Source organism: Streptomyces sp. NPDC050121 (genome assembly GCF_044460385.1).
Taxonomy (GTDB): domain Bacteria; phylum Actinomycetota; class Actinomycetes; order Streptomycetales; family Streptomycetaceae; genus Streptomyces; species Streptomyces soliscabiei.
Genome location: NZ_JBITJV010000011.1, coordinates 1 through 114,340 on the forward strand (window position 1 = coordinate 1; position 114,340 = coordinate 114,340).

The window sequence follows — 114,340 nt, forward strand, 5'->3', positions numbered from 1 at the left end:
CGAGGCGGTGCCCGCGGCGGGGGCACGACGCGTGAACTGAGCAGGCCCGGTGGGGGGGGGGGGGGGGGGGGGGGGGGGGGGGGGGGCGGGCCGCCCCCCCCCCCCCCCCCCCCCCCCCCCCCCCCCCCCCCCCGTTCATGCCGCCGGCCTACGGGTCGCCGCGCCAAGCAGTCCACGGCAGGCCGCGGGCAGTCAGCGCGCAACCGTGCCGCTGGGGCGGCACGGGCGGGCGCACGCGGCGGCCCCCGCCAGCGCCGGGATGCGCGGTCGGGTGGGTGTGGGCGGTGCCCTGTCAGTGCTGGGATGGGCGGCCCAGGCCCGCCCCGGCCCGCCCAAGCCCGCCCCGGTCCGGGGCGGACCGTCGGCATGCCTCCCGGGCAGTGGCCGGCCTGCCGCCCGGAGGGCCTGTCACCCGCGTGGCCCCCGAGAACAGGCCCCTGCCCGGCCCGGCCCGCCAGGATGCGGCCATGGGTATACGCCTGCTTCACCGCCGCAAGGCCCACGCACGCGTGCACGCCACGGCAACCGCGGACGCGCAGCTCGCCCCCGGCACGGCCGCCTGGACACGACCGCGCTCCGCCCTCGCGCCCGCCGCCGCCACTCCCCGCGTCCCCGGGACGCCCGCCACGGCCCTCCGCACAGCCACCGCCCGCCTCCGCCGCCGCGCCGCCCGCGTCGTCCCCGAAAGGGTGCTGCGGCTCGTGCCCAGCGGCGAGCGACGAGCCTCCGCGGCCGGCCGCAGAAGGGCACCGCATGCGCGTCTGGACCGCGACACCTGGCGGCGGTGCGCCGAGGCGGTGTGCGGCTGCCTGGCCCTCGCCCTCAGCGCCCTCGGCCGGCTCCGCAGACCCCGGACGGCCCGCCGTATCCCCGTCCCCGTCCCCGTCCCCGTCGCGACCGCGACACCCCTCACCGAACGCCCGGACGGCTCCGCTCCCCGCTGACTCCCGCCGACTCCGTGCGCCCAGCCAGGACATCGCGGGCGGCCGGACCGACCGGACGGGCCGGACGCCACAGCCGCACCCCGACGGCGTACAGCAGCACCCCGAGCACCAGCCCCGCGCCCGCCCCGAAGCACACCGTCGGGATGAGCTCCCACGGCTTCGCCTCCCGCGGCCCCCAGTACTGCCACCACCGCGTCGCCCGCCGCACCGCCGCGACCAGCGCCGAGCCGCCGATCACGGCAGCGGCCCACCACCGGTCCCGCACCGACAACACCGCCACCCCGAGCGGCTCACCGGCCGGCGCCCGGCGCAGCGCGTACGTCAGGAACACGGCGATCACGACCGCGGCCACGGCCGAACCCCCGTACTGCAGGTACCAGTACAGCGGCGACCCGGCGAACGTCTCCCCGAGGACGGGGAACAGCCGCATGCCCCAGCGGTCGAGGTGCGTGAAGGCGTCCCACACCACGTGCGTCAGCGCGCCGAGCACCGCCGAGACGTACCACCACAGGACGACGGACGGCCCCACACGCGCGCGTGGCGCCCCACAGCGGGTCAGGGCCGCCGTCCGGCCCTGCCGGTCGCGCGGCAGCAGCGCCACCAGCGGTTCACGCACCAGCAGCCACAGCCCCACCAACGCCCACGCGACGAGCACGTCGACCGTGAACACACCGGCGAAGGAGTGCGTCACGTCACCGAACTCCATGGCCCCGGACAGGACACTCGCCGCGTAATAGGTCATGTCGGGAGCGAAGGAACCCGCCACCAGGACCGCCGGCACCAGCCGTCCACGGCCGGCGCCGTCGGCGCGCACGGCGGGCAGCACGGCCGCCGCATGACTCAGGGTGAACGGCAACGGAGCTCCTGGGGGCGGACCTTGGCGGGCCGGCCGGCCCCGCGATCGACGACGTCCAGTATGCGGGGCACGGTTCCCCGTCGGACGGCACATGACCGCCCGGTGAAAACGACGCCCGAACGGGTGCCGGTGCAAAAGAAGTTGTCGTAGGGTCGCCTGGGTCGCCGTGCCCGGAGGGCGCGTCGAACAAGAGGACAGAGCAGGGCAAACCGCCCATGAGTGCAACCCTCGGGGCGGGTTGACCGTCAGACCAGTGGTACCGGTGACACCAGCGGCAACGGGGCCGGCGGCCACAACGGCACCAGCCGTCACGGCAGGACAGACGTAGAGACGGGCGTTCGGCGTCCACGGGAGGGTTTCACTTCATGTCGGCGCATATCGGCACGAGACTGCGCAAGGGAGCGGTCAACACGACCGTGGCCGCACTGGCGGTCGCGGCTCTGGCCGCGTCCCAGGCACCGGACGTCACGGCCGACGGGCACGGCAGACAGACCGCCGCCGACGCCCCGTCCGCCGACCCGAGCACGGGCGCCGGCACGGGTGACAGCGCCACCGGCAACTCGCCGTACTACACGGACCTGCCGCCGCTGAACAGCCCCAGCCCCGCCCCGACCGTGACCCCGCCCACCACCCCCGCCGCCACCGGCAGCACCGAGGCGGGCATACCCGCGACCGTCCTGGACGCCTACAAGAAGGCCGAGAGGGAACTGGCGCAGTCCAAGCCGGGCTGCAACCTGCCCTGGCAGCTCCTCGCCGCCATCGGCAAGGTCGAGTCGGGCCAGGCCCGCGGCGGCAACGTCACCGCCGACGGCACGACCGTCACACCGATCCTCGGCCCGGTCCTCAACGGCGTCGGCTTCGCCAACATCAGCGACACCGACAACGGCGCCTACGACGGCGACAGCACCTACGACCGCGCCGTCGGCCCCATGCAGTTCATCCCCTCGACCTGGGAGTGGGCGGGCCGCGACGGCAACGGCGACGGCAAGAAGGACCCCAACAACGTCTACGACGCCGCGCTCGCCGCCGGCCACTACCTGTGCCGCTACGACTGGGACATGTCCACCACGTCCGGGATGCGCAGCGCGATCCTCAGCTACAACAACTCGACGGACTACCTCAACACCGTCCTGTCGTGGCTGGAGTACTACCGTAAGGGCACGCACGAGGTCCCCAACGGCGCCGGCACCGTGCCGAGCGGCCGCAGCGACGACGGCCCGGGCACCACCCCCACCCCGTCGACGCCCGGCACGCCGACGAAGCCCGGCAAGCCGTCCACCCCGGGCAAGCCCAGCAAGCCCGGCACGCCCTCCAAGCCCAGCACCCCGACGCCGACGCCCACGCCGACCGACACGGTCGACCACATCGAGAACGCGGGCACGGCGAGCCTCACCGCCATGGCGGGCGACACCTACACCGACCGGATCTCCGCGCGCGCGGAGACGGCCACCGGCAAGGCCGTCGCCAAGGTCAGGGTCCGCTTCACCATCGTCGGCGACACCGACGCCACCTTCACCGGCGGCGAGGACGTCGCCACGATCGCCACCGACAGCAAGGGCATCGCCCTCGCCCCCGTCCTCAAGGCGGGCGAGAAGACCGGCGACTTCACCGTCCGCGCCACGGTCCTCGGCCGCGCCCTCTCCGCCCTCGACTACAAGGCCACCGTCACCGCCCGCGCCGCCGACGCCCTCGCCCGCACCAGCCAGACGGCGCTGACCTGCACGGCCGGCGGCGAGTTCGCCGACCAGGTCGAGGTGAAGGCCACCTACAAGGGCGCCGCCGCGGACAAGGTCGCGGCCACCGCAACCCTGATCAAGTCGGCCGGCGACCCGACCACGAACGACAAGGGCCCCTACTTCAAGGACACCGCCGGCAACCCCGTGCGCACCTGGGACCTGCAGACGGACGCAGGCGGCCTGCTGCAGCTGCCCAAGCTGTACGCGGACGACAACGCCGGCACGTACCTGCTGCGCATCACCACCACCGGCGGAGCGACCCTCACGGTCGAACTGACCGTCACGGCCGCGCCGTCCGCTACCCCGGCCCCGACCCCGACCCCGAGCCCCACGCCCAGCGGGTCGGAGTCGACGACGCCCACCCCGTAACACCCTCTCCGCGGCACCTTCCGCGACAACGGCGGCGCCCCTTCCCTGCGAAGGGGCGCCGCCGTCGTGTGCGACGTGTTCTCTTCTCGGCCGCCCGTTGCTACGGTGCCGCACCTGACGGCCAGTCAGCTCCGGGAGGTCCGTATGCGTGCCCTGATCGCCGCCGCGACCGGTCTCGCCGTCGCGCTCGCCCTGGTCCTCACCCTCACCGCACTGGGCACACCCACCGGCAAGACCTCCCCGAAACCCCTGCTGACGACGGTGCCCGCACACCCCTGACCGCCCCGGAGGGAGGCCGAGATGCGCCGCAAGGCCAGCCTGATCCTGCTAGCCCTCGCCGTGTTCTGCGCGGCACTGTCCCCACTGCTGCGCTGGTACGCCTTCCCGCGCCTGGCCAAGATCCCCGCGAACGAATACCAGACCATGGTCGTGGAGGCGAAGAACGCCACCCTCCTCGACTACGGCACCATGACCGCCCGCACCGTCCCCAAGGTCACCATCGTGCAGACCCTCAAGGGCGACGTGGAGGCCTCCGAGAAGATCGAGAAGACCGCCGGCCGTGACGTCGTCGTCTGGGACGGCCTCTCCTACGTCCAGGGCCCCGACGGCAAGATGGTCTCCAAGGTCCCCGAGCGCTACATCTTCGACGCCCACACCCAGGAACCCGTCCACGCCACCGGCGAGAGCGTCGACGGCGACCCCGTCCGCCGCCAGGGCATCGAGTTCAAGTGGCCCTTCCTGACGCAGAAACGCGACTACGAGTACTTCGACGCACAGACCCGCACCAGCGCCCCCATCCACTACAAGGGCACCCGGACCTTCCGCGGCCTGAAGGTCTACTACTTCGAACAGACCGTCCCCTGGACCAAGGTCGCCCTGCCCAGAACGATGCCCGTCGCCGGCATCACCCCCGAGACCGTCGCCAAGACCGGCACCACCCGCTGGTACACCACCGTCCGCAAGTTCTGGGTCGAACCGGTCACCGGAGCACCCGTCTACGCCGAGGAGAACCACCAGGAGGAACTGCGCGGCGGCTCTCTCCTCGGCGGCCGCGCCAAGGTCACGGCGTTCGCCGGCGACGTGAAGATGCGCGAGGACTTCGTCGACCACACGCTGTCCGTCGTCAAGTCCAACCGCACCCTGGTCCTGCTGCTCACGTCCTACCTGCCCTGGACCTTCCTCCTGCTCGGCGTCCTGCTGCTGTCCCTCTCCCTCTACCTGGAGGCCCGCTCCCGCCGCCCCGCACGGCCGACCCCCGCCGAACCCGCCCAGCCGCAGCCGGTCACCGCCTGAGCCGCGCGCTGGTGTACCGGGTCGGCTCGGCGCCGGCCGGATCCTCCGGCCACGGATGCTTCGGATACCGGCCGCGCAACTCCGCCCGCACCCCCTGGTAGCCGTCCCTCCAGAACGAGGCCAGGTCGGCGGTGACCGCCGCCGGCCGCCCCGCGGGCGACAGCAGATGCACGACCAACGGCACCCCCGCCACCCGCGGCGACTCCTGAAGCCCGAACATCTCCTGCAGCTTCACCGCGAGCACCGGCCGCTCCGGGTCGGCATAGTCGATCCGGATCCTGGATCCACTGGGCACGGTGATCCGCTCCGGCGCCAGCTCGTCCAGCCGGCCCGCCTCGCCGGAGGCCCACGGCAACAGCCGGACCAGCGCCGCTCCGGCGTCGATCCGCCCCAGATCGCCCCGCCGCCGGGCCCGCCCCAGCTCGGGCTCCAGCCATTCGTCCACGCGCGCGTACAGCGACGCGTCCGAGACGTCGGGCCACGGCTCCCCGAGCCGCAGCCGCAAAAACGCCAGCCGCTGCCGCAGCACATGCGCATCGGGCGACCACCGCAGCAACCCCAGCCCGTCCCGCTCCAGCCCCTCGAGCAGCGCACCGCGGACCAGCCCGGCGTCGGCGTCCCGCAGCGGCCGCACCGCCAGCTCCACCGCCCCCAGCCGCTCCACCCGCCGCGCCACGACGTCCCCGTCGGCCCAGTGCACCTCGTCGCGCTCGTCGAGCAGCACCCCGGCAGCGAGCCGGGCGACCTCCTCGTCCACCGCCGCCGCGAGCTGCACGCGCGCGTGCCCCTTCCCCACGGGCCGGTCGGCGACGGCGACGGCGAGCCAGGCCGCGCCCCGCAGTCCCGTCCCCTCACCGACCTCGGCCCGCGTCCCGGACACCATGAGGTAGGAACCACCGTCGAGCCTGGCGACCCGCTCGGGGAAGGCAAGAGCGACGACGAGACCCTCGACGTTCCCGTCCACCGCACGACGATCACCGGCGGACGGGCGAGAAATTCCGGCGGACGGCCCGGAAACGCCGGCGACGACCGACCGCAGCCGCCGCACCTCGGCCCTCCACCGCCCGGAGTAGGCGTCACCCCCGCGCCGCGCGGCCCGCAGAGCGGCCGCCAGATCATCCCCATACTCCCGCGGCGCCTCCTCGCTGAGCAGCGCGACCACCTCCGCGGCCCGCTCCACTCCCACCGACGCGGCCCCGTCCAGCAACGCCCGCCCCAGCCGGGGGTGCAGCCCCAACCGCGCCAACCGCACCCCCCGCCCGGTGGCCCGACCGGCCGAGTCCACCGCCCCGATCGCCGTCAGCAGCGACCTCGCCGCCGCCATCGCCCCGCCCGGCGGCGGATCCAGCAACGCCAGCCCCGACGCGTCCGGATCGCCCCAGCAGGCCGCCTGGAGAGCGAACGCGGCCAGATCGGCCACCTTGATCTCCGGGGCCGGGAACGGCGACAGACGGACGTCCTCCGCCTCCGCCCAGCACCGGTACACCGCACCCGGCGCCTCCCGACCGGCCCGCCCCGCCCGCTGCCGCCCCGCCGCCTGCGACGCCCGCACGGTCGTCAGCGCGCTCAACCCGCGCGCGTGATCCACCCGCGGCTCCCGCGCCAGCCCCGAGTCGACGACCACCCGCACCCCGGGAACCGTCAGCGAGGACTCCGCCACCGACGTCGCCAGCACCACCCTGCGCCGCGCCGCCGGCGCCAGCACAGCGTCCTGCACCGCCGCCGGCGCCCGCCCGTGCACCTGGAGCACATCCACCCCGCCCAGCTCCCCGAGCTGCCCCGCGACCCGCACGATCTCCCCGACACCCGGCAGGAAACACAACACATCCCCCGACCGCTCCGCCAACGCCCGCCGCACCACCGACGCCACATGGGCCAGCAGTGCCGGATCCACCCGCATCCCGTGCGGCGGCCGCACCGGCCGCGCCGGCGGCGCCCAGACCACCTCCACGTCGTACGACGTCCCGCGGGCCTCCACCACCGGCGCCCCGCCCAGCAGCCGCGCCCACCCCGCCGTGTCCGTCGTCGCCGACGCCGCCACCAGCCGCAGCTCGGGCCGCAGCGTCTCACGCACATCCCACAGGAAGGCGGCCGAGGTGTCCGCGTCGAGATGCCGCTCATGACACTCGTCCAGCACCACCACGTCGACGCCCGTCAACTCCTGGTCGCGCTGAAGACGCTGCAACAGCACACCGGTCGTGACGACCTCCACGCGCGCGCGTGGCCCCACGACCCGCTCCCCGCGCACGGTGTACCCGACGCTCTCCCCGACCTTCTCGCCCAGCAGCCACGCCATCCGCCGGGCCGCCGCCCGCGCCGCGATCCGCCGCGGCTCGGCCACCACCACCCGCCGCACAGGCCCCCCACCCAGCAGCCCGGCCAGCGCGAGCGGCACCAGCGTCGTCTTGCCGGTACCGGGCGGCGCGGCCAGCACCGCGGCGCCGTGCCCGTCCAGAGCGTCGTTCAGGGCGGGCAGCGCGGCCCGCACGGGCAGCGCGTCGAGAGCGTCGTCACGGGGGATCACGCCCCTAGTGTCGTACGCCACCGAAAACACCACGCACGCGCGCGCGTGCGTAGGAGGTGGGGGGTGGGGGGGTGGGGGAACGCCACGTGACGCACCCAGCACGGCTGCCCCGGGACAGGCCCGGGACAGGCCGTGGTCCCGTGCTAGTCCCGCTCGCAGACGAAGATCGCCGTCCCCGGGATCAGGTTCCCGCGCAGCGGGGACCAGCCGCCCCACTCCGACGAGTTCCAGGCCGGCCACTCCGGCTCGACCAGGTCCACCAGCCGGAACCCCCCCGCCACGACGTCACGGACCCGGTCGCCGAGCGTCCGGTGGTGCTCCACGTACACCGCGCGGCCCTCGTCGTCCTGCTCGACGTACGGAGTGCGGTCGAAGTACGAGGACGACACCGACAGGCCCTCGGGACCCGGCTCGTCGGGGAACGCCCAGCGGATCGGATGGGTCACCGAGAACACGAAACGGCCGCCCGGCCGCAGCACCCGCCGCACCTCCCTCAGGACCAGCACCGGATCGGCCACGAAGGGCAGCGCCCCGTACGCCGAGCAGGCCATGTCGAACGAGCCGTCCGCGAAGGGCAGCGCGCCCGCGTCGGCGCACACCAGCGCAAACGCGCCACCGATGCGCAGCGCGTGCTGCAGCTGACGGTGGGAGATGTCCAGGGCCACCGGATGCGCGCCCTGCGCGGCCAGCCAGCGCGCGCACTGGGCCGCGCCGGCGCCGATCTCCAGGACGGCCTTCCCCTTCAGCTCCTCCGGCGGGCCGAGCAGCTCGGCCTCCACCTCGTCCAGGCCCTCGGGACCCCACACGAAGCGGTCGTCGCCGAGGAAGGTGCCGTGCTCGATCTGGTATTCGTCCGCGTTGCGGTCCCACCAGCCCCGGTTGGCCCGGGAACTCTCGGCGACGTCGGCATCACGTCGGGTGGCTTCCGGCTCGAAGGCCGCCGTCTCGGACGATGCGGGCTCTTGGATGATCGGCTCCCTCGTCGTACTCTTCCGTGCAACCCGCCCGACGGTGTCACCTGGTGTCACCGAAGGGGCTTCCTGCGGCCTGCGTGGCCTCGGGAGAAAGGTTGTGTGCCGGGTATGCGGCGATCCGCCCCGGGTGTGCGCCTTCGCGCATTGACCCTGCCCGGCTGCCCCCGTATGCTACAAGTTGCGCTGCGGGCCTGCGCACCTCAGACGTAGCAGGCTGCGCTCGCATCTGTTGTATGTCCCCTCGGTTCTCGAGGCGTCATCACCAGTTTCTGGTGTGGCGCTTCCTAAGCTGTCCGGCTTCTTCAGAGCGATCACGGGCTCCCGGCGTAGCAGTACCTACGACTTTCTGTCCGTAACCGGAGCCCTTTCCCACATGACGAGCAGCACCGAGACCACCGCCACCACCCCGCAGGTTGCGGTCAACGACATCGGTAACGAGGAAGCTTTCCTCGCCGCGATCGACGAAACGATCAAGTACTTCAACGACGGCGACATCGTCGACGGCGTCATCGTGAAGGTCGACCGGGACGAGGTCCTGCTCGACATCGGTTACAAGACCGAAGGCGTTATCCCGAGCCGTGAGCTCTCCATCAAGCACGACGTCGACCCCAACGAGGTCGTCGCCGTGGGCGATGAGATCGAGGCCCTCGTCCTCCAGAAGGAGGACAAGGAAGGCCGCCTCATCCTGTCCAAGAAGCGCGCTCAGTACGAGCGTGCCTGGGGCACGATCGAGAAGATCAAGGAAGAAGACGGCATCGTCACCGGTACCGTCATCGAGGTCGTCAAGGGTGGACTCATCCTCGACATCGGCCTCCGTGGCTTCCTCCCGGCCTCCCTCGTCGAGATGCGCCGCGTCCGCGACCTCCAGCCCTACGTGGGCAAGGAGCTCGAGGCGAAGATCATCGAGCTGGACAAGAACCGCAACAACGTGGTCCTGTCCCGCCGCGCCTGGCTGGAGCAGACCCAGTCCGAGGTCCGCCAGACGTTCCTCACGACCCTCCAGAAGGGTCAGGTCCGCTCCGGTGTGGTCTCCTCGATCGTCAACTTCGGTGCCTTCGTGGACCTGGGTGGCGTCGACGGTCTGGTCCACGTCTCCGAGCTGTCCTGGAAGCACATCGACCACCCCTCCGAGGTCGTCGAGGTCGGCCAGGAGGTCACGGTCGAGGTCCTCGACGTCGACATGGACCGCGAGCGCGTCTCCCTGTCGCTGAAGGCGACCCAGGAAGACCCGTGGCAGCAGTTCGCCCGCACCCACCAGATCGGCCAGGTCGTGCCCGGCAAGGTCACGAAGCTGGTTCCGTTCGGTGCGTTCGTCCGCGTGGACGAGGGCATCGAGGGTCTGGTCCACATCTCCGAGCTGGCCGAGCGCCACGTGGAGATCCCGGAGCAGGTCGTCCAGGTCAACGACGAGATCTTCGTCAAGGTCATCGACATCGACCTCGAGCGCCGTCGCATCAGCCTCTCGCTGAAGCAGGCCAACGAGTCCTTCGGTGCCGACCCGGCCTCGGTCGAGTTCGACCCGACCCTGTACGGCATGGCCGCGTCCTACGACGACCAGGGCAACTACATCTACCCCGAGGGCTTCGACCCCGAGACCAACGACTGGCTCGAGGGCTACGAGACCCAGCGGGAGGCGTGGGAGCACCAGTACGCCGAGGCGCAGCAGCGCTTCGAGCAGCACCAGGCGCAGGTCATCAAGTCCCGCGAGGCGGACGAGAAGGCCGCTGCCGAGGGCGGCGACACCGCGGGTGCGGCTCCGGCCGCGACCGGCGGCGGCTCCTACTCCTCCGAGGGCGCCGACACCTCCGGCGCGCTGGCCTCGGACGAGGCGCTTGCCGCGCTGCGGGAGAAGCTGGCCGGTGGGCAGAGCTGACGCCCACCGAGCAGTAGCTCTGCTTCGCAGTAGCTCATAGCTCATCCTGACTGAGGGCCCGCACCTTTCGAGGTGCGGGCCCTCAGCGTTGCCGTGCAGCACCGCGCAAGAGTCGGCTGATCAAGGACCTCCAGCGGGAATGCCCACGCCCCCACGGGCGTTGTGCAGAAGGAACACGAGGAGGAGCGGTCCAAGTGCTTGATCCGCAGGGTTTGTACGCATGGGAGCCGAAAGGCCTGGCAGTCGTCGACATGGCGCTGGCACAGGAGTCGGCCGGACTTGTCATGCTCTACCACTTCGACGGATACATCGACGCGGGCGAGACCGGCGACCAGATCGTCGACCGGCTGCTCGACTCGCTGCCCCACCAACTCGTCGCCCGCTTCGACCACGACCGGCTCGTGGACTATCGCGCCCGCCGCCCGCTGCTGACCTTCAAGCGCGACCGGTGGACCGAGTACGAGGAGCCGGCCATCGAAGTGCGACTCGTACAGGACACCACCGGAGCACCCTTCCTGCTGCTGTCCGGCCCCGAACCGGACGTGGAGTGGGAACGCTTCGCCGTCGCCGTCAAACAGATCGTGGAGCGCCTCGGCGTCCGCCTCTCGGTGAACTTCCACGGCATCCCCATGGGCGTCCCGCACACGCGCCCCGTGGGCCTCACCCCCCACGGCAACCGCACGGACCTCATGCCCGGCCACCGCAGCCCCTTCGACGAGGCACAGGTCCCCGGCAGCGCCGAAGCGCTCATCGAGTACCGCCTCATGGAAGCCGGCCACGACATCCTGGGCGTCGCCGCGCACGTCCCCCACTACATCGCCCGCTCGACCTACCCGGACGCCGCCCTGACCGTCCTGGAGGCCGTCACGGCCGCGACCGGCCTGGTCCTGCCGGGCATCGCGCACGCCCTGCGCACCGACGCCCACCGCACCCAGACCGAGATCGAGCGCCAGATCCAGGAAGGCGACGACGAGCTCACCTCCCTCGTCCAAGGCCTGGAACACCAGTACGACGCCGCCGCCGGCGCCGAAACCCGCGGCAACATGCTCGCCGAGCCCGTCGACATCCCCTCCGCCGACGAGATCGGCCTCGAGTTCGAACGATTCCTTGCAGAACGCGAAGGCGAAGGCTGACCACCCCCACAGCTCACAAGGGCCTGCCAGGTGCAATGTCACCGGCAGGCCCTAAGCTTCCGCTCATGCTGAAGGTGGGCCTGACCGGCGGGATCGGCGCCGGCAAGAGCGAAGTGTCCCGGCTGCTCGTCGAATGCGGAGCCGTACTCATCGACGCGGACCGCATCGCGCGCGAAGTCGTCGCACCCCACACCCCCGGCCTCGCGGCGGTCGTCGACGCCTTCGGCGAGGCCATCCTCGCCCCGGACGGCAGCCTCGACCGCCCCCGGCTCGGCTCGATCGTCTTCGCCGACCCCGAGAAACTCGCACGCCTCAACGCGATCGTGCACCCCCTCGTCGGCGCCCGCTCCCGCGAACTGGAGGCGAACGCCCCCGAAGACGCCGTCGTCGTCCACGACGTCCCCCTCCTCACCGAGAACGGCCTCGCCCCCCTGTACGACATCGTGGTCGTCGTCGACGCCGACCCCGACACCCGACTCGACCGGCTCGTCCGGCTGCGCGGCATGACCGAGGACGACGCCCGCGCGCGCATGGCCGCCCAGGCGACACGCGACAAACGCCGGGAGATCGCGGACATCGTGATCGACAACGACGTACCGCTCCCGGAACTGCGACGGCGCGTGCAGGACGTGTGGGCCGACCTCGTGCGCCGAGCGCACCCGCCACACGAGACCGCCCCGGAATAGCGGTCCGCGCTCCGCGCGTTGAACCCTCCGAGCAAGGGAAGGATTTTTCCGTGCCCGATACCGCAGGTTCGACCGGACGTACTCCGGAGACGCACGTCATCGACTTCCGTGCCGCGGAGCAACTCCTCGCCGCACGGGACCCGCGGGGCGCGGTGAAGCTGCTCGACCGAGTCATCGCCGCGCACCCCGAGAACACCGCCGCCCGGCTGCTACGCGCGCGTGCCTTCTTCGCCGCCGCGCAACTACGCCCCGCCGAGCTGGAGTTCACCGTCGTCCTGGAGCGCGAGCCGGACAACGCGTTCGCGCACTTCGCGCTCGCCCGCACCTACGAGCGGCAGGGCCGCGGCGACCAGGCCAAACGCCACTTCCGGTTGGCCGCAGCACTCGACCCCAACCCGCAGTACCTGAAAGCAGCCCGCTTCGAGACCTGAGGACGACCCCGACGGGACAACGGCTCGACAATGGCGCTCGTCAGCGCGAGCCCGTCAGCGGGAGCCTGTCAACGGTGAGCCCGTCAGGGGTGACGGTGCTCGGGCGGCCGGTACGGAGGAATGTCCCGCCCCGGCTGATAGTGCGGGCCCTGCCGGATGTGCCGGACGATCATCGTCAGATCCACTGTGATCACCAGCCACAGCACCCCACACGCCGCCGCCCACCCCGGGCGCCCCGCCAGAGTGAACGCGGCCGTCCCGAAGGTCGCCCAGGCCAGCCCCCACAGAGACAGCCACAGCCGCATCCTCAGTGCACTGCGCGCCGTCGTCGGCTCACTGCCCGTACGCATCCCGATCACCGCTCCTCCTTGCAACGTACTCCTCGGCACCCACGTTCTCCAGAGGAGCCCCGACGCCGCCGACAGGCGCTCGGCGGGAGAGCCGGTCCAGCCGCCCCGAAGGTTGCCCGAACAGACACCCCTCCCTCGAACGAGTGAACCGGCCAGGATGCGGAACGCCCAGCCACAGCACACCCGTTGGACGGGCATGCGACGACACATGCGACAGGGATACGAAGGAACAGGCCCCGGCGCGATCACGCCGGACGGCTGCGCGGTCGAGTTCTACTCACGCCTCCCCGTGAAGGACGAACCGGACATCATCTCCGCGGCGGTCCCCCCGGGCGCGCACCTCCTGGAGCTGGGCAGCGGAGTCGGGCGAGTGACCCACGCCCTCCTGGAGCGGGGCTTCACCGTCACAGCGGTGGACGAGTCCGCCGAAATGCTGGAGCGCGTCCGCGGCGCGCGCACCATATGCAGCCCGATCGAAGACCTCGACCTGGGCGAGACATTCGACGTCGTGATGCTCGCGTCGTTCCTCGTGCACAACGGAGACGTCGACGTGCGCACAAGGATGCTGCGCGCCTGCGCACGCCACATCGCCAAGGGCGGATGCCTGCTGATCCAACGAGAAGGAGAGGACTACCACACCAACCTGCCGCGTGAACGCGTCGACCCGAGCGGCTTCACCGTACGGATGTCCTCGGCCGGCCCCCTCGAGAACGGCGTCCGCTCCGTGCGCGCGGAGTACGAGTTCCCCGACGCGGTATGGACACAGACCTTCCGGACCCGCGCACTCACCAAGGACCAGTTCGAGCAGGCCCTGGCGGAGGCAGGCCTGAGAGTGGACCGATACCTGACCGACGACCGGATCTGGGTGAGGGCGGTGCCGGTGGAGGGCTAGGCGGTGGAGGAGTAGGCGGGGAAGGGGGCGGGAGGGGGGAGGGGGGAGGTCCCCTCCCCAGGATTTGTCCCGTGCAGTCGTACCGTGGGGACATGGCCACTCCCGACGCTCCCGCCGCCCTCGCCGAGCTGGACCGGCGGGTCGTGGGCTGTGGGGCGTGTCCTCGGTTGGTGGAGTGGCGTGAGCAGGTGGCTCGTACCAAGCGGGCGGCCTTCGCCGACTGGACGTACTGGGGGCGGCCCGTGCCCGGGTTCGGGCCGTCCGATGCCCGGCTGCTGATCGTCGGGCTCGCTCCGGCGGCGCACGGCGGGAACCGTACGGGCCGTATGTTCACCGGTGACCGTTCCGGGGACGTGCTCTACCAGGCGCTGTACGACGTGGGACTCGCCTCGCAGCCCACCTCCGTCTCCGTCGGCGACGGACTGGAGCTGTACGGCGTGCGCGTCACCTCGCCCGTGCACTGCGCGCCGCCCGCCAACAAGCCCACCCCCGGGGAGCGGGACACCTGCCGGCCCTGGCTGGTGCAGGAGCTGCGGCTGTTGCGGCCGACGCTGCGCGCGGTCGTCGTGCTCGGCGCGTTCGGCTGGCAGGCCGCGCTGCCCGCGTTCGCGGAGGCGGGCTGGACGGTGCCCCGGCCTCGACCTGCCTTCGCGCATGGGACCCGGGTGCCGCTTGCCGGCCCGGACGACGGCCCCGGCCTCGACCTTTTCGGCTGCTTCCATGTCAGCCAGCGCAACACCTTCACCGGCCGGCTCACCCCCGGGATGCTGCGGGACGTGCTGCACTCGGCCGCACGGGCGGCGGGGCTGGCCGGGCCGGCGTGCGATATCGGGGCGACGTAGGCCCGCGTCGGATCGTATGGTGCCTCGATGGGCCTGTATCCGGAGATCGAACCGTACGACCACGGCATGCTCGACGTCGGGGACGGCAACCGCGTGTACTGGGAGACCTGTGGGAACCCGCGGGGCAAGCCCGCGCTGGTGTTGCACGGGGGGCCGGGTTCCGGGAGCACGCCGTACTTCCGGCGGCTCTTCGACCCCGCCGCGTACCGGATCGTGCTGCTGGACCAGCGCGGGTGCGGGCGGTCCACGCCGCACGCGAGTGCGTACGGCACCGACATGAGCGTCAACACGACGGCTCACCTCCTCGCCGATCTGGAGTCGCTGCGGCGGTGGTTGGGGATCGGGCGGTGGCTGGTGTGGGGCGTGTCGTGGGGGTCGGTGCTGGGGCTGCGGTATGCGCAGACGCATCCCGGGGTGGTGAGCGAGCTGGTGCTGACGGGGGTGGCGACGGGGTCCGATGCCGAGGTGGACCTGTTGACCAGGGGGTTGGGGAAGGTGTTCCCGGAGGCGTTCGAGGGGTTCTTGGCGGGGCTGCCGGAGGGCGAGGCACGGGCCGGCAACCTGGCGGCCGCATACAACAGGCTGCTCGAAACGCCCGATCCCGAGGTGCGGGAGCGCGCGGCGCGGGCGTGGACGGACTGGGAGACGGCGACGATTCCGGCGCCGCCGCGGTCCGTCGAGCGGTTCGAGGACCCGGTGTTCCGGATGGGCTTCGCCCGTACCGTCACCCACTACTGGGGCAACGGTCACTTCCTGGACGGGGAGGGCGCCGTGCTACGGGACGCCCATCTCCTCGAGGGCGTCCCCGGCACCCTCGTGCAGGGCAGCCTCGACTTCGGCAACCTTCTCGGCACCGTGTGGCAGCTCCATCACGCCTGGCCGGGCTGCGAGTTGGTGGTCGTGGACGAGGCGGGGCACGACGCGGGGGCCCCGGGCGTGGCGGAGGCGCTGGTCGCGGCCACCGACGGGTACGCCCGGCGCTGACGCCGCTCGGGTCAGACGATGCGGGCCGCGGCGAGCGGCCGTGAGGAGACGGGGTGGGCACTGTCCCGGTCGGTGTTGACGCCCCACCGGTAGCGGGAGAACTCCCCGGTGGCGTTGGACGCGTAGAACATCATGTGGCCGATGCCGACACCCTCGAACTGTTCTTCCTTCACGAGACTGACCATGCGGGTGTCGGGGTACTCGGGGTAGTTGGTCAGCGCGTACACGCCGTGCGGTTCGGCCGTGCAGTCGACCACTTCGACGGCGTACTGGGTCTCTCCGGTGAAGTCCCCGACTCCGCTGAAGACGCCCTTGACCTCGCGGACCATGACGATGTGGCCGGTGCTGCCCTCGACCTGGCCGCTGTAGTCCACGGCGATGAGGTCGCCGGGCCGAAGGTCCGTGACCTTGCGGATCTGCTGGAAACGGGGGCCGGCGGTGCCGCTGGCGAAGGCCTGGCGGTAGTCGGCGGCTTCGGGGATGCGGTCCTGGAAGTACTGGGTGAAGTAGGCGTCGGTGGCCCATCCGTAGGTGTGGTTCAGCACGCGGGTGACGAAGGACGAGCAGCGGGCCAGCGCGATCCAGCTGGACAGGTCGTCGGGGGTGCCCCAGGTGAGGCTGGACGGGGAGCCGAGGAAGTAGACGTTGTTGAGTCGGGCCGTGCGGCCGCTGATCAGGGAGACTTCGTCGGCGTCGAGGGCGCGGCCGTAGGCGCGGACGTCGTCGACGGCGCCCTTGAACTGGTTGACGTATGCGCCGTTCCAGCGGGCCCGGCCGATGTTGAAGCCCTGGAGCGCCGCCCAGGACAGGGTGGCGTCGGCGGTGCCTTCGAGTACGCCGTTCACATACAGGCGGACGCGGGCGCCGTCCCACACTCCGGTCAGGTGGGTCCACTTGCCGAGCGCGGGGGCGGTGGTGCCGAGGGCGGAGATCTTGACGCTCTGGTCCTCGGCGCGCACCTTGAACGCCCAGGCGCCGGCCGCGTCGTCGTACTGGAGCAGGAAGCGGCTGCAGCCGGTGCCGTCCTGGCTGACCGCCGTGTACATCTTCGTCAGGACGGCGTCGTCCGCGAGGCGTACCCAGGCGGAGACCGTGAACGCGGTCGTGGTGTCGAGAACGGAGGCGGTGGCGGCGTAGGCCTCGTTCAGGGTGAGTTCGCCGCCTGCCCGCAGGGTCGTCCAGCTCGCGCCCGGGCCGAGGGTGACGGGGTGGTCGCGGCCGGAGAGGTCGGCGCCGGATCCGTCGAGGGGCCAGTGTCCGCTCAGGCCGGTGGGCAGATGGCCGGCCGCCAGGAGTCGCTGGTACTGGACCATGCGCTCGGCCTCGGCGAGATGCGGTACGCCGACCGGCGTGAACGGTGTGTCCAGTGGGGCGGCGGCGGCCGCGCTCCCGGCGCCGCCGATCACACCGGTCACCGCGCCCGCCCCCACGAGTGCGGCCCCGCTCAACAGCCCACGTCTGCTGACCATGTTGGTGTTCTCCGTCCCGTTTCTGCGAATCCTCTGTCGGACACCTGTCCGAAGGGTCGGCAGAGTCTAGGCGGAAGACCGGGTGGAAGGTTGAGCGGACGGTTGTGCGGAAGGCTGTGCGGGCGGTTGTGCGGACGGCTCCGTGGACGGCTCTGAGGGCGTGGTGTCGGCCGGTGTCCCGAAGAGATGTCGCACGGTGGAGCGGTAGTTGGCCTGGACGTGGTTCAGGGCGTGGGTGCGGGCGCGCTCGGGGTCGCCGGAGGCGATGGCGTCGTAGAGCTCCTGGTGTTCGGTGAGGAGTTGGGGCCATTCCTCGTTGCGTCGGGTGAGCCATTGCAGGCGGCCGCCGACCGGTTCCATGACGGAGATCAGCAGGGTGTTGCCGGCCATGGCGAGGAGGCGGTCGTGGAAGCGGGTGTTGATGTCGGTGATCGCTTCGGCGTCCCCGGTCTCGGTGGCGTGTGCCGCGCTCGCCAGCAGTTCCCGCAGGTCGGCGAGGTCCTCCGGGGTTGCGCGGGCGGCGGCCAGTCCGGCCGCGTACACCTCCAACGCCTCGCGCAGTTCGAAGAGTTCCTTCACGTCGGTGGGACTCAGTCGCCGTACGACCGTGCGGCGGGGGGTTTCGAACAGGACGAAGCCCTCGGCGACCAGTGCCCGGATGGCCTCCCGGACGGGGACCCTGGAGACGCCGAACCGGTCGGCCAGCTCCCGTTCGACGAGCCGGTCGCCGGGGCGCAGCCGACCGGCGATGATCTCCTGCCGCAGGGTTACCAGGACGCGCTCGCGCACCGCGCCGATCGGTTCGACCGGTTCGATCTTCGTCATGGGCCCATCCTCTCCGATGCGAGGGGGCTTTTACGGAGCCGTAACAGGAAGGACATGGGTCAGAACGCTTGACGGCGGGACCATGTCCGCAGTTTGGTATACCAAACGATCGACCCAGTAGTCCTCCTCCGTCCCCTTGCCCATGGAGGCACCGTGTCCCTCGCCGACAGCGCCGAAGCCACCGGCGCACCAGCGTTCGTCCCCGACCCCCGGCTCACCAATGAAGACCTCGCGCCCGCCGAGCAGCGGAACTGGAAGGTCTTCGACCTCTTCGCCATGTGGATGTCGGACGTCCACAACCTCGGCAACTACACCTTCGCCGCCGGCCTGCTGGTCCTCGGCATGAACGTGTGGCAGATCTTCACATCCCTCCTCGTCGGTTTCGTGCTCATCTACGTCGGCATGAACTGGATGGGGAAGATCGGCCAGCGCCACGGTGTGCCCTTCCCGGTGGTCAGCCGCATCAGCTTCGGCGTCTGGGGCGCCAACATCCCGGCCCTCATCCGCGCCGTGATCGCCATCATGTGGTACGGCATCCAGACCTATCTCGCCTCCGTCGCCGTCAACGTGATGCTGCTGGCGGCCTGGCCGGGCCTGGAGTCCTGGACGCACAGCTCCTTCCTGGGCCTGGACGCCCTCGGCTGGGTGTCCTTCCTGTCCCTCTGGCTGATCCAGGCGCTGATCATCAGCCAGGGCATGGAGTCGGTGCGCAAGTTCCAGGACTTCTGCGGTCCGGCGATCTGGCTGGTGATGATCGCGCTGGCGATCTGGGTCCTTTCCAAGGCAGGCTGGACCATCTCGCTCACCTCCACCCCGCACCCCGTCTCCGTGGGCGAGCAGTGGCGGCAGTGGTTCGGCGCCATCGGACTGATCCTCGCCACGTACGGCACGCTGATGCTGAACTTCTGCGACTTCTCCCGCTTCGCACCCGACTACAAGACGGTCCGCCGCGGCAACTTCTGGGGCCTGCCGCTCAACTCGACGGCGTTCGTGGTCGTCTCCGTGATCGTCACCGCCGGCTCGCTGGAGGTGTTCGGCGAGGCCATCACCGACCCGGCGGAGCTGGTCGCCAAGGTCGGCAACACCTGGGTGCTGGTCCTGGGCGCGCTCACCTTCGCCATCGCCACCATGGGCGTCAACATCGTCGCCAACTTCGTATCGCCGGCGTACGACCTCGCCAACGTCTGGCCGCAGAAGATCAGCTTCAAGGTCGGCGGCATGATCAGCACGGTCGCCGCACTGGTCGTCACCCCCTGGAACCTCTTCTCCAACCCGACCGTCGTCAACTACTTCCTCGGCGGCCTCGGCGCGTTCCTCGGCCCCCTGTTCGGCGTGATCATGGTCGACTACTACTGGGTCAAGCGCGGCCGCGTCGACGTCAACGAACTGTTCGACGCCACCCCCGGCTCCCGCTACTACTACCGCAAGGGCGTCAACCCCAAGGCACTGTGGGCGTTCCTGCCCTCCGCAGCGGTCGCGGCGGTGCTCGCGCTGGTGAAGACGTTCAGCGACGTGGCCCCGTACTCCTGGTTCATCGGGACGGCCCTCGGGGCCGGCCTGTACCTGCTGCTGTGCCGCAGTGAGCGGACGGCAGGGTCCTCGGCGACCGCTCCCGACAAGCCCGTGGAGGTCTGAGAAGCGTGCGGAACGTGCGGATCGTCGTCACCAACTGCAACACCACGCAGGAGATGACCGAGGAGATCGTGCGAGGTGCCCGGGCCGCGGCAGGTCCGGGCACCACCGTGATCGGCCTGACCCCCGACTGGGGACCCGAGTCGGCGGAGGGCTGGCTCGACAGCTATCTCTCGGCCGCGGCCGTCATGGATCGCCTGCGCACCTACGACGGCCCGCCCTACGACGCTGTCGTCATGGCCGGCTTCGGCGAGCACGGCCGCGAGGGCGTACGGGAGCTGGTCGACGTGCCCGTCGTCGACATCACCGAGGCCGCGGCCCATCTGGCCTGTCTGCTGGGCCGCCGCTACGGCGTCGTCACCACCCTCGAACGGTCCTGCGGCCAGATCGAGGACAGCCTGGAGCTGGCCGGGGTGGGCCGTAACTGTGCCGCCGTCGTCGGCACCGGGCTCGGCGTTCTCGACCTGGGCGACGCCGACCGCACGGAGGCGGCCTTCCTCGCGGCCGCCGAGCGGGCCCGTCAAGCCGGCGCCGAAGTGCTGGTGCTCGGCTGCGCCGGAATGACGGGGCTGCAGCAGGCGGTGGGAGACAAACTCGGCCTTCCGGTCGTCGACGGCGTCGGGGCGGCGGTGAAGCTGGCCGAGGCACTGGTGGGACTGGGTCTGACGACCAGCCGCGCGGGGACCTTCGCAAAGCCGGTACCGAAACGACGCGTGTGGCGCGCCGAGTAGCGAAGGACCGTGAAGCGCCGGAAACGGGGAGGGCGGGCGAGCGGCGAAGCGTCCGCGAGGGCAGAGGGGCAGGGGGCAGTGGGGCAGCGGGGCAGTGGGGCAGCAGGGGTTGTGGAGCCGCAGGTCGGTGGGGCGGTAGAGACGCAGGGTTGTGGAGCCGCAGGTCGGTGGGGCGGTAGAGACGCAGGGGTTGTGGAGCCGCAGGTCGGTGGGGCGGTAGAGACGCAGGGGTTGTGGAGCCGCAGGTCGGTGGGGCGGTAGAGACGCAGGGCCGGGGAGCCGCAGATCGGTAGGGCAGCAGAGACGCAGGGCCGGGGAGCCGCAGGGCTGTGGAGCCGGGGAGTCGTATGGTCGCAGCACCGCAGCACCGCAGCACCGCAGCACCGCAGCACCGCAGCACCGCAGCACCGCAGCACCGCAGCACCGCAGCACCGCAGCACCGCAGCACCGCAGGGCCGTAGCCCGCAGGGTGGCAGGCGCGCACGGTTGTCGGGCCGGGCGCGCGATCGCCGGGCCGAGCGAGCGGGGGCGTACGGGAGCGGCCCCCGGGGCGATGGCAGGGCGGTTCACGGGGACTCCTTGGGGCCGGGTGCCCGTGGGGGCGCGGCCCTTTCGGAACTCCTCGTCACGCTCGGCCGCCTCGACCCGCTCGACGCGGTAGAGGCGCACCTGCGGTGCAGCCCGCGCGCGCGGATCGACGCTGAGCCGGTCCGGCGGCCCCAGCAGCCGGTGCACCAGCGCGCCCGTCCATCCCCGCATCCGCAAGCCGGCCAGCGACACGTACCGCCGTCCGTCCTCCACATACCTCTCCACGACCCGCTCCCCCCGTCGCACTTCGTCGTGACGCACTGTGACGACACCTCCCATTGAAGCGGGCCCCACTGACAATCGCCTCGCGACGGATAACCGTTGGACAACCCCGCCCCTCCCTCGCCAGGCTTCCTCCCGTGCGGAGCAAGCGTCTCGGCCGTTTCACGGCGGCGGACTTCTTATGGGCCACGCCGGAAGTCCCGGCGGGCCCCGGAGGTCTGCCATGTCCCGAACCGTCCATCACGTCCGCCCCCGACACCGCGTCAACCCTGCTCACTGGCCGGCCGAGAGCCTGAACCTGGACACCGGTCACCGTCTCGTCGCACTCCGCTACAGCGCGCAGGAACTGACCCGTGCGCGGCGCGAGCGGCGTCGCCCTGTGCCCGTCCAACTGGCGCACACGTTCTGCGCCTACACCTATCCCCGGTCCCTGAACGCGCAGGTCGACGGCCCGTACGAGTCCCGTGCGCGCGCCGCTCTGGCCGTGTTCCGCTCGACCGCCCGCAACCGCCTCCGGGCGGCCTCGCCCGGCGCTCTCCTCTCCGCGGCCGAGGAACTGGACCACCCGCCGACCCGTCACCGGCACCGGGACCTGTGGTAACAGGGCCCTCGTTCGTTTCTGGCCGGAAATGCGCTCTTTCGTTACCAAGAATGCCCAATCACCCTGTGACCAGGGGCGACAGGCGATTCGGCGGGGCGAGGGGGAGCCGCGATGGTCGAGCCGATCTATGTACCGGTCCTGCCGACGCGGCGGGACGCCTGGACTGCCTACGAGGCGCTCGATCCCCTCATACGGAGACGGATCGCGCCGCTGTGGACACTCGTCCCGCACACCGGACCGGAGCGGACGCGAGGCGTGCCGGCCGCCCTGGAACCGGCCGGTGACCAGGCCGCGTCGGGACGCTGGCTCACCCCGCGGGTGGACCGGCTGATCACGGCCATGGACGGAGGGCCCGGCTGGGTCGATGCCGCCCACGTCGAGGGCCGGGGCGAAGGGGCGGCCGTCGGCCTGTGGCGGCTGGCGACCAGGAGCCGTCTGCGCCTGGTCACCGGCCCGGAACGGGACCCCACGCTGCAGCGCTACACCGCCGACCTCGCCTTCCTCAGCGGCCGCGGGCTCGGCATACGGCTGCTCCTCGACGAGCCACCGGACGAGCCCTGTTCGACGCGACTGCTGGAGCTCCTCGACCGGCTCTGCCTGCCCGTGTCGCAGACCGACCTCATCCTGGACATGGGTGCGGCCACGGAGGGGGACGAGACGGCGAAGAACGCCATCGCCGCCCTCGACCTGCTGGGAACCCTCCGGCGCTGGCGCACGGTCGTTCTCACCTCCGGCGCCTTCCCCCGCACGCCCGACCAGCCGGCCACGGCCGTCCGGTACGAGGTGCGACGCCATGACCGGCAGCTCCACCATGCGGTGCGCGTGGCTCGCCCCGGGTTTCCCACAAGGGTGATGTACGGCGACTACTCCGTCGAGCACGCCTTCAGCGCCAACGCACCCTCAGGCGACGACCAGTACGGCCCGCCCTGGGGTCTGCTGCGCTACACCACGCCGGACAGCTTCCTCATCGCCCGTGCGCCCCTCAGAGGCCGCGAACGCGTCGACCGGGTGCGTGCGGCGGCGCGCTGGATCACCGAGTCCGGGTGGTTCCGAGGGGCCGACCACAGTGCAGGGGAACGCTGGCTGCACGCGTGCGCCGGGGGAGAGGGCTCCGGGGGCTCTGGCAACGCGGAGACATGGATCAAGGCGGGGCACATCCAGCATCTGAACTTCGCCGTGCACCAGCTGATGGGCACCTGGGCATGACACCTCCTCTGCCGGCGTTGCGTTCATAAAGAAAGCGGGATTCGGCTCAGACGTCACCTCGCCGAAACGCAACCGTCCCAACCTCTCCAAGACCGCCCTCTACCGTGGACACCACAGCTCACCACAGCTCACCACAGTTCATACAGCGCGACGCAGCTCACAGCTCGCCGCTGACCCGACCGCCCCGGCCACCGTCGCCCGAAGGCACACCCCCGCCCTCGTCACGACAGGAGCTTCGTGTCCCCGCGCTCGTCCGCATCCCTTCGCTCCCGCGTATACACCGCTCTCCCGCCCTGGCTCGCCCACGCCCTGCGTGCCCAGCGCGGGCCCGTGCCCTGGAGCGCGGTCTCGCGCGGAGTGTTGGCCGCGGGACCCCTTCTGCTGGTCGCCGTTCTCGCCGGGCGGACGTCTGTCGGGGTTGTCGCCGCCATCGCCGCGATGCTCGCCGGGATCAACGACCGGCCCGGCAGCCGGCGGGCCTCCGTCCGGCGGCTCGGGGCGCCCGCGCTCGCCGGAGCGGGAGGGCTGCTCATCGGGACGTACGTCGGGGGTCACGTCGGGGCCGTCGTACTGACGGTCGTCCTCACCGGCCTCGGCCTCGTCGCCGGCGGGATGAGCGCCATCGGGCCCGTCGCCTCCGGAGCGGGCACACAGTTGCTGGTCGCCGCCGCGATCGGGGCCGGGATGCCGGTGCCGGAGCCAGGACGGCTGCTCGCCCTCGCCTTCCTCGCCGGGGCCGGCTGGCTGCTCGCCCTGCGGCTCGTGCTCCCCACGCCGGGGGCCATGACCGGCGACTTCCGGTTCGACGGGGAACGGGACGCGGTGGCCCGTGTCTACGACGCCGTCGCGGAACTCCTCGACGCCGTCGGCACCGAGCACGCCACCGACCGCCGCGCCGCGCTCACCGCCGCCCTCGACCACGCCCAGGACGCCCTCGCCGGACCCCGGCTGCGGCGCTACGCAAGCTCCGCGGCCGAGCGGCGGCTGCGCGCCCAGTACGCCGCCGCGCTGCCCCTGGCCGAAGCCGCGACCGCGCTCGCCTGGAGCGGGGAGCCCGTCGCCGAGCGGGCCTCGGCCGGGCCCCGACGGCTCGCCGCCGCCGTACGGGAGAACTCGCACACCGGGCCGCTGCCCGCGCCCTCCCGGTCCGCGCCCGCGCTGCGCGCCCTCGACGACGCCCTGCTGCACGCCGCCGACGCCTTCGACCAGGGGAACGGCGGCGACCTGCACACCCGTCGGCGCGGCGCCCGCGACCTGCTGCGCACCGCATTCGGTCCGGGCGGGCGCGAGTACGGGCTGCGGGTCGGCCTGTCCTTCGGGGCCAGCGCCGCCATCGCGCAAGGACTGCACCACTCCCACTGGTACGGGCAGCACGCGCACTGGTACTGGCTGCCCGCCACCGCCGTCTTCCTGGTCAAGCCCGACCTCGGGCCCCTGGTGTCCCGGGTGTTGTGCCGGGCCGCGGGAACCGTGCTCGGGGCGCTGCTCTTCGCCGGGTTCGCCGCCGTGCTGCCCCGCCCGGAGGGGCTCGTGGCGCTGGTCGCTCTCTGCGGTGCGCTGATACCCGTGTCCACCCGGCACTTCGCGGCCCAGACGGCCGTCGTCACCGTGCTCGTACTGTCCCTGGTCATGGTCGGCGGGGAGCCCCAGGCCTCCGTCAGCCGGATCGCGGAAACCCTCCTGGCCTGCGCGATCGTCCTGATCGTCGGCCACCTGCCGATGCCGGGGGAGCGGGGTGGCCAGGTGCGCGCCCGGCTCGCCACGGCCGCCGGCGCCGCACACGCCTACCTCACCCACGTCCTCGACGGCTCCGACGCCGGCTCCGACGACCGTGCCGCCCGCTGGACCCTGCGTCGCGAGGCCTATCGCACCCTCGCCGAGGCCCGCACCGCCATCGCCCTCGCCGCGCACGAACTGCCCGCCCTCGCCCGGCACACCGAGGGCACGGACGAGGTCGCCGCCCTTCTCGAACGCCTCGTCGACACCACCACCGCCTGCGCCGTCCACCTCGACGACACCGGACGACTCGCCCCCCGCCACCGCGAACGCCTCGCCGAGCTCCTCGCCGAACTCGCCGCACGAACGCAGCGGGTGGGCCTGCCGGCGACCCCGCCGGTCCTGTCGATGGCCGTATAGCCCCGAGCCTGCCGCCCCTCGCCCCTCGTCCTGCGCCCCTCGCCGTCGCCCCGCCCTCGCCCGTCCCCCCGTTCCCACCTCCTCCCGTCACCCGATCCGCACGCACACCGGCGCGTGGTCCGGCCCCGGCTCGCTCCTGCGCACCGCCGTCCGAGCCCTGCGCGCGACCTCGCAGCCACGTACAGTGTTCGGTGCGTTCGGAAAGTGACCGGATCCTCACGATCCGTGCCGGACCCGTGTCAACTACGTCTCAGTAGCGCAACTGAGCGAGGCGTTCGCGGTCCGATGAGCGTTAACTCCTACAAGTCACGACGCTTTGACGCTTATCGGAGGTGCGAGATGGTGAACGGGCGAACCGTGCTCGAACGCTTTCCCGCGGGAGGGCCGCGCGGGTCGTGGCCCGCGGAGGAGTTCGCGCACGCCCGACGCATGGAGGGGCTGCCCGCCGAGGTCGTCATGGACCTCGCCACGGACACCTTCCTGGTGGTCGTCCGGGGCGGCGACGCCGCGCGGTGACCCGTCAGCCCGCCTGCGACGGGGCGGGCACGGGCACGGGCCCCCGAGCCGTGAACTGCTCGGCCTGCAGTGCGTACAGCTCGGCGTAGACGCCCCCGCCCGCCAGCAACTCGTCCGGGGTCCCCGACTCCACCAGCCTGCCCTGGTCCAGGACGTGCACCAGGTCCGCATGCCGGACCGACGCCAGCCGATGGGTGATCAGGACGACCGTCTGGCCGCTGCCGGCCAGCGCACGGATCTTCTCGAACACCTCCAGCTCGGCCCGGGCGTCCAGCGCCGCCGTCGGCTCGTCCACGATCAGGATGCGCCCGCGCCGGTAGGCCGCCCGCGCGATGCCGAGACGCTGCCACTGACCGCCGGACAGCTCATGCCCGCCGCTGAAGTGCCGGGCCAGCAGGGTGTCCAGACCCCGCGGCAGATCCTCGACCACCTCCTGCGCGCCCGCCTCGGCGACCGACGCGGCCAGCCGCTCCTCGGTGAGCGGCGCGGCACTGCGCCCGATGGCCACGTTGACCCGGGCCGTGAACGGCCACCGCTTGAAGTCCTGCGCCACCATCGCGACCCGCTCGGCCAACTGGTGCCGGTCCGCGCCCGCCGCGTCCACGCCGTCCCACAGGATCCGACCCCGGTCCGGCTTGTACAGCCCGGCCAGCAGCTTCACCAGGGTCGTCTTGCCGGAGCCGTTCTCGCCGACGAGCGCGATGATCCGGCCGAGGGGGAGCGTCAGGGTCACGTCGTCGAGGGCGGGGCGCGCCGACTCACCCGGGTAGCCGAACGTGACGTTCTCGAAGTGGATCTCACGCGGCTCCTCCGGCAGGGCCGCGCCGCCCTTGGGGATCGCCTGTTCGGCCGCTTCGACGTACAGGCGTTGCAGGTCGCCCACGAACAGGGCCTCCTCGTGCAGCTGGTTGACCTCCACGACGAGGGTGTTCAGGCTCGCTGAGCCGCTGCGGATCGCGATCACCGCGGTGCCCGCGACCGCCAGGGCCATCGTCCCGGTGAGCAGCAGCGCACCGAGGGTGGCGTAGGTCGCCATGGTCGCGAGACCCGTCCAGGCGGCCGCGATCAGGCCGGTGCGGGCGGCGAGCCGGGCCAGCCGGGCCTGTTCGGCCTCCGCGGTCTCCGACATCGAGCGGAAGTGCCGCAGCAGGAACGGGCCGACGCCGTGCACACGGATCTCGGGCGCCGCCGCGGGCTCGGTGAGCAGACTCGCGATGAGATGACCCGCGCGCGCGTGCTGCACCCAGGTGTGGAACGACTCGTAGCGTCGCCGGGCGTTCGTGAGCGCGCTCCAGGCGCTGGGCAGCGTCATCGTGACCAGCAGCGGCAGCAGCAGCGGATGCAGCACCGTGAGCACGCCGGCCGCCGCGGCCAGCGAGATCAGCGCGTTCACCACACGCGTGCCGTATGTGATCATCCGGCAGGCGGACCGGGCGCCGTACTGCGCGGTGTCCAGCAGCTTGTGGAAGGCGTGGTCCTCGATCGCGGCAAGCTCCACCCCGGCCGCCCGTTCCAGGTACAACTCGGTCGCCACCCGTTCCACCTTGGGCTCCAGCCGCCCGGTGGCATACGTCGACGCGGCCCGCAACAGCGCCCCGAAGAGGAGTACGACGGCCATCGCGACCAGAGCGGGAACGGCGCCGCGCAGCCGGTCCTCGATCGAGCCGCCGGTGACCAGCCGGCCCAGCACGGAGTTCACCGCGAGCAGGCTCACCGCCTGCGTCACTCCCCGTCCCGCCTCCGCGGCCAGCACGATCCGGGCGGCCCGCGGGTCGGCCTGGCGGGCCAGCCGGAGACTGGTGGAGAGCAGGGAGGGCAGCCGGATGATCATGGCGCGGAAGTTCAGCTCCAGGAAGGCGTCCCGGTGCTGGTTCCACCCCATGTCGTAGCGGAGCGGGCCGCCGAACAGCAGCCGCTCGGACTCGGACACCTCACGCTCGTCGCACCCCTGCGACTTGCGAGCCTCCTCCGCCCTCTCCGCCTCCTCCGCCGTGTCTTCCTTCCCCGCCTTCCGCGCCTGTCCCACCGTCGGCCTCCCCAAGTGGTCGTGGACGACGGCCACTATCGCGGGACGAGCCGCGTGAGGGCAGGGCGCGGGACGGGGAACCCGGGACGCGCGGGCGTGCGCCGGGGACGGCGCGCCGGACTGCCCCACGGGCAGTCAGGGACTATGCGCTGATCGGCCGCGACCAGATGGGCGTCGTGCCCGTGAGGCGGCACAGGGCCAGGTAGAGAGGTATCGGCGGGGTGTACGGAAGTGTGCCGTCCGGTCGGTGGATGAGGTCGGGGCGGCGCGGGGAGTTCGGGAGGATCGCGCCCGTGGCGTAGCGCGCGGGGGCGGGCCACTCCAGGGCGTAGTCGGAGTCGGAGGGGACCAGCCACCACCAGTGCGCGTCGTCGGCGTAGACACAGCCCATGCGCGGAAGACGCGGCATGAGCAGCGGGCCGAGATGGGCCGGCACGGAGACCGCGTCACAGCCCAGGGGGGCCGTCATGCCCTCCGGCACGGCCAGCCGGCGCACGGCGTCGGGAGCGGCGACGGGGGCGCCGGCCGGTCCGCGCTGCAGGCGTACGAGCGTGTCGAGGGTCAGCACCGGAGCCCGACCGGGCACGGTGCTCATGTCCGTCCCCGCTCGCGGACGGGTTGCTCGCGGACGGGCTGGAGGGGGAGCTGAAGCGGGAGCTGGAGCGGGAGTTGGAGGAGCAGCGGGAGGGCGTCGGCGGCGTGGCCGGATGCCCGAGTCCACCCGTCGTGGCCGTCACGGCCGTGGTGGTGCTCGCGAGCGTCGTGTCCAGCGGGCCCGGCGTGTCCTGCGTGCTCCGGGGTGCGGTGCCACTGCGGCATCACGCGGGGGGCCGGACCGTCGGACGCGATCGGTACGGCGGACGCGGTAGGCACGGCGGATGCGGTTCGTGCGGCAGACGCGGCCGGGGCAGCGGGTGTGGCCGACGGTGCGGGTATGGCCGGCCCGGCGGATGCGGGGTGTGGTCGTCTTGCGGCCGGGAGGGTCGCTTGCCGGTGGTGCTGCTCCGCCTGCTCGTCCTCGTCACCCGGGCCCTCGGCCGGTCCCGGCTTCGGGCGGGCGCCCCAGCCGAGGTCGTTACGGGGGCCGATGAAGTCGGTGTGCGGCTCGTCCGGAATGTCGTCGAACTCGTCCAGGATGTCGAGGAGTTCGCCGAGGCCGGCGTGGTGCGGCTCGGCGTCGCCGAGACGCAGACTGTCGCGGGGTTCGGCGGGATCGCCGGACGCGTCGGCCCGGCGGGGCAGGTCGGCCCAGACCAGCAGGCCGGGCCCGTGCTCCTGCGCACCCCAGGCGTGACACAAGGCCTCGACGAGCAGCAGCCCCCTCCCGTGCTCCTCCTCGGGACGCTGCGGCGAGGGGTGGGGCTCGCCCGGCGCGCATCCCTCGTCCCGCACGGCTATGCGGACCAGGTCGGCGCCGTCGTGCAGCTCGCAGACGACGATGTCGCTCGCGGTGTGCACGATCGCGTTGGTGACCAGCTCGGATATGACCAGGGCGGCGGAGTCGCAGGTGTCCTCGCACACCGACCAGCCGGTCAGCCGGGCCCTTGCCAGGCGTCTGGCCTGGGCGGGGGAACCCGGATGGGCGGCCAGTTCGAATCGGAACCGGCGCTCGGCAGCGGCCTGGTCAGGGCCTGCTCCCGCGCTGGCACCGAGACCCTGGGGGTGGCCTGCGGCGGCGTCTGTTCCTAAGGGCGCGGACGGAATCACGCTTGCCACTATCGCCCCGCCATGAACACTTGGCAAGTGTCACTCTGAAAAATGCAGAGTGCTGTGTGACGCGGTGAAGCGCCGTGGCACACTGCTCGCGACAGCACGGCGAACGGCGCCAATGGGGATCAACGGAGACTCGTACGCATCCGTACAGAACTTTGAGTGGGTCTTCGAGTGGCGCCGTAGGGCTGCCGTAGGGCTGTCGGGATTCTTTTCGTGACCGGTCGGGTCGGGGCCCGCGTGTGCCCCGCGCGGGCCGGTCGGCTCTTCGTGGAGGTGGAGCGTGAGCGAACCGCGGTCCGCGCCGACGGTCGGACAGGTCGTCCTCGGCCGGCGCCTGCTGGACCTGCGGGAACGCGCCGGGCTCAAGCGCGAGGAAGCCGCCCGCATCCTGCGCGTCGCGCCCGCCACCGTCCGCCGTATGGAGATGGCCGAGGTCGGCCTCAAGATCCCGTACCTCCAACTGCTCTTGAAGGCCTACGGCGTCACCGACGAGGAAGCCGAGGGCTTCGTCCAACTGGCCGAGGAGGCCAACAAACCGGGCTGGTGGCAGCGGTTCCACGACGTCCTGCCGGGCTGGTTCTCTATGCACGTCAGCCTGGAGGGCGCCGCCGCCCTGATCCGCCAGTACGAACCCCACTTCGTCCCCGGCCTGCTCCAGACGGAGGACTACGCGCGTGGTGTCCTCCTGTCCGGCGCCATCGGCCAGACCCGGCCGGAGGACATCGAGCGCCTCGTCGACCTGCGCATACAACGCCAGGATCTGCTCACCCGGCAGGACGCGCCCCGGCTGTGGGTGGTGATGGACGAGACCGCGTTGCGCCGCCCGGCCGGCGGCCCGGAGGTGATGCGCGCGCAGATCGACAAACTGCTCGAGGCCACGAAGCTGCCCAACGTCACGCTGCAGGTCGCCCCGTTCGCCAGCGGCCCGCACCCAGGCACGTACGGGCCCTTCGTGCTGTTCCGATTCGCCATGCCGGAGCTTCCGGACATGGTCTACAGCGAGTACCTGACCGGCGCCGTCTACCTCGACGCGCGCACCGAGGTGGCGACCCACCTCGAGGTCATGGACCGCATGGCGGCGCAGGCCGCTACAGCACATCGCACGAAGGAGATCCTCCGGGATCTCCGCAAGGAGTTGTGAATGGATCGCATCAAGACCCAGTCCAGGCCACGGGTCCGCGCTCAGCGGATCTACAACGGCATGCCCGCCCGGGAACTGGGCAGCGAGGGCTGGCACAAGCCGTGGAGCGGCGGCAACGGAGGCAACTGCCTGGAGGCGATGAAGCTCGCCGACGGCCGGATCGCCGTCCGGCAGTCCACCGACCCCGACGGACCGGCGCTGATCTACACCTCCGACGAGATGACGGCCTTCATCGAGGGCGCCAAGGCGGGGGAGGCGGACTTCCTGCTGTCCTGACCGACCCGCCTGCTGCCTTTTCTGCTCTTGCCCTCCTTCAACCTCCTCCTTCAACCGCCCCCTTGAACCTCATCCTTCGACTTCCTTGTTCTGGTACTGACTTGATGACCATGACTATTCGTGCCACATGCTTACGGAGCGCCTCATGACCGGGAGGACGACACGGCCGACCCCATCGTTCAGCATCCCGGCGTACGGGGCGGTGGGCCGCAGACGCTGAGACCCGCCCAAGGGGGGCACAGCCAGGGCCGGCCAGGGTCAGGCGGGCCCTGGCTGTGCGTTCGACGGCGGCAGCACGCGGCACAGCGCGTCCAACGCCGCCCCGTAGGCATGCTCCGACGGAGTCGCGTATCCGACGACGAGCCCGTCCGACGGCGCCATGTCCGTCGCCGGATGCCGGAACGCGGCCAGGCCGTCCAGGGCCACCCCCTGCCAGGCGGCCGCCTTCACCGTGGACCGCTCGGTGCCCGGCGGCAGCCGCAGCACCGCGTGGAGCCCGGCCGCGACCCCGGTGACCTCGACATGCGGCGCCCGCGCGGCGAGCGCCCCGACCAGTCGGTCCCGACGCCCGCGATAGCGCTGCCGCATCCGCCGTACGTGACGGTCGTACGCCCCGGACACGATCAGATCGGCCAGGCCCAGCTGATCGGGGACGCTCGCCCAGGCCTCCCGGTCGCCCTTGGCGGCCAGAACACCGGCGACGTACCGCTCCGGCAGCACCATCCACCCGAGGCGCAACGCCGGCGACAGGCTCTTGCTGACCGAGCCGATGTAGATCACCCGCTCCGGGTCGAGCCCCTGGACCGCGCCGACGGGCTTGCGGTCGTAGCGGAACTCCCCGTCATAGTCGTCCTCGACGAGCACCCCGCCACGCGCGCGTGCCCAGTCGATCACCGCGGTCCGGCGGCTCGCGTGCAGCGGACCGCCCGTCGGGAACTGGTGTGCGGGCGTGAGGAGAACGGCCCGCTCGCGCCCCAGAAGGTCGACACGCGCCCCGTCCGCGTCCAGAGGCAGCGGAGTCGTCCGCACGCCCGCCGCGGCCAGCAGCCCCCGGTGGAAGTCCAGCCCGTACGCCTCCACGGCCATCGGCCCGCGCAGCATCCCACTGCCGGTGCCGAACGGGCCGAACAGCAGGCGCAGCGCATGGGCGAAGCCCGAGCAGATCACGATGCGCTCCGGCTCGGTGCGCACGCCACGCGCGCGTGCCAGGTACTCCGTCAGGGCCTCGCGCAGTTCCCGGCGGCCGGCAGGATCGCCGGGCCCGAACACCTCGTTGGGCGCCTGCTGAAGGGCCCGCCGGTAGGAAGCGAGCCAGGCCGCGCGCGGGAACGACGACGCGTCCGGCGTGCCCTGCCGCAGGTCGTGCCGCGGGCCACGCGCGCGTGCAGGCTTCCCGACCGGCACCCGCTCGACGCGCCGCAGAGGCTCGGCCCGTTCGGCGACCCGGGTGCCGGAACCCTGTCGGGCGGTCAACCAGCCCTCGGCGACGAGTTCCGCATACGCGTCGGCCACCGTGTTGCGGGCGATGCCGAGGTCGGCGGCGAGCGAACGGTACGGCGGCAGCCGGGTTCCCGGAGCGAGCCGCCCGCTGCGCACGGCCTCGCGCAGCGCCCCGATGACAGCCGCCCGCCGCCCACCCGGCCCGGCCAGCTCCAGGTGCAGGTCGGCCCCGATGCGCTCCGCCGAATTGACCCACGAATCCGCCATGGAAATGCACCCTACAGCGGGTCTTTCCGGCCCGTAGGTTGAAGGACATGACGACGAACACGGCAACGAACACGACCATGAACACGGCGACGAACAGCGCGACTGACACGCCGGCCAACCCGACTCGCCTCGACTTCGGGAAGAGCGCCCCCAAGGCGTTCCGCGCCCTCATCGGCTTCGACGCCGCAGCCCGCGAGGGCCTCGACCCCGCCCTGGTCGAACTGATCCAGATCCGCTCCTCGCACCTCAACCACTGCGCGTACTGCCTCCACATGCACACGAACGACGCCCGCAAAGCCGGCGAGAGCGAGGACCGCCTGCACATGGTCGCGGTCTGGCGCGAGGCCCGTCACTTCTTCACGGAGAAGGAACAGGCGGCCCTGGCCCTGACGGAAGCGGTCACGCTGGTGGCCGACGGCGGCGTCCCCGACGACGTCTACACCGAGGCCGCCGCCCGCTTCGACGAGCGGGAGCTCGCCCAGGTACTCGCCCTCATCTGCACGATCAACACCTGGAACCGGGTGGCCCTGGCGACGGCGAAGGTGGCGGGGACGGACGAGCGCCGCTGAGCGGCATTCCCCGCGGCGCGCTCCCTCGATGCGGCGATGCTAGACGTTCATCGGCCGGTCGTACGGCCCGATGGGCGTCGGCAGCCGGGAGTTCCCCGTCAGATGGCGGTCGACGGCCGCCGCGACCGCCCGCCCCTCCGCGATGGCCCACACGATCAGCGACTGGCCGCGCGCCGCGTCCCCCGCGGCGAACACTCCGGGAACGTTCGTCGCGAAGCCGCCGTCCCGCGCGATCGTGCCGCGCGGCTCCAGCGTCAACCCCAGCTGCTCGACGAGCCCGTCCTCCCGGTCGGGCCCGGAGAAGCCGAGGGCGAGCAGCACGAGGTCGGCGGGGAGCGCCCGACCGGTGCCCTCCACCGGCCTGCGCCGCGCATCGACCTCGACGAGGTGCAGCGACCGCACATGCCCGCTCTCGTCGCCGGTGAAACGGAGCGTGGACGCCGCGAACAGTCGCGCGTCCGCGTCCGCCGCCGGCGCGGACTCCAGGTCACGCGCCTCCTCGTGCGCCGCCGAGAGCCGATAGATCTTCGGATACGTTGGCCAGGGGTCGACGTCCTCGTCGCGATCTGCGCCGGGCTGCGCGTAGATGTCCAACTGGGTCACGGACGCGGCGCCCTCGCGAACCGCCGTGCCCAGACAGTCGGCCCCTGTGTCGCCCCCGCCGACGATGACGACGTGCTTTCCGGCGGCGGACATCGGGGACGCCTCCAGATCGCCCTCGCACACCCGGTTGGCCAGCGGCAGGTACTCCATCGCCTGCTGGATGCCAGTCAACTCCCGCCCCGGAACGTGCAGTTCCCGCCACTCGGTGGCCCCGGTGGCGATCACCACGGCGTCGTAGCGCGCCCGCAGGTCGGCCGCCATGACGTCGCGCCCGATCGTCGTCGACGTACGGAACTTGGTGCCCTCCGCCCGCATCTGCTCGATCCGCCGCTCGAGGTGATGCTTCTCCATCTTGAACGCGGGGATGCCGTACCGCATCAGCCCGCCGATCCGGTCATCCTTCTCGTAGACGGCGACCGTGTGCCCGGCCCGGGTCAACTGCTGGGCCGCGGCCAGCCCGGTGGGCCCGGAACCGATCACCGCCACCGTCTTCCCCGACAACCGGTCCGGCGGCCTCGGCGGCGTGAAACCGTCCGCCCAGGCCCGGTCGGCGATGGCGGCCTCGACGTTCTTGATGGTGACGGCCGGCTGGTTGATGGCGAGGACGCACCCGGCCTCGCACGGCGCCGGACACAACCGGCCCGTGAACTCGGGGAAGTTGTTCGTCGCGTGCAGCCGGTCGCTCGCCGCCCGCCAGTCCTCCCGCGACACCAGATCGTTCCACTCGGGGATCAGATTGCCGAGCGGACAGGCCTCGTGGCAGAACGGTATGCCGCAGTCCATGCAGCGGTCGGCCTGCTTGCTGATCAGGGGCAGCAACGCCCCGGGGACATACACCTCGTCCCAGTCCCGGACCCGCTCCTCGACCGGCCGGCGCGGCCAGTCCTGGCGGGGTGTGGTCATGAATCCCTTGGGATCGGCCATGGGCGTCTTCCTCGCGTACGCGTACAGCAGGCCGAGCGTCATCGGGCGGCACTCTTTCGGCCACGATACGTCCCGTCGGGCACCCGCGCAGAGTGGCGGACAGCGCTTTCTCCGATGTTCTTCCGCGTTCTTCCGCGTTCTTGTGCGTTCTCCCGCGTTCCTTCTTGTTCTTCCTCAGACCAGGGCCAGGACATACACGACCGCCGACGCCGCCGACGCGACGGCACGCACATGGTTCCACCTCGTCCACTCACGCACATAGGTCGGCCAGTACGTGACGGCCTCCGGCGTGCCCGGCTCCAGCTTCATCAGCGCCTCATTGCGGGGCACGTTCGCCATCACGGTCACCCCGAACACACCGCACAGGTACAGCCCGCTGCCCAGCAGCAGATGAACCGTTCCGTCGTCCGGCAACAGCACGAACGTCACCACGGCGATCACCGCGCACAGCGCCGCGGAGCCGAGGAACAGCACCATGAACGCCGGCGTCAGAGCCGAGGCGTTGATCGCGTTCATCGCGGCGACGCCCTGCGCGGGCGTCAGCGCGGCGAGCCCCCGCATCACCAGCACCGAGAACGCACAGAAAACCCCGGCCATCAGCCCCGTCACCAGAGCGCCCAGCATCGCGAGCACCAGATACGGCCCATCGATCATGACAACGTCAACTCCCACCCGTCGAGCGGAGATCTTGCCCCGTACCGTTCATCACCTCAAGTGAAACCTTGTTCATGATCGTGACCGTGGCCGAAACGCCCGGTGACGTGACTTACTGGGTGTGACCTAGGGGGTGGGGCCCCCTCCCCCTCCCCGCCCTCCCCACCCGCCCCGCCCGCCCCACTCCACTCCCGCAGTCGCCCCTCCACCTCGCCCGCGATCCGCCGGCGGGCCTCGTGTCGGGGCACGCCGCTCATCAGGAGCCGGTCGTACGGCGTGTCCAGATGCCGTACGGACGCCACGACCGCGGAGATGACCGCGCCCTCGGACAACGCCCGCCCGGCGGCGCTGCGCCCCACCCGGCCACTGCCCCGCAGCGAGGCGTGTGCCGCGATCCCCCGCGCCCGCTCTCCCGGGCAGCCCGGAAACAGCCGCAGGATCTCCGCCGCGAACGTCTCCGCGAACTGCTCGTCCTGCGCCGCCCGCCGCCGCGCGTCCCGCACCCGGCGCCGCCGCCGGGCCTCGGCGTCCGCCAGGCATCGTTCCTCGGCCCGTGCGAGCGCCGCCTCCTCGACGAGGACGCCCTGCCGCTCGTACCGTCCCTTGCGCCGGTTGAACCGGACGACCACCGCCGAGAGCCCGCTCTCCTCCCGCGACCTGCGCGTCAGCGCCGTGTCCCCGCGTGGCAGGAACACCAGATGCCCCAGATCGGCACAGTCGAGGCAGCGCGGCGCGGTGTCCTCCAGGACCAGCATCGGCTGCGGCCCGCGACGACACCCGGCGCAGTGCTTTCGCCGTAGCGGCTGGATGACGAGAAGCCCGGTACGGGGTGCGGGAGTTGTGAGGGGTGCGCTTGCCATGGGGGCTTCATTCCCCCTGGTGGGCGCGGCGGCACCTGGTCGACGAGGCATGTCCTCCTTACGACGGGAACCCTCCCCTCGCCGAGCTGCCCGCAGCCCGTGGGTGCCGCGAGGTCGAGGCGTCCAGGCTGGTGGCTGACGCATCATGGGCCGTGTGCGACTCGAAGCGATCACCTGGGAACGGCTCGGCGACCTCCTTGCCGAGCGGCTGCTCGATCTGAAGCCGGACGACGGCAGTCCGTGGCGGCGCGTCGCCTTCGACGGCGCGCCGGCGGCCCGCCCCGGAGATCTCGCCGAGCGCGTCGCCGAGGCCCTGCGCACCCGCGGACGTCCCTCCCGTGTCGTGGACACGCACGGCTTCCTGCGCCCCGCGTCTCTCCGTCTGGAGTACGGCCATCACGACGTGGAGGCCTACTACGACGGCTGGTTCGACACCGGCGCTCTGTGGCGCGAGGTGTTCAATCCCCTCGAACCCGACGGCGACGGACGGATCCTGCCCGATCTCCGGGACCCTGTCACGGACCGCGCGACCCGCAGTCCCTACGTCCAACTCCCGCCTGGGGGCTTCCTGTTGCTGCATGGTCCTCTCCTGTTGCGCCACTGGTTCCCCTTCGACCTGTCCGTGCACGTCCTCCTTTCCTCGGCGGCCCTGCGTCGCCGTACCGCCGAAGCCGACCAATGGACGCTGCCCGCCTTCGAGCGCTATGCGCAGGAGACCGATCCGGCCGCCACGGCGGATGTCCTCGTCCGTGCGGACGATCCTCGTCATCCGGCGTGGGGTGGCTGAATCGCGGATCGATGAACCGCTTTTAAATGCGCGTGCATGTAAGTAGTCTGACGTCATGACGATCTCCGCAAGCACTGCCGCACCCTCCGCCGCCTCTCACTCCGCCGCCTCCGTCCCCTCCGCCGCCTCCGTCCCCACCGGCGCCTCCGAGGGCACCGTCCCGTCCGTCCCCACTGTCCCTTCGGTCTCCTTCAGTGACTCCGCTCGTGCTCTCCTCGACGGCAGGAACTTCGCCGCCGTGGCCACCCTCGGGCCGGACGGCGCCCCGCAGAACTCGGTGGTCTGGATCAAACGCGAGGGCGACACCGTCCTCTTCTCCTCCACCGACGGGCGCCAGAAGGTGCGCAACCTCCGTCGTGACGCCCGTATCAGCCTCTCGGTCTTCGACCTCGCGAACCCGTACACCTCGGTCGAGATCCGTGGCACCGCCGAGATCCTCCCGGACCCTGACAAGCGGCTCCCGCACGAGCTCTCGCACAAGTACCTCGGCATCGACCCGCCCGCCGAGAAGGACGACGAGGTACGCCTGATCATCCGCGTCGTCCCGCAGCGGGTCCTCGGCTTCTCGGCCTGAGGAGTTCCAGGTGCGGGCCCATGGCGGCGCGGCGAGAATATGGGGTGCCGGGATTAGCGGTGCCGCCCGCGCCGCGCCGGCCGTCCGGCACCAGGAGGTACCTCATGACCACCGCCGGAGACATCATGCACCGGGGCGCCCAGTGGATCCCCGCCGACGAGACCCTCGACCGCGCCGCCCAGTTGATGCGCGAACTGAACGTGGGGGCGCTGCCCATCAGCGACGAGAACGAGCGCCTCTGCGGCATCCTCACCGACCGGGACATCGTCGTCGGCTGCGTGGCCATGGGACACGACCCCGCACAGGTCACCGCAGGGGAGATGGCCCAGGGCACACCGCGCTGGATTGACGTGGGAGCCGACGTCGGTGAGGTGCTCCAGGAGATGAAGGGTCACCAGATCCGCCGGTTGCCCGTCATCGAGAACAAGCGCCTCGTGGGCATGATCAGCGAGGCCGACCTCACCCGGCACCTCAGCGAGGACCAACTCGCCACCTGGGCCGAGAGCGTCTACGCCAGGACATGACCCGACCGGCACTGACGACTGCGCCGGCCGTCGCCCCGACGGAACCGGGCGCTCAGAGCCAGCCGTTGCGCCGGAAGCCGCGGTACAGGACCCAACAGGCGACGGATATCACGCCGATGACCAGCGGGTAGCCGAACCTCCAGCGCAGCTCCGGCATGTTGTCGAAGTTCATGCCGTACACCCCGCAGACCATCGTCGGCACGGCGATCACCGCGGCCCAGGCCGTGATTTTCCGCATGTCCTCGTTCTGTGCCACCGTGACCTGTGCCAGATGCGCCTGCAGGATCGAGTTGAGCAGCTCGTCGAAGGCGGCGATCTGCTCCGTGGCCCGCAGCAAGTGGTCGGAGACGTCCCGGAAGTAGGCCTGTATCTCCTGATCGATCACCCGGACCGGCCGGTCCGCGAGGTCCAGCAGCGGACGGCCCAGCGGCACCACCGCCCGCTTCAGCTCCAGGAGTTCACGCTTGAGCTGGTAGATGCGCCCCGGGTCGGTCCGCGCACCGTCCTCCGCGAACACGTCCGTCTCGACCTGGTCGATGTCGGCCTGCACGGCGTCGATGACGTTCAGGTAGTCGTCGACGACGTGGTCGGCGATCGCGTGCAGCACCGCCGACGGCCCCTTGCCGAGCTGCCTCGGATCGGCCTCCAGCTCCTCGCGCAGCGGGCCGAGCGAACCATGCCGTCCGTGCCGCACCGTGATCACGAAGTCCGGGCCGACGAACACCATGATCTCGCCGGTGTTGACGACCTCGCTGGTCGCCGTGAGCTCCTCGTGCTCGACGTAGCAGACCGTCTTGAACACGGCGAACAGCGTCTCGCCGTATCGCTCGACCTTCGGCCGCTGATGTGCCTCGACCGCGTCCTCGACCGCCAGCGGATGCAGGTCGAAGAGCTCGGCGATGCCCGCGAACTCCTCGTTCGTCGGCTCGTGCAGGCCCAGCCACACGAAACCGTGACCGCTCTTGCGCACCCGCTCCACGGTGTCGACCAGATCACCGCCGCGCGGGGCCCGGACGCCGTCCCGGTACGTCACGCAGTTCACCACCGAGGAACCCAGCGGGGATCGCGCGGGGTGACTCAGGTCGACCCGCGGGCGCCGCCGGGCCAACCGCGCCACCCTGCGCAGACCGCCGCCCCTTCCGAGGCCGGTGACCTTCCGCAGATTCCCTGCCATGGTCATCTGGGACTCCTTGCGTGGATCTCCTCGCGCCGCATTCCTGCGCCCTGGCCAGCCAGTCTGCCAGGCCCGCGTATGCCGTGGGTAAGCCTGTGGAAAGGGCAGGTTCCGCTTTGTTCCCGCCTGTGGACAACGGGACTTCGCACTGCTCACGAGAGCGACGGCCGTCCTTTCCCGCCACGGGTTCCCGACTTCCGCGCTCCTGATCCCGGCCGCGTCGACCACCTCCGGCACGCCGGACAACTGGGATGATCGCCGCATGACGCGATCCGACGGGTACCTTCTCGACAACCGGCAGCCCGAGGCGGGGGAACGCTTCGACGCCTTCGCCGCCCTCTTCGACGCCACGACGTTCCGCCACCTCGAAGGGTTGGGGATCGGACCCGGCTGGCGGTGCTGGGAGGCCGGCGCCGGCGGCTCCTCCGTGGTGTCCTGGCTGGCGAAGAAGGTCGGCCCGACGGGCAAGGTCCTCGCGAGCGACATCGACACCTCCCGGCTGGCGTCGGTCGCCCGCCCGCCGGTCGAGGTACGCGTCCACGACCTCGGCGCCGAGGAGCCGCCGATGGAGGGCTTCGACCTGGTGCACGCCAGGCTCGTCCTGGTCCATGTGCCGGACCGGGACCGGGCGATGCGCTCGATGGTCAAGGCCCTGCGCCCCGGCGGACGGCTCCTGATCGAGGACGCCGACCCTGCCCTGCAGCCCCTGCTCTGCCCCGACGAGCACGGCCCGGAACAGCAGCTCGCGAACCGTCTGCGACACGGCTTCCGCCAGCTCCTCGCCGGCCGGGGCGCCGACCTCTCCTACGGTCGCAAGCTCCCGCGTCTGCTCCGCGAGGCCGGGTTGCGCCGGATCGAGGCCGACGCCTACTTCCCCGTCACCTCACCCGCCTGTGCCGCGCTGGAATCCGCGACGGTCCGACAGATCCGCGACGAGCTCGTCCGGGCGGGCCTCGCGACCGACGAGGACATCGACCGGCACCTGGCGAACGTCGCCGCCGGCGGCATGGACCTGGCCACCGCACCGATGATCTCCGCATGGGGCCGAAAGGCCTAGCAACCCACCCGCCGAACCCCGAGACGCCGAACGCCACCCCGTCCCCTCGCCGGACTCCGGTCCGGCCCCCGCCGAACGCACCCCGGTCCCCCTGCCGAACGCCATCCCGGCCTTCAGGCGAACTCCGGCCCGGCCCCCGGCGAACCTTGTCCTGGCACCGCCTCCCGGCGAACTCCGTGCCGCCGTCCCGCCGAACCTCGGCCCTGGGACTCTCGGGCCCAGCCCCGGCCCCCGCCGAAATTCCGGCGCGGCCTCCGGCGAACCTTGCCCGGGTCCCCCCCAGCACCCCCGGCGAACTCCGGCCCGGCGTCCCGGCGAACTCCGGTTCCGGCGTCCCGCCGAACCTCGGTCCCGGCATCCTTTCGGGGTTGCCCTGCCCGGAACCCCCCTTGCCCCCCAGCCCCCTTACCCGCCTTCCGTCGGACCTGGGCACCGTCCCCCCGGGAATCTCGCCCGTACCCCGTACCCCGTACCCCGTACCCCGTACCCCGTACCCCGTACCCCGTGCCGGGACCGGGGCCGTACCCTGTGCCGGGGCCCGTGTTGGGCTTCTGCCGCGCGGCCCGCCGGGTCTGTGGGTCGGGACTTGCGCGTTCAGGTGGTCTCAGCCGGTGTGGGCCGGGGCCGTCGGCGACGTCAATCCGTGGTGCGGGGCGGGTGGTCTGCCGCCCACATGTCGCACTGCCCGGGCCCCCGCTCGGCAGCCCTCTGCCGCCGCGGCCTCGGTGTCGGCGCCGGCCAACAGCGCGGCGAGGAACGCTCCCGTGAAGGCGTCGCCGGCGCCCGTGGTGTCCCGGGGGGTCGCCGGAGTGGCGGGTACGCGGGCGAGCACGGCGCCGTTCCTGGCCACCAGCGCACCGTCAGCCCCCTGCTTGGACACCACCAGCGGGACCTGACGGCTCAGCTCTGCCGCCGCGGCCGCCGCATCGGCCAGGCCGGTGAGCAGACGGGCCTCGTCACGGCTGGGCAGCAGCACGTCCACGCCCTCGACGAGGGACAGGAAACGGTCGGCGCCCAGTTCCACCAGGAAGCCCGCCGACGCCGGATCGAGGCTCACCGGCACCCCACGCGCGCGTGCCGACGCCAACGCCGTACGCACCAGGGCGCGCCCGGACTCCGAGAACAGCAGGTATCCCGACAGGTGCAGTCGGCCGACCCCGTCCAGAAGGGCTTCCGACCAGTCGTCGGGGTCGAGTCGCAGGGCCGCGCCGCTGTCGGTGAGGAACGTCCGCTCGGCCGCGGCGTCCGTGTCGACCAGGCAGATCACCGTCCCCGTGGCCGCCTGCGGATCGACGACGAGCCGGGGCCGTACCCCACCGGCGGTCAGTTCCCGTTCGTGCCAGGCCGCCGACTCCGCGCCCACCCGGCCGAGGAGCCGTACGTCCGCACACCCCCAGTGCGCCGCCCAGCACGCCACGTTGGCACCCGCGCCGCCGGGCAGGGTCCGGATCACGGACGCCGTGTCGGTCCCCGAGGCCAGCGGTCCCCGATGCCGGGCGACGACGTCCGTCACGACGTCCCCGACGACCAGCAGCGCCCCACGCCCCGGATCCGCAGGCGCGTCGGAGCCGGACGGCGGGTCCGCGCCGGGCCCTGGCACCCGACCCCGCCCACCGCCACTGCCACCGCCACTGCCACTGCCACCGCGACTGCCACCGTGGCCGCGATTGTGGCCGCGATTGTGGTCCGCGCCGTCCGGTTGTCCGGTCATGCTTCGGCCCACGCCGCCGCGATCCGCGCCGCCAGCCGCACGTTGCCGCGCACCGCCGCCAGATTGGCGCTCAGAGACGCCCCCTCGGTGTGCCGGACCAGGTAGTCGAGCAGGAACGGAGTGACGCCCTGGCCGGTGACGCCCGCCTCCTCGCACGCGTGCAGCGCGTCGGCGAGCACGCGCGTGTGCAGCTCGGGATCCAGCTGCTCCTCCTCGGGAACCGGATTGGCGACGATCAGCGCCGAGTGCGATGCTCCGAGCGCGTCCTGAGCCCGCATCACCTCGGCCACCTGCTGCGGGGTCTCCAGCGTCCAGTCCACGGGTTGACCCGAGTCCGACAGATAGAACCCCGGGAAGCGGTCGGTGCCGTACCCGGCGACGGCGATGCCCAGTGTCTCCAGCCGCTGCAAGGTCGCCGGCACGTCCAGAATCGACTTCACCCCTGCGCACACGACCGTGATCCGTGTACTCGCCAGCAGCCCCAGGTCCGCCGACTCGTCCTGGGTGACCGTCCACTCCCGGTGCACGCCGCCGAGCCCGCCCGTCGCGAACACCCGTACGCCCGCCAGCGTCGCCAGGAGCGCCGTCGCCGACACCGTGGTCGCCCCGCTCGCCCCGGAGGCCACCGCGAGCGGCAGGTCGCGATGGCCCAGCTTGCGGAACCCGTCCTCGTTGGCGACGCGCTCCAGCTGCTCCTTGTCCAGACCCACATGGGGACGCCCGTCCAACACTGCGATCGTCGCCGGCACGCCGCCCTGCGCGCGTACGACCGCCTCCAGCTCCAGCGCCACCTGCAGGTTGCGCGGGCGGGGCAGCCCGTGCGAGATGATCGTGGACTCCAGGGCCACCACGGGTCGACGCGCGTCGACCGCGTTCCGCACCTCTTCCGACACCACCAGCACCACGCGCCCGCCTCCTGTCCCTCCGTCGACTCTCCCCTCATCTCTGGCGGGCGGCACGTCGGGTCAAACCCTTGCGGCCTGTGGGGGAGGACACCAGCCTGGGAAGCATGACGGACAACACGACACGTCTGGACCACGTCGTCCTGTGGGTGCGCGACCCCGTCGCCGCCGCCGGCTTCTACGACAAGACCGTCGGCCTGGAGCCGGTCCGGCTCCCCGAGTTCGCCGCCGGCAAGGAACCTTTTCCCTCCGTACGTGTCAACGAGGAGGCGCTTCTCGACCTCATGCCCGTGTCGATGGCGGAGCGCATGAAAATGCTCCCCGGCGCCGCCGACAGCGCGGGGCACCCCGTGAACCACGTCTGCCTCGCCTTGCCCCGGGGCCACTTCGACGCCCTGCGCGCCCGCCTGGAGGAGCGCGCCGTGCCCGTCTCGGACGTCTCGCACGGCTCCTTCGGCGCCCGCGGCGAGGCCACGCGCAGCTTCTACTTCCGCGACCCGGACGGCAACGTCATCGAGGCACGGCACTACGACTGAGGTGCACCCGACTGAGGTGCACCCGCCGGAGCTACTTCCGGCTCCGGGTGAACAGCAGGAGGGCGGTCAGGGGGAGCAGCAGACCGGCCGCGGCGGCGTTGAGCCACGCGTAGCTCGCCTGCGCGACCACGAGCCCGGCGATCGCCCCGCCGACCCCCGCCGAGGTGTTCATGGTGAGGTCGGAGAACCCCTGGGCGGCCGCCCGCGCGGACGACGGCACCGCGTCCGTGAGCAGCGCGGAACCGGACACGAGCCCGGCCGACCAGCCCACACCGAGGACGAAGAGACCGACGGCGGTCTGGCCGTGGCTGTCGCCGGCCGTCCCCGCCAGGAACACGGCGAGGGCGATCAGCCCGGCCGCGAGCCCTGTCACCGAGAGGCGCCCCACCCGGTCCGTCAGTCGCCCCATCAGCGGCGCGAACGCGTACATGCCCGCGATGTGCCCGCTCATGACCAGCCCGATCAGATCGATGCCCGCCCCGTGGCGGGTGAGGTCGACGGGGGTCATCGACATGACGGAGACCATCGCCGTGTGCGACACGGCCACCGTCACGAGCGCGAGCCGGGCGCGCGGCGAGGCGGCGACGGCCGCCAGACCGGCCCGCAGGGAACGGGCTGCGGGGGAGCGCTCCTCCTCCGGAGCGAGCGCGCGGGCCGTCAGCAGCGGGTCGGGGCGCAGCAGCACGGCCACCACGGCCGCCGCCAGGACGAAGATTCCGGCCGCCCACAGGAAGGGGCCCGACGCCGCGGGTATCCCGAGCCCGGCAACGCTCCGGCCGGCGGGCGCGGCGATGTTCGGGCCGACGACCGCACCGACGGTGGTCGCCCACACCACGTTCGAGATGGCGCGGGCGCGCCGATGCGGCTCGGCCAGGTCGGCGGCGGCGAACCGGGCCTGAAGGTTGGCCGAGGAGGCCGCGCCGAAGGCGGCCATGCCGCACAGCAGCAGCGGGAAACTTCCGATCCGCGCTGCCGCCACGACGACGCCGGCGCCCAGGGCGCCCACCAGATAGGCCAGCACCAGCCCCGGCCGGCGCCCGCGCGCGGTCATCAGGGCGGCCATCGGTATCGACAGCACGGCGGTGCCGGCGACGGTCGCGGTGGGCGCGAGCCCGGACAGCGCCTCGCGGCCACTGACCTGCCGGGCCAGTACGGCGGCCAGCGCGATGCCGGTGGCGACGCCGAGCCCGCCGAGGATCTGGCTGGTGACCAGCACCGCCGTCGTACGACGGCGCAGGGCGGGCAGCAGATCGGCGTCGACGGGCGCAGCGGCGGCGCGCTCGACGGCCGTCACGGTGCGCGCCATATCGCCGCACGGCCGTGGTGATCGGTGAGAAGTGTGGTCACCGGCGCAGTCTCCCCCCTGCCGTCCGCCCCGCCCAGATCGCGGAATGCCTCGGACCGTCTCGGCCCCGCCTCGGGACCGCTCGACCCGTTTCGGTACGCCCCTCAGAACAGCGGTTCTGGCAGGACACCTTCCAGAGCGAGCAGTTTCCGCTTGGTCTCCAGACCGCCGCCGAACCCGCCGATGCCGCCGTCGCTCTCCACGACCCGGTGGCAGGGCACCACGACCGGCAGGGGGTTGGACCCCATCGCCACCCCCACCGCCTGCGCGGCCCTCGGCTGTCCCACCCGCTTGGCCAGATCTCCGTAGCCCACGACCGCGCCGTACGGGACGCCGGAGGCGAGTTCGCGCAGCACCTGCCGGTTGAAGCCCGAGATCAGGGACCAGTCCAAGGGCAGCTCGAAGTCGCGCCGGTCACCGGCGAAATAGGCCTCGACCTGTCGTATCGCCTCGGCCAGCAGCGGGGAGTCGGGTGCCTCGACGGGTTGCGTGCCCAGCCGGCCCGCCAGCCGGTCGAGGGTCTTGTCGCGCACCGCGTCGGTGGCGTGGAACACGACGTTGAGCAGACCCTCGCGGGTCGCGGCCAGCAACAGCGGGCCGATGTCGGTGCCGACGACGGTCCACACGACCTGCTGCTCGTACTGCCCATGGCTGTCCATGCGCCCACGGTAAGGCCTGCCACTGACAACGCCCCGAGGACCGTCGAACGTCGGCACCCGTCCACGTCAGTACCAGTATCGGGCCCGCCGCACCGCATCCGGCTTGTGCGAGATGACGCCGTCTCCGCCGTACATGCACGGCGGAGACGTATCCCCCGGACAGGGGACCTGTACGACGGGCTGATGAGGTCGGCGAAGGCCGCGTACCGGGGCAGGTCGGCGACGGCCGGCCTGCCGAGCAGGTCGGTGCGCATGGCAGGCTTCAGCTCGAGCTTCTGGTGGTTGTGTTCCACCCCGTCGACGTACCCCTTCAGCGTCGGCACGCGCGCGCCCGCGTACGTGGCATCGAACCAGCCGCCCGCGTCGAGCCGTGCGATCTCGGCCGTGGTGAAGTCCTTCACCTTCCAGGGAACACGGCCGGGAAACACCTCCTCGGCGTCGGTCGTACGGCGGAGACTGTCGTCGTGGATCACCACGAGCCCGCCGTCCCTTGTGCGCCGGACGTCGATCTCCACCCAGCCGATGCCGGTGAGGCGGCCTCGTCGACGGCGTCCAGGGTGTTCTCGGGGGCCTGGGCGGAGGCGCCCCGGTGGGCGATCACCGAGGGCCGGGAGACGATGCCCGCCCGGACGTCGTGGACCGGCGGCAGGAGGGCGACGGTGCTCAGGCCCACGGCGGTGGTCGTGGCGGCACCTACGCGCGCGTGCATGCGTACTCCTCGCAGCGGGCGATCACACACAGCTCAACTCTGACAGCAGACGGTCAACCGTGAGGGAGCGTCAGAGATGCAGGATGACCACAGAATGAAAGGAGACGCCCGGGGCCGCTCACTGGTGCCGCACATGTGGGGCAAGGGCGTGTTTCTTTGCCGGAAAATCGTTCGACCATTCCGGTGGCAGTCATACTCTCTCTCAGCCTTGACCGCACTCAGCGGTCCTGAGAGGGGCGTTCAGGGAAATCCACCAACAGGGCGAAGGGCAACCGCGCATGCAAGGCTCGGTCGACGGTTTCAGCTACGGACTCGTCACACCGCTGGTGGCCTTCCTCATGGCCTGCCTCGGTGGTGCTCTCGGTCTGCGCTGCACCACCAGAGCCGTGCTCGTCGCCCACTCCTGGCGTCCCGGCTGGCTCGCCCTCGGCTCGGCGGCGATCGGCTCCGGCATCTGGACCATGCACTTCATCGCGATGATCGGCTTCACGGTCGAAGGCGCCCCGATCCACTACGACAAACCGATGACCTACGCCAGCCTGGGCGTCGCCGTACTCATGGTGGGCGTCGGGATCTTCATCGTCGGCTACAAGGGCGCGACCGGCACCGCGCTGTTCACGGGGGGCACCATCACCGGCCTGGGCATCGCGTCGATGCACTACCTGGGCATGGCCGGGATGCGCTTCAACGGCACCTTCGAGTACAACACGCTCACCGTGGCCGCCTCCGTCGCCATAGCGATGGCCGCCGCCACCGCCGCCCTGTGGGCCGCGGGGCAGGTCAGGGGGTTCCTGTGGAGCGTGGGCGCCAGCCTTGTCATGGGCCTGGCGGTCACCGGCATGCATTACACCGGCATGGCCGCCCTGAGTGTCCATCTGCACACCACCGAGGCCCCGGCCACGGGAGACTCGGCCGCCGCCCTCCTCGCGCCGATGCTGATCGGCCCCCTGGCCTTCCTCTGTCTCGCGGGCATTGTCGTGATGTTCGACCCGCTGATGGTCATGGGCAAGCCCGACTGGACGCGCGCCGAGCACAAACCCGGCGTCCCGGCGCATCCGTCGGCCTCGTACTCGTCGCGCCGCCCCCAGTTCCGCGGCCGCCGGAAGGTGGCGCACCGCGAGTCCCGGACCCCGCAGAACCGCTGAGGCCCGCCGCGCGGCCTCGCCGCTCGCCCCCGCGAAGCCCCTGATCGGACCCCGTTGTCAGTGGGGGGTCGTACGGTGGATGACATGCGGCCCGTTTCCCACATCGAACGCACGGTGGCGCCTTTCGAGGTCGTCAGCCCCTACCAGCCCAGCGGCGACCAGCCGACGGCCATCGCCGAGCTGGCCAAGCGCATCGAGGCAGGTGAGAAGGACGTCGTCCTGCTCGGCGCGACCGGCACCGGAAAGTCCGCGACCACCGCGTGGATGATCGAGAAGCTCCAGCGCCCCACCCTGGTGATGGCGCCGAACAAGACCCTGGCCGCCCAGCTGGCGAACGAGTTCCGCGAACTGCTGCCGAACAACGCGGTCGAATACTTCGTCTCGTACTACGACTACTACCAGCCCGAGGCGTACGTCCCGCAGTCGGACACCTACATCGAGAAGGACTCCTCGATCAACGAGGAGGTCGAGCGCCTGCGCCACTCCGCGACCAACTCGCTGCTCACCCGTCGTGACGTCGTCGTGGTCGCCTCGGTCTCCTGCATCTACGGCCTCGGCACCCCGCAGGAGTACGTGGACCGGATGGTCCCTCTCCGGGTCGGCGACGAACTCGACCGGGACGAGCTGCTGCGCCGCTTCGTCGACATCCAGTACACGCGCAACGACCTGGCCTTCACCCGCGGCACCTTCCGGGTGCGCGGCGACACCATCGAGATCTTCCCGGTCTATGAGGAGCTCGCCGTCCGCATCGAGATGTTCGGCGACGAGATCGAGGCCCTGTCCACGCTGCACCCGCTCACGGGCGAGATCATCAGCGACGACCAGCAGCTGTACGTCTTCCCCGCCTCCCACTACGTCGCGGGACCCGAGCGCCTGGAGCGGGCGGCCAACGACATCGAGAAGGAGCTCGGCGAGCGCCTGGCCGAGCTGGAGAAGCAGGGCAAGCTCCTGGAGGCCCAGCGGCTGCGCATGCGCACCACGTACGACCTGGAGATGCTTCGTCAGATCGGCTCCTGCTCCGGCGTGGAGAACTACTCGATGCACTTCGACGGCCGCTCGCCCGGCTCCCCGCCGAACACCCTGCTCGACTACTTCCCGGACGACTTCCTGCTCGTCATCGACGAGTCCCATGTCACAGTCCCGCAGATCGGCGCCATGTACGAGGGCGACGCCTCCCGTAAGCGCACCCTCGTCGACCACGGTTTCCGGCTGCCCTCGGCGCTCGACAACCGTCCCCTGAAGTGGGAGGAGTTCCAGGAGCGCATCGGGCAGACCGTCTATCTGTCGGCGACGCCCGGCAAGTACGAGCTCTCGCGCGGGGACGGCGTCGTGGAGCAGATCATCCGCCCCACCGGCCTCATCGACCCGGAGGTCGTCGTCAAGCCCACCGAGGGCCAGATCGACGACCTGGTGCACGAGATCCGCGGGCGGGTCGAGAAGGACGAGCGCGTCCTGGTCACCACGCTCACCAAGAAGATGGCCGAGGACCTCACCGACTACTTCCTGGAACTCGGCATCCAGGTGCGCTACCTGCACAGCGACGTCGACACGCTGCGCCGTATCGAGCTGCTGCGCGAGCTGCGCGCCGGCGAGTTCGACGTGCTGGTCGGCATCAACCTGCTGCGTGAGGGCCTCGACCTGCCCGAGGTGTCCCTGGTGGCGATCCTCGACGCCGACAAGGAGGGCTTCCTGCGCTCCGGCACCTCGCTGATCCAGACCATCGGCCGAGCGGCACGCAACGTCTCCGGTCAGGTCCACATGTACGCCGACAAGATCACCCCGGGCATGGAGCGGGCCATCGATGAGACCAACCGCCGCCGGGAGAAGCAGGTCGCCTACAACACGGCGAACGGCATCGACCCGCAGCCGCTCCGCAAGAAGATCAACGACATCGTCGCCCAGATCTCCCGCGAGGAGGTCGACACCGAGCAGCTGCTCGGCTCGGGTTATCGCGCGAAGAAGGACGGCCGGGGCACCAAGGCTCCGGTGCCGTCCCTCGGAGACAAGGCGGCCAGGGGCGCGAAGGCCAAGGCGGCCAAGGGCAAGGCGAAGGAGACGGTGCCGACCGACCGTCCCGCGGCCGAACTCGCCGGGCAGATCGAGGAGATGACGGAACGGATGCGGGCTGCTGCCGCGGACCTGCAGTTCGAGGTCGCCGCCAGGATCCGCGACGAGGTCTCCGAGATGAAGAAGGAACTGCGCCAGATGAGGGAGGCGGGTCTGGCCTGACGGACCCGTGCGGCCGCTGTGCCCAGGCCGCCGACGCGCTGTGTTGCAAGACCGACACAAAGTGCGGGCCTGGGTACGGCACTGTCAGTGCCTTTGCGTAGGGTTTCCGACAACCGCGGGGTCCGCGGCAACAGGGGACAGTCCGAGAGGGGAATCAGCGCGTGACCGTCAACATGACCAAGGGTCAGGCCATCAGTCTGCAGAAGAACGACGGGGGCAGCCTGACCGCGGTGCGCATGGGTCTCGGCTGGCAGGCGGCCCCGCGTCGCGGCCTGTTCGGCTCCCGGACCAGGGAGATCGACCTCGACGCCTCCGCGGTTCTGTTCGCGGACAAGCAGCCGGTCGACGTCGTCTTCTTCCGTCACCTGGTGAGTGACGACGGCTCCGTCCGTCACACCGGTGACAACCTCGTCGGCGGTGTCGGCCAGGGCGGCGACGACGAGGCGATCCTCGTCGACCTCGCGCGCGTGCCGGTCCACATCGACCAGATCATCTTCACTGTCAACTCCTTCACCGGGCAGACGTTCCAGGAAGTGCAGAACGCGTTCTGCCGTCTGGTCGACGAGACCAACGGCCAGGAACTCGCGCGCTACACGCTCGCGGGCGGCGGCGCCTACACCGCCCAGATCATGGCGAAGGTGCACCGCGTGGGCGGTGGCTGGAACATGACGGCCCTGGGCACGCCGGCCAACGGCCGCACCTTCCAGGACCTGATGCCCGCGATCCTGCCGGCGCTGTAGGAAACCCGGGCGAGCGGCACACGACAACATCACACGCGACGCAGGGGGACGACAGGCGATGACGGCCGAGTTGGTGCGGGGGCAGAACCACCCGCTCTCCCAGGTCCGGCTCGAGATCCGGGTCTCGGCCGGCCGGCCGGTCGTGGCGGCTGCCACGCTCGGCGACGAGAACGGCAGGGTTCACGGCGTCGAATGGGTGGCCCATCCGGGCGTACCCACGCTGCCCGGCCTGGAGGTCTCCCGGCAGGCGGCCGCCGACCACCGCCTCGCGGTGGACCTGGACGCCATGCCGGCGGCCGTGCACCGCGTCGCCGTCCTGCTCGCGCTGCCGACGGGCGTCGGCGGGCCGGTCAGCTTCGGCTCCGTCGCGGCCCCCTTCGTCGCGGTCACCGGCCTCGACGGCACGGAGGTCGCCACCTTCACCCTCACCGGCCTGGACGCGGAGTCGGCGGTCGTCGCGCTGGAGCTGTACCGGCGGCAGGGCGCCTGGAAGGTGCGCGCCGTCGGCCAGGGCTACGCGGGCGGCCTCGCCGAACTCCTCACCGACCAGGGCCTGCCGCAGGCGCATCGGCTCGCGGCCGGTATCAACGAGGCCGTCGCCCATGGGCTGGCCCGCTCGGTGTCGGCCCCGCCGCGTACGGCCGACGGCGACCGCTCCCGGCAGGCCGCCGCCTCCGCGCTCGGCCCGGACCAGAGCGGCTCGCCGTACGGCGCTCAGGGCACTCAGGGCGCCACCGGCCCGTACGGTCCGGCCCAGGACCCGCAGGGTCCCTCGGGCCCGGGCCACCCGGCGGGGACCCCGCCGATGGGCCCCGCGGCGGCCACCCAGCCGACGCCGTCGGTGGCGCCGGCCGGCGGCGGTCCGATCGACTACAGCCACCCGCGCCGGCAGAACGCGGCGCCGCCCCCGCCTCCGCCCACCGCGCCCCCGGCCCAGCCGGGGCAGGCCGCCCGGCCCGTCGCGGGTGACGCGACCGGCTGGTCCATGGAGGAGCGGCTCTACAACCAGGTCTGGGGCATGTTCGAGGACCTGGCCCGCACGATGGCCGCGTACCGCAGCGCCGTCGACTTCGCCGACGCGCGGATGGAGAAGGAGCTCGACCAGGTCCTGTCCGACCCGCGCAGCAGGATCGGCGGCCAGGGCGACGCCGCCCGCGAGGCGGCGCAGGCGAGGTACGCCCAGCTTGTCGGCCAGGCCCGGGAGGCCCTGGAGCGGGATCTCGTCCAGCTCGGCGCCGAGGCCGACGTCGTCGAACCGGCGCTGCCCGCCGCGTACGCGCGCTGGGACAACCCCGTCTGGCAGGCCTACCGGGTGCCCATGGAGATGCCCATGGCACTGCGCCTGGGCGACCTCCAGCTGCCCGAGAGCGACCCGCTGCGCATTCCCATGCTGGTGCGGCTCCCGCTGGAGCGCGGCCTGTGGATCGACAGCGGGGTGTCGGCCTCGTCCGACGGGGGGTTCGCCGACTCCCACGATCTGCGGCGCCTCGCCATGGAGTCGGCCGTGGCGCACACCGCCCGGCTGCTGGCGGTGCACCCGGCGGGCGAGTTCAGCGTGCACGTGATCGACCCGGCCGGTTCGGGCGCCCGGGAACTGACGCCGCTGGTGCACAGCGGGGTGCTCGCGGAGCCGCCCGCGGCGGGCGCGGCAGGCGTCGCGGCGGTCCTGGGCCGGCTCACCGAGCGTGTCGACCTGGTGCAGATGGCGGTGCGCGCCGGTGCGGCCGACTCGCTTCCGCCCGGGTTCGACACCGCCCAGCAGCTCCTGGTCGTCAACGACTTCCCGCACGGCTTCGACGACCGCGCCGTGAACCAGCTGCGCTACCTCGCGGACGAGGGGCCCGCCGTCGGCGTCCATCTGATGATGGTCGCCGACCGGGAGGACGCCGACGGTTACGGTCCGTTGCTGGACCCGCTGTGGCGTGGGCTGCTGCGGCTGACGCCCGTGCCCGACGACCACCTCGCCGACCCCTGGGTGGGGCATGCCTGGACGTATGAACCGGCTCTCGTGCCGCCCGGCAGCCAGGTGCTCCAGCAGGTTCTCGGCCAGGTGGCGACGGCTCGTACCAAGTACTCGTAAAGAGCCCCTACCTGGGGACTTGGCATTTCTTTTGCCAATCGCTTTACCTTTTCTTGGTGGTTGGGTACTGTTTTCCCTACGGAGGGGAGTACTCCCTGCTGCGGCGTACCCGTCAATACGGATCAGGCCTGATCCCGGGGCGTCGGCCCGTCCTCGGGTGGAAGAGACCTCCGGCAGCGCGACGACGCTGATTACCTGCCGTTACGTACTGCCGGAGGCGCAGTGGATGTTTCTTTGACCCTGTGGGTCCTGACCATCGTGGGCCTGGCGGCCCTCATCGCGGTCGACTTCTTCATCGGCCGCAAACCGCACGACGTGTCTATCAAGGAAGCGGGGATCTGGACGGTCGTCTGGATCGCCCTGGCCGGGCTCTTCGGGCTCGGGCTGCTGGTCTTCGGCGGCGGCGAGCCCGCCGGCGAGTTCTTCGCGGGCTTCATCACCGAGAAGTCGCTGAGCGTCGACAACCTCTTCGTCTTCGTCCTGATCATGGCGAAGTTCGCGGTCCCGTCGCAGTACCAGCAGCGGGTCCTGCTCGTCGGCGTCCTCATAGCCCTGGTGCTGCGGGCGATCTTCATCGCCGCGGGCGCGGCCATCCTCGCCAGCTTCGCGTGGGTGTTCTACATCTTCGGCGCCTTCCTCATCTGGACCGCCTGGAAGCTCATCCAGGAGGCCCGCACCGACGAGGAGGACGAGGAGTTCGAGGAGAACAAGCTGCTCAAGGCCGCCGAGCGCCGCTTCGGCGTAGCCGACCGCTACCACGGCACCAAGCTGTGGATCGAGCAGAACGGCAAGCGGGTCATGACCCCGATGCTGGTCGTGATGCTCGCCATCGGTACGACCGACGTGCTCTTCGCGCTCGACTCGATCCCGGCGATCTTCGGCCTGACGCAGGACCCGTACATCGTCTTCACCGCCAACGCGTTCGCGCTGATGGGCCTTCGACAGCTGTACTTCCTCATCGGCGGCCTGCTGAAGAAGCTGGTCCACCTCAGCTACGGCCTGTCGGTCATCCTCGGCTTCATCGGCGTGAAGCTGGTACTGCACGCGCTGCACGAGTCCGGGGTCCACGTCCCGGAGATCAGCATCCCGGTCTCGCTCGGCATCATCTGCTCCGTCCTGATCATCACCACGATCACCAGCCTGCGCGCCTCGAAGAAGCAGGCGGCGGCCGAGGCGGCGCAGACGGCGAGCGAAGGCGCTCCGAAGGACAGCATCGGCGCCTGACCACGCACGACGTAGGAACAACCACCCCCGGGAGGGGTGCGCGGCGAATCGCCGACCACCGCTCCCGGCGCTTCCTTGGGGACTGGGCGTTTCCAACGGGGGGCGCCCGATCCGGGTGGAGGCACCATGAGCGCACCGCAGCGGTTCGTCCAGATCATCGACCTCGAGACCGGCCGCATCGACGAGATGCGGGCACTGGCCGAGGAGGGGGAACAACGCCTCACGGGCCGGCCCGACGGCCCGACCCGCCGCCTCGTCCTCAAGGACAGGAGCCGGCCCAACCGCTACCTCGCGGTGATCGGGTTCGACTGATCGCTCGGCTCAGGCCGGTCACGACCCGGTGGTCGTCCCTCGTGTCGGCGCTGGCGGTCGTCCTGCTCGCCCTGACCTGGGGGCGCGACCTGCCCGGCGCGATCGTCGCACTAGTGACGCTGGTCCTCGCCGGAGCCGTCCTGGCCGCCGTGCGCCACGCGGAGGTCGTCGCCCACCGGGTCGGCGAACCCTTCGGCTCCCTCGTCCTCGCGGTCGCCGTGACGATCACCGAGGTCGCCCTGATCGTCACGCTGATGGTGGACGGCGGCGACAAGAGCGCGACGCCGGCCAGGGACACCGTCTTCGCGGCCGTGCTGATCACCTGCAACGGCATCGTCGGCCTGTGCCTCCTGGTCGCCTCCCTGCGCCACGGCACGGCGATCTTCAACCCGGAGGGCACGGGCGCCGCCCTGGCGACCGTGGCGACCCTGGCCACGCTCAGCCTCGCCCTGCCCACGTTCACCACCAGCAGACCGGGCCCGGAGTTCTCCGGCGTCCAGCTCACCTTCGCCGCACTGTCCTCGCTGATCCTCTACGGCATGTTCGTGGCGACGCAGACCGTCCGGCACCGCGACCATTCCTGCCGGTCACCCGACAGGGAGACGTGATCACCGCGGACGACCACGCCGGCGCCCCGACCTCCAAGGCCGCCCTGATCAGTCCCGGCCTCCTCGGATTCGCCCTGATCGACGTGGTGGGCCTCGCCAAAGGCGTCTCGCCCACCACCGAGTCCGGAGTGGAAGCCGCCGGCCTCCACCACGCCGTCGTCGGTGTGATCACCGCCCTGCTCGTGCTGCTCCCCGAGACCATCGCGGCCCCGCGCTCCGCCCGCCGCGACCGGGTGCGGACCAGCCTCAACCTCGCACTCGGCTCCGCGATGGCGCTGGTCGGCATCGGGCTCACCGTGCCCGCGGTCGCCCTGGCCTCGGTCTGGCTTTCCGGCCCGCTCGTCCTCGGTCCCGGCTCCACCCACATGGTGCTGCTGGCGCTGACCGTCGTGGTCAGCTCGCTGACGGTGGTCCCGGGGCGGGCCACGCCGCTGCAGGGCGGTGTCCACCTGGTGCCGTTCGCGGCGTATCTGGAACTGGCGATCAATCCGTGACGGGCGCCGCGACGGCCGCCGGCACCGGCCGCGTCTCCGGCAGCAGGGCGAAACAGCCCAGGCTGAGCAGGGCGATCCCCGTCAGATACGCGCCCACACCCCACGGGACGCGCGCCGAGTGCTCCGCGAGAGCCGTCGCCACGATCGGGGTGAGCGCGCCCCCGAGGACCCCGCCGAGGTTGTAGCCGACCGCCGCACCGGTGCAGCGCACGCGCGGGGCGTACAGCTCCGGCAGATACGCTGCGATCACCGCGAACATCGTCACGAACGCGACCAGCGCCCCCAGGAAACCGAGGAACATCGGCAACGGCTCGCCGGTCGCGAGGAGCGCGACCATCGGGAACATCCACAGCGCGGCCGCCGCGCATCCGGCGAGGCACAACGGCCGTCGGCCCAGGCGGTCACCGACCATCGCCATCACCGGCGTCAGCGCGCCCTTCACCACCACGGCGGCCATGATGCAGGTCAGCATGACGGTACGGCTCACCCCGAGCCGCTCCGTCGCGTACGCCAGCGACCAGGTCGTCACGGCATAGAAGATCGCGTACCCGGCGGCGAGCGCGCCGGCGGTCAGCAGCACGAGCCGCCAGTGGTCGCGCACGACCTCGGCGAGCGGCACGCGCGCGTGGTCGTCGAGCTCCAGGAACCGCGGGCTCTCGGGCAGCGACGACCTGAGCCACAGCCCGAGCACGGCCAGCGCCCCGGCCGCCCAGAACGGCACCCGCCACCCCCACTGCGCGAACTGCGCCTCGGACAGCGTCGCCGACAGGGCCAGCACCACTCCGTTGGCGAGCACGAAACCCACCGCGGGCCCGACCTGCGGGAAGCTCGACCACAGCGCGCGCCGCTCGGCGGGTGCGTGCTCCACGGTCAGCAGTACCGCGCCGCCCCACTCCCCGCCGAGCCCCAGCCCCTGCAGGAAGCGCAGCACGAGCAGCAGCAGGGGAGCGGCCACCCCGACCGTGTCGTACGTCGGCACACAGCCCACCGCGACCGTCGAGGCGCCGGTCAGCAGCAGGGAGACGACGAGGACCGGCCGGCGTCCGTGCCGGTCGCCGACATGCCCGAACAGCACCGATCCCAGCGGCCGGGCCACGAACCCCACCCCGAACGTCGCGAACGCGGCCAGCGTCCCCGCCAGCGGCGAGAACGTGGGGAAGAACAGCGGCCCCAGGACCAGCGCGGCCGCGGTCCCGTAGACGAAGAAGTCGTAGAACTCGATGGCGGTCCCGGCGAGCGAGGCGGCCGCGAGCCGCGGCATGGAGGGCGTCTTCACGGTGCGTACGTCGTGCATGCCGCGTCAACTACCCATGGTGACCGCCGGTTACGGGGGCGTACGGGAGTGGTCGGCTCCGGTCAGTACGTGACGGTGATGCGCCGGGCGGGTCCGTCGACGCGTACGAGGCCCCCGTAGGGGATGACGAGCTGGGGGTCGGTATGGCCGAAGTCCACGTCGAAGACGATCATGGTGTCGGGAGCGTAGGCCCGCATCGCGCGCAGGACGGCCTCGCGCTGCTCGGCTGCGTAACGAGCGGCCTCCTGCGGGCTGTTGGGCTGCTGGAAGGACCAGGTCTTCGCCCGGCCCATCAGCAGCGCGGAGAAGCGCCGCAGCAGCCCGCGTTCGCCCATGTTCCGCAGGGTGTAGAAGACCTCCGTCGCGCTCGGCATGTCCTCGGAGGTCTCCAGGAGCAGCACCCCGCCGTCGTACTCGGACAGGTCGCGTGCGATCTCCCGGTCGGCCATCAGCAGCCAGCCGACGATCTCCAGACAGCCGCCCCAACTGCGGCCCTCCACCACCCGGTCGGTGTTCTCCCAGGTCCATCCGTCGCCGGGCCGGGTCGCAGGCTCCGTGTCGAAGGTGGCCGGGTCGGCCCAGTCGCCGTTGACGTCGTTCCAGCGCTCGGCGGGCCCGAGTTCGTACTCTCCCGAGGCGAACAGCGCGGCCCGCAAGGAGTCGGCGGTCTGCGGGTGCATGGCACCGGGGCGGCCCAGCTCGCACATCACGGTCGCGCCGTGGAAGCCGACGATTCCGGTGTTGCGCAGGTAGGTGAGCAGGTTGGTGTTGTCGCTCATCCCGAAGAACGGCTTCGGGTTCGCGCGGATCAACTCCCGGTCGAGGAGGGGCAGCACGGTGATCTGGTCGTCGCCGCCGATCGACGCCATGACCGCCTTGATGTCCGGATCGGCGAACGCGGCGTGGATGTCGTCGGCACGCTCCTGCGGTGTCGAGCCCATGGTGCGGGTGGCCGGGTACTCCACCGGTTCGAGCGCGTAGTCCTTGCGCAGCCGCTCCAGGCCCAGTTCGAAGGGGCGCGGGAAGAGGCCGGGCAGGCCGGTGCCGGGTGAGACGACGGCTATGCGGTCACCGGGGGAGGGCTTGGGCGGATACGAGATCATGGCCAGGACAATAGGAGCCGTGGCCCGGTCCACGCATCGTGATAAACCGGGGCCCGAGCAGCGGTCACCTACGGCCGCCCCACCGCCGAACGACCGGAGGAACCGTGCCCCGCACCCTGGCCAACGCCCCGATCATGATCCTGAACGGCCCCAACCTGAACCTCCTGGGCCAGCGGCAGCCGGAGATCTACGGGTCGGACACGCTCGCCGACGTCGAGGCGATGTGCGTGAAGGCGGCGGCCGCGCGCGGCGGCACCATCGACTTCCGTCAGTCCAACCACGAGGGCGAGCTGGTCGACTGGATCCACGAGGCGCGGCTCGACCACTGCGGCATCGTGATCAACCCGGGCGCCTACTCGCACACGTCGGTCGCGATTCTGGACGCACTCAACACCTGCGACGGCCTGCCCGTGTTGGAGGTCCACATCTCCAACATCCACCGGCGCGAGGCCTTCCGGCACCACTCGTACGTCTCGCTGCGGGCCGACGGCGTCATCGCGGGGTGCGGTGTGCAGGGGTATGTGTTCGGGGTGGAGCGGGTGGCAGCGCTGGTGGGGGCGGCGCGGGCGGAGGCGTAAGCCCCGGCGACCAGGCGCACGGTCCTTACAGGCGCGCACGGTCCTTACAGGCGCCCCGCCTCAACGATCCGCCGCAGGAAGCGCTGCGTGCGCGCTTGCTGCGGGTCGCCGAAGATCTGCTCGGCGGTACCCCGCTCCAGCACGACGCCTCCGTCCAGAAAACAGACCTGGTCGGCGACCTCGCGGGCGAAGCCCATCTCGTGCGTGGCCAGCACCATCGTCATGCCGTCGCCCTTCAGGTCGCGGACGACGTTGAGGACCTCGCCCACCAGCTCCGGGTCGAGGGCCGCGGTGATCTCGTCGAGCAGCAGCAGCCGGGGACGTACGGCCAGGGCGCGCACGATCGCCACACGCTGCTGCTGACCGCCGCTGAGCCGGTCGGGGTACTCGCCCGCCTTCTCGGCCAGCCCGAGCCGCTCCAGGAGCCCCCTGGCGTGTTCCTCGGCCTCCGCGCGGGCGACGCCGTGCACGCGGCGCGGGGCGAGCGTGACGTTCTCCAGCACCGTCATGTGCGGGAACAGGTTGTACGCCTGGAAGACCACGCCGATCCGGCGGCGCACCGCGTCCTGGTCGACGCGCGGATCGGTGATCTCCTCGCCGTCCAACCAGATCGCGCCGTCGTCGATGTCCTCCAGCAGGTTGGCGCAGCGCAGCAGCGTGGACTTGCCGGAGCCGGAGGCGCCGATCAGGGCCGTCACCGTGTGCGGGGCGACCTCCAGGTCGACGTCCCGCAGGACGACGGAGCCGCCGAAGGTCTTGCGGACGGACTCCATCCGCAGCACCGGGGTCCGCGGCACAGGGGTCCGCGGCGTCGGAGTATCGCTCATGTCGTTCCTCCCTGGGCCCGCTGACGGTCCATCCGGGCCGTCACCCAGTCCGTGAAGCGGGTCATCGGGATGGTCAGGGCCACGAAGACCAGTCCCGCGACGATGTACGGCGTGTAGTTCAGGCTGCGGCCCACGATGACGTCCGCCGCGCGTACCGCGTCGATGGCACCGCCGATCGACACCAGGCCGGTGTCCTTCTGCAGCGACACCAGGTCGTTCAGCAGCGGCGGCACCTGGCGGCGCACGGCCTGGGGGAGCACCACGTGGCGCAGCGTCTGCCGGTTGTTCAGGCCCAGCGAGCGGGCCGCGGCACGCTGCGAGGGGTGCACGGACTCGATGCCGGCGCGGAACACCTCGGCGACGTACGCCGAGTACGTCAGGGTCAGCGCCGTACCGCCGAGCCACACCGGGTCGACGGTCACACCCTGCAGGCGCAGCGCGGGGACGCCCAGCACCACGATCATCAGGTTGATGATCAGCGGCAGTCCGCGGAAGAAGTCCGTGTACGCCGCCGCCAGCACCCGCAGCGGGAAGAACACGGGGCCGCGCAGGGTGCGGGCCACGGCGATGAGCATGCCGAGCACCAGGACGGCGGCGCCGCAGATCAGCAGCAGCCGGACGTTCAGCCACAGCCCTTCGAGGACCTTGGGCAGCGCCTCGCGCGCGTACTGCCCGTTGAAGAAGGTCTCCTTGGTGCGCGGCCAGCCGGGTGCGCCGACGACGATCAGGTAGAGGACGACGGCCGTGAGCAGGGTCGACAGCGCGGCGATCGCCGTGGCGCGGCGGGCACGCGCCCGCTTGTAGCGCTCGCGCTCCAGCCGCCGCTGCGAGGGGACGTACGCGTCGCCGGCGCCGCCCCCGGACATGTCGCCCTTGTCGTCCGAGCCTTCCTGGCCGGACTCCTCCTTCGTGACCGTCACTTGAGCACCGGGGCGTCGACGGCGTCGGAGAGCCACTGCTGTTCGAGCTTCGCCAGGGTGCCGTCCTTGCGGAGGGTGTCCACGGCGGCGGTGACGCAGGAAGTGAGCGCGCTGCCCTTGTCGAGCACAAGGCCGAACTGCTCGGGCGCGGCACCCTGGTTCTCGAACTGGCCGACGATCTCGGCGTCCGTCACCTCGGCGGCGGTGATGTAGAACGCGGTGGGCAGGTCGACCACGATCGCGTCGACCTGGCCGTTCTTCAGCGCGGACTTGGCCTGGTCGTTCTTGGCGTAGACGGCGGCCTGCTGCGTCGGCTTCACCACGTCGTCGATGTAGTCCAGGCTGGTCGTGCCGACCTGTGCGCCCAGCTTGAGGCCCTTGAGGCCCGCGAGGGTCGTCGCCTTGGCGGCCTTCGAGCCCTTCAGGGCGATGACGGCCTGGCGTACGTCGTAGTAGCCGGAGGAGAAGTCCACGGCCTTCTTGCGCTCGTCGCTGATCGACACCTGGTTGACGTCGAAGTCGAAGGTCTTCTCGCCCGGCGCGAAAGCCTTGTTGAACGGCACGCTCTGCCAGACCACGGCGCTCTTGTCGTAGCCGAGCCGCTGCGCGACGGCGTAGGCGACGGCCGACTCGAAGCCCTTGCCGTTGGACGGCTTGTCGTCCTTGAACCACGGCTCGTACGCGGGTGAGTCGGTGGCGATGGTCAGCTTGCCGGAGGTCTCGGTGGCGAGCTTGCCCTTGGCGCAGGTGTTCGCGCTCGAACCGGACGGCGTGGAAGCCGCCTTCTCCTCCGGCTGCGGAGCGCAGCCGACGGCGGTCGCGAGGAGGGCTACGGTGGCGCCGGCTACGGCGCGGCGCAGAACACGTGGGGCGAGATGCATGGCGGGAGAGTGGCAGCGAAATCCCTGTTTGTCCAGGTCACGTCATCAATTGTCCGCATGGTGGGAACGGGTGTTGCGTTCTTGTGAACAGGGTCGCGCAGTGCGCCTGGGCCGCCGGCCGAGGGCGGGGATAGTGGACCGGCGGCCCATCCGCGCCGGAGCCGTCATCCCGCGCGGGGCTGCCACCAGTTGACCGTGCAACCACGTGTGCGGGGAGCGCGCGCGAGGCGCCGGCGCGTGCACGCGATTCACACGGGGCGCGCGTCCGGAAACGCGCGCCCCCTGCAAGGGAAGGCTCACCACCCGCGCGCGTGCCACTCCGGAAGGTGCGGCCGCTCCGCGCCCAGCGTGGTGTCGTCGCCGTGGCCCGGATAGACCCAGGTCTCGTCCGGCAGCACGGCGAAGATCTTCGTCTCGACGTCGTGGATCAGGCTCGCGAACGCCTTCGGATCCTTGCGGGTGTTGCCCACGCCGCCGGGGAAGTCCTGGGTTCCTCTGAACACTGGGATGCTCCCCGCGTCGTACCCTCGTCTTCCCTTGCTCGCGGATCTCCGGGGACCCGCGCGTACTGTCGACGGGGCGTCAACCGGCAGATCAGCGACCTCCCAGCCGTTCTCCGAGGAGAACGGCTGGGAGGTCGGCGGCGAGTACGTCGAGAACGATGTGAGCGCGCACTCGGGTGAGGAACGCCCCGCGTACGACCGGCTGATGGCCGATGCCGTCGAGGCCGCCCGCGAAGCGGGTGTTCGGGTCTTGCCGATGGGGGTTTCGGACAGAAGAGGTTCAGTCAGCCAGCGAGCCGGCGAAGATCTGCCACGCCAGGAGTGACTTCGCCACGAGGCTGAGGACCAGGTAGGCCTTCTCCCCATATGCGTAGTCGGACCACCGGCCGACTCCGCGGTACTGGAGCCACTGGTTGAGACCGAAGCTGAAGAAGAGGGCGGCCTGGACGAGAACGATTCCGTACACGAAGCCGGGGACGGTCTCGGCCGCGACGGTGTTATACGCGATCGAGACCCACGGCGTGACGCCGACCAGCGTCCCGAACCAGAACGGCAGCATGCTGGTCCTCGCCCGCCCCGGAGGGTTCATCACCTCCTCGATCCAGCCGAAGAGAATCATCCCGACGTTGGCGCCGACGACGGCGATGACGGCATTGAGGCCGGTAATGCCCGCGTAGAAGCCGATGAGGAGCACCATCAGGGTTGCGCTCAGCGCGTACTCCAGCCACCGGAAACGGTTGATGCCGCGTCTGAGGTCGCGTTCGTAGGTGTCGCGGCACACTGTCGCCGTCAGCAGGTGGTCTGCTGCCGCGAGGGCGAGGAAGACGGCGACGGCCCAGCCGATCGGCACGTCGAACAACGCTTCCGGGGCGGGCGCTGCCGTTCCCGGTGGCCCCTCGGGGACGGAGGAGGTCACGGTGATCGAGAAGCTTCCGGCGAGCAGGACGATGGCCACGGCTTGGATCAGGTGCAGCAGCGTGAGCCCCAGGTTCCACCTGCGGAGCCCGGTGAGACGCTCGGTGGTGACACCGGTGGCCACCGATGTGCCGTCCTCTCGCTCCACAGGTCCTCCCCAGTGGCTGGTGCCGCGGTACGTCAGCATGGTCGTACCGGTCGGCCGGGAATCACGGCAGTCACGCCACCGCCCCGTCGGAAAGTCGCCCGAGTGGCGCTCGGGAATCCACTGAAACCGCTGGTCTGCGGGACGCCCCCCGAGATCTCTCCCCGGGACGGTGTGGCTGGGGTTGCGCAACGACCACAGCAGCTCGCTGCGACCGGGATGTAGCCGACCGCGGCCGCACGCAGCCGGGGCAGCACCCGGGCCAGGAACACCCGCGCCGCCTGCGCGTCCACACGGGCGCGGTCCGGGATCTGCGACGGCGCGGGCAGGACGGCGGCCAGCAGCACCGGAGCCTTGCGGGGAGCGGCCAGCCGCACGGCCGCGTCCACCACGGCCAGGTCGTCGGGACGGTTGGTCACCAGCGCGGTGACCGGGGCCGGTCAGGATGGCCAGGACGCCACCGCCTTCCGGGCCCGTGCGACACATCCGACTTCGAGAATGCCGCCCGTCTGCGCGGGCTCGGTGGTTCTGTGGAACGCATAGTTTTCCAGGAGGATCAGCTTCAGATCTTCGATCGCGTATAGCAGCATCCACCGGTCCACAGAAGGCCGCGCTGACATGACGAAGCCCCCGCCTCCTGTTGCCAGAGGCGGGGGCTTCGTCGTACGTGAGATCTGGTCTGGCACTGCGACGTCGCGGCGCTGCTCCAGTTTGACCAGGCGCCTCCGGCCGGCCGGCCGGACGTGGACGCGGATGGTGATTTTTGCGTTGACCGGGCCGCAGATGCGGGTTGCGGAGCCGATCTCGAAGGGGCCGATCGTGGAACGGCGCTGAACGACCGTGCGCCCGTTGCCGAGTTTCGTCCAGCTACTGGAGCCCTGGACGTTCATGAACGCCTCGTAGTCGACGTAGGAGGCGTGGGCGCGGGATTTGGTGATGACGGCGTGCGCCTTGATGTCGCGCCATCAGATCTTCTCGTCCTTGAACCGCTCGGCGCTGATGCAGCCTTGTGCGCCGATGTTCTGGGCGGAGACGGCGCCGCCGCAGGCGATGGCGGCGGCGTGGGCGTCGGCGGGTACGGCGAGGGCGGTCAGCAGGGCGGCTCCTGCCGCTGCGGCGAGGCGTTTCATGTGCATCGTGCGGTCCTCTCGGTCAGGTGTGTGCCGACAGCCATCAGGCCGAAATACCGGCGGTTGAGGTTCAGTTCGCGGGTGCCCGTCACCAGCCGGTGACGTCTTCACCGAGAAGTCGCTGGCACACCTGCCACAGCATCCCTGCGCGAGACGCCTTGACCAGAACCTTGTCGCCGGGGCGCAGGAGCTTTTCCAGGAACTGCGCGGCGGTTTCGTTGTCGGCGACGATCGCGGTGTCCACCCCGGCTCCGGCGGCGGCGAGGGCGAGCTGTTTCGCGAGATCGCCACCGACCGCGACGACCAGGTCCACGCCACCCAGAGTGACCAACCAGGGCTGTCCAAGCTGGAATACGCGACAGCTCAACATGCGGGCCTACCAGTCCGAAGCAGGTAGACCCCCGGCCAAGATCAACGGTTTGGCGTTGACCGCCGTACCGATGTTCCCGCCGGCCACCGTCCGTGGGGCGTGACCCTCCCGGGCGTGGAACGGGCCTGAACGCGCGACCGCCCCCTCTTCGGTTTCGAAACAGGGGCGGTCGTCGTTGGACGGTTACCAGCCTCGTGCGCGCCACTCCGCGAGGTGGGGCCGCTCCGTGCCGATGGTGGTGTCGTTGCCGTGGCCGGGGTAGATCCACGTCTCGTCGGGCAGGACGTCGAAGAGCTTGGTCTCCAGGCCGCCCATCAGGGAGTTGAACTCTTCCGGACGTGTTGTCCGACCGGGACCCCCCGGGAAGAGACAGTCGCCGGTGAACACATGGGGATGGCCGTGCGGGTCGTCGTAGACCAGGGCGATCGAGCCGGGCGTGTGTCCGACCAGATGGCGCGCGGTGAGCTCCACGTTCCCCACCCGGATGACGTCGCCGTCGTCCACCAGGACGTCGGTCGGCACGGGGATGCCGTCGGCGTCCTCCCGGCCGGCGTGGGTACGCGCGTGCGTGGCCGCCACGACCTCGGCGAGAGCCTGCCAGTGGTCGCCGTGCTGATGCGTGGTGACGACGGACGCGATGCCGTCGTCACCGATCATGCCGAGCAGGGCGTGGGCGTCGTTGGCCGCGTCGATCAGCAACTGCTCGTCCGTGGCCCGGCAGCGCAGCAGATAGGCGTTGTTGTTCATCGGGCCGACCGCGATCTTGGTGATCATCAGGTCCTTGAGCTCGTGCACGTCCGCCGGGCCGCCGACCGTCACCTCTCCGCTGTACGTCATGGCGGCAGCCTATAGCGGGGGAAGGGCCGGCAGCGGCCCGCCGTCCACGGTCAGCGCGGATCCGTCGCGGCGCCCGGCCAGCCAGCCCAGGAGGTCCGCGGGGGAGCCGCTGACGGTCACCTCCCCTTCGTCGGCCTCGCGGCCCGTGCGCCACACGCGCGTGCCGTCCGTCAGGCGCGTCGGCGGGATGTCGGGATGTCCGGCGAACCGCTCCGCGAGGAACTCGGTCTCCCGCCCGGTGAACTCCTCCGGCAGGTCCTCCAGCTCGTAGCCGACGCCGAGGTCCACATAGTGCAGCTCGACCTCCGCCCACCGCCGGAAGGGCACCTGGGCCGCCGAGTCGACGACCCCGTTGCGAAGCTCCACGGTGCGCGACCAGTCCGCGGGCGCGGCGCCCGCGGACTGGAACCGGGCCGCGCTCTCGCGTACGTCCGTGAGCTGGACGTCCAGGGGGCGCGGGGCGTCCCGCTCGATGTCGGCGTCGCGGACGTGCGCGTCGGCGTACATCGGGCGGCCCTCGAGGACGTTCACGAGGGCGTCCGCGTTGCGGGCGAGGTGGGCGAGGACATGGCCGCGGCTCCAGCCGGGCAGGCGTGACGACTCGGTCACCGACGCGTTGTCCAGTTTCGCGACTGCGGTGAGCAGCCGCTCGGTCGCGTCACGTACAGACTCCAGGTCATGAGCGTGATCAATCATGGTGTCGACCCTAGCCCCGCCACCCCTTCGGGTGAAGGTGGCGGACTGCGACCCTAAATCGAATGCACGTGCTATATGGTCGGTGACGGCGTCGGGCATGCTGGAAGACCGGGGATTGTTGTGAACCGGTGAACCCCGACCGGCGTTGTCAGTGGCTCCCCCTAGTCTGAGAAGGACGGGGGCCCCGCCCCTGTCACTTCTCTCAAGAAAGGTGCGGACCGGCGTGGCCGACCGTCTCATCGTCCGTGGCGCGCGCGAGCACAACCTCAAGAATGTCTCGCTCGACCTGCCACGCGACTCGCTCATCGTCTTCACGGGCCTGTCGGGGTCGGGCAAGTCCTCGCTGGCCTTCGACACCATCTTCGCCGAGGGCCAGCGGCGCTACGTCGAGTCCCTCTCCTCGTACGCCCGCCAGTTCCTCGGCCAGATGGACAAGCCGGACGTCGACTTCATCGAGGGCCTCTCCCCGGCCGTCTCCATCGACCAGAAGTCGACCTCGCGCAACCCGCGCTCCACGGTCGGCACCATCACCGAGGTCTACGACTACCTGCGCCTGCTCTTCGCGCGCATCGGCAAGCCGCACTGCCCCGAGTGCAGCCGGCCGATCACGCGCCAGTCGCCGCAGGCCATCGTCGACAAGGTGCTGGAGCTGCCGGAGGGCAGCCGCTTCCAGGTGCTGTCGCCGCTGGTGCGCGAGCGCAAGGGCGAGTTCGTCGACCTGTTCGCGGATCTCCAGACCAAGGGCTACTCCCGCGCGCGGGTCGACGGCACGACCATCCAGCTCTCCGAACCGCCCACGCTGAAGAAGCAGGAGAAGCACACCATCGAGGTGGTCATCGACCGTCTCACGGTGAAGGACACGGCCAAGCGCCGCCTCACCGACTCGGTGGAGACCGCGCTCGGCCTCTCCGGCGGGATGGTCGTGCTCGACTTCGTCGACCTCCCCGAGGGCGACCCCGAGCGCGAGCGCATGTACTCGGAGCACCTGTACTGCCCGTACGACGACCTGTCCTTCGAGGAGCTGGAGCCCCGCTCCTTCTCCTTCAACTCGCCCTTCGGCGCCTGTCCCGAGTGCACCGGCATCGGCACGCGCATGGAGGTCGACGCCGAGCTGATCGTCCCGGACGAGGACAAGTCCCTCGACGAGGGCGCCATCCACCCCTGGTCGCACGGCCACACCAAGGACTACTTCGGCCGCCTGATCGGCGCCCTCGCGGACGCGCTGGGCTTCCGTACGGACATCCCCTTCGCGGGCCTGCCGCAGCGCGCCAAGAAGGCCCTGCTGTACGGCCACAAGACGCAGATCGAGGTCCGCTACCGCAACCGGTACGGCCGCGAGCGGGTGTACACCACGCCCTTCGAGGGCGCCGTCCCGTTCGTGAAGCGCCGGCACAGCGAGGCCGAGAGCGACGCCAGCCGTGAGCGCTTCGAGGGCTACATGCGTGAGGTGCCCTGCCCCACCTGCGAGGGCACGCGCCTCAAGCCGCTGGTCCTCGCGGTCACGGTCATGGACAAGTCCATCGCCGAGGTCTCCGGGATGTCCATCAGTGACTGCGCGGACTTCCTGGGCGAGCTGAAGCTCAACGCCCGCGACAAGAAGATCGCCGAGCGCGTCCTGAAGGAGGTCAACGAGCGGCTGCGGTTCCTGGTCGACGTCGGCCTGGACTACCTCTCCCTCAACCGCGCGGCCGGCACGCTCTCCGGCGGCGAGGCCCAGCGCATCCGCCTGGCCACCCAGATCGGCTCCGGTCTCGTCGGCGTCCTCTACGTCCTCGACGAGCCGTCCATCGGTCTGCACCAGCGCGACAACCACCGGCTGATCGAGACCCTCGTCCGGCTGCGCGACATGGGCAACACGCTCATCGTCGTCGAGCACGACGAGGACACCATCAAGGTCGCCGACTGGATCGTCGACATCGGCCCGGGGGCCGGCGAGCACGGCGGCAAGGTCGTGCACAGCGGCTCCCTGAAGGAGCTGCTCGCCAACGCCGAGTCGCAGACCGGGCAGTACCTGTCCGGCAAGAAGGCGATCCCGGTGCCCGACATCCGGCGCCCGCAGGACCCCTCCCGCCGGCTCACCGTGCACGGCGCCCGCGAGAACAACCTGCAGGACATCGACGTGTCCTTCCCGCTGGGCGTGTTCACCGCGGTCACCGGCGTCTCCGGTTCCGGCAAGTCCACGCTGGTCAACGACATCCTGTACACGCACCTGGCCCGCGAGCTGAACGGCGCGAGGAACGTTCCCGGGCGGCACACGCGCGTGGACGGTGACGACCTCGTCGACAAGGTCGTGCACGTCGACCAGTCGCCCATCGGCCGCACCCCGCGCTCCAACCCGGCCACGTACACAGGTGTCTTCGACCACGTCCGCAAGCTGTTCGCGGAGACGACCGAGGCGAAGGTCCGCGGCTATCTGCCCGGCCGCTTCTCCTTCAACGTCAAGGGCGGCCGCTGCGAGAACTGCGCGGGCGACGGCACGATCAAGATCGAGATGAACTTCCTCCCGGACGTCTACGTCCCGTGCGAGGTCTGCCACGGCGCCCGCTACAACCGGGAGACGCTGGAGGTCCACTACAAGGGCAAGTCCATCGCAGACGTCCTGAACATGCCGATCGAGGAGGCGACGGACTTCTTCGAGGCGGTCCCCGCGATCGCCCGCCACCTCAGCACCCTGAAGGACGTCGGCCTCGGCTACGTCCGGCTCGGCCAGTCCGCGACGACGCTGTCCGGCGGTGAGGCCCAGCGTGTGAAGCTCGCCAGCGAGCTCCAGCGCCGTTCCACCGGCCGCACGGTCTACGTCCTGGACGAGCCGACGACGGGTCTGCACTTCGAGGACATCAGCAAGCTCCTGAAGGTCCTCGCGGGCCTCGTCGACAAGGGCAACACGGTCATCGTCATCGAGCACAACCTCGACGTGATCAAGACCGCCGACTGGGTCGTCGACATGGGTCCCGAGGGCGGCGCCGGCGGCGGTCTGGTGGTCGCCGAGGGTACGCCCGAGGAGGTCGCCGGGGTGCCGACCAGCCACACCGGCAAGTTCCTGCGGGAGGTCCTGGGCGCCGATCGGATCAGCGACGCCGCCCAGGTGAGGGCCCCGCGCAGGACGGCGGCGAAGAAGACGGTCGCGGCCCGGACCACGGCGCGCAAGACGGCGACCGCCAAGACGTCGACGGTGAACGACACGGCGACCAAGAAGGCCGCCGGGGCGACGACGAAGGCGGCCCCCGCGAAGAAGACGACCCGGGCCCGCAAGGCCTGACGAACCGCGCGAGCAACACGGCGCCCCGCGGGAACTCCCCGCGGGGCGCCGCCCGTTCCCTCTGTGCCGGGCCGCCGCCACCTTCCAGCGCCGTCCCCCCGCTTCCCCCCTCGCAGGGCCAACAGCCTCTAGAACTGGCCCAGTTCGGAGGCGTACGGCGGTTCCGCTCCGGCCCGGGAGCAGGTGATCGCCGCCGCGCGTGCGGCGAACCGCAGCAACTGCCCCCAGCCGTCGGCGCCCAGCCCTTCGAGGGCTACCGGGGACAGGGCGTCCCGCGCCGAAAGGCCGTGCAGCAGGGCCGCGTTCACCGTGTCCCCCGCACCGATGGTGTCCACCACGTCCACCTCCTCACCCGGCACCGCGTACACCGCGCCGCTCCGGGTGAAGGCGGTCAGTCCGTCCCCGCCCTGGGTGATCACGACGGCCGAGGGACCGGCGGACAACCACTCGCGCGGGGTGCCGCCCAGCCACTCGGCGTCCTCCTCGGAGAGCTTGAGCAGGGACACCGAGGGCAGCCAGCTCTTGAAGCGGGCCCGGTAGGCGTCGGCGTCGGGGATCAGCCCGGGGCGGATGTTCGGGTCGAGCACGGTGAACAGACCCTGTGCCGCGGCGGCCCGCAGCAGCTCCTCGTACGCGCTCGCACCCGGCTCCAGGACGAGCGAGCAGGTGCCGAAGGAGACCGCGCGCGTCCCCGCGGGCAGCGTGGCCGGCATCGAGAACAGCCGGTCGGCGGTGCCGTCGACGTAGAAGGAGTAGGCGGCCGAACCGTTCTGGTCGATCGTGGCGACGGCGAGCGTGGTCGGCTCCGCGCCGCGTTGCACCGACGACAGGTCCACGCCGGATTCCCGCAGTCTGCCCAGCAGCGCCTCGCCGAAGGCGTCCCGCGAGGTGCGGGAGCAGAAGGCCGTGGGGGAGCCGAGACGGCCCAGCGCGACGGCCGTGTTGTAGGGGCCGCCGCCGAGCGCCGGCTGCAGCCCCGCGAGGGCACCCGTGCCCTGCGGTACCAGGTCGATCAGGGCCTCACCGGCGACGACGATCACAGGACGGTTCCTTTCGGGTTCTCTGGGTGCGCGTGCGAGGGACGCCGGTGCGGGCGAGCTGTACGAGTCCGTGCCGGCCGGTCGCCGGACAACGGCAACGGCACGGTGTCCTCGGGCCTGGGCAGGCCGCGCTCGCGCAGGGTGCGCGGGACGCGCGGCGGGCCGGCGGTCATCGCGTGCCGTTCAGCGCGTACGAGACGGCCCTCAGGCGGACACCCGTGTGCCGCGCGACGTCGGCCATGGTCGGCATCGCGCCCTTCCCGCCCCTCGGACCCCGCGGCCTCTCACTGACCTTCCGGCCCGGAAGCTATCCCATTCGAAGGCGCGCGTAAACGCGGGCCCACACCTGCGCGAACGCCTGAACGGGCAGCCGATCGGCCGTTCACTCCCAGTCCCAGCCGATGCCCACCATGCCCGACCGCACCCGCGGCTCGACGAGGTGCACCGAGCGGTGGCGGCCGCTGAACGGCAGTTCCTGGCGGCCGCTGCGCGGCGCCGCCGCCGAGTGCTGGGTGAACCGGTGGCAGCGCACCGGCAGGGCGTGCTCGTCGAAGCGGATCTGCAGGGCGTACTGGCCGCCCGCCGAGCCGAAGCCGCGGACGTACTCGCGGGACGCGCCGGCGGTGCCGTCCTCGACGCCGTAGCGGAAGAGGAAGGTGTCGCCGGCCCGTAGGCGGGTGTCGAAGAGGAGTTCGGCCACGAGCACGCCGGTGTCGTGGTGGCGGCGGACGCGGCCGGCCCGGCAGTTCTCCAGGGCGTGCACCGTCATCCGCTCCGGGGTGCATCCGGGGTCGCCGTGGTGGACGGCCACGAAGCGGTCGACGCCGTCACGGTGGGCGCGCACGATGTGCTGCGACTCTCGTCCCAGGAGCTCGCGGCGTGCCCCGATGCGGACCCGTTCGTGATGGCCCAGGGTGTGCAGCCCGCCGTCGACGGGGCACTCCAGTTCGCCGAGCAGCTGTTCGAGGATGCCGGAGGCCTCCAGGAATGAACGGTAGCTGCGGCCCGCGGGCTGTCCGGCCGCAGCGGTGCCGCCCCCGCCGTCGGGCTCCGCGAGCAGCCGGATCAGGGACTCCTCCGGCAGGTGCAGGATCTCCTCCAGCGCGCGGACGGCCCGCAGCGACTCGGGGCGCTGCGGCCGCCGGGCGCCCTGCTGCCAGTAGCTCAGGCTCGTCACGCCCACCTTGACCCCGTAACGCGACAGATGGTGCTGGACGCGCTGCAGCGGCAGTCCACGGGCGGCTATCGCGGCGCGCAGCGCCACATGGAAGGGGCCGCCCCGCAGTGCCGTCTGAAGTTCCGCCGCGGCGGCGGTGTCGACGGCGGCGTCCGCGTGCTGTGTGGCGTGCGGCATGCAGGGGCCTTTCTGTGAATGCTCACGACGGCTGGTCGGACCGTGCGCGTGGGGGGTCGGGGCCTTGCCTGCGTCGCCGGAACTCCTTCACATCCGTAGGGCGGCCTTCAGGGCCCCGAGTTCCCCCGCATTGAAGCGTGTTGACCAAGTCCCGACAACACCTGTTGCCCGAGTGGCACGTGCACGTGGCCGAGTCGGTGCCCCAGGGGCCGCGCCTCCTGGGCCCCGCTCGTCCACAGCACCGTCGGACACCCCGACCGTTGTCCACAGCCCCACCGGAGTGTCACCCCGCGCCAGTAGGGTGTGAGACATGGCCGACCCCTCCAGCTACCGCCCCAAGCCGGGACAGATCCCGGACTCTCCGGGGGTGTACCGATTCCGCGACGAGCACCGCCGGGTGATCTACGTCGGAAAGGCGAAGAGCCTGCGCCAGCGCCTTGCGAACTACTTCCAGGACCTGGCGGGCCTGCACCCGCGCACCCGCACGATGGTCACCACGGCCGCGTCGGTGGAGTGGACGGTGGTGTCCACGGAGGTCGAGGCGCTGCAGCTGGAGTACTCCTGGATCAAGGAGTACGACCCCCGGTTCAACGTCAAGTACCGCGACGACAAGAGCTACCCGTACCTCGCGGTCACGATGAACGAGGAGTACCCGCGCGTGCAGGTGATGCGCGGCCACAAGAAGAAGGGCGTCAGGTACTTCGGGCCGTACGCGCACGCGTGGGCGATCCGGGACACCGTCGACCTGCTGCTGCGCGTCTTCCCTGTGCGCACCTGCTCCGCCGGCGTGTTCAAGAACGCCGCCCGCACCGGCCGCCCCTGTCTGCTCGGCTACATCGGCAAGTGCTCCGCGCCCTGCGTGGGCCGGATCGCCCCCGACGACCACTGGGAACTCGCCGACGAGTTCTGCGACTTCATGACCGGCCGCACCGGCACCTACCTCCGCCGCCTGGAGAAGCAGATGATGGAGGCGGCCGAGGAGATGGAGTACGAGCGGGCCGCCCGCCTGCGCGACGACATCGAGGCGCTGAAGAAGGCCATGGAGAAGAACGCGGTCGTGCTCGCGGACGCGACCGACGCCGACCTGATCGCGGTCGCCGAGGACGAGCTGGAGGCGGCCGTCCAGATCTTCCACGTCCGCGGCGGACGCGTGCGCGGCCAGCGCGGCTGGGTCACCGACAAGGTCGAGGACGTCACGACCGGCGCCCTCGTCGAGCACGCCCTCCAGCAGTTGTACGGCGAGGAGACGGGCGACTCCGTCCCCAAGGAGGTCCTGGTCCCCGCCCTGCCCGACCCGGTCGAACCCGTGCAGGAGTGGCTCACCGGGCGGCGCGGGTCCAACGTGTCGCTGCGCATCCCGCAGCGGGGCGACAAGAAGGCCCTGATGGAGACCGTCGAACGCAACGCACAGCAGGCGCTCGTCCTGCACAAGACGAAACGGGCCTCCGACCTGACCACGCGCTCACGCGCCCTGGAGGAGATCGCCGAGGCCCTCGACCTGGACAGCGCCCCGCTGCGCATCGAGTGCTACGACATCTCCCACCTCCAGGGGGACGACGTCGTGGCCTCCATGGTCGTCTTCGAGGACGGTCTGCAGCGCAAGAGCGAGTACCGCCGCTTCCAGATCAAGGGCTTCGAGGGCCAGGACGACGTCCGCTCCATGCACGAGGTGATCACCCGCCGCTTCCGGCGTTACCTCGCGGAGAAGGAGCGGACGGGCGAGTGGGTCGACGAGGAGCCGGACGGCGTTCTCGGCCAGGGCTTGAAGGACGAGGAGGGCCGCCCCAAGCGCTTCGCCTACCCGCCCCAGCTCGTCGTCGTCGACGGCGGACAGCCGCAGGTCGCGGCCGCCAAGCGGGCGCTGGACGAGCTCGGTATCGACGACATGGCCGTCTGCGGCCTCGCCAAGCGGCTGGAGGAGGTCTGGCTGCCGGACGAGGACGACCCGGTCGTCCTGCCCCGCAGCAGCGAGGGCCTCTACCTGCTCCAGCGCGTCCGTGACGAGGCCCACCGCTTCGCGATCACCTACCAGCGCACCAAGCGGGCCAAACGCTTCCGCGCCGGTCCGCTGGACGAGGTGGCGGGGCTCGGCGAGGCGCGCAAGCAGGCGCTGATCAAGCACTTCGGGTCGGTGAAGAAGCTGCGCGCCGCGACGATCGAGCAGATCTGCGAGGTCCCCGGCATAGGCCGCAAGACGGCCGAGACCATCGCCGTGGCCCTCGCACAGGCGGCACCGCCCGCCCCCGCCGTGAACACGGCGACCGGAGAGATCATTGATGATGAGGAACCCGACACCACGACGGGTTCCCCCGGAGACCCCGTGACGGCGGGCGCCCCGGAAGAACGACGGGGGCAGGAGACATGACCGAGCACGAGACACACCCCACAGACCGGCGAGAACAGACCCCAGCGGGCCCCGACAGCCCCCAGCAAGAAGCACGCCAGGAAGACGGAGCACAGGTGAGTACGGACGTCACCCCACCCGGGATCCCCGAGGCGGCCATCCCCGAGCTGGTGATCATCTCCGGCATGTCCGGGGCCGGCCGCTCGACGGCAGCCAAGTGCCTGGAGGACCTCGGCTGGTTCGTCGTCGACAACCTCCCGCCCGCCCTGATCCCCACCATGGTGGAACTGGGCGCCCGCTCCCAGGGCAACGTGGCGCGGATCGCGGTCGTCGTCGACGTCCGAGGCCGGCGCTTCTTCGACAACCTCCGCGAGTCCCTCGCCGACCTGGCGTCGAGGAACGTCACACGGCGGATCGTCTTCCTGGAGTCCTCCGACGACGCCCTGGTGCGCCGCTTCGAGTCCGTGCGCCGCCCGCACCCCCTGCAGGGCGACGGCCGCATCGTCGACGGCATCGACGCCGAACGCGAGCTGCTGCGCGAGCTGCGCGGCGACGCCGACCTGGTGATCGACACCTCCAGCCTCAACGTGCACGAGCTGCGCGCCAAGATGGACGCCCAGTTCGCGGGCGAGGAGGAGCCCGAACTGCGGGCCACCGTCATGTCCTTCGGCTTCAAGTACGGCCTGCCGGTCGACGCCGACCTGGTCGTGGACATGCGGTTCCTGCCCAACCCGCACTGGGTGCCGGAACTGCGCCCCTACACCGGCCTCAACGAGGAGGTCTCCACGTACGTCCTCAACCAGCCCGGCGCGAAGGAGTTCCTCGACCGGTACGCCGAACTCCTCCAGCTGGTTGCCGCGGGCTACCGTCGGGAGGGCAAGCGCTATGTGACCATCGCGGTCGGCTGCACGGGCGGCAAGCACCGCTCGGTGGCCATGTCGGAGAAGCTCGCCGCGCGCCTCGCGGCCGAGGGCGTGGAGACGGTGGTCGTGCACCGGGACATGGGACGGGAATGACAGGACGTACTCCGCGGCTCGGCCGGCTGCGCAGGGTCGCCCCCGAGGGGCGCGCGGGCCGGCCGGTCGAGGCCCGCGGCGGCAAACCGCGCCGCCGCGGCACCCAGCCCAAGGTCGTCGCCCTCGGCGGCGGCATGGGTCTGTCCGCCTCGCTCACCGCACTGCGCCGGATCACCGGCGACCTCACGGGCGTCGTCACGGTTGCCGACGACGGCGGCTCCAGCGGACGCCTGCGCGACGAGCTGGGCGTGCTGCCGCCCGGCGACCTGCGCAAGGCGCTGGCCGCCCTGTGCGGTGACGACGACTGGGGCCAGACCTGGGCCCGGGTCATCCAGCACCGCTTCCAGTCGCAGGGCGAGATCAACGGCCACGCGGTCGGCAACCTGCTGATCGTCGCCCTGTGGGAACAGCTCGGCGACCACGTCCAGGCGCTGGACCTGGTCGGCAAGCTGCTCGGCGCGCAGGGGCGGGTGCTGCCCATGTCCGCCGTGCCGCTGGAGCTCCAGGCGCTGGTCAAGGGGCACGACCCGGACCGGCCGGACGACATCGACACCGTCCGGGGGCAGGCGACCGTGGCGCTGACGCGCGGCGAAGTGCAGTCCGTGCACCTGGTGCCGAACGACCCGCCGGCCGTCCCCGAGGCCGTCGCCGCCGTCCTGGACGCGGACTGGGTGGTGCTCGGGCCCGGCTCCTGGTTCTCCTCGGTCATGCCGCACCTGCTGGTGCCCGAGCTGCTGGACGCCCTCATGGAGACGAAGGCGCGCCGGGTGCTCTCCTTGAACCTCGCCCCGCAACCGGGAGAAACCGACGGCTTCTCCCCGCAGCGTCATTTGGAGGTTTTGGGACGACACGCCCCTAAACTCGCCCTGGACGTGGTGCTGGCCGACGAGGCAGCCGCGTCCGACCGCGACTCGCTGACCGACGCCGCCAAACGCTTCGGGGCCGCGGTCGAGCTGGCGCCGGTGGCCCGGCCCGACGGAACCCCGAGGCATGACCCGGAGCTGTTGGCCGCCGCGTACGACCGTATTTTTCGGATGCATGGAAGGATCGGCCCATGGCGATGACGGCAGCGGTGAAGGACGAGATCTCCCGGCTCCCCGTCACCCGGACCTGCTGCAGAAAGGCGGAGGTCTCCGCCATTCTGCGGTTCGCCGGCGGCCTCCACCTGGTGAGCGGGCGCATCGTGATCGAGGCGGAGCTGGACACCGCGATGGCGGCCCGGCGGCTCAAGCGGGACATCCTGGAGATCTTCGGCCACAGCTCGGAGCTGATCGTGATGGCTCCGGGCGGTCTGCGCCGCGGCTCGCGCTATGTCGTGCGCGTGGTCGCGGGCGGCGACCAGCTCGCCCGGCAGACGGGGCTCGTCGACGGCCGCGGCCGTCCGATCCGGGGTCTGCCCCCGCAGGTGGTCTCCGGCGCGACCTGTGACGCGGAGGCGGCCTGGCGCGGGGCCTTCCTGGCGCACGGCTCGCTCACCGAGCCCGGCCGCTCCTCCTCCCTGGAGGTGACCTGCCCGGGCCCGGAGGCCGCGCTCGCGCTGGTCGGCGCCGCCCGCCGGCTCTCCATCGCGGCGAAGGCCCGCGAGGTGCGCGGGGTCGACCGGGTCGTCGTCCGCGACGGCGACGCGATCGGGGCGCTGCTCACCCGGCTCGGCGCACACGAGTCGGTGCTGGCCTGGGAGGAGCGCCGGATGCGCCGTGAGGTGCGGGCCACGGCGAACCGGCTCGCCAACTTCGACGACGCCAACCTGCGCCGCTCCGCCCGAGCGGCCGTCGCCGCCGGGGCCCGCGTCCAGCGTGCCCTGGAGATCCTCGGGGACGAGGTGCCCGAGCATCTCGCGGCGGCCGGCCGGTTGCGCATGGACCACAAGCAGGCCTCCCTGGAGGAGCTGGGCGCGCTCGCCGACCCGCCGCTGACGAAGGACGCGGTCGCCGGCCGGATCCGCCGGCTGCTGGCGATGGCCGACAAGCGCGCCTCCGACCTCGGCATCCCGGGAACGGACGCCAACCTCAGCGAGGAGCTCGCCGACAACATGGTCGGCTGAGAACTCGTCAGAACGCCGGCGGTGTCCTCGTGCTGTCATCCGAAGGGGTGACAGCACGAGGACACCACCGGCAGTTGCATGGCCTTGAGGCGCCCTTGACTGGATCATGATCTGTCATGAGCCTGGCAGAGTTCGCTGCTGTGGCGAACTCACGCTAGGGGGGTTCATGAGACGTAGAGCGAGATCGATCCTCGCTGTCGGCGCCCTACTGCTCGGCGGAGCGGCGCTCGCACCCATCGCCCAGGCGCAGTCCGCGAACTCGCCGAAACCCGACCCGGACGAGGTCAAGGTCTTCCGGGCCGAGGTCACCAAGAAGCAGGTACCCCTGCTGCTGGCGGCCGGCCAGGACGGCCACGAACTCGGCGAGCAGGCGCCCGCGAAGGGCACCGCCACGGTCGAGGTCTACCTCACCGACAAGCAGGCGAAGAAGCTTCGGAAGCAGGGGGTCGAGCTCACCGAGCACACGCTTTCGGCCAAGGCGGAAAACCGCGTCGAGGCCGCTGCCGAGGGCGTGTTCCGCCCGTACAGCGGCAGCGGCGGCCTGAAGGAGGAGATCCTCCGCACCGGCCAGGAGAATCCCGGGCTCACCAAGGTCGTCTCCATCGGCAAGACCGTCAACGGCCAGGACATCCTCGCTCTCAAACTGACCAAGGGCGCGAAGAAGTCCAAGGACGGCTCCAAGCCGTCGGTCCTGTACATGTCCAACCAGCACGCGCGCGAGTGGATCACCCCGGAGATGACCCGCCGGCTGATGCACTACTACCTGGACAACTACAAGACCGACAAGCGCGTCAGGAAGATCGTCGACTCCAGCGAACTGTGGTTCGTGATCTCGGCCAACCCCGACGGCTACGACTACACCTTCAAGGACTCCGACACCCGGCTGTGGCGCAAGAACCTGCGGGACGTCAACGGCGACGGCGTGATCTCCACCGGTGACGGCGTCGACCTCAACCGCAACTTCGCCTACAAGTGGGGCTACGACGACGAGGGTTCGTCCCCCAACCCCACCAGCGAGACCTACCGCGGCGCGAGCCCCGGCTCCGAGCCCGAGACCAAGGCGCTCGACGCCTTCGAGAAGCGGATCGGGTTCACGTACGGCATCAACTACCACTCCGCCGCCGAACTGCTCCTCTACGGCGTCGGCTGGCAGGTCGCCACCGACACCCCGGACGATGTCGCCTACAAGGCGCTCGCCGGCACCCCCGACAACAGCGCGGTGCCGGGCTACCACCCGCAGGTCTCCTCGGAGCTGTACACGACGAACGGCGAGGCGGACGGCCACGCGTCGAACGTCAACGGACTCGCCATGTTCACCCCGGAGATGTCGACCTGCCAGACCGCGTCGAACCTCGACCCGAACGACCGGTGGAACGCCTCCGACTGCCAGTCGGGCTTCAACTTCCCGGACGACGAGAAGCTGATCCAGGGCGAGTTCGCCAAGAACGTCCCGTTCGCGCTCTCCGTCGCCGAGTCCGCCGCCCAGCCCGACCAGCCGAAGTCCTCGGTCGGCCTGAAGGCCGCCGACTTCACCCCGGCGCCGTTCACCACGTCGTACGCGCGAGGCGCCGACCAGGAGGTCTCCGTCGTCGTACGCAAGGCGATCCGGGACAAGGAGGTCAAGTACCGCGTCAACGGCGGCCGTACGCACGAGCGGGCGCTCAAGGCCTGGAAGGGCGGCGAGACCTACGGCGGGGACGACAACCTCTTCTTCGACGAGTACCGGGCCAAGGTGCGAGGCGGGGGACCGGGCGACAAGGTCGAGGTGTGGTTCACCGGTGCGACCAAGGCCGGCAAGAAGGTCTCCAGCTCGCACTTCACGTACACGATCGCCGCACGCCCCCAGGCCGACACGCTCGTCGTCGCCGAGGAGGGCGCGGCCGCCACACAGGCGCAGACCTACGTCGACGCGCTGAAGGCCAACGGCCGCAAGGCGGTCGTCTGGGACGTCGCCACCCAGGGCGCGCCCGACGCGCTCGGCGTGCTGAGCCACTTCGACACGGTCGTCCACTACACGGGCGCGAGCGTCCCCGGCAACCCGACCCAGCTCGAACTGCGCGCCTTCCTCAACGAGGGCGGCAAGCTGATCGAGGCGGGCGAGCTGGCCGGCGGCACCGTCGACCTCGGCGACGGCACCCCGTCCAACGACTTCAGCCAGTACTACCTGGGCGCGTACTCCCGTACCTCGACCCCCGGCGCCACCGGCTTCGCCGGCTCCGGAAAGCTCGGCGGCCTCAGCGGGGCCCTCGGCGCCGCGCCCGGCAACCCGCTCGACAAGGCGGGCACCTACGGGGTCACCTCGGACGAGCTGCCTGCCGCCTCCTACCCGCAGTTCAAGAGCGCGGGCGCGGGCCGGTTCACCGGGACGGTCAACCCGTACGGGCCGTACACGGGCTCGTACATGGCCGCCGCGGTGCACACCGACGACGCCTACAAGCGCCTCACCCGCACCATCGACCTCAGCGGTGTCGGCGCGGCGAGCAGGCCCACCCTGCGGACCCAGCTCCTGTGGGACACCGAGCCCGGCTACGACAACGCGATCGTCGAGATCCACACGGTCGGCGCCGACGACTGGACCACGCTCCCCGAGGCGGGCGGCGCCACCACCGCAGCCGTGCCCGCGGACTGCGACGCCGGCTTCTACATCACCGAGCACCCGTGGCTGCGGCACTACCTCACCCTCGGCTCGGGCGCCTGCACCGCGACCGGCACCACCGGTTCCTGGAACGCCCTCACCGGCGCCTCCAGCGGCTGGCAGCAGGTGAACTTCGACCTGAGCGCCTACGCGGGCAAGAACGTCGAGGTGTCGATCTCCTACGTCACCGACCCCGGCACCGGCGGCCACGGCGTCCTCGCGGACGACGCCTCGCTGGTCGTCGGAGGCGCCGTCACCCAGGCCGAGGGCTTCGAGACGTCGCTCGGCGCCTGGCGGGCCGCCGGGCCGCCCGCGGGCAGCCCGGCCGTCCTGAAGGACTGGACGCGCACCGGCGCCCTGTTCCAGACGTACGGAGCGGTCACCACCGACGACACCGTGCTGCTGGGCTTCGGCCTGGAACACATCACCTCGGCGGCCGACCGCAAGGCGCTCATCGGAAAGGCACTCGACTCACTTGAGAGCTGACACGCCGAAGTCAACCCCGCATCATCGTTCGTAACCGAATCGAGTGACGGGGCCTTCCGGCCCGGGCGGTCCGTACCTCTACTGGCGGGTACGGGCCGCCCTGCCGTGTATGGGCGGACTCGATGTCACTGCGGCGGCCTCGGAGAGGTAGGGTCGGGGGTGGTCGGGGACATCCCAAATACAGCTCGCCGGCACCGCATGGCCGGCGTACCAACGAGGAGATCGGTTCGTGACGATCCGCGTAGGCATCAACGGCTTTGGCCGCATCGGTCGTAACTACTTCCGCGCGCTGCTGGAGCAGGGTGCTGACATCGAGATCGTGGCTGTCAACGACCTGGGTGACACCGCGACCACCGCACACCTCCTGAAGTACGACACCATCCTGGGCCGTCTCAAGGCCGAGGTGTCGCACACCGCCGACACGATCACGGTCGACGGCCACACCATCAAGGTGCTCTCCGAGCGCAACCCCGCCGACATCCCGTGGGGCGAGCTCGGCGTCGACATCGTCATCGAGTCGACCGGCATCTTCACCAAGAAGGCCGACGCCGAGAAGCACATCGCGGGCGGCGCCAAGAAGGTCCTCATCTCGGCTCCGGCCAAGGACGAGGACATCACCATCGTGATGGGCGTCAACCAGGACAAGTACGACGCGGCCAACCACCACGTCATCTCCAACGCCTCCTGCACCACCAACTGTGTGGCGCCGATGGCCAAGGTTCTCGACGAGAACTTCGGCATCGTCAAGGGCCTGATGACGACGGTCCACGCGTACACCAACGACCAGCGCATCCTGGACTTCCCGCACTCGGACCTGCGCCGCGCCCGCGCCGCCGCCGAGAACATCATCCCGACCACCACGGGCGCCGCGAAGGCCACCGCGCTGGTCCTCCCGCAGCTCAAGGGCAAGCTCGACGGCATCGCGATGCGCGTCCCGGTGCCCACCGGCTCGGCCACCGACCTGGTCGTGACGCTGCAGCGCGAGGTCACCAAGGACGAGGTCAACGCCGCGTTCAAGAAGGCCGCCGACGACGGCGACCTCAAGGGCTACCTGTCCTACACCGAGGACCCGATCGTCTCCTCGGACATCGTCGGCGACCCGGCCTCCTGCACCTTCGACTCCTCCCTGACCATGGTCCAGGAGGGCAACTCGGTGAAGATCCTCGGCTGGTACGACAACGAGTGGGGCTACTCCAACCGCCTCGTCGACCTGACGGTCTTCGTCGGCGGCCAGCTCTGATCGACAGATCAGGCACCTCGATGTGAGTGCAGGGCTCGGGCGGCGCAGGGACGCGCCGCCCGAGCCCTGCGTCACGTACCGACAGCCCTCTCACGCCAGGAGCCCCCGTAATGAAGACGATCGACGAACTTCTCGCCGAAGGCGTCGCAGGCAAGCGGGTCTTCGTCCGCGCCGACCTCAACGTGCCGCTCGACGGCACGACCATCACCGACGACGGCCGGATCCGCGCCGTGCTGCCCACCGTCAAGGCCCTCGCGCAGGCGGGCGCCAAGGTCGTCGTCGCCTCGCACCTTGGCCGGCCCAAGGGCGCGCCGGACCCGGCCTTCTCCCTCGCTCCCGCCGCCGCCCGGCTGGGCGAGCTCCTCGGTTCCGCCGTGGCCTTCGCGACCGACACGGTCGGCGAGTCCGCGCGGTCGACGGTCGCCGGCCTGGGCGACGGCCAGGTCGCCGTCATCGAGAACCTGCGGTTCAACGCCGGCGAGACCGCCAAGGACGACGCCGAGCGCGGCGCCTTCGCCGACCGGCTCGCCGCCCTGGCCGACGTCTACGTCGGCGACGGCTTCGGCGCGGTGCACCGCAAGCACGCGTCCGTCTACGACCTCCCGGCACGCCTGCCGCACGCCGCCGGCTTCCTGATCGCCACCGAGGTCGGCGTCCTGAAGAAGCTCACCGAGGACGTCAAGCGGCCCTACGTCGTAGCGCTCGGCGGCGCCAAGGTCTCCGACAAGCTCGCCGTCATCGACCAACTGCTCGGCAAGGCCGACCGCATCCTCATCGGCGGTGGCATGGCCTACACCTTCCTCAAGGCCCAGGGCCACGAGGTCGGCATCTCCCTCCTCCAGGAGGACCAGGTCCCCGCGGTGCAGGAGTACATGGAGCGCGCGCAGAAGACCGGCGTCGAGCTGGTCCTGCCGGTCGACGTCCTCGTCGCCCCCGAGTTCCCGGACCTGAAGACGAAGGCCCCCGCGAACCCCACCACGGTCGCCGCGGACGCGATCCCCGCCGACCAGGAGGGTCTGGACATCGGTCCCGAGACCCGCAAGCTGTACGCCTCGAAGCTCGCCGACGCCGCCACCGTCTTCTGGAACGGGCCCATGGGCGTCTTCGAGCACCCCGACTACGCCGAGGGCACCAAGGCGGTCGCCCAGGCCCTCATCGACTCCCCGGCGTTCACGGTCGTCGGCGGCGGCGACTCCGCCGCGGCCGTCCGCCTCCTGGGCTTCGACGAGAACGCATTCGGCCACATCTCGACCGGCGGCGGCGCCTCCCTCGAATACCTCGAGGGCAAGACGCTCCCCGGCCTCGCCGCACTGGAGGACTGACCCCGCATGACCACTCGCACGCCGCTGATGGCGGGCAACTGGAAGATGAACCTCAACCACCTCGAGGCCATCGCCCACGTCCAGAAGCTCGCCTTCGCCCTCGCCGACAAGGACTACGACGCCGTCGAGGTCGCCGTCCTGCCGCCCTTCACCGACCTGCGCTCCGTGCAGACCCTGGTGGACGGCGACAAACTCAAGATCAAGTACGGTGCCCAGGACATCTCGGCGCACGACTCCGGCGCCTACACCGGCGAGATCTCCGGCCCCATGCTCGCCAAGCTGAAGTGCACGTTCGTGGCCATCGGCCACTCCGAGCGCCGCCAGTACCACAACGAGACCGACGAGCTCGTGAACGCCAAGGTCAAGGCCGCCTACAAGCACGGCCTCACCCCGATCCTGTGCGTGGGCGAGGAGCTGGAGGTCCGCGAGGCGGGCAACCACGTCTCGCACACCCTCGCCCAGGTCGAGGGCGGTCTGAAGGACCTCCCGGCCGAGCAGGCCGAGTCCGTCGTGATCGCCTACGAGCCCGTGTGGGCCATCGGCACGGGCAAGGTCTGCGGCGCCGAGGACGCGCAGGAGGTCTGCGCCGCCATCCGCGCCAAGGTCGCCGAGCTCTACACCCAGGAGCTGGCCGACCGGGTCCGCATCCAGTACGGCGGCTCCGTGAAGTCCGGCAACGTCGCCGAGATCATGGCGCAGGCCGACATCGACGGCGCGCTGATCGGCGGCGCCTCGCTGGACGTCGACGAGTTCGTCAAGATCGTGCGCTTCCGCGACCAGTGATCCCGCGGTGATCCGACGGTGATCCGAGCTGTGAGTATGCGGTAGCGGCGATCCGTCGTACTCTTGCGGGGGCATGGCGGATGACGCTGTGCCCCCGCTGTTCATCCGAGTCGTTATCCGAATCCGAGGAAGTTGGTCCAGCCGTGGTTTTGGGGTTCTCGATCGCCCTGATCGTCTTCAGCCTGCTGCTGATGCTGCTGGTGCTGATGCACAAGGGGAAGGGCGGCGGCCTCTCCGACATGTTCGGTGGCGGCATGCAGTCCTCCGTCGGCGGCTCCTCGGTCGCCGAGCGCAACCTCGACCGCATCACCGTCGTCATCGCTTTCCTGTGGTTCGCCTGCATCATCGTCCTCGGCATCGTGATGAAGAGCTGATCAGTCTCTCGCAGGTACGCACATTCCGGTACGTAAGGCCCCATGTTCGGTACGCGCAGCTGAGCGCGGCCTATCATGGGGCTTGCGTCTAGGTGTGGGAGCTGTAACTCCAATCACTGGACGCGCGTTGGGCCTTACGTAGACTGAGGCGCTCGCAGCGAAGCGAAACGCCGACTCGCTTTGCGGCACCATCACGCAGGGAGTTACGACCGTGGCAAGTGGCAACGCGATCCGAGGAAGCCGGGTCGGGGCGGGGCCGATGGGCGAGGCCGAGCGGGGCGAGTCCGCGCCGCGTCTGCGCATCTCCTTCTGGTGCTCCAACGGACACGAGACGGTGCCCAGCTTCGCCAGCGACGCGCAGGTTCCCGAGACCTGGGACTGCCCGCGCTGCGGCTTTCCCGCCGGACAGGACCGGGACAACCCCCCGGACCCACCCCGCACCGAGCCCTACAAGACGCACCTCGCCTACGTGCGGGAGCGGCGCAGCGACGCGGACGGCGAAGCGATCCTCGCCGAGGCGCTCGCCAAACTGCGGGGCGAGATCTAGAAGTTGACGAGACCGGCCGGGTGCCTACAGGCGCCTGGCCGGAGTTGTTTCGCGGGCCGGCGGGGTCCGGGTGCGGACCGGTTGTCAGTGGTGCCCTCTACGGTTTTCGTAGCGGTTCTCGTGTGTGCGGTGAACCGGCGAACCATGAGGGGGACGTGTGGCGACGGTCGGTGTGGTGGGCGGTCGCGCGCCCGCGTGGCGCGGGGGGTTCGGGCGGCTGTGGAGCGCCGCCGTGATCTCGCGCTTCGGGGACGCGCTGCGGACGACCGCGCTGCCCCTGCTCGCCGTGCAGCTCACGGACGAGCCGCTGGTCATCGCCTCCGTGACCGCCTGCGCCTACCTCCCCTGGCTGCTGTTCGGGCTGCTCGGCGGGGCCGTCGCCGACCGGGTGGACCAGCGGCGCGCGATGTGGGCCGTGGACACCGTGCGCGGCCTGCTCGTCGCCGCCTTCGCCCTCGCCGTGGGACTCGGTCACGCCTCCATCCCTCTGCTGCTCGCCCTCGCCTTCCTGCTGACCACCCTTCAGACGCTCTTCGACAACGCCTCCACGGCCCTGCTGCCCTCCCTGGTGGACGCCGAGGCCCTCGGCGCGGCCAATGCCCGCCTGATGACCGGCCAGCAGCTCGCGGGCGGCCTGCCGGCGGGCCCGTTGGTGCCGCTGCTGCTCGGCGTGGGCGCCTGTATGCCGTTCGCCGCCGACGCGGGCACGTATCTGCTGGCCGCCGCCCTGGTGGCCTCCCTGCGGATACGGCCGGCCGAGCGGGAGCCGCGCCCCGCCGGCAGCACCCTGCGCGCGGAGATCGGCGAGGGCCTGCGCCACCTGTGGGGCGACCGCGTCCTGCGGCCGATCTGCCTGGCCACCCTGCTGTGCAACATCGGCATGGGCGCCCTGATCGCCACCCTGGTCCTGCACGTGACGCGCTGGCTGCACGCCGGCGACACCGGATTCGCCGCCGCGATGACGGTCTACGCGCTCGGCAGCCTCGTCGGCGGTCTCCTCGCCCAGCGCCTCGCGCGCCGCGTCGGCAGAGCCCGCGCCCTGCTGCTCGGCGGAACCGTCCAGACGGCCTCGCTGCTGCTCATGGGCACCGTGCGGCACCTCGGCGCCCTGCTCGCGGGCATGCTGCTGCTCGGCCTCATGAACATGGTGTGGAACGTCAACCAGGTCACGCTGATGCAGCGGCGCAGCCCGGCGCCCATGGTGGGCCGCATCGCCTCCGCCTTCCGCACGGCCTCCACCTCCGGCGCCCCCGTGGGCGCCCTGCTCGGCGGAGCGGCGGCCCGGGCCTTCGGCCTCAACGCGCCCGCACTGCTGGCGGCCCTGCTCTTCGCACTCGCCGTCGCCGCGTTGATACCGGCGGGCAAGGCGGACGTACCTGTTGTTGCCCCGCGAGGCCGTGGCACGTCCGCTCACGTCACCTCCTGATCAACTAGGTTGGGAGCGGCGGGGCAAGCCGTGCGAGGCAGCACGGACAGGTGAGGAAGGGCTGAAGTCCGACATGAACGCAGACGGCCGTACGAGGCTCAACCAGACGCCCGAGTGGACCGCTCTGGCCAAACACCGCGAGGAACTCGGAGAGGTGCGGCTGCGGGAGCTGTTCGCCGCCGACCCCGAGCGCGGCGCCGGATACACGGTGCAGGTCGGGGACCTGCACATCGACTACTCCAAGCACCTCGTCACCGAGGAGACGCTGCGGCTGTTGCGTGAGCTGGCCGCCGCCGGCGACGTGTTCGGCCTCAGGGACGCCATGTTCCGCGGCGAGAAGATCAACACCACCGAGGACCGCGCCGTGCTGCACACCGCGCTGCGCGCCCCGCGCGACGCGGTGATCGAGGTCGACGGGGAGAACGTCGTCCCGGCGGTGCACGCCGTCCTGGACAAGATGGCCGACTTCGCCGGACGCGTGCGCTCCGGGGCCTGGACCGGCCACACCGGCCGGCGCATCAAGAACGTGATCAACATCGGCATCGGCGGCTCCGACCTGGGCCCGGCCATGGCCTACGAGGTGCTGCGCAGCTACACCGACCGCGACCTCACGGTCCGCTTCGTGTCGAACGTGGACGGCGCCGACCTGCACGAGGCCACCCGCGACCTGGATCCGGCCGAGACGCTGTTCATCATCGCCTCCAAGACGTTCACCACCATCGAGACGATCACCAACGCGACCTCGGCCCGCACCTGGCTGCTGGACGCGCTCGGTGGGGCAGAGTCGGCCGTCGCACAGCACTTCGTCGCTCTGTCGACGAACGCGGAGAAGGTCGCCGGCTTCGGCATCGACACCGCCAACATGTTCGAGTTCTGGGACTGGGTCGGCGGCCGCTACTCCTTCGACTCGGCGATCGGCCTGTCGCTGATGATCGCCATCGGGCCCGACCGCTTCCGCGAGATGCTCGACGGCTTCCACCTCGTCGACGAGCACTTCCGCACCGCGCCCGCCGAGTCCAACGTGCCGCTGCTGCTGGGCCTGCTGGGCATCTGGTACGGCAATTTCCACGACGCCCAGTCGCACGCGGTACTGCCCTACAGCCACTACCTGTCCAAGTTCGCCGCCTACCTCCAGCAGTTGGACATGGAGTCCAACGGCAAGTACGTCGGGCGTGACGGCAAGGAGGTCGACTGGCAGACCGGCCCGATCGTCTGGGGCACGCCGGGCACCAACGGGCAGCACGCCTACTACCAGTTGATCCACCAGGGCACGAAGCTCATCCCGGCCGACTTCATCGGCTTCGCCGAGCCGGTCGCCGAGCTGAGCGACGGACTCAAGGCCCAGCACGACCTGCTGATGGCGAACTTCTTCGCGCAGACGCAGGCGCTGGCCTTCGGCAAGACGCCCGAGGAGGTGCGCGCGGAGGGCGTCCCGCAGGAGCTGGTGGCCCACAAGACGTTCAAGGGCGACCACCCCACGACCACGATCCTCGCCCGTGAGCTGACCCCCTCGGTCCTCGGTCAGCTCGTCGCGCTGTACGAGCACAAGGTGTTCGTGCAGGGCGCGGTGTGGAACATCGACTCCTTCGACCAGTGGGGCGTGGAGCTCGGCAAGGTCCTCGCCAAGCGCGTCGAGCCGGCGTTGACGGAAGGCGCGGACGTACCGGGTCTCGACGGGTCGACGACCGCGCTCGTCGCCAAGTACCGGGAACTGCGCGGCCGTTAGGCGAGGTGGGAAGGGACGGGAAGCGGGCGGCGGGAGCCGGTCCGCTTCCGTTAAGATCCGCGAGGATCACGCAGCGACGACTCGGGGGAGTGGAAGTTGGCCGGCACGCGCGGGAACTGGATGAGCGACAGACTGTCGATGCGGTCGGTCCTGCAACCGAAACAGGTGGCGCAGGCGCTGTACCACCCGGCGTGGATCCCGCCGTCGGTCGATCCGTCCGTGGACCGGCTCAAGAAGGCACGCATCATCGCCGGAGCCGTCGCCGCTTTCGGCGTGTACACCTTCGTACAGCGCAAGTTCGCCTTCGAGGAAGTGCTGGAGAACATGCTGACGGCGTCCGTCGTCGTGCTCCTCATCACGCCGCTGACGGTCGGCGTGATGCTCTTCGTGTGGCGACGCACCGGGACGATCCGCCAGATGCGGGTGCCGCTCGTGAACTCGCTCAAGCTGCTGCTGTTCTTCATCGGCTCGGTCGTCGGGTTGGTGTTCCTGTGGCAGGGGACGATGGCGCTCGGTGGCTTCTGGCTGGTGCCGCTCGGCTTCACGGCGCTCTGGCTGACCGGCATGGTGATCTACGGAGCGGTGCAGGTCTCCGGGAACTTCTTCGGCACGGCCGCCGTGCACCGGTCCCTGCCGCCGCTGCTCGCCACGGTGACGACCTGGCTGATGGCGGTCCCCGACCTCGTCACGGGCGATCTGCACGGACTGAGCCTCACCATGGGCATCGTCTTCATCCTGGGCGCGCCGCTGACCGTGACGGGCATCGCGCTGCTGGAGACCAGTCGGCTCAAGCGCCGCTACGGCATCCGGCTCTCCGCCCACCCGGCCACCTTGCCCCCGGCGCAGGCCGCGGTGCCGCCCCGGTTCCCGCCGCAGGGAAACCCGTACGGCCACCCCTACGGCCATCCCTACGGGGCGCCGTACGCCCCGCCGCCGCAGAACCCGTACGGCGGCGGCCCCTACCAGCCCTACAACGGACAGAACCCGTACGGCCGTTGACCGTACGGGTTCCATGGAGAGCTGTCCGGGTCAGGGGGACGCCGGCGGGTACAGCGACCTCGGGAGCCGGGAGGCCGCCGCGGTGTCCAGGAGCCACAGGGTGCGGGCGCGGCCCTGGGCACCGGCCGCCGGGGCCTGGATCTCGCCCGCGCCGGACAGGGCGATCGCCGCGGCCTGTGCCTTGTCCTCGCCGGCCGCGAGCAGCCACACCTCACGGGCCGCCCGGATCGCCGGGAGGGTGAGGGTGACCCGGGTCGGCGGCGGCTTGGGCGCACCGTGCACCCCGACCACCGTGCGCTCGGTCTCCCGCACGGCCGGCAGCTCCGGGAAGAGCGAGGCCACATGGGTGTCCGGGCCGACGCCCAGCATCAGGACGTCGAAGGTGGGCACGGCGCCGTGGTTCTCGGGGCCGGCCGCGCGGGCCAGCTCCTCGGCGTAGGCTTCCGCGGCCGCCTCGACGTCGGCGCCGTAGGGACCGTCGGACGCGGGCATGGCGTGCACGCGCTCGGGGTCCACGGGGACGGAGTCCAGCAGGGCCGCACGGGCCTGCGTGACGTTGCGCTCCGGGTCGCCCTCGGGCAGGAAGCGTTCGTCGCCCCACCACAGGTCGAGCCGGGCCCAGTCGACGGCGTCGCGGGCGGGCGCGGCGGCCAGCGCGGCGAGCAGGCCGTTGCCGTTGCGGCCGCCCGTGAGGACCACGGACGCGTGGCCCCGGGAGGCCTGCGCGTCCACGATCTTCGTGATGAGGCGGGCCGCGGCGGCCTGCGCCATCAGCTCCTTGTCGTGGTGCACGACCAGCTGGGGGGTGCTCACGGCGAGTCCGCTTTCCTGACCGGGGGCATCTGCGCCGGAGTGGGCCGCTCGCCCTCGCCCTGACTCTGGCCCGGGTTCTGGCCCTGTCCCTCGCCCTTGCCTTCGCCCTGGCCCGCCGGGGCGGCGGACGGCCGAGCCGGCGCGGACGAGCGGCCCGCGGCGGTCACGGCGGTCACGGCCGCCGGGTCCGGCACCGCACGGACCGGGAGGGACGGCACGGGCTGCGAGGCTGCCGCCTCGACCCGCTCCGCCGCCGACTGGATCCCGCCCAGCCGGTCCACGCCGAACCGCAGCGCGGACGCGTACGTGTCGTCCGGGTCGAGCCTGCGCAGCTCCTCCGCGAGCAGCTCGGACGTCTCACGGCGCTTGAGAGCCACCGCGCGGTCCGGCTGGCCCGGCAGCGCCAGCGTGGCCATCGCGCCGTCCGAGCGGTGCAGCGTGATGGGGCCGCCGGTCGTCTCCATCCGTACCTGGGTCAGCCCGGGACCCGCGGAGATCGCGCGCCGGACGTGCACATGGAGCCGGTCGGCGAGCCACATGGCGAGCAGTTCGACGCTCGGGTTGGCCTCTTCGCCCGCCACCTCGGCGGACACGATCTCGGCGCTGACCTGGTCGAGGGCGGCGGCCAGCATCGAGCGCCACGGGGTGATCCGGGCCCACGCCAGGTCGGTGTCGCCCGGCTCGTAGCTCTCGGCGCGCGCCCGCAGTTCGCCCACGGGCTTCTCCGCCGCGTAGCTGTCGGTGACCCGGCGCTGGCCCAGGGCGCCCAGCGGGTCGCCCGCCGGATCGCGCGGGGCGTCCACCGACCACCAGACCACCACCGGCGCGTCCGGCAGCAGCAGTGGCAGGACGACCGACTGGGCGTGGTCGGCGACCTCGCCGTACAGCCGCAGGACGACCGTCTCGCCGGTGCCCGCGTCCGCGCCCACCCGTACCTCGGCGTCGAGGCGGGACTGGGTGCGGCCCCGGGGGGAGCGCGAGACACGCTTGATGACCACGAGCGTGCGCGAGGGGTGCTCGTGCGACGCGTCGTTCGCGGCCTTCAGGGCGTCGTAGGCGTTCTCCTCGTCCGTCACGACGACGAGGGTGAGCACCATGCCGACGGCGGGCGTGCCGATGGCGCGGCGGCCCTGCACCAACGCCTTGTTGATCTTGCTGGCCGTGGTGTCCGTGAGGTCTATCTTCATGGCCGGCGCCAGCTCCGTCCGTCTCGCTCGAGCATCTCGTCGGCCTCGACGGGCCCCCACGTGCCCGACGGGTACTGCGCGGGCCTGCCGTTCCTGTCCCAGTACTGCTCGATCGGGTCGAGGATCTTCCAGGACAGCTCCACCTCTTCCGTGCGGGGGAAGAGGTTCGAGTCGCCCAGCAGCACGTCGAGGATGAGCCGCTCGTACGCCTCGGGCGAGGACTCCGTGAAGGACTCGCCGTAGGCGAAGTCCATCGACACGTCCCGGATCTCCATGGAGGTGCCGGGCACCTTGGAGCCGAAGCGGACGGTGATGCCCTCGTCGGGCTGGACGCGAATGACGATCGCGTTCGCGCCGAGCTCCTCGGTGGCCGTGGAGTCGAACGGGGAGTGCGGCGCCCGCTGGAAGACCACCGCGATCTCGGTGACCCGGCGGCCGAGGCGCTTGCCGGTGCGCAGGTAGAAGGGGACGCCCGCCCAGCGGCGGTTGTCGACCTCCACCTTGATGGCGGCGTAGGTGTCGGTCTTCGACTTGGGGTCGATGCCCTCTTCCTCGAGGTAGCCGACGGCCTTCTCGCCGCCCTGCCAGCCGGCCGCGTACTGGCCGCGCACGGTGTCGCGGCCCAGGTCCTTCGGCAGCCGTACGGCCCCGAGCACCTTGGTCTTCTCGGCGGCCAGCGCGTCCGCGTCGAAGGAGGAGGGCTCCTCCATCGCGGTCAGCGCCATCAGCTGGAGCAGGTGGTTCTGGATGACGTCACGGGCGGCGCCGATGCCGTCGTAGTAGCCGGCCCGGCCGCCGATGCCGATGTCCTCGGCCATCGTGATCTGCACATGGTCCACGAAGGACCGGTTCCAGATCGGCTCGAACATCGTGTTCGCGAACCGCAGCGCCAGGATGTTCTGGACGGTCTCCTTGCCCAGGTAGTGGTCGATGCGGAAGACCTGGTCCGGGGCGAAGACCTCGTGGACGACCTGGTTGAGCTCCACGGCCGAGGCGAGGTCGTGGCCGAAGGGCTTCTCGATGACCGCGCGCCGCCAGGAGCCGCCCTTCTGGTCCGCCAGCCCGTGCTTCTTCAGCTGCTGGATGACCACGGGGAAGGACCGCGGCGGCACGGACAGGTAGAAGGCGAAGTTGCCGCCCGTGCCCTGCGCCTTGTCGAGGTCCTCGATCGTCGAGCGCAGCCGCTCGAACGCGTCGTCGTCGTCGAAGGTGCCCTGCACGAAGCGCATGCCCTGGACGAGCTGCTGCCAGACCTCCTCGCGGAAGGTCGTGCGGGCGTGAGCCTTGACGGCGTCGTGGACCTCCTGCGCGAAGTCCTCGTGCTCCCACTCGCGGCGCGCGAAGCCCACCAGCGAGAAGCCCGGCGGCAGCAGACCCCGGTTGGCGAGGTCGTACACGGCGGGCATGAGCTTCTTCCGGGACAAATCGCCCGTGACGCCGAAGATGACCAGGCCCGACGGCCCCGCGATACGCGGGAGCCGTCGGTCTGCGGGATCACGGAGCGGATTCGCTCCGGAACCGGAATGAGGCGACAAGATTTCAGCCCTCCGAGGGGGCGAGGCGTTCCAGCTCCGCCTCGGTCGACTTGAGCAGGTCGTTCCAGGAGGCCTCGAACTTCTCGACGCCCTCGTCCTCGAGCAGCTGCACCACGTCGTCGTAGGAGATCCCGAGCTTTTCGACGGCGTCGAGCTCGGCGCGGGCCTGCTCATAGGTGCCGGCGACCGCGTTGCCGGTGATCTGCCCGTGGTCCTCGGTGGCGAACAGGGTCGCCTCCGGCATGGTGTTGACCGTGTTCGGCGCCACCAGGTCGTCCACGTACAGGGTGTCCTTGTACGCGGGGTCCTTCACGCCGGTGGAGGCCCACAGCGGACGCTGCTTGTTCGCGCCCGCCTTCTCCAGCGCGCTCCAGCGCTCGCCCGCGAAGACCTCCTCGTACGCCTGGTAGGCCAGGCGGGCGTTGGCGACGCCGGCCTTGCCGCGGGCGGCCTTGGCCTCGTCGGTGCCGAGCGCGTCGAGCCGCTTGTCGATCTCGGTGTCCACGCGGGACACGAAGAAGGACGCCACGGAGTGGATCAGGGACAGGTCCAGGCCCTTGGCCTGCGCCTTTTCCAGGCCCGCCAGGTAGGCGTCCATGACCTCGCGGTAGCGCTCCAGCGAGAAGATCAGAGTGACGTTGACGCTGATGCCGTTGCCGATGACCTCGGTGATCGCCGGCAGGCCCGCCCGGGTGGCCGGGATCTTGATCAGCGTGTTGGGCCGGTCCACCAGCCAGGCCAGCTGCTTGGCCTCGGCGACCGTCGGCTTGGTGTGGTGCGCCAGGCGCGGGTCGACCTCGATGGACACCCGGCCGTCCTGGCCGCCGGTGGCGTCGAAGACCGGGCGCAGGATGTCGGCGGCGTCCCGGACGTCCGCCGTCGTGATCATGCGGATGGCCTCCTCGACCGTCACCTTGCGGGCGGCGAGGTCCGACAGCTGCTGGTCGTAGCCGTCGCCCTGCGAGATCGCCTTCTGGAAGATCGACGGGTTGGTGGTGACGCCCACGACGTGCTGCTGGTCGATCAGTTCCGCGAGGTTGCCGGACGTGATCCGCTTGCGCGACAGGTCGTCCAGCCAGATCGCGACGCCCTCCTCGGAGAGGCGCTTGAGTGCGTCTGTCATGGAATTACATCTCCTACGTGTCGTATGTGAGCGTCAGCGCTGGGCGGCGGTGAGGGATTCACGGGCCTGTGCGGCCACGTTCTGCGCAGTGAAGCCGTACTCCTGGAAGAGGACCTTGCCGTCGGCGGAAGCACCGAAGTGCTCCAGGGAAACGATGCGACCGGCGTCCCCGACGTACTTGTGCCAGGTGAGACCGATGCCCGCCTCGACCGAGACCCGGGCCTTGACGGACGGGGGCAGGACGCTGTCCCGGTACCCCTGGTCCTGCTCCTCGAACCACTCCACGCACGGCATGGACACGACGCGCGTCGGCACGCCGTCGGCCTCCAGCTGCTCGCGTGCCTCGACGGCCACGTGCACCTCGGAACCGGTCGCGACGAGGATCACCTCGGGCGTCCCCGTGGAGGCCTCGAACAGGACGTAACCGCCCTTGGCCGCGTCCTCGTTGGGCTCGTACGTCGGCACACCCTGGCGGGTGAGGGCCAGACCGTGCGGGGCGCCCTTGCCGAAGACCTTCGTCCAGCGCCTGAGGATCTCGCGCCAGGCGATCGTGGTCTCGTTGGCGTCGGCCGGGCGGACGACGTTCAGGCCCGGGATGGCGCGCAGCGACGCGAGGTGCTCGACCGGCTGGTGCGTGGGGCCGTCCTCGCCCAGACCGATGGAGTCGTGCGTCCACACGTATGTCACCGGCAGGTGCATGAGCGCGGACAGGCGTACGGCGTTGCGCATGTAGTCGGAGAACACGAGGAACGTGCCGCCGTAGATGCGGGTGTTGCCGTGCAGCGCGATGCCGTTCATCTCCGCGGCCATGGAGTGCTCGCGGATGCCGAAGTGGATCGTGCGGCCGTACGGGTTCGCCTCCGGTAGCGGGTTGTCCGCCGGGAGGAACGACGACGTCTTGTCGATCGTCGTGTTGTTGGAGCCGGCGAGGTCGGCGGAGCCGCCCCACAGTTCGGGGATGACCGCGCCGAGCGCCTGCAGCACCTTGCCCGAGGCGGCACGCGTGGCGACGCCCTTGCCGGGCTCGAAGACCGGGAGCTTCTCCTCCCAGCCGGTGGGCAGCTCGCCCGCGGCGACACGGTCGAACTCGGCGGCGCGGTCGGGGTTGTTGTCCCGCCACTGCTGGAAGGACTTCTCCCACACCGCGCGGGCCGCCTGGCCGCGCTCCAGGGCGCCCCGGGTGTGGCCGATGACCTCGTCGGCGACCTCGAAGCTCTGCTCCGGGTCGAAGCCCAGGACGCGCTTGGTGGCCGCGACCTCGTCGTCGCCGAGGGCCGAGCCGTGCGCCGCCTCGGTGTTCTGCGCGTTCGGCGCGGGCCAGGCGATGATCGAGCGCATCGCGATGAAGGACGGCTTGTCCGTCACCTGCTTCGCGGCCTCGATCGCGTTGTAGAGGGCGTGCGGGTCGAGGTCGCCGTCCGGCTTCGGGGCGACGCGCTGCACATGCCAGCCGTACGCCTCGTACCGCTTGGCGGTGTCCTCGGAGACGGCCGTCTCGGTGTCGCCCTCGATCGAGATGTGGTTGTCGTCCCACAGCAGGATCAGGTTGCCGAGCTTCTGGTGCCCGGCCAGCGAGGACGCCTCGGCGGAGATGCCCTCCTGGAGGCAGCCGTCACCGGCGATCGCGTAGACGAAGTGGTCGAACGGCGACTCGCCGACCGGGGCGTCGGGGTCGAACAGACCGCGCTCGTAGCGGGCGGCCATCGCCATGCCGACGGCGTTGGCGACACCCTGGCCCAGCGGGCCGGTCGTCGTCTCCACGCCCGTGGTGTGCCCGTACTCCGGGTGCCCCGGCGTCTTCGAGCCCCACGTGCGGAACGACTTCAGGTCGTCCAGCTCCAGGCCGAAGCCGGCCAGGTACAGCTGGGTGTAGAGGGTCAGGGACGAGTGGCCCGCGGACAGCACGAACCGGTCGCGGCCCACCCAGTCGGCGTCCGCCGGGTCGTGCCGCATCACCTTCTGGAAGAGGGTGTACGCGGCAGGCGCCAGGCTCATGGCCGTACCGGGATGGCCGTTGCCGACCTTCTGTACGGCATCGGCGGCCAGGACGCGGGCGGTGTCGACGGCCCGCTGGTCCAACTCGGTCCACTCGAGGTCTGTGGTGGTCGGCTTGGTGCTCACCCTGGGTCAGGGCTCCTCTCCACATGTCACGCATGTCGAATGCCGGTGCACGCGGCGCCCACCGGCCGTGGTCGAGCCTACCCCCGACAGAACGTGCATTTTTTCGAGTCATTCCAGACTGCTGGGACTCTTCGGGATCCGCCTCCCGACCGGCGTGTTTCCTGTTCAGCAAGTGAATACGGAGCCGCTCGTACGAGTGCTCAACAGAGTGGTCCCCGGCTCTTCCGCCGCCGCCGTCCAACACGACCCCACCCCCGCGAATAACGGGGTATGGGCAACGTCTACAGTGGCGTGGTACGCGCGAGCCTTTACCCCGTATTCACACGGGCGGGCTCGCTGGGAGTCTCTGTCAGGGGTGTGCGTGACGGCCGTTGAATCCCGTCCTGGGGGTACCTCCCAGGCCCTTAAGGCGCTGGGGGAGGGGATTATCGGGACGAGCCAGAGCCCGAACCGGCGGCCGCTCGGGGCCCGGGTCAAGGCGTTCGTGGCGCTGACCAAGCCGCGGATCATCGAGCTGCTGCTGATCACCACCGTCCCGGTGATGTTCCTGGCGCAGCAGGGCGTCCCGGACCTCTCTCTGGTGCTGCTGACCTGCCTCGGCGGCTACCTCTCCGCGGGCGGCGCCAACGCGCTGAACATGTACATCGACCGCGACATCGACGCGCTGATGGACCGCACCTCGCAGCGCCCGCTGGTCACCGGGATGGTCAGCCCGGGTGAATGTCTCGCCTTCGGCATCACCCTCGCGGTGGTCTCGACGCTCCTGTTCGGCCTGACCGTCAACTGGCTGTCGGCCTGGCTCGCCCTCGGCGCCCTCCTCTTCTACGTCGTCGTCTACACGATGATTCTCAAGCGGCGTACCTCGCAGAACATCGTGTGGGGCGGCATCGCGGGCTGTATGCCGGTGCTGATCGGCTGGTCGGCCGTCACCGACTCCGTGTCCTGGGCCCCGGTCATCCTCTTCCTCGTCATGTTCTTCTGGACGCCGCCGCACTACTGGCCGCTGTCCATGAAGGTGAAGGACGACTACGCGCGCGTGGGCGTGCCGATGCTGCCGGTCGTCGCCTCCAACAAGGTCGTCGCCAAGCAGATCGTCCTCTACAGCTGGGTGATGGTCGTCGTCTCGCTGCTGCTGACCCCGTTGGGCTACACCGGCTGGTTCTACACCTCGGTCGCGCTGGTGGCCGGCGGCTGGTGGCTGTGGGAGGCGCACGCGCTGCAGACCCGCGCGAAGGCCGAGGCGACGGGCGGGAAGCTGAAGGAGATGCGGCTGTTCCACTGGTCCATCACCTATGTGTCGCTGCTGTTCGTGGCGGTCGCGGTGGACCCCTTCCTGAGGTAAGCGTCACGCCCTGCGGCCGTCGCCGTTCGATCTACCCGTCGGTAGCATCCTGCCCATGGCAGACACGCAGCAGGTTGACGCGAAGGCCGAGCGCAGCACCGCCCGCCTCAGCAAGCAGATCAACGCTTTCTCCAAGGAGCACGGCGGCGCCGAGGCGCAGGTCGCGTACATCGGCGAGCGCGGCGCCCGCATCGTCCTCGTCGGCGAGGACGGCGGCTGGGGCGACCTCGTGGCCCCCTCGGTTCAGATCGCCCGGCAGGCCGTCGAGAAGGCCGGCCTCACACTCCACGAGACCTTCGACGGCGAGTTCGCGGCCAAGGTGAAGACCGGACCGTACGAGTGGAGCCGCATGGCGGGGATCCAGGTCGGCGGACCGAAGAACAGCTGAAGGACTCCTTCGGCACTACCTGACACCCGGTTCACCCGTTAGGACCTCAGGAGCACGAGGTCCAGTCCAGGGGAGTCCGGATGATCGAAACGCCGTCCTTGGTGGACCAGTACTGCCACGGCGTCCTGAGAACGGAGCTGGGTCTCGGCACCTTCGAGGCCCAGCTGGCGCGTACCGAGGGCCCGCCCGCCCCAGGTACGACGCTCTTCGACACCCAGACCGGGTTCGCGGTACGCCGTTGGTGCCCCCCGCTGCTCGGCCTGGAACCGCACGCCCCGCCCGCCCGGTATCTGGCCCGGCGTCGTGAACTCGGCGTACTGGAAGCGGGCCGCCGGCTGCTGCGCGGCAGCGGCATCACCACCTACCTGGTCGACACGGGCCTGCCCGGCGACCTCACCGGACCGTGCGAGCTGGCCTCCACGGGTGCGGCCGAGGCCCGCGAGATCGTGCGTCTGGAACTCCTCGCCGAACAGGTCGCGGACACCTCGGGCACCGTCGAGTCGTTCCTCGCCAACCTCGCCGAGGCGGTCCACGCGGCCGCCGCGCACGCCGTGGCCTTCACCTCCGTCGCGGGCGTCCGGCACGGTCTCGCACTGGCGCCCGAGCCGCCCGGGCCGGGGGAGGTGCGGGGCGCGGCGGGCCGCTGGCTGGCCGCCCGGCGGGTCGGCGGCGAGCTGAGCGACCCGGTGCTGCTACGGCATCTGCTGTGGATCGCCGTCGCCTCGGGACTGCCCCTGCAACTGCACGCGGGCCTCGGGGCGCCGGGGGCGCGCATCGACCGCACCGACCCCGTGCTGCTCACCGACTTCGTCCGCGCGACGGCCGGCCTGGGCACCGACCTCGTCCTGCTGCACGGCTACCCCTACCACCGCCACGCCGCGCATCTCGCCGGTGTCTTCCCGCATGTGTACGCCGACTCCGGCGCGGCCCTGGTACGGACCGGCGCGCGCGCCGCGACGATCCTCGCGGAGATCCTGGAACTGGCCCCCTTCGGCAAGATCCTGTTCTCCAGCGGCGCGCAGGGGCTGCCCGAGCTGCACGTGGTCGGGGCGCGGCTGTTCCGCGAGGCCCTGGCACGGGTGCTGGGCACCTGGGTCGCGGAGGGGGCGTGGTCGCCGACGGACGCGCAGCGGGTGGCGGGACTGATCGCGGCGGGCAACGCGCGCAGGGTGTACGGCCTGGGCTGAGGCGTACCGACCGCGTGCCGGCGCCCGCGTCAGCGGGAGGTCGCCTCGACGCGGCCGGCGGGCCGGGGCAGCTGGAGGTCCACGCCGTCGACGGGGCGTTCGCGCAACGCCAGCAGCACCCGCAGCACCGCGATCCACACCAGGCAGGAGCCGAACATGTGCACCCCGACCAGGGCCTCGGGGAGATCCGTGAAGTACTGGACGTAGCCGATGACGCCCTGGGCGAGGAGCACCAGGAACAGATCCCGGACGCGGTCCAGCGGACCCTTGGGCGAGTCGACCGCCTTCAGGACGAACCACAGGGCGAACGTCAGCGTCACGACGATCCACGCGAGCACGGCGTGCAGCTTGCTCACCGTCTCCCAGTCCAGCGGCATCCGCTCGACCTCGCTGGAGTCGCCGGCGTGCGGGCCGGAGCCGGTGACCACCGTGCCGACGGCGATCAGCAGCGCCGAGGCGCCGACCAGGAACCACACCAGTTGCCGCACCGACGTGCCGACCACCGGCTCGGGCGCCCCGTCGCCCTCCCGGGTGCGCTGCCACATCAGCGTGGCGACGGCGGTGAGCGCCGAGGCCAGCAGGAAGTGCGCCGCGACCGTGTACGGGTTGAGGCCGACGAGCACCACGATGCCGCCGAGGACCGCGTTGCCCATCACGAGCCAGAACTGCGCCCAGCCCAGCCGGGTCAGGCTCCTGCGGTACGGCTTCTCGGAGCGCGCGGCGATGATCGCCCAGCCGACGGCCGCGCACAGCACGTACGTCAGCATGCGGTTGCCGAACTCGATGGCGCCGTGGAAGCCCATCGCGCTGGTCGCGGTGAGCGAGTCGGCGGTGCACTTGGGCCAGGTCGGGCAGCCCAGGCCGGAGCCCGTGAGGCGTACGGCGCCGCCGGTGACCACGATGACCACCGACATCACGAGCGCGAACAGAGCCGCCCGCTGCACCGTCCGGGGGGTGGGGGTCCAGCGTTCGGCGATGAAGGCGAGGGGGTTGCGCACGGCGGCTACGGCGTCGGCACGGGTCACTTTTGGCACGCCTCCCATCGTAGGCGGCCGCTTGTGCACGCTTTCACGAGGGGGCCCCGTCCGCCGTGTGTCCCTACTCCCAGCGGAAGAACCGGCCGGCCGCCGCGAGCCCGACGACCGCCCAGACCGCGAGGATCCCCAGGTCGGCCCAGGGCATGCCCGCGCCGTGCTGGAGGACGTCCCGCAGACCGTCCGAGAGGGCCGAGATGGGCAGCAGACCGAGCACGTCCTGGGCGGCGGGCGGGAACTTGTCGAGCGGGACGATCACCCCGCCGCCCACCAGCAGCAGCAGAAAGACCAGGTTGGCCGCGGCCAGCGTCGCCTCCGCCTTCAGGGTGCCCGCCATCAGCAGACCGAGACCCGAGAAGGCGGCCGTGCCGAGGACCAGGAGCAGCAGGACGGCCGTGGGGTTCCCGTGCGGGTTCCAGCCCAGCGCGAACGCGATCACTGTCAGGAGGATCACCTGGAGGACCTCGGTGACCAGGACCGACAGCGTCTTCGCCGCCATCAGGCCCCAGCGGGGCAGCGGCGAGGAGGCGAGCCGCTTCAGGACGCCATAGCGGCGTTCGAAGCCGGTCGCGATGGCCTGACCGGTGAAGGCCGTCGACATCACGGCGAGCGCGAGGATGCCGGGGGTGAGGAAGTCCACCGCCTTGCCCGCGCCGGTGTCGACGATGTCCACGCTGCTGAACAGGACCAGCACAAGCGTCGGGATCACGACGGTGAGCAGCAGTTGCTCGCCGTTGCGCAGGAGCATCTTGGTCTCCAGCGCCGCCTGGGTCCCGATCATGCGGGGCAGGGGCGCGGCCCCGGGGTTCGGCGTATAGGTGCCGGTGACGGTCACGAACGCAACTCCTTGCCGGTCAGCTCAAGAAAGACGTCTTCGAGGGTGTGCCGTTCCACCGAGATGCGGTCCGGCATCACCCCGTGCTGCGCGCACCAGGACGTGACCGTCGCCAGCAGTTGCGGGTCGACCTTGCCCATGACCCGGTAGGAGCCCGGGGTCAGCTCGGCGGCGGAGCTGTCGGCGGGCAGGGCCTTGAGCAGGGACTGTACGTCGAGGCCGGGGCGGCCGGTGAAGCGCAGGGTGTTCTCGGCGCCGCCGCGGCACAGCTCCTCGGGGGAGCCCTGGGCGATGACACGGCCCGCGTCGATGATCGCGACGTCGTCGGCGAGCTGCTCGGCCTCGTCCATGTAGTGCGTGGTGAGGATGACCGAGACGCCGTCGGCGCGCAGGTCCCGTACGAGGTCCCAGGTGGCGCGGCGGGCCTGCGGGTCCAGGCCGGCCGTCGGCTCGTCCAGGAAGACCAGTTCCGGGCGGCCGACGACGGCCATCGCCAGCGCCAGCCGCTGCTGCTGGCCGCCGGACAGGCGACGGTAGGTCGTCCGGCCGCAGGAGCCGAGGCCGAGACGCTCGACGAGGGCGTCGACGTCCAGCGGATGCGCATGCAGCTTCGCCACGTGCCGGAGCATCTCGTCGGCCCGGGCACCGGAGTACACCCCGCCCGACTGGAGCATCACGCCGATCCGGGGGCGCAGGTCGCAGGACTGTCTCACCGGGTCGAGGCCGAGGACGTGCACCGTGCCGGAGTCCGGCTTGCGGTACCCCTCGCAGATCTCGATCGTGGTCGACTTGCCGGCGCCGTTGGGCCCGAGGACGGCGGTGACGCCCGGCCGGGCGCTCAGGTCGAGGCCGTCCACCGCCGTCTTCGTCCCGTACCGCTTCACCAGGGCCTGGACCCGGACGACAGGCTCAGTTCGCATGGCTCAAGAGTCTAGGTTCGTGCGCGGGGGCTCGAACCTGGGGGTCCCCCCGCTCGAGCGGAGTCGAGAGTGGGGGAGGGTACGGAAAGTGGTCGTGCACGCCGGGCGGCCCGACGGGCGCGTTCAGAGCTCCTCCTCCCTGGGGCGGTGCAGCGGCAGCCACCGCTGCGCGTACGCCACGGCGTCCGCGACCGGAAACAGCCGCACGTCGGCCGCGCCCACCGTGCCCCGTACGACGGCACGGTCGCGTTCGAAGTCATGGCCGAGTTCGTCGAACCGGTCGGAGTCGATCGACACCTCTCTCACCCGCTCCCACCCGTCGACGCCGGGCCGGCCGACGTCCACGAGCGGGGCGGGTATCCGGTATTCGGCGAGGTGGAAGCTGGTGCAGGTGTCGTATCCGGCGCCGAGGAGCAGCACCCGCGCGCCCAGTTTCTCCAGCCGGGCCAGCGGGCTGTGCTCCCCGAGCCGGCAGTTGGGCGCGTGTCCGTCCACGACCTCCGCCGCCCGGGCTCCCAACGCCGCGAAGGACGTCTGAGGGTGCGCGCTGCGCAGCGCGCCGGGCCAGGTGCGGACCGTCTCCGGGATCACGCCGACGCCGAGGCTGGGGGTGACGAGGGGGTCGTAGGCGGGCATGGTGGCCCGGATCGTCTCCCACCACTCCTCGGGCACCGGCGGATTGCGCCACACCGCCGGATCGGACAGGTCCCCGGTCTGGGCCGGGACCACCAGGGTGCCCTCCGGGCCGAGCGCGTCCAGAGTTGCGCGCACGACCGTGACGGCGCCTCCACAGACCCAGCCGAGGGAACTGAGCGAGGAATGCACGAGGAGGATTTCTCCGGGTTCGACGCCCAGCGCGCGAAGGCCCGCGGTGAGGGTGTCCCGGGTGACAAGTGGGCCGGTGGGAGGGGGTGTGGGCATGGTCCGGCAGTGTCCCCGAAGGGGCCCTGGGGAGCCAGTGATTTAATCGGTCGGCCGCCTCGCTCTGATCGATCAAAGATCGTTTCCCCAGGTCAGATTAGGTATGCCTAAGTGACGCAGGGCACCGTCCGGCCGTCCGGGCGCGGCTTGCCTGCCTCTGAGGAATTACGCAACAATGGCGTTGTGAAAAAGGTCGGCGAGGCTCGGGAGACCCCCACGGGGACCCCCCAGGAGGAGTTCGCGACCGGGGAGCGTTCCACACGCAACCGGGTCGCGCGATCCATCCTGGACCACGGGCCGTCGACTGTGACCGAGCTGGCCGGGCGGCTGGGGCTCACCCCCGCCGCCGTACGCCGTCACCTCGACGCGCTGGTCGCCGACGACGTCGTTCAGGCCCGCGAGCAGCGGGTGTACGGAGCGCGGACCCGCGGACGCCCCGCCAAGGTCTTCGTCCTCACCGACTGCGGCCGTGACGCCTTCGACCAGTCCTACGACAAGCTCGCCGCGGACGCCCTGCGCTGGATCCAGGAGCGATTCGGCGGGGACGAGGCGGTCGTCGCCTTCGCCCGCGCCAGGATCGCCGAGCAGGCCGCCGCGTACCGCAAGGCCATCGAGGCCGCCGCCCCCGAGGAGCGAACCGAAGCCCTGGCCAAGGCCCTGAGTGCGGACGGTTACGCTGCTACGGCGCGTAGCGCACCGGTCGGCGAGCAGCTGTGCCAGCACCACTGCCCCGTCGCCCACGTCGCGGAAAAGTTCCCGCAGCTCTGCGAGGCGGAGACCGAGATCTTCTCCCAGCTGCTCGGCACGCACGTCCAGCGACTGGCGACCATCGCCCACGGCGACGGCGTGTGCACGACGTTCATCCCCAAAGTTTCGACAGCCACCCACAACGCATCTGCAAGCACGGCCGGGAGGAACCCCGCATGACTCTCCCCACGGAGACTGCTCACCCCGAACTCGAGGGCCTGGGCAAGTACGAATACGGCTGGGCCGACTCCGACACGGCCGGCGCCTCTGCCAAGCGCGGCATCAACGAGGACGTCGTCAAGGACATCTCCGACAAGAAGTCCGAGCCGGAGTGGATGACGAAGCTGCGCCTCAAGGGCCTGAAGCTCTTCGAGAAGAAGCCCATGCCCAACTGGGGCTCGGACCTCTCAGGCATCGACTTCGACAACATCAAGTACTTCGTGCGCTCCACGGAGAAGCAGGCGGAGTCCTGGGAGGACCTGCCCGAGGACATCAAGAACACCTACGACAAGCTCGGCATCCCGGAGGCGGAGAAGCAGCGCCTCGTCGCCGGCGTCGCGGCCCAGTACGAGTCCGAGGTCGTCTACCACCAGATCAACGAAGAGCTCGAGGCGCAGGGTGTCATCTTCATGGACACCGACACCGCCCTGAAGGAGCACCCGGAGCTCTTCAAGGAGTACTTCGCGACCGTCATCCCGGCCGGCGACAACAAGTTCGCGTCGCTGAACACCGCGGTGTGGTCGGGCGGCTCCTTCATCTACGTGCCGCCGGGCGTCCACGTGGAGATCCCGCTCCAGGCCTACTTCCGCATCAACACGGAGAACATGGGCCAGTTCGAGCGGACCCTGATCATCGTCGACGAGGGTGCGTACGTGCACTACGTCGAGGGTTGTACGGCCCCGATCTACAAGTCGGACTCGCTGCACAGCGCGGTCGTCGAGATCATCGTCAAGAAGAACGCCCGCTGCCGTTACACGACCATCCAGAACTGGTCGAACAACGTCTACAACCTGGTCACCAAGCGCGCCGTGGCGTACGAGGGCGCGACCATGGAGTGGATCGACGGCAACATCGGCTCCAAGGTGACGATGAAGTACCCCGCCGTCTACCTGATGGGCGAGCACGCCAAGGGCGAGACCCTCTCCATCGCCTTCGCGGGCGAGGGGCAGCACCAGGACGCCGGCTCCAAGATGGTCCACATGGCGCCGAACACCTCCTCCAACATCGTGTCGAAGTCCGTGGCGCGTGGTGGCGGCCGTACGTCCTACCGCGGTCTCGTCGAGATCGGCGAGGGCGCCCACGGCTCCAAGTCGAACGTGCTGTGCGACGCGCTGCTCGTCGACACCATCTCCCGCTCCGACACGTACCCCTATGTGGACGTCCGCGAGGACGACGTGTCCATGGGCCACGAGGCGACCGTCTCCAAGGTCTCCGAGGACCAGCTCTTCTACCTGATGAGCCGAGGACTCAGCGAGTTCGAGGCGATGGCGATGATCGTGCGCGGCTTCGTCGAGCCCATCGCGAAGGAGCTGCCCATGGAGTACGCCCTCGAACTCAACCGGCTGATCGAGCTGCAGATGGAAGGCGCGGTCGGTTAAGACCCGCCACCGGACAGCAGCGAGCAATTTCTGACGTAGGAAGAGAGCAGACCGACAGCCATGGCTGAGGCTCAGAACATCCCCGTGGGGTCCACCACCGCGGGCCAGATCGCGGTGGCCGCCGAGTCGACCGTCGCCACGCGCATGAGCGCGCCCCCGTCCTTCGACGTCGCGGACTTCCCGGTCCCGCACGGCCGCGAGGAGGAGTGGCGGTTCACGCCGCTGGAGCGGCTGCGCGGGCTGCACGACGGTACCGCCGTCGCGACCGGCGAGGCCGTCAAGGTCGCCGTCGAGGCCCCCGAGGGCGTCACCGTCGAACTCGTGGACCGTGACGACCAGCGGCTCGGCAAGGCCGGCACCCCCGTGGACCGGGTCGCCGCCCAGGCGTACTCCGCGTTCGAGAAGGCCGGCGTGGTCACCGTCCCCAAGGAGACGGTGCTCACCGAGCCGATCCGCATCGCGGTGCACGGCGAGGGCGGCGTGGCGTACGGCCACCAGGTCATCGAGCTGGGTGCCTTCGCCGAGGCCGTCGTCGTCATCGACCACACCGGTGACGCCGTGCTCGCCGCCAACGTCGACTACATCCTCGGCGACGGCGCGAAGCTCACCGTCGTCTCCGTCCAGGACTGGGACGACAAGGCCGTGCACGTGGCCCAGCACAACACCCTCATCGGGCGGGACGCGAGCTTCAAGTCGGTCGTGGTGACCTTCGGCGGCGACCTCGTCCGCCTGCACCCGCGCGTCGCGTACGCCGGCACCGGCGGCGAGGCCGAGCTGCTCGGTCTGTACTTCACGGACGCCGGTCAGCACCAGGAGCACCGCCTGCTGGTCGACCACAACGTCCCGCACTGCAAGTCCAACGTCGTCTACAAGGGCGCCCTCCAAGGCGACAACGCCCACGCGGTGTGGATCGGCGACGTGCTCATCGAGGCCAAGGCCGAGGGCACGGACACCTACGAGATGAACCGCAACCTGGTGCTGACCGACGGCGCCCGGGTCGACTCCGTGCCGAACCTGGAGATCGAGACCGGCGAGATCGTCGGCGCCGGGCACGCCTCCGCCACCGGCCGGTTCGACGACGAGCAGCTCTTCTACCTGATGGCCCGCGGCATCCCGGCCGACGAGGCCCGTCGCCTGGTGGTCCGCGGCTTCTTCGCCGAGCTGGTCCAGCAGATCGGTGTCGACGACATCGAGGAGCGCCTGCTCGCCAGGATCGAGACCGAGCTGGAGGCCACGGTCTGATGACGGCCTTCGTACGCGCCTGCGGACTGAGCGAGCTGGAGGAGGACACCCCGAAGCGGGTGGAACTCGACGGCACGCCGGTCTCGGTCGTCCGCACCGAGGGGGAGGTGTTCGCCATCCACGACGTCTGCTCCCACGCGAACGTCTCGCTCTCGGAGGGCGAGGTGGAGGACTGCCAGATCGAGTGCTGGCTGCACGGCTCCAGTTTCGACCTCCGCACCGGTAAGCCGTCCGGCCTTCCCGCGACGCGCCCCGTCCCCGTATACCCCGTAAAGATCGAAGGGGACGACGTGCTCGTCTCCCTCACCCAGGAGTCCTGAGGCACCCATGGCAACGCTTGAAATCCGAGACCTGCACGTCACCGTCGAGGCCGACAACGCCACGAAGGAGATCCTCAAGGGCGTCGACCTCACCGTGAAGCAGGGCGAGACGCACGCCATCATGGGCCCCAACGGCTCCGGCAAGTCGACCCTCGCCTACTCGCTCGCGGGTCACCCGAAGTACACGATCACCGGCGGCACCGTGCTGCTCGACGGCGAGGACGTCCTTGAGATGTCCGTCGACGAGCGCGCCCGCGCGGGCCTCTTCCTGGCGATGCAGTACCCGGTCGAGGTCCCCGGCGTCTCGGTCTCCAACTTCCTCCGTACGTCCGCGACCGCCATCCGCGGCGAGGCCCCCAAACTGCGCCTGTGGGTGAAGGAGGTCAAGGAGGCCATGGAGCGGCTCAACATGGACCCCTCCTTCGCCGAGCGCAACGTCAACGAGGGCTTCTCCGGCGGTGAGAAGAAGCGCCACGAGATCCTCCAGCTGGAGCTGCTCAAGCCGAAGGTCGCGATCCTCGACGAGACCGACTCCGGTCTGGACGTCGACGCCCTGCGGGTCGTCTCCGAGGGCGTCAACCGCGTCCGCGAGACCGGTGAGGTCGGCACCCTGCTGATCACGCACTACACGCGCATCCTGCGCTACATCAAGCCCGACTTCGTCCACGTCTTCTCCGCGGGCCGGATCGTCGAGTCCGGCGGCGCCGAACTCGCCGACAAGCTGGAGGAAGAGGGCTACGAGGCATACACGAAGGGTGGCGTATCAGCGTGACGCAGCTGCCGGGTCTCCTCGACACCGAGGCGCTCCGCAAGGACTTCCCCATCCTGGACCGACAGATCCACGACGGTAAGAAGCTCGTGTACCTGGACAACGCGGCGACCTCGCAGAAGCCGCGCCAGGTCCTGGACGCCCTGAACGAGTACTACGAGCGCTACAACGCCAACGTCCACCGCGGTGTGCATGTGCTCGCCGAGGAGGCCACGGCGCTGTACGAGGGCGCGCGTGACAAGGTCGCGTCGTTCATCAACGCGCCGAGCCGCGACGAGGTGATCTTCACCAAGAACGCCTCCGAGTCGCTCAACCTCGTGGCGAACATGCTGGGCTGGGCCGACGAGCCCTACCGCGTGGACCACGAGACCGAGATCGTCATCACGGAGATGGAGCACCACTCCAACATCGTGCCGTGGCAGCTGCTGTCGCAGCGCACGGGCGCGAAGCTGAAGTGGTTCGGCCTCACCGACGACGGCCGCCTCGACCTGTCCAACATCGACGAGATCATCACCGAGAAGACGAAGATCGTCTCCTTTGTGCTGGTGTCGAACATCCTGGGCACGGTGAACCCGGTCGAGGCGATAGTGCGCCGGGCGCAGGAGGTCGGTGCGCTCGTCTGCATCGACGCCTCGCAGGCCGCGCCGCACATGCCGCTGGACGTACAGGCGCTGCAGGCCGACTTCGTGGCCTTCACCGGCCACAAGATGTGCGCCCCGACCGGCATCGGCGTCCTGTGGGGCCGCCAGGAGCTGCTGGAGGACCTTCCCCCGTTCCTCGGCGGCGGCGAGATGATCGAGACGGTGTCGATGCACTCCTCGACCTACGCGCCGGCCCCGCACAAGTTCGAGGCGGGCACCCCGCCGGTCGCGCAGGCGGTCGGGCTGGGCGCGGCCATCGACTACCTGTCCGCGATCGGCATGGACAAGATCCTCGCCCATGAGCACGCGCTCACCGAGTATGCGGTGAAGCGGCTCGGCGAGGTCCCCGACCTGCGGATCATCGGCCCGTCGACGGCCGAGGACCGGGGCGCGGCGATCTCCTTCACGCTCGGCGACATCCACCCGCACGACGTGGGCCAGGTGCTGGACGAGCAGGGCATCGCGGTCCGGGTGGGTCACCACTGCGCCCGCCCCGTCTGCCTGCGGTACGGAATTCCCGCGACCACGCGAGCGTCGTTCTATCTGTACTCCACGCCGGCCGAGATCGATGCTCTGGTCGACGGTCTGGAGCACGTACGGAACTTCTTCGGCTGAGGGGTTGGCGAGCGACGCATGAAGCTGGACTCGATGTACCAGGAAGTCATCCTGGACCACTACAAGCACCCGCACGGGCGTGGTCTGCGCGATGGCGACGCCGAGGTGCACCATGTGAACCCGACCTGCGGCGACGAGATCACCCTGCGCGTGAAGTACGACGGCACGAAGATCGAGGACGTCAGCTACGAGGGCCAGGGCTGTTCCATCAGCCAGGCCAGCGCGTCCGTCCTGAACGACCTCCTGGTCGGCAAGGACCTTGCCGAGGCGCAGCGGATCCAGGAGACCTTCCTGGAGCTGATGCAGTCCAAGGGCCGGATCGAGCCCGACGACGTGATGGAGGAGGTGCTGGAGGACGCGGTCGCGTTCGCCGGCGTCTCCAAGTACCCGGCCCGGGTCAAGTGCGCCCTCCTCAGCTGGATGGCGTGGAAGGACGCGACGGCCCAGGCCCTGGGCGGAACCGACGCCGAAAGGAAGACGGCATGAGCGAGACCGTTGAGATGAAGCCGGCCTCGGAGGAGGAACTCCGCGAGGCGCTGTACGACGTCGTCGACCCCGAACTGGGCATCGACGTCGTCAACCTCGGGTTGATCTACGGCATTCACATCGACGACGCGAACATCGCGACGATCGACATGACCCTGACCTCCGCGGCCTGCCCGTTGACGGACGTCATCGAGGACCAGGCGAAGTCCGCCACGGACGGCCTGGTCAACGAGCTGCGCATCAACTGGGTCTGGATGCCGCCGTGGGGCCCGGACAAGATCACGGACGACGGGCGCGAGCAGCTGCGCGCGCTCGGCTTCAACGTCTGACGAACGTCTGACGACCTGACAGGTGTGGCCCCCCGGCAGCTGCCGGGGGGCCACACCTGTATGCGGCGCGGCTGTGTGCCGCGCCGACCGCGCTCAGCCGAGGCCGTCGACGAGGCGGAACATGAAGTCCTGCCGGTTGGTGGTGTTGTAGCCGTACGGGTCCAGGCGCAGCTGGAAGTTCTCGTGGCGCAGCGCGTAGTTGGGGTAGTTCACCGACTGGAGCAGCACCCCGCCCGAATACCCGGAGTATCCGGGGCAGAAGGTGGCGTCCTGCTTGAACAGCGCGGAGCCGTCGTTGCGTTCGGCGCGCAGGATGAAGTCGCGGTGCCGCAGGTACTTGCCGTCGTGCGTCTTGAACGTGTAGCAGGAGCTGTTGTACAGCCCCTTGACCACGGTGAACGTGGAGTCCTCGCGGAACTCCGAGCCGCCCGGCGTGTCGAGTCGCACCAGACCGCCGCTCACATGCCAGTAGCGGTCGGGGTAGTTGACCGCCTGCACCGACCGCTCGTAGCCGGAGGACGCCGGGCTGGACGGCTTCGGCGCCGACGAGGCCGGCGGCTTGGCCGAGGCGTGCGGAGACGAACTGCCCTGCGGCCGGGGGGAGGACGAGGGCGAGGGCGTCGGTGATGCGGACGCGGACGTGCCCGGCTTGCTCCCCGCCGGTGTCGTCGACCCGCTCGCGGAGGGCGTGGCGAAGGAGATCAGACCGCCCGCCGTCTCGCCGTCCGACAGTGTCTGGCCCTCGCGTGCTTCCGTGTTCTTCTCGTCAGCAGGCTTGTCGTTCAAGGCGATTGCGGTCACGCACGCCACGATGGTGGCCACGGCGAGAGCGCCGGCCAGCCACAGGCGTCGTGTTCCGGGTGCCCGGGAGGTGTCCGGGGCCCAGCCGTTCTCCCAGGGTTGGTCCTGGGACGGCCGGGACTTGTTTTCTGGCATGCGCTGTTCCTCCAGCGGCGCGTCCCTGACGGCGGCCGCGGCTGCGATGGCCCGGTGTGTGAACGGTGAAACAGTAGTGGAACCTGCGGCTCGCGTTCAGCCGTTTGGCCGAGCGCTTTCTATAACGCTTTTGAATCACGGAGCATCATGTGTACAGGTGTACGCATCGTTGTGTACGATCGTACGCATGGGATATGTGACGTTGACCGGCGCCATCGCCGCCGAGGTGGCGGCGACGACCGCCATGAAGTACAGCGAGGGCTTCAGCAGGCTCTGGCCCTCGCTGATCACGGCCGTCGGCTACGTCGTCTCCTTCCTCCTCCTCGCCCGGACGCTGAAGACCGTGGGGATCGGCACGGCGTACGCGATCTGGTCCGGGGCCGGCACCGCGACCATCGCCGTCCTGGGGCTGGCGCTGTTCGGGGAGGCCCTGACGCCCACCAAGGTCGCCGGCATCCTGCTGATCGTCGGGGGAGTCGTCGTGCTGAACCTCGGGGGTGCGCACTGATGCCCCGCCGCTACGACCCCGAACGGCGCCAGCGGATCATCGACGCGGCGATCCGGGTCGTCGGCGAGAAGGGCCTCGCCGGGCTGAGTCACCGCTCGGTCGCCGCCGAGGCGGACGTGCCGCTCGGCTCCACCACCTACCACTTCGCCACCCTCGACGAGTTGATGACGGCGGCCCTGCGGCAGGCGGGCGAGGGCTTCACCAAGGCCGTCGCGTCGCGCGGCGGACTGACCGACCCGCGCGTCGACCTGCCCGCCGAACTGGCCGGGCTGCTCGGCGAGTGGCTGGCGGGCGACCGCACCGACGTCGAGCTGGAGTACGAGCTCTATCTGGCCGCCCTGCGCCGCCCGGCGCTGCGCCCCGTCGCCGCCGAGTGGGGCGAGGACCTCGCTGCCCTCCTCGCCCCCCGCACCGACGCCCGCACCGCACGCGCGCTGGTCGCGCTGATGGACGGGATCTGTCTGCAGGTGCTGCTGACGGACGCGCCCTACGACGAGGAGTACGCACGCGAGGCGCTGGCGCGGCTCATGGCCCCGGTCCGCTGACCGACCGGCCGACCGGCCGACCGTCGGTTCCCTGCTGTCCCGGCGTGAACGCACCAGGTCGGCGGGGTCCACAGCCCGCCACCTGAGACACCGCTGTGCGGGTTGGCCTCCGCGGCCCCCCGCCGGTTAGGTTGCCCGTATGACCGACACGACTGCTCCCCGCACCACCGGCGCCGCGGCCGCCGGCCTCGCCACCCTCGCCGCCGACGGCACCGTCCTCGACACCTGGTTCCCCGCGCCCGCGCTGCTCGCGGAGCCCGGCCCGTCCGGCACCGAGCGCCTGTCCGCCGAGAAGGCCGTGGAACTGCTCGGCGAGGGCGCGGCGAAGGCGATCGGTCCGGACGCCCGTCGGGGCGTCGAGGTCGTCGCGGTCCGCACGGTCATCTCCTCCCTCGACGAGAAGCCGATCGACACGCACGACGTCTATCTGCGTCTGCACCTGCTCTCGCACCGCCTGGTCAGGCCGCACGGGCAGAGCCTGGACGGCATCTTCGGCCTCCTCGCCAACGTCGCCTGGACCTCGCTCGGCCCGGTCGCCGTCGACACCGTCGAGCAGGTCCGCCTGAACGCCCGCGCCGAGGGCCTGCACCTCCAGGTCACCTCCATCGACAAGTTCCCGCGCATGACGGACTACGTCGCCCCGAAGGGCGTCCGCATCGCCGACGCCGACCGGGTCCGTCTCGGCGCGCACCTCGCCGAGGGCACCACGGTCATGCACGAGGGCTTCGTCAACTTCAACGCGGGCACGCTCGGCACCTCGATGGTCGAGGGTCGCATCTCCGCGGGCGTCATCGTCGGCGACGGCTCGGACATCGGCGGCGGCGCGTCCACCATGGGCACGCTGTCCGGCGGCGGCAACGTGATCATCGCCATCGGCGAGCGCTGCCTCATCGGCGCCGAGGCGGGCGTCGGCATCGCGCTGGGCGACGAGTGCGTCGTCGAGGCCGGCCTGTACGTCACCGCGGGCACCCGGGTCACGATGCCCGACGGCCAGATCGTCAAGGCCCGTGAGCTCTCCGGCGCCTCCAACATCCTCTTCCGCCGCAACTCGGTCACCGGCGCGGTCGAGGCCCGCCCGAACAACGCGGTCTGGGGCGGCCTGAACGAGATCCTGCACAGCCACAACTGACCGCCGCGGCCGGTACCGACGTACCGGACGTATCGACCGCACCGGCCGCACCGATCGCGTCCGACACGCGCAGCGTCCTCCCGCCCACCGCGGGAGGGCGCTGTGTCATGTGGGCAGTCCTGCCGCGAACTCCGCCAGTGCGGTGAAGTCCTCCTCGCGCAGGCCGATGCGGGGGTTCACGTGGTGCAGCAGGGCCGGGGCGAGGTGGTGGGCGGTGACGTAGGCCGCGTCGGCGGGGGACTGCTCGTCGTCCACCCAGGCGAAGGGGCGGCCCGCCGCGTGGGCGACGATCGCCTCCGTCTTCCAGTGGACGCCGTCGGGCCGATGGGCGAACAGCACCGCGCCGAAGTCGACGTACGGAAGCTCGGGCAGCCCGATCACGGGGGCGATCCAGCGGTTGGCCTCGGCCATCCAGGTCGTGGCCCAGCACAGGTCGTAGGGGAGGCGGAGCAGGGCGGCGCCGTGCCCGGAGTGCAGCCAGACCCGCAGCGGCCGCGCCCGGCCCACGGACGCCCTGATCGTCGTATAACCCACCGGCCGCTTCGACGGCGTGGCGGCGTACGGATTCAGGGGACCGTCGACATCGAGGTAGAGCACCGGCCGACTCATGGGCTCACCGTACGACAGCACCGCCGCGCGTCCGACGGAATTTCCCGCGGACCGTGGGCATAGCGGGGGCGGGCCAGGCGCGTCACAAGGGGCACAGGGACCGGACAGACGGGTCCGCTCCTGGCGGAAGAGAAGGTGACGATGAATGCCGAAGCGCTGGAGAGCTTCCGACAGTTCGTGGACAGCAGGTCGTCCGCCCTGCTGAGGACGGCCGTCCTGCTCAGCGGCGGCGACCGGCACGCCGGGGAGGACCTGCTCCAGAACGCCCTGGTCAAGGCCGCGGGCCGCTGGCACCGCATCGACGAGCCCGAGGCCTACGTACGCCAGGTCCTCTACCGGCAGCAGATCAGCCGGTGGCGTCTGAAGTGGCCGCGACGCGAGGTGAGCGTCGCCGAGCCGCCGGACGGCGGAGCCGGCCCGGACACCTCCTCGGCCGCCGACCTGCGCGTGGTGATGCGCGCGGCCCTGTCCCGGCTGACCGCGCGTCAGCGCACCGTGCTCGTCCTGCGCTATTTCGAGGACCTGCCGGAAGCCGAGGTCGCTGCCCTGCTGGGCGTCTCCGTGGGCACCGTACGGTCCACCACCCACCGTTCCCTCGCCCGGCTGCGCGCCCTCGCGCCCGAACTGGCCGCCCTCGGCCCCGCGGACGCCGAGCAGGCGTCGTCCCGTGACTTCTCGCCCGTGGAGGTGCGTCCGTGAACGTCGACGAAGTCGTGCGCGACTCCTTGCGGGAGCTGGCCGAAGAGCAGACCCCGGCCGGTTCGGGGCTCGCCGGCCGGGTGCTGGCCCTGCGCCGGCGCCGCCGTACCCGCCGGCTGGTGGCCGTCGCCGCCGCGACCGCCGCCGTGGTCGCCGTCACCGTGGCGGTGCCGATGCTGGAATCCGGCAACACTACGGACGTACGCCCGGCGGACGTCACCGTGCCGAACCGGATCTCCCCGCACCCGGACCAGTCGCCCCCGCGCGACATGATCGCCGCCGGCCGGACCGCGCTGGCCGCGTACTACGGCACGACCCTCGTCGAGCGCTCCGCCGACGAGGCGGTGGCGGTCCGGACGTACTGGCTGCTCAACCCGGCGACGAAGAAGTACGTGAAGACGACCAAGTGGTCATGGGTCGCCGTCGCCCCGGGGCTGAAGACCGCCGCCGTACTGGAGCAGAGCCTCCCTGTGCGCCGGATCGGTCTGCTCGACCTGGCCAGCGGCGAGGTCAAGCGGTGGATCGCGGTCGACCACCCCGTGGGCGGACTCGCCTTTTCCCGCGACGGACGGGAACTCCTCGCGACGACCTACAGCCGCAACCCGGATCTGCGGGTCAAGTGGCCGGGCTACGAAAGCTGGATGCCGTATGCGGAGAAGTCGTACCGAACCGGTTTCCACATCCTCGACGTCGTCTCCGGGAAGAGCTCCTGGACCGGGGTCGGCCCCGACGTGGACCCGCTGGCGTCCGTCCGTGGCAACAGCCGTCAGGACTTCACCTTCAGCCGGGACGGCAGCCGCGTCTGGGCCGACATGCCCATGCCCCCGGGCTACTTGTGCGTCGACCGCAAGGGCTCCGGGGCCAACCAGCCGGTCGGTGAGAAGTACGTGTCCTGGTACGTCCCGGCGGGTCTCTCCCCGGACGGCAAACGCCTCGCCGGTGACTTCGCGGGCGGGAAGTACAAGTCGTCGTCCTGGATCCTCGACCCCCTCACCGGAAAGAAGGTCACCGAGACGCACGGCCGGCAGCTGCTCGCCTGGGCGGACGACTCCTCGCTCGTCGCCTGGGATGACAGCCCGGACGGCGACGAGTCCCGCCAGCGGCTGGTTCTGGTGACACCGGACAGTGAGAAGGTCGTGCCGCTCAGCGGCTACCGCTCCACCAAGATCGACACCCCGGGACGTTGGGAGCCGATCTTTGCGGACCGCTGACTGGCCCTCGCCGGGCATCCACCGGGCGGTTCAGCCCACCAGCCGTCCGTAGGCCGCGCGCAGCCCGTCGACCGTCTCCCGGTCGGCGGGCCTGAGCGGCGCCCGCACGGGACCGGCCGGCAACCCGAGCTCGGCGAGCAGCCCTTTGGCGGTGACCGTGCCGGGCAGACCGGATGCCATCATCAACTCCACCAGTTCCGTGGCCCGTTGCTGGAGCCGGGCCGCCTCGGCGGTATCGCCCGCGTCGAACGCGTCCAGGACGGCGCTCAGTTGGGCGGGAACCACGTTGGCGACCGTACTGACATAGCCCGCCGCGCCGACCGCGTAGAGCGCGAGATTGTGCTCGTCGCAGCCCGCGTAGTACGCCAACTCGGTCCGGGAGAGCACCTTTTGCGCGCCGAGGAAGTCGTAGGAGGAGTCCTTGACCGCGACGATCCGGGGGTGCTCGGCGAGTCGGAGCAGGGTGTCGGGCTCGATCCGGGTGCCGGTGCGGCCGGGGATGTCGTACAGCATGACCGGCAGCCCGGACGCGTCCGCGACCTCCCGGAAGTGCGCCTCCAGGGCGTCCTGCGGAGGTCTGCTGTAGTACGGGCTGACGACGAGGACTCCGTCCGCGCCGGCCTTCTCGGCGGCCGTCGCGAGGTGGACGGTGTGGCGGGT

General features: G+C 70.9%; 105 protein-coding genes and 4 pseudogenes (1 of these 109 cut by a window edge). 63 read left to right on the top strand and 46 right to left on the bottom strand.

Annotated elements, in window-relative coordinates:
- Positions 1-467 precede the first annotated feature (467 nt).
- Positions 468-944: a hypothetical protein gene (locus tag ACIBTS_RS18300; RefSeq protein ID WP_399320511.1), complete on the top strand. Its 477-nt coding sequence runs from the start codon at positions 468-470 to the stop codon at positions 942-944.
- Here ACIBTS_RS18300 and ACIBTS_RS18305 read toward each other — a convergent pair.
- Positions 910-1,800, bottom strand: coding sequence for a DUF4184 family protein (locus ACIBTS_RS18305; protein ID WP_399320512.1), 891 nt, complete (start codon positions 1,798-1,800; stop codon positions 910-912). The two genes, ACIBTS_RS18300 and ACIBTS_RS18305, sit on opposite strands and share 35 nt — an antisense overlap.
- 365 nt (positions 1,801-2,165) lie before the next feature.
- Between ACIBTS_RS18305 and ACIBTS_RS18310 the strand changes: the two genes are divergently transcribed.
- The 3 genes from ACIBTS_RS18310 (at position 2,166) to ACIBTS_RS18320 (ending at position 5,198) form a co-directional block, all read left to right on the top strand.
- Positions 2,166-3,905: a lytic transglycosylase domain-containing protein gene (locus ACIBTS_RS18310; RefSeq protein WP_399320514.1), complete on the top strand. Its 1,740-nt coding sequence runs from the start codon at positions 2,166-2,168 to the stop codon at positions 3,903-3,905.
- 144 nt (positions 3,906-4,049) lie between these two features.
- Positions 4,050-4,184 (top strand): SPW_0924 family protein, encoded by a 135-nt coding sequence (locus ACIBTS_RS18315; protein WP_107472664.1) that lies wholly within the window; start codon positions 4,050-4,052, stop codon positions 4,182-4,184.
- Between the two features lie 21 nt (positions 4,185-4,205).
- Entirely contained in the window at positions 4,206-5,198 is a 993-nt protein-coding gene (locus tag ACIBTS_RS18320) for a DUF3068 domain-containing protein (protein WP_399320516.1), read from the top strand.
- Here ACIBTS_RS18320 and hrpB read toward each other — a convergent pair.
- Together hrpB and ACIBTS_RS18330 are read right to left on the bottom strand one after the other, a co-directional pair.
- A complete protein-coding gene (hrpB, locus tag ACIBTS_RS18325; protein WP_399320789.1) occupies positions 5,188-7,719 on the bottom strand; it encodes an ATP-dependent helicase HrpB in 2,532 nt (843 codons plus the stop codon). The two genes, ACIBTS_RS18320 and hrpB, sit on opposite strands and share 11 nt — an antisense overlap.
- 146 nt (positions 7,720-7,865) lie before the next feature.
- Entirely contained in the window at positions 7,866-8,750 is an 885-nt protein-coding gene (locus ACIBTS_RS18330; protein ID WP_399320518.1) for a class I SAM-dependent methyltransferase, read from the bottom strand.
- A gap of 319 nt (positions 8,751-9,069) precedes the next feature.
- Here ACIBTS_RS18330 and rpsA point away from each other — a divergent pair, with 319 nt between their 5' ends.
- The 4 genes from rpsA (at position 9,070) to ACIBTS_RS18350 (ending at position 12,819) form a co-directional block, all read left to right on the top strand.
- Positions 9,070-10,569 carry a 30S ribosomal protein S1 gene (gene rpsA / locus ACIBTS_RS18335; protein ID WP_079663013.1) on the top strand — a complete coding sequence of 500 codons (1,500 nt, stop codon included), beginning with the start codon at positions 9,070-9,072 and terminating at the stop codon, positions 10,567-10,569.
- 194 nt (positions 10,570-10,763) lie between these two features.
- Complete coding sequence (locus ACIBTS_RS18340; protein WP_079663014.1) at positions 10,764-11,702, top strand: PAC2 family protein; 939 nt, start codon at positions 10,764-10,766, stop codon at positions 11,700-11,702.
- A gap of 65 nt (positions 11,703-11,767) precedes the next feature.
- Positions 11,768-12,388: a dephospho-CoA kinase gene (gene coaE / locus ACIBTS_RS18345; RefSeq protein ID WP_399320520.1), complete on the top strand. Its 621-nt coding sequence runs from the start codon at positions 11,768-11,770 to the stop codon at positions 12,386-12,388.
- A 50-nt stretch (positions 12,389-12,438) separates the two neighbouring features.
- Entirely contained in the window at positions 12,439-12,819 is a 381-nt protein-coding gene (locus ACIBTS_RS18350) for a tetratricopeptide repeat protein (protein ID WP_319338592.1), read from the top strand.
- A gap of 83 nt (positions 12,820-12,902) precedes the next feature.
- Here the strand turns inward: ACIBTS_RS18350 and ACIBTS_RS18355 are convergent, their stop codons facing one another.
- A complete protein-coding gene (locus ACIBTS_RS18355; RefSeq protein WP_399320791.1) occupies positions 12,903-13,169 on the bottom strand; it encodes a DUF6343 family protein in 267 nt (88 codons plus the stop codon).
- A 208-nt stretch (positions 13,170-13,377) separates the two neighbouring features.
- Here ACIBTS_RS18355 and ACIBTS_RS18360 point away from each other — a divergent pair, with 208 nt between their 5' ends.
- The 3 genes from ACIBTS_RS18360 to pip all read left to right on the top strand — a co-directional run bounded on the left by ACIBTS_RS18360 (position 13,378) and on the right by pip (position 15,887).
- Complete coding sequence (locus ACIBTS_RS18360) at positions 13,378-14,061, top strand: class I SAM-dependent methyltransferase (protein ID WP_399320522.1); 684 nt, start codon at positions 13,378-13,380, stop codon at positions 14,059-14,061.
- A 92-nt stretch (positions 14,062-14,153) separates the two neighbouring features.
- Positions 14,154-14,903: a uracil-DNA glycosylase gene (locus ACIBTS_RS18365; protein WP_399320523.1), complete on the top strand. Its 750-nt coding sequence runs from the start codon at positions 14,154-14,156 to the stop codon at positions 14,901-14,903.
- 27 nt (positions 14,904-14,930) lie between these two features.
- Positions 14,931-15,887 (top strand): prolyl aminopeptidase, encoded by a 957-nt coding sequence (gene pip / locus ACIBTS_RS18370; protein ID WP_399320524.1) that lies wholly within the window; start codon positions 14,931-14,933, stop codon positions 15,885-15,887.
- A gap of 11 nt (positions 15,888-15,898) precedes the next feature.
- Here pip and ACIBTS_RS18375 read toward each other — a convergent pair whose 3' ends face one another.
- Both ACIBTS_RS18375 and ACIBTS_RS18380 read right to left on the bottom strand, forming a co-directional pair.
- Complete coding sequence (locus tag ACIBTS_RS18375; RefSeq protein WP_399320525.1) at positions 15,899-17,356, bottom strand: LamG domain-containing protein; 1,458 nt, start codon at positions 17,354-17,356, stop codon at positions 15,899-15,901.
- Between the two features lie 66 nt (positions 17,357-17,422).
- The gene (locus ACIBTS_RS18380) at positions 17,423-18,181 is read right to left on the bottom strand and encodes an FCD domain-containing protein (RefSeq protein ID WP_399320527.1); all 759 of its coding nucleotides are present in this window, start codon (positions 18,179-18,181) and stop codon (positions 17,423-17,425) included.
- 153 nt (positions 18,182-18,334) lie between these two features.
- Here ACIBTS_RS18380 and ACIBTS_RS18385 point away from each other — a divergent pair, with 153 nt between their 5' ends.
- The 6 genes from ACIBTS_RS18385 (at position 18,335) to ACIBTS_RS18410 (ending at position 25,813) form a co-directional block, all read left to right on the top strand.
- Positions 18,335-19,816: an NCS1 family nucleobase:cation symporter-1 gene (locus tag ACIBTS_RS18385; RefSeq protein ID WP_399320528.1), complete on the top strand. Its 1,482-nt coding sequence runs from the start codon at positions 18,335-18,337 to the stop codon at positions 19,814-19,816.
- A gap of 14 nt (positions 19,817-19,830) precedes the next feature.
- Positions 19,831-20,544 (top strand): aspartate/glutamate racemase family protein, encoded by a 714-nt coding sequence (locus ACIBTS_RS18390; RefSeq protein ID WP_399320793.1) that lies wholly within the window; start codon positions 19,831-19,833, stop codon positions 20,542-20,544.
- 1,033 nt (positions 20,545-21,577) lie between these two features.
- A complete protein-coding gene (locus ACIBTS_RS18395) occupies positions 21,578-21,955 on the top strand; it encodes a hypothetical protein (RefSeq protein ID WP_399320529.1) in 378 nt (125 codons plus the stop codon).
- 111 nt (positions 21,956-22,066) lie between these two features.
- Positions 22,067-23,161 (top strand): hypothetical protein, encoded by a 1,095-nt coding sequence (locus tag ACIBTS_RS18400; RefSeq protein WP_399320531.1) that lies wholly within the window; start codon positions 22,067-22,069, stop codon positions 23,159-23,161.
- Between the two features lie 237 nt (positions 23,162-23,398).
- Positions 23,399-25,297, top strand: coding sequence for an FUSC family protein (locus tag ACIBTS_RS18405; protein WP_399320533.1), 1,899 nt, complete (start codon positions 23,399-23,401; stop codon positions 25,295-25,297).
- A gap of 342 nt (positions 25,298-25,639) precedes the next feature.
- Complete coding sequence (locus tag ACIBTS_RS18410) at positions 25,640-25,813, top strand: hypothetical protein (protein WP_319338822.1); 174 nt, start codon at positions 25,640-25,642, stop codon at positions 25,811-25,813.
- 4 nt (positions 25,814-25,817) lie between these two features.
- On the opposite strand, the gene ACIBTS_RS18415 is transcribed toward ACIBTS_RS18410, so the two are convergent.
- The 3 genes and pseudogenes from ACIBTS_RS18415 to ACIBTS_RS18425 all read right to left on the bottom strand — a co-directional run.
- A complete protein-coding gene (locus ACIBTS_RS18415; RefSeq protein WP_399320535.1) occupies positions 25,818-27,839 on the bottom strand; it encodes an ABC transporter ATP-binding protein in 2,022 nt (673 codons plus the stop codon).
- A 142-nt stretch (positions 27,840-27,981) separates the two neighbouring features.
- Entirely contained in the window at positions 27,982-28,434 is a 453-nt protein-coding gene (locus ACIBTS_RS18420; protein WP_319676353.1) for a hypothetical protein, read from the bottom strand.
- A 389-nt stretch (positions 28,435-28,823) separates the two neighbouring features.
- Positions 28,824-29,546: pseudogene (locus ACIBTS_RS18425) on the bottom strand (ATP-binding protein); the annotation flags it as partial.
- A gap of 286 nt (positions 29,547-29,832) precedes the next feature.
- On the opposite strand from ACIBTS_RS18425, the gene ACIBTS_RS18430 reads away from it, so the two are divergent.
- Together ACIBTS_RS18430 and ACIBTS_RS18435 are read left to right on the top strand one after the other, a co-directional pair.
- Positions 29,833-30,693 (top strand): helix-turn-helix transcriptional regulator, encoded by an 861-nt coding sequence (locus tag ACIBTS_RS18430; RefSeq protein WP_319676354.1) that lies wholly within the window; start codon positions 29,833-29,835, stop codon positions 30,691-30,693.
- Entirely contained in the window at positions 30,694-30,969 is a 276-nt protein-coding gene (locus ACIBTS_RS18435; protein WP_079663027.1) for a DUF397 domain-containing protein, read from the top strand.
- Between the two features lie 258 nt (positions 30,970-31,227).
- On the opposite strand, the gene ACIBTS_RS18440 is transcribed toward ACIBTS_RS18435, so the two are convergent.
- On the bottom strand, positions 31,228-32,676 hold the full coding sequence (locus ACIBTS_RS18440) for a PLP-dependent aminotransferase family protein (protein WP_399320537.1): 1,449 nt from the start codon (positions 32,674-32,676) through the stop codon (positions 31,228-31,230).
- 47 nt (positions 32,677-32,723) lie between these two features.
- On the opposite strand from ACIBTS_RS18440, the gene ACIBTS_RS18445 reads away from it, so the two are divergent.
- Positions 32,724-33,245, top strand: a complete 522-nt coding sequence (locus tag ACIBTS_RS18445; protein WP_399320539.1) for a carboxymuconolactone decarboxylase family protein — start codon at positions 32,724-32,726, stop codon at positions 33,243-33,245.
- A gap of 39 nt (positions 33,246-33,284) precedes the next feature.
- Here the strand turns inward: ACIBTS_RS18445 and ACIBTS_RS18450 are convergent, their stop codons facing one another.
- The 3 genes from ACIBTS_RS18450 to ACIBTS_RS18460 form a co-directional block, all read right to left on the bottom strand.
- Positions 33,285-34,772 carry a glutamate synthase subunit beta gene (locus ACIBTS_RS18450; protein ID WP_399320795.1) on the bottom strand — a complete coding sequence of 496 codons (1,488 nt, stop codon included), beginning with the start codon at positions 34,770-34,772 and terminating at the stop codon, positions 33,285-33,287.
- Positions 34,773-34,946: 174 nt separating this feature from the next.
- Positions 34,947-35,426, bottom strand: coding sequence for a DUF1772 domain-containing protein (locus ACIBTS_RS18455; RefSeq protein ID WP_399320541.1), 480 nt, complete (start codon positions 35,424-35,426; stop codon positions 34,947-34,949).
- A 56-nt stretch (positions 35,427-35,482) separates the two neighbouring features.
- Positions 35,483-36,286, bottom strand: coding sequence for a DUF2293 domain-containing protein (locus tag ACIBTS_RS18460; RefSeq protein ID WP_399320543.1), 804 nt, complete (start codon positions 36,284-36,286; stop codon positions 35,483-35,485).
- A 145-nt stretch (positions 36,287-36,431) separates the two neighbouring features.
- Between ACIBTS_RS18460 and ACIBTS_RS18465 the strand changes: the two genes are divergently transcribed.
- The 3 genes from ACIBTS_RS18465 (at position 36,432) to ACIBTS_RS18475 (ending at position 38,171) form a co-directional block, all read left to right on the top strand.
- Complete coding sequence (locus ACIBTS_RS18465) at positions 36,432-37,073, top strand: uridine kinase (protein WP_399320545.1); 642 nt, start codon at positions 36,432-36,434, stop codon at positions 37,071-37,073.
- 55 nt (positions 37,074-37,128) lie between these two features.
- Entirely contained in the window at positions 37,129-37,647 is a 519-nt protein-coding gene (locus tag ACIBTS_RS18470) for a PPOX class F420-dependent oxidoreductase (RefSeq protein ID WP_399320546.1), read from the top strand.
- Between the two features lie 104 nt (positions 37,648-37,751).
- Positions 37,752-38,171, top strand: a complete 420-nt coding sequence (locus ACIBTS_RS18475; protein ID WP_319677340.1) for a CBS domain-containing protein — start codon at positions 37,752-37,754, stop codon at positions 38,169-38,171.
- Between the two features lie 52 nt (positions 38,172-38,223).
- Here ACIBTS_RS18475 and ACIBTS_RS18480 read toward each other — a convergent pair whose 3' ends face one another.
- Positions 38,224-39,351, bottom strand: a complete 1,128-nt coding sequence (locus ACIBTS_RS18480) for a magnesium and cobalt transport protein CorA (protein ID WP_399320549.1) — start codon at positions 39,349-39,351, stop codon at positions 38,224-38,226.
- Positions 39,352-39,607: 256 nt separating this feature from the next.
- Here ACIBTS_RS18480 and ACIBTS_RS18485 point away from each other — a divergent pair, with 256 nt between their 5' ends.
- Positions 39,608-40,402, top strand: coding sequence for a methyltransferase (locus ACIBTS_RS18485; RefSeq protein ID WP_399320550.1), 795 nt, complete (start codon positions 39,608-39,610; stop codon positions 40,400-40,402).
- 604 nt (positions 40,403-41,006) lie between these two features.
- Here ACIBTS_RS18485 and ACIBTS_RS18490 read toward each other — a convergent pair.
- On the bottom strand, positions 41,007-42,002 hold the full coding sequence (locus ACIBTS_RS18490; protein WP_399320552.1) for a carbohydrate kinase family protein: 996 nt from the start codon (positions 42,000-42,002) through the stop codon (positions 41,007-41,009).
- 107 nt (positions 42,003-42,109) lie between these two features.
- The gene (locus ACIBTS_RS18495; RefSeq protein ID WP_399320553.1) at positions 42,110-43,018 is read right to left on the bottom strand and encodes a pseudouridine-5'-phosphate glycosidase; all 909 of its coding nucleotides are present in this window, start codon (positions 43,016-43,018) and stop codon (positions 42,110-42,112) included.
- 104 nt (positions 43,019-43,122) lie between these two features.
- On the opposite strand from ACIBTS_RS18495, the gene ACIBTS_RS18500 reads away from it, so the two are divergent.
- A complete protein-coding gene (locus tag ACIBTS_RS18500) occupies positions 43,123-43,551 on the top strand; it encodes a VOC family protein (RefSeq protein WP_319676596.1) in 429 nt (142 codons plus the stop codon).
- A 31-nt stretch (positions 43,552-43,582) separates the two neighbouring features.
- On the opposite strand, the gene ACIBTS_RS18505 is transcribed toward ACIBTS_RS18500, so the two are convergent.
- The 3 genes and pseudogenes from ACIBTS_RS18505 to ACIBTS_RS18515 form a co-directional block, all read right to left on the bottom strand.
- Positions 43,583-44,857 carry an MFS transporter gene (locus tag ACIBTS_RS18505; RefSeq protein WP_399320555.1) on the bottom strand — a complete coding sequence of 425 codons (1,275 nt, stop codon included), beginning with the start codon at positions 44,855-44,857 and terminating at the stop codon, positions 43,583-43,585.
- A gap of 143 nt (positions 44,858-45,000) precedes the next feature.
- Complete coding sequence (locus ACIBTS_RS18510; protein WP_399320557.1) at positions 45,001-45,555, bottom strand: methylated-DNA--[protein]-cysteine S-methyltransferase; 555 nt, start codon at positions 45,553-45,555, stop codon at positions 45,001-45,003.
- A 31-nt stretch (positions 45,556-45,586) separates the two neighbouring features.
- Positions 45,587-46,264 (bottom strand): annotated as a pseudogene (locus ACIBTS_RS18515) (glycerophosphodiester phosphodiesterase family protein); the annotation flags it as partial.
- Between the two features lie 278 nt (positions 46,265-46,542).
- Here ACIBTS_RS18515 and ACIBTS_RS18520 point away from each other — a divergent pair.
- The 7 genes and pseudogenes from ACIBTS_RS18520 to ACIBTS_RS18550 all read left to right on the top strand — a co-directional run bounded on the left by ACIBTS_RS18520 (position 46,543) and on the right by ACIBTS_RS18550 (position 55,096).
- On the top strand, positions 46,543-47,409 hold the full coding sequence (locus tag ACIBTS_RS18520; protein ID WP_319676599.1) for an MHYT domain-containing protein: 867 nt from the start codon (positions 46,543-46,545) through the stop codon (positions 47,407-47,409).
- Between the two features lie 84 nt (positions 47,410-47,493).
- The gene (uvrB, locus tag ACIBTS_RS18525; protein ID WP_319676600.1) at positions 47,494-49,638 is read left to right on the top strand and encodes an excinuclease ABC subunit UvrB; all 2,145 of its coding nucleotides are present in this window, start codon (positions 47,494-47,496) and stop codon (positions 49,636-49,638) included.
- Between the two features lie 161 nt (positions 49,639-49,799).
- Positions 49,800-50,378, top strand: a complete 579-nt coding sequence (locus ACIBTS_RS18530; protein ID WP_079663041.1) for a TerD family protein — start codon at positions 49,800-49,802, stop codon at positions 50,376-50,378.
- Positions 50,379-50,436: 58 nt separating this feature from the next.
- Positions 50,437-52,458, top strand: a complete 2,022-nt coding sequence (locus tag ACIBTS_RS18535) for a TerD family protein (protein ID WP_399320559.1) — start codon at positions 50,437-50,439, stop codon at positions 52,456-52,458.
- A gap of 222 nt (positions 52,459-52,680) precedes the next feature.
- Entirely contained in the window at positions 52,681-53,682 is a 1,002-nt protein-coding gene (locus ACIBTS_RS18540; RefSeq protein WP_399320561.1) for a TerC/Alx family metal homeostasis membrane protein, read from the top strand.
- A 126-nt stretch (positions 53,683-53,808) separates the two neighbouring features.
- Positions 53,809-53,994 (top strand): hypothetical protein, encoded by a 186-nt coding sequence (locus ACIBTS_RS18545; protein ID WP_399320815.1) that lies wholly within the window; start codon positions 53,809-53,811, stop codon positions 53,992-53,994.
- Positions 53,991-55,096, top strand: a pseudogene (locus tag ACIBTS_RS18550) (calcium:proton antiporter). Before ACIBTS_RS18545 ends, ACIBTS_RS18550 begins: the two are co-directional and overlap by 4 nt.
- Here ACIBTS_RS18550 and ACIBTS_RS18555 read toward each other — a convergent pair.
- Both ACIBTS_RS18555 and ACIBTS_RS18560 read right to left on the bottom strand, forming a co-directional pair.
- The gene (locus ACIBTS_RS18555) at positions 55,086-56,390 is read right to left on the bottom strand and encodes an MFS transporter (protein ID WP_399320563.1); all 1,305 of its coding nucleotides are present in this window, start codon (positions 56,388-56,390) and stop codon (positions 55,086-55,088) included. The pseudogene ACIBTS_RS18550 and the gene ACIBTS_RS18555 sit on opposite strands and share 11 nt — an antisense overlap.
- A 62-nt stretch (positions 56,391-56,452) precedes the next feature.
- The gene (locus ACIBTS_RS18560; RefSeq protein ID WP_399320797.1) at positions 56,453-57,499 is read right to left on the bottom strand and encodes a S66 peptidase family protein; all 1,047 of its coding nucleotides are present in this window, start codon (positions 57,497-57,499) and stop codon (positions 56,453-56,455) included.
- 98 nt (positions 57,500-57,597) lie between these two features.
- Between ACIBTS_RS18560 and aroQ the strand changes: the two genes are divergently transcribed.
- The gene (gene aroQ / locus ACIBTS_RS18565; protein ID WP_319670495.1) at positions 57,598-58,071 is read left to right on the top strand and encodes a type II 3-dehydroquinate dehydratase; all 474 of its coding nucleotides are present in this window, start codon (positions 57,598-57,600) and stop codon (positions 58,069-58,071) included.
- Positions 58,072-58,115: 44 nt separating this feature from the next.
- Here the strand turns inward: aroQ and ACIBTS_RS18570 are convergent, their stop codons facing one another.
- The 11 genes and pseudogenes from ACIBTS_RS18570 to ACIBTS_RS18620 all read right to left on the bottom strand — a co-directional run bounded on the left by ACIBTS_RS18570 (position 58,116) and on the right by ACIBTS_RS18620 (position 65,295).
- Positions 58,116-58,898: an amino acid ABC transporter ATP-binding protein gene (locus ACIBTS_RS18570; protein ID WP_399320565.1), complete on the bottom strand. Its 783-nt coding sequence runs from the start codon at positions 58,896-58,898 to the stop codon at positions 58,116-58,118.
- Positions 58,895-59,818: an amino acid ABC transporter permease gene (locus ACIBTS_RS18575; protein WP_399320567.1), complete on the bottom strand. Its 924-nt coding sequence runs from the start codon at positions 59,816-59,818 to the stop codon at positions 58,895-58,897. Before ACIBTS_RS18575 ends, ACIBTS_RS18570 begins: the two co-directional genes overlap by 4 nt.
- Positions 59,815-60,699, bottom strand: coding sequence for an ABC transporter substrate-binding protein (locus tag ACIBTS_RS18580; RefSeq protein WP_399320569.1), 885 nt, complete (start codon positions 60,697-60,699; stop codon positions 59,815-59,817). Before ACIBTS_RS18580 ends, ACIBTS_RS18575 begins: the two co-directional genes overlap by 4 nt.
- Before the next feature lie 296 nt (positions 60,700-60,995).
- Positions 60,996-61,202: pseudogene (locus tag ACIBTS_RS18585) on the bottom strand (MBL fold metallo-hydrolase); the annotation flags it as partial.
- Positions 61,203-61,482: 280 nt separating this feature from the next.
- Positions 61,483-62,265 carry a heliorhodopsin HeR gene (gene heR, locus ACIBTS_RS18590; RefSeq protein WP_399320571.1) on the bottom strand — a complete coding sequence of 261 codons (783 nt, stop codon included), beginning with the start codon at positions 62,263-62,265 and terminating at the stop codon, positions 61,483-61,485.
- Between the two features lie 32 nt (positions 62,266-62,297).
- The gene (locus ACIBTS_RS18595; protein WP_399320573.1) at positions 62,298-62,681 is read right to left on the bottom strand and encodes a hypothetical protein; all 384 of its coding nucleotides are present in this window, start codon (positions 62,679-62,681) and stop codon (positions 62,298-62,300) included.
- Positions 62,682-62,702: 21 nt separating this feature from the next.
- Entirely contained in the window at positions 62,703-63,152 is a 450-nt protein-coding gene (locus ACIBTS_RS18600; protein ID WP_399320575.1) for a hypothetical protein, read from the bottom strand.
- A gap of 75 nt (positions 63,153-63,227) precedes the next feature.
- Positions 63,228-63,398 carry a hypothetical protein gene (locus ACIBTS_RS18605; RefSeq protein WP_399320576.1) on the bottom strand — a complete coding sequence of 57 codons (171 nt, stop codon included), beginning with the start codon at positions 63,396-63,398 and terminating at the stop codon, positions 63,228-63,230.
- Positions 63,399-63,480: 82 nt separating this feature from the next.
- Entirely contained in the window at positions 63,481-63,705 is a 225-nt protein-coding gene (locus ACIBTS_RS18610) for a UDP-N-acetylmuramoylalanyl-D-glutamate--2,6-diaminopimelate ligase (protein ID WP_399320578.1), read from the bottom strand.
- Between the two features lie 240 nt (positions 63,706-63,945).
- Positions 63,946-64,599, bottom strand: coding sequence for an MBL fold metallo-hydrolase (locus ACIBTS_RS18615; protein WP_399320579.1), 654 nt, complete (start codon positions 64,597-64,599; stop codon positions 63,946-63,948).
- 9 nt (positions 64,600-64,608) lie between these two features.
- A complete protein-coding gene (locus ACIBTS_RS18620) occupies positions 64,609-65,295 on the bottom strand; it encodes a maleylpyruvate isomerase family mycothiol-dependent enzyme (protein ID WP_399320581.1) in 687 nt (228 codons plus the stop codon).
- A gap of 223 nt (positions 65,296-65,518) precedes the next feature.
- Here ACIBTS_RS18620 and uvrA point away from each other — a divergent pair, with 223 nt between their 5' ends.
- Positions 65,519-68,554: an excinuclease ABC subunit UvrA gene (gene uvrA, locus ACIBTS_RS18625; protein WP_399320583.1), complete on the top strand. Its 3,036-nt coding sequence runs from the start codon at positions 65,519-65,521 to the stop codon at positions 68,552-68,554.
- Positions 68,555-68,682: 128 nt separating this feature from the next.
- On the opposite strand, the gene ACIBTS_RS18630 is transcribed toward uvrA, so the two are convergent.
- Positions 68,683-69,594 (bottom strand): carbohydrate kinase, encoded by a 912-nt coding sequence (locus tag ACIBTS_RS18630; protein WP_399320585.1) that lies wholly within the window; start codon positions 69,592-69,594, stop codon positions 68,683-68,685.
- Between the two features lie 382 nt (positions 69,595-69,976).
- Positions 69,977-70,948 carry a hypothetical protein gene (locus ACIBTS_RS18635; RefSeq protein ID WP_399320587.1) on the bottom strand — a complete coding sequence of 324 codons (972 nt, stop codon included), beginning with the start codon at positions 70,946-70,948 and terminating at the stop codon, positions 69,977-69,979.
- 310 nt (positions 70,949-71,258) lie between these two features.
- On the opposite strand from ACIBTS_RS18635, the gene uvrC reads away from it, so the two are divergent.
- From uvrC to ACIBTS_RS18700, 13 genes are all read left to right on the top strand, one after another.
- On the top strand, positions 71,259-73,313 hold the full coding sequence (gene uvrC / locus ACIBTS_RS18640; protein ID WP_399320589.1) for an excinuclease ABC subunit UvrC: 2,055 nt from the start codon (positions 71,259-71,261) through the stop codon (positions 73,311-73,313).
- Positions 73,310-74,308 carry an RNase adapter RapZ gene (gene rapZ, locus ACIBTS_RS18645; RefSeq protein ID WP_319670485.1) on the top strand — a complete coding sequence of 333 codons (999 nt, stop codon included), beginning with the start codon at positions 73,310-73,312 and terminating at the stop codon, positions 74,306-74,308. The genes uvrC and rapZ overlap by 4 nt, the downstream gene beginning before the upstream one ends.
- Positions 74,305-75,372: a uridine diphosphate-N-acetylglucosamine-binding protein YvcK gene (gene yvcK / locus ACIBTS_RS18650; protein ID WP_399320591.1), complete on the top strand. Its 1,068-nt coding sequence runs from the start codon at positions 74,305-74,307 to the stop codon at positions 75,370-75,372. Before rapZ ends, yvcK begins: the two co-directional genes overlap by 4 nt.
- Complete coding sequence (gene whiA, locus ACIBTS_RS18655; protein WP_319670484.1) at positions 75,363-76,352, top strand: DNA-binding protein WhiA; 990 nt, start codon at positions 75,363-75,365, stop codon at positions 76,350-76,352. Before yvcK ends, whiA begins: the two co-directional genes overlap by 10 nt.
- A 166-nt stretch (positions 76,353-76,518) precedes the next feature.
- The gene (locus ACIBTS_RS18660; protein WP_399320593.1) at positions 76,519-79,473 is read left to right on the top strand and encodes a M14 family zinc carboxypeptidase; all 2,955 of its coding nucleotides are present in this window, start codon (positions 76,519-76,521) and stop codon (positions 79,471-79,473) included.
- Between the two features lie 229 nt (positions 79,474-79,702).
- A complete protein-coding gene (gap, locus tag ACIBTS_RS18665) occupies positions 79,703-80,713 on the top strand; it encodes a type I glyceraldehyde-3-phosphate dehydrogenase (RefSeq protein ID WP_079663060.1) in 1,011 nt (336 codons plus the stop codon).
- Between the two features lie 110 nt (positions 80,714-80,823).
- On the top strand, positions 80,824-82,035 hold the full coding sequence (locus ACIBTS_RS18670) for a phosphoglycerate kinase (protein WP_399320595.1): 1,212 nt from the start codon (positions 80,824-80,826) through the stop codon (positions 82,033-82,035).
- A 6-nt stretch (positions 82,036-82,041) separates the two neighbouring features.
- Positions 82,042-82,818, top strand: a complete 777-nt coding sequence (tpiA, locus tag ACIBTS_RS18675; protein WP_319338512.1) for a triose-phosphate isomerase — start codon at positions 82,042-82,044, stop codon at positions 82,816-82,818.
- A 143-nt stretch (positions 82,819-82,961) separates the two neighbouring features.
- The gene (secG, locus tag ACIBTS_RS18680; RefSeq protein ID WP_399320598.1) at positions 82,962-83,192 is read left to right on the top strand and encodes a preprotein translocase subunit SecG; all 231 of its coding nucleotides are present in this window, start codon (positions 82,962-82,964) and stop codon (positions 83,190-83,192) included.
- A gap of 211 nt (positions 83,193-83,403) precedes the next feature.
- Positions 83,404-83,739, top strand: coding sequence for an RNA polymerase-binding protein RbpA (locus ACIBTS_RS18685; RefSeq protein ID WP_078615979.1), 336 nt, complete (start codon positions 83,404-83,406; stop codon positions 83,737-83,739).
- Positions 83,740-83,896: 157 nt separating this feature from the next.
- The gene (locus ACIBTS_RS18690; protein WP_399320600.1) at positions 83,897-85,165 is read left to right on the top strand and encodes an MFS transporter; all 1,269 of its coding nucleotides are present in this window, start codon (positions 83,897-83,899) and stop codon (positions 85,163-85,165) included.
- A gap of 73 nt (positions 85,166-85,238) precedes the next feature.
- Positions 85,239-86,891, top strand: coding sequence for a glucose-6-phosphate isomerase (gene pgi, locus ACIBTS_RS18695; RefSeq protein ID WP_399320602.1), 1,653 nt, complete (start codon positions 85,239-85,241; stop codon positions 86,889-86,891).
- A gap of 120 nt (positions 86,892-87,011) precedes the next feature.
- Positions 87,012-87,890, top strand: a complete 879-nt coding sequence (locus tag ACIBTS_RS18700) for a hypothetical protein (RefSeq protein WP_399320604.1) — start codon at positions 87,012-87,014, stop codon at positions 87,888-87,890.
- A 30-nt stretch (positions 87,891-87,920) separates the two neighbouring features.
- On the opposite strand, the gene pgl is transcribed toward ACIBTS_RS18700, so the two are convergent.
- The 5 genes from pgl to tkt are packed head-to-tail and all read right to left on the bottom strand — an operon-like array spanning position 87,921 to position 94,669.
- Positions 87,921-88,703 carry a 6-phosphogluconolactonase gene (pgl, locus tag ACIBTS_RS18705; protein ID WP_399320606.1) on the bottom strand — a complete coding sequence of 261 codons (783 nt, stop codon included), beginning with the start codon at positions 88,701-88,703 and terminating at the stop codon, positions 87,921-87,923.
- The gene (opcA, locus tag ACIBTS_RS18710) at positions 88,700-89,890 is read right to left on the bottom strand and encodes a glucose-6-phosphate dehydrogenase assembly protein OpcA (RefSeq protein ID WP_399320608.1); all 1,191 of its coding nucleotides are present in this window, start codon (positions 89,888-89,890) and stop codon (positions 88,700-88,702) included. Before opcA ends, pgl begins: the two co-directional genes overlap by 4 nt.
- Positions 89,887-91,425, bottom strand: coding sequence for a glucose-6-phosphate dehydrogenase (gene zwf / locus ACIBTS_RS18715; protein ID WP_399320609.1), 1,539 nt, complete (start codon positions 91,423-91,425; stop codon positions 89,887-89,889). The genes opcA and zwf overlap by 4 nt, the downstream gene beginning before the upstream one ends.
- A gap of 4 nt (positions 91,426-91,429) precedes the next feature.
- Positions 91,430-92,548, bottom strand: coding sequence for a transaldolase (gene tal, locus ACIBTS_RS18720; RefSeq protein ID WP_319670475.1), 1,119 nt, complete (start codon positions 92,546-92,548; stop codon positions 91,430-91,432).
- Between the two features lie 33 nt (positions 92,549-92,581).
- Positions 92,582-94,669: a transketolase gene (tkt, locus tag ACIBTS_RS18725; RefSeq protein WP_399320611.1), complete on the bottom strand. Its 2,088-nt coding sequence runs from the start codon at positions 94,667-94,669 to the stop codon at positions 92,582-92,584.
- Positions 94,670-95,024: 355 nt separating this feature from the next.
- Here tkt and ACIBTS_RS18730 point away from each other — a divergent pair, with 355 nt between their 5' ends.
- From ACIBTS_RS18730 to ACIBTS_RS18740, 3 genes are all read left to right on the top strand, one after another.
- Positions 95,025-96,011, top strand: coding sequence for a heme o synthase (locus tag ACIBTS_RS18730; RefSeq protein ID WP_399320612.1), 987 nt, complete (start codon positions 95,025-95,027; stop codon positions 96,009-96,011).
- 55 nt (positions 96,012-96,066) lie between these two features.
- Complete coding sequence (locus ACIBTS_RS18735; RefSeq protein WP_319670472.1) at positions 96,067-96,399, top strand: hypothetical protein; 333 nt, start codon at positions 96,067-96,069, stop codon at positions 96,397-96,399.
- 80 nt (positions 96,400-96,479) lie between these two features.
- Complete coding sequence (locus tag ACIBTS_RS18740) at positions 96,480-97,586, top strand: amidohydrolase family protein (RefSeq protein ID WP_399320614.1); 1,107 nt, start codon at positions 96,480-96,482, stop codon at positions 97,584-97,586.
- Positions 97,587-97,615: 29 nt separating this feature from the next.
- Here ACIBTS_RS18740 and ACIBTS_RS18745 read toward each other — a convergent pair whose 3' ends face one another.
- The 4 genes from ACIBTS_RS18745 to ACIBTS_RS18760 all read right to left on the bottom strand — a co-directional run bounded on the left by ACIBTS_RS18745 (position 97,616) and on the right by ACIBTS_RS18760 (position 101,296).
- Positions 97,616-98,629, bottom strand: a complete 1,014-nt coding sequence (locus ACIBTS_RS18745; protein ID WP_399320616.1) for a heme A synthase — start codon at positions 98,627-98,629, stop codon at positions 97,616-97,618.
- 55 nt (positions 98,630-98,684) lie between these two features.
- Positions 98,685-99,401: an ABC transporter permease gene (locus ACIBTS_RS18750; RefSeq protein ID WP_399320799.1), complete on the bottom strand. Its 717-nt coding sequence runs from the start codon at positions 99,399-99,401 to the stop codon at positions 98,685-98,687.
- A 50-nt stretch (positions 99,402-99,451) separates the two neighbouring features.
- Entirely contained in the window at positions 99,452-100,375 is a 924-nt protein-coding gene (locus tag ACIBTS_RS18755) for an ABC transporter ATP-binding protein (protein WP_399320618.1), read from the bottom strand.
- Between the two features lie 123 nt (positions 100,376-100,498).
- The gene (locus tag ACIBTS_RS18760; protein WP_399320619.1) at positions 100,499-101,296 is read right to left on the bottom strand and encodes an aminoglycoside N(3)-acetyltransferase; all 798 of its coding nucleotides are present in this window, start codon (positions 101,294-101,296) and stop codon (positions 100,499-100,501) included.
- A 183-nt stretch (positions 101,297-101,479) separates the two neighbouring features.
- Between ACIBTS_RS18760 and ACIBTS_RS18765 the strand changes: the two genes are divergently transcribed.
- Genes ACIBTS_RS18765 through ACIBTS_RS18800 form a run of 8 tightly spaced genes read left to right on the top strand, consistent with a single transcriptional unit; the run spans position 101,480 to position 108,043 of the window.
- The gene (locus ACIBTS_RS18765; protein ID WP_399320621.1) at positions 101,480-102,223 is read left to right on the top strand and encodes a helix-turn-helix transcriptional regulator; all 744 of its coding nucleotides are present in this window, start codon (positions 101,480-101,482) and stop codon (positions 102,221-102,223) included.
- On the top strand, positions 102,220-103,641 hold the full coding sequence (gene sufB / locus ACIBTS_RS18770) for a Fe-S cluster assembly protein SufB (protein ID WP_079663079.1): 1,422 nt from the start codon (positions 102,220-102,222) through the stop codon (positions 103,639-103,641). Before ACIBTS_RS18765 ends, sufB begins: the two co-directional genes overlap by 4 nt.
- Positions 103,642-103,701: 60 nt before the next feature.
- Entirely contained in the window at positions 103,702-104,883 is a 1,182-nt protein-coding gene (gene sufD / locus ACIBTS_RS18775) for a Fe-S cluster assembly protein SufD (RefSeq protein WP_399320622.1), read from the top strand.
- On the top strand, positions 104,883-105,203 hold the full coding sequence (locus ACIBTS_RS18780) for a non-heme iron oxygenase ferredoxin subunit (protein ID WP_079663081.1): 321 nt from the start codon (positions 104,883-104,885) through the stop codon (positions 105,201-105,203). The genes sufD and ACIBTS_RS18780 overlap by 1 nt, the downstream gene beginning before the upstream one ends.
- Positions 105,204-105,210: 7 nt before the next feature.
- On the top strand, positions 105,211-105,975 hold the full coding sequence (sufC, locus tag ACIBTS_RS18785) for a Fe-S cluster assembly ATPase SufC (protein WP_079663082.1): 765 nt from the start codon (positions 105,211-105,213) through the stop codon (positions 105,973-105,975).
- Positions 105,972-107,228 (top strand): cysteine desulfurase, encoded by a 1,257-nt coding sequence (locus ACIBTS_RS18790; protein WP_079663083.1) that lies wholly within the window; start codon positions 105,972-105,974, stop codon positions 107,226-107,228. The genes sufC and ACIBTS_RS18790 overlap by 4 nt, the downstream gene beginning before the upstream one ends.
- An 18-nt stretch (positions 107,229-107,246) precedes the next feature.
- Complete coding sequence (sufU, locus tag ACIBTS_RS18795; RefSeq protein ID WP_399320624.1) at positions 107,247-107,714, top strand: Fe-S cluster assembly sulfur transfer protein SufU; 468 nt, start codon at positions 107,247-107,249, stop codon at positions 107,712-107,714.
- A complete protein-coding gene (locus tag ACIBTS_RS18800; protein ID WP_037743875.1) occupies positions 107,711-108,043 on the top strand; it encodes a metal-sulfur cluster assembly factor in 333 nt (110 codons plus the stop codon). The genes sufU and ACIBTS_RS18800 overlap by 4 nt, the downstream gene beginning before the upstream one ends.
- Positions 108,044-108,136: 93 nt before the next feature.
- Here the strand turns inward: ACIBTS_RS18800 and ACIBTS_RS18805 are convergent, their stop codons facing one another.
- Positions 108,137-108,979, bottom strand: a complete 843-nt coding sequence (locus ACIBTS_RS18805; protein WP_399320626.1) for an AbfB domain-containing protein — start codon at positions 108,977-108,979, stop codon at positions 108,137-108,139.
- A gap of 187 nt (positions 108,980-109,166) precedes the next feature.
- Between ACIBTS_RS18805 and ACIBTS_RS18810 the strand changes: the two genes are divergently transcribed.
- The 3 genes from ACIBTS_RS18810 to dapD all read left to right on the top strand — a co-directional run bounded on the left by ACIBTS_RS18810 (position 109,167) and on the right by dapD (position 111,161).
- The gene (locus ACIBTS_RS18810; protein ID WP_319670463.1) at positions 109,167-109,487 is read left to right on the top strand and encodes a multidrug efflux SMR transporter; all 321 of its coding nucleotides are present in this window, start codon (positions 109,167-109,169) and stop codon (positions 109,485-109,487) included.
- A complete protein-coding gene (locus ACIBTS_RS18815; RefSeq protein ID WP_399320628.1) occupies positions 109,487-110,032 on the top strand; it encodes a TetR/AcrR family transcriptional regulator in 546 nt (181 codons plus the stop codon). Before ACIBTS_RS18810 ends, ACIBTS_RS18815 begins: the two co-directional genes overlap by 1 nt.
- Before the next feature lie 139 nt (positions 110,033-110,171).
- Positions 110,172-111,161, top strand: coding sequence for a 2,3,4,5-tetrahydropyridine-2,6-dicarboxylate N-succinyltransferase (gene dapD, locus ACIBTS_RS18820; RefSeq protein ID WP_399320630.1), 990 nt, complete (start codon positions 110,172-110,174; stop codon positions 111,159-111,161).
- Positions 111,162-111,266: 105 nt separating this feature from the next.
- On the opposite strand, the gene ACIBTS_RS18825 is transcribed toward dapD, so the two are convergent.
- Positions 111,267-111,770 carry a hypothetical protein gene (locus tag ACIBTS_RS18825; RefSeq protein ID WP_399320632.1) on the bottom strand — a complete coding sequence of 168 codons (504 nt, stop codon included), beginning with the start codon at positions 111,768-111,770 and terminating at the stop codon, positions 111,267-111,269.
- A 141-nt stretch (positions 111,771-111,911) separates the two neighbouring features.
- Between ACIBTS_RS18825 and ACIBTS_RS18830 the strand changes: the two genes are divergently transcribed.
- Positions 111,912-112,469 (top strand): SigE family RNA polymerase sigma factor, encoded by a 558-nt coding sequence (locus ACIBTS_RS18830; RefSeq protein WP_399320633.1) that lies wholly within the window; start codon positions 111,912-111,914, stop codon positions 112,467-112,469.
- A complete protein-coding gene (locus ACIBTS_RS18835; protein ID WP_399320635.1) occupies positions 112,466-113,680 on the top strand; it encodes a WD40 repeat domain-containing protein in 1,215 nt (404 codons plus the stop codon). The genes ACIBTS_RS18830 and ACIBTS_RS18835 overlap by 4 nt, the downstream gene beginning before the upstream one ends.
- Positions 113,681-113,710: 30 nt before the next feature.
- Here the strand turns inward: ACIBTS_RS18835 and dapA are convergent, their stop codons facing one another.
- Positions 113,711-114,340: the 3' portion of a 4-hydroxy-tetrahydrodipicolinate synthase gene (gene dapA, locus ACIBTS_RS18840; protein ID WP_399320637.1), read on the bottom strand. The gene runs 270 nt beyond the window's last position; only the last 630 of its 900 coding nucleotides appear in the window; the start codon falls outside the window, past its right edge — the gene reads right to left on this strand; the stop codon is at positions 113,711-113,713.

Coding starts and splice junctions, on each gene's coding strand:
- ACIBTS_RS18300 (WP_399320511.1), top strand. CDS start 468: ATGGGTATACGCCTGCTTCACCGCCGCAAGGCCCACGCACGCGTGCAC.
- ACIBTS_RS18310 (WP_399320514.1), top strand. CDS start 2,166: ATGTCGGCGCATATCGGCACGAGACTGCGCAAGGGAGCGGTCAACACG.
- ACIBTS_RS18315 (WP_107472664.1), top strand. CDS start 4,050: ATGCGTGCCCTGATCGCCGCCGCGACCGGTCTCGCCGTCGCGCTCGCC.
- ACIBTS_RS18320 (WP_399320516.1), top strand. CDS start 4,206: ATGCGCCGCAAGGCCAGCCTGATCCTGCTAGCCCTCGCCGTGTTCTGC.
- rpsA (WP_079663013.1), top strand. CDS start 9,070: ATGACGAGCAGCACCGAGACCACCGCCACCACCCCGCAGGTTGCGGTC.
- coaE (WP_399320520.1), top strand. CDS start 11,768: ATGCTGAAGGTGGGCCTGACCGGCGGGATCGGCGCCGGCAAGAGCGAA.
- ACIBTS_RS18355 (WP_399320791.1), bottom strand. CDS start 13,169: ATGCGTACGGGCAGTGAGCCGACGACGGCGCGCAGTGCACTGAGGATG.
- ACIBTS_RS18360 (WP_399320522.1), top strand. CDS start 13,378: ATGCGACAGGGATACGAAGGAACAGGCCCCGGCGCGATCACGCCGGAC.
- ACIBTS_RS18365 (WP_399320523.1), top strand. CDS start 14,154: ATGGCCACTCCCGACGCTCCCGCCGCCCTCGCCGAGCTGGACCGGCGG.
- pip (WP_399320524.1), top strand. CDS start 14,931: ATGGGCCTGTATCCGGAGATCGAACCGTACGACCACGGCATGCTCGAC.
- ACIBTS_RS18375 (WP_399320525.1), bottom strand. CDS start 17,356: ATGGTCAGCAGACGTGGGCTGTTGAGCGGGGCCGCACTCGTGGGGGCG.
- ACIBTS_RS18380 (WP_399320527.1), bottom strand. CDS start 18,181: ATGACGAAGATCGAACCGGTCGAACCGATCGGCGCGGTGCGCGAGCGC.
- ACIBTS_RS18395 (WP_399320529.1), top strand. CDS start 21,578: ATGTCCCGAACCGTCCATCACGTCCGCCCCCGACACCGCGTCAACCCT.
- ACIBTS_RS18400 (WP_399320531.1), top strand. CDS start 22,067: ATGGTCGAGCCGATCTATGTACCGGTCCTGCCGACGCGGCGGGACGCC.
- ACIBTS_RS18420 (WP_319676353.1), bottom strand. CDS start 28,434: ATGAGCACCGTGCCCGGTCGGGCTCCGGTGCTGACCCTCGACACGCTC.
- ACIBTS_RS18435 (WP_079663027.1), top strand. CDS start 30,694: ATGGATCGCATCAAGACCCAGTCCAGGCCACGGGTCCGCGCTCAGCGG.
- ACIBTS_RS18440 (WP_399320537.1), bottom strand. CDS start 32,676: ATGGCGGATTCGTGGGTCAATTCGGCGGAGCGCATCGGGGCCGACCTG.
- ACIBTS_RS18445 (WP_399320539.1), top strand. CDS start 32,724: ATGACGACGAACACGGCAACGAACACGACCATGAACACGGCGACGAAC.
- ACIBTS_RS18450 (WP_399320795.1), bottom strand. CDS start 34,772: ATGGCCGATCCCAAGGGATTCATGACCACACCCCGCCAGGACTGGCCG.
- ACIBTS_RS18455 (WP_399320541.1), bottom strand. CDS start 35,426: ATGATCGATGGGCCGTATCTGGTGCTCGCGATGCTGGGCGCTCTGGTG.
- ACIBTS_RS18460 (WP_399320543.1), bottom strand. CDS start 36,286: ATGGCAAGCGCACCCCTCACAACTCCCGCACCCCGTACCGGGCTTCTC.
- ACIBTS_RS18465 (WP_399320545.1), top strand. CDS start 36,432: ATGGGCCGTGTGCGACTCGAAGCGATCACCTGGGAACGGCTCGGCGAC.
- ACIBTS_RS18470 (WP_399320546.1), top strand. CDS start 37,129: ATGACGATCTCCGCAAGCACTGCCGCACCCTCCGCCGCCTCTCACTCC.
- ACIBTS_RS18475 (WP_319677340.1), top strand. CDS start 37,752: ATGACCACCGCCGGAGACATCATGCACCGGGGCGCCCAGTGGATCCCC.
- ACIBTS_RS18480 (WP_399320549.1), bottom strand. CDS start 39,351: ATGACCATGGCAGGGAATCTGCGGAAGGTCACCGGCCTCGGAAGGGGC.
- ACIBTS_RS18485 (WP_399320550.1), top strand. CDS start 39,608: ATGACGCGATCCGACGGGTACCTTCTCGACAACCGGCAGCCCGAGGCG.
- ACIBTS_RS18500 (WP_319676596.1), top strand. CDS start 43,123: ATGACGGACAACACGACACGTCTGGACCACGTCGTCCTGTGGGTGCGC.
- ACIBTS_RS18505 (WP_399320555.1), bottom strand. CDS start 44,857: ATGGCGCGCACCGTGACGGCCGTCGAGCGCGCCGCCGCTGCGCCCGTC.
- ACIBTS_RS18510 (WP_399320557.1), bottom strand. CDS start 45,555: ATGGACAGCCATGGGCAGTACGAGCAGCAGGTCGTGTGGACCGTCGTC.
- ACIBTS_RS18520 (WP_319676599.1), top strand. CDS start 46,543: ATGCAAGGCTCGGTCGACGGTTTCAGCTACGGACTCGTCACACCGCTG.
- uvrB (WP_319676600.1), top strand. CDS start 47,494: ATGCGGCCCGTTTCCCACATCGAACGCACGGTGGCGCCTTTCGAGGTC.
- ACIBTS_RS18535 (WP_399320559.1), top strand. CDS start 50,437: ATGACGGCCGAGTTGGTGCGGGGGCAGAACCACCCGCTCTCCCAGGTC.
- ACIBTS_RS18545 (WP_399320815.1), top strand. CDS start 53,809: ATGAGCGCACCGCAGCGGTTCGTCCAGATCATCGACCTCGAGACCGGC.
- ACIBTS_RS18555 (WP_399320563.1), bottom strand. CDS start 56,390: ATGCACGACGTACGCACCGTGAAGACGCCCTCCATGCCGCGGCTCGCG.
- ACIBTS_RS18570 (WP_399320565.1), bottom strand. CDS start 58,898: ATGAGCGATACTCCGACGCCGCGGACCCCTGTGCCGCGGACCCCGGTG.
- ACIBTS_RS18580 (WP_399320569.1), bottom strand. CDS start 60,699: ATGCATCTCGCCCCACGTGTTCTGCGCCGCGCCGTAGCCGGCGCCACC.
- ACIBTS_RS18600 (WP_399320575.1), bottom strand. CDS start 63,152: ATGAACGTCCAGGGCTCCAGTAGCTGGACGAAACTCGGCAACGGGCGC.
- ACIBTS_RS18605 (WP_399320576.1), bottom strand. CDS start 63,398: ATGCACATGAAACGCCTCGCCGCAGCGGCAGGAGCCGCCCTGCTGACC.
- ACIBTS_RS18615 (WP_399320579.1), bottom strand. CDS start 64,599: ATGACGTACAGCGGAGAGGTGACGGTCGGCGGCCCGGCGGACGTGCAC.
- ACIBTS_RS18620 (WP_399320581.1), bottom strand. CDS start 65,295: ATGATTGATCACGCTCATGACCTGGAGTCTGTACGTGACGCGACCGAG.
- ACIBTS_RS18635 (WP_399320587.1), bottom strand. CDS start 70,948: ATGCCGCACGCCACACAGCACGCGGACGCCGCCGTCGACACCGCCGCC.
- uvrC (WP_399320589.1), top strand. CDS start 71,259: ATGGCCGACCCCTCCAGCTACCGCCCCAAGCCGGGACAGATCCCGGAC.
- rapZ (WP_319670485.1), top strand. CDS start 73,310: ATGACCGAGCACGAGACACACCCCACAGACCGGCGAGAACAGACCCCA.
- yvcK (WP_399320591.1), top strand. CDS start 74,305: ATGACAGGACGTACTCCGCGGCTCGGCCGGCTGCGCAGGGTCGCCCCC.
- whiA (WP_319670484.1), top strand. CDS start 75,363: ATGGCGATGACGGCAGCGGTGAAGGACGAGATCTCCCGGCTCCCCGTC.
- ACIBTS_RS18660 (WP_399320593.1), top strand. CDS start 76,519: ATGAGACGTAGAGCGAGATCGATCCTCGCTGTCGGCGCCCTACTGCTC.
- ACIBTS_RS18670 (WP_399320595.1), top strand. CDS start 80,824: ATGAAGACGATCGACGAACTTCTCGCCGAAGGCGTCGCAGGCAAGCGG.
- tpiA (WP_319338512.1), top strand. CDS start 82,042: ATGACCACTCGCACGCCGCTGATGGCGGGCAACTGGAAGATGAACCTC.
- pgi (WP_399320602.1), top strand. CDS start 85,239: ATGAACGCAGACGGCCGTACGAGGCTCAACCAGACGCCCGAGTGGACC.
- ACIBTS_RS18700 (WP_399320604.1), top strand. CDS start 87,012: ATGAGCGACAGACTGTCGATGCGGTCGGTCCTGCAACCGAAACAGGTG.
- opcA (WP_399320608.1), bottom strand. CDS start 89,890: ATGAAGATAGACCTCACGGACACCACGGCCAGCAAGATCAACAAGGCG.
- tal (WP_319670475.1), bottom strand. CDS start 92,548: ATGACAGACGCACTCAAGCGCCTCTCCGAGGAGGGCGTCGCGATCTGG.
- ACIBTS_RS18735 (WP_319670472.1), top strand. CDS start 96,067: ATGGCAGACACGCAGCAGGTTGACGCGAAGGCCGAGCGCAGCACCGCC.
- ACIBTS_RS18740 (WP_399320614.1), top strand. CDS start 96,480: ATGATCGAAACGCCGTCCTTGGTGGACCAGTACTGCCACGGCGTCCTG.
- ACIBTS_RS18745 (WP_399320616.1), bottom strand. CDS start 98,629: ATGGGAGGCGTGCCAAAAGTGACCCGTGCCGACGCCGTAGCCGCCGTG.
- ACIBTS_RS18750 (WP_399320799.1), bottom strand. CDS start 99,401: ATGATCGGGACCCAGGCGGCGCTGGAGACCAAGATGCTCCTGCGCAAC.
- ACIBTS_RS18755 (WP_399320618.1), bottom strand. CDS start 100,375: ATGCGAACTGAGCCTGTCGTCCGGGTCCAGGCCCTGGTGAAGCGGTAC.
- ACIBTS_RS18760 (WP_399320619.1), bottom strand. CDS start 101,296: ATGCCCACACCCCCTCCCACCGGCCCACTTGTCACCCGGGACACCCTC.
- sufB (WP_079663079.1), top strand. CDS start 102,220: ATGACTCTCCCCACGGAGACTGCTCACCCCGAACTCGAGGGCCTGGGC.
- sufD (WP_399320622.1), top strand. CDS start 103,702: ATGGCTGAGGCTCAGAACATCCCCGTGGGGTCCACCACCGCGGGCCAG.
- ACIBTS_RS18780 (WP_079663081.1), top strand. CDS start 104,883: ATGACGGCCTTCGTACGCGCCTGCGGACTGAGCGAGCTGGAGGAGGAC.
- sufC (WP_079663082.1), top strand. CDS start 105,211: ATGGCAACGCTTGAAATCCGAGACCTGCACGTCACCGTCGAGGCCGAC.
- sufU (WP_399320624.1), top strand. CDS start 107,247: ATGAAGCTGGACTCGATGTACCAGGAAGTCATCCTGGACCACTACAAG.
- ACIBTS_RS18800 (WP_037743875.1), top strand. CDS start 107,711: ATGAGCGAGACCGTTGAGATGAAGCCGGCCTCGGAGGAGGAACTCCGC.
- ACIBTS_RS18805 (WP_399320626.1), bottom strand. CDS start 108,979: ATGCCAGAAAACAAGTCCCGGCCGTCCCAGGACCAACCCTGGGAGAAC.
- ACIBTS_RS18810 (WP_319670463.1), top strand. CDS start 109,167: ATGGGATATGTGACGTTGACCGGCGCCATCGCCGCCGAGGTGGCGGCG.
- ACIBTS_RS18815 (WP_399320628.1), top strand. CDS start 109,487: ATGCCCCGCCGCTACGACCCCGAACGGCGCCAGCGGATCATCGACGCG.
- dapD (WP_399320630.1), top strand. CDS start 110,172: ATGACCGACACGACTGCTCCCCGCACCACCGGCGCCGCGGCCGCCGGC.
- ACIBTS_RS18825 (WP_399320632.1), bottom strand. CDS start 111,770: ATGAGTCGGCCGGTGCTCTACCTCGATGTCGACGGTCCCCTGAATCCG.
- ACIBTS_RS18830 (WP_399320633.1), top strand. CDS start 111,912: ATGAATGCCGAAGCGCTGGAGAGCTTCCGACAGTTCGTGGACAGCAGG.